The sequence below is a fragment of the uncultured Mesonia sp. genome, assembly GCA_947499595.1.
In the GTDB taxonomy this organism is placed as follows: domain Bacteria; phylum Bacteroidota; class Bacteroidia; order Flavobacteriales; family Flavobacteriaceae; genus Mesonia; species Mesonia sediminis.
The window spans coordinates 115,343-230,685 of record CANMOY010000001.1 but is presented as its reverse complement, the minus strand read 5'-3'; the positions used below and the strand labels follow the sequence as shown (position 1 = coordinate 230,685).

Genomic DNA, 115,343 nt, shown 5'->3' with positions numbered 1-115,343 from the left:
ACATTTCCGTAAAGCAAACTAGGTTTTAAAGCAAAACTATTACTTAAAGGTGCTTCAATATACAAACCTGCGTAGAATCCGTTTTCATCTTTATTATTGGCCTCAACATTTAAATAACCTCCAGAAATTCCGGTTTGAATTGATTGTGCATAGGAAATACCACAAAAGGCTACAAAAATAAGGGCTGCAAGAACAATTTTTTTCATTCTATTTTTATTTTAAGTTAAAGCGAATGTACAAAAGAAAATGCAATTTATTTCTGGAACCCCCTTATTAATTTTGTATTGAAGTCTAAGCCTAGGTAAGCTTATTCAGGTATTTTTATAGTTTAATTTTTTGTTAAATGTCATATTTCAAAAATCTCTTAAAAAAATCATTTTTTGATAATTGTTTTGCTCCAAAGCCTCCTTTCATTCCTAAAAACATAAATATTTAAATCAATTACACTTTAATTTGAATTAAATGAGAACAATTTCTATAAATAAAATTTAAAAAGTGGTGATTAACTTTGCTCTAAATTTAAAACTATACATAAAATGAAAAAGTTTATTTTAAGCGCAGTGGCGGTATTTAGCCTGACTTTTGCTCAAGCTCAAGAAACTGGAGAAAATCCAGGATTTGATACCGGAGACATGTTTATATCTGGATCTGTAGGTTACAGCACTACAAAAAATCCAGATGATTCTAAATCAAGTAATTTTAACATTATTCCGCGTTTTGGTTATTTTGTAAATGACTTCTTTGCTGTCGGTGCTCAGTTAGGGTACAGTAAGAATACTGCAGAAGATTCAAGAGGCCGTGATACCGTGGATAATTCAACTTTTGAAGTAGGAGTATTTGGTCGCTATTACCTTTTACCAGGAAAACGCTTTACCCCCTATGGTGAATTAAATTTAGGATATGGGCACACCAAAGATATTTTTGATAATAAAGTAAACGGTTTAAATATTGGGTTTATGCCTGGTGTTAGTTATTTTTTATCAAACAACTTTGCTATCGAGGCAAGTGTTGGAATCCTAGGTTATAGTTCGGCTAAACCGGATAGTGATGGAGCCGAAGCTACCAAACGTTTTGATTTTGGTATTGATACAAATGATATAAATTTTGGACTTATTTATAAGTTTTAAAAAACTTAAGCCATAAAAAAAGCGATTGAATAACTCAATCGCTTTTTTTCAATCTAAATTCATGTTATTTAAAAGTATACCCAATACCGAATTGCAAAACAGAGTTGTGTACATCTACATCTTTTATAATTTCGCTAAACCCGTAGTTATAGCGCCCACTTATAAAAAATCCGTTATCAAAAGCATACTCAAGACCAGCTGCTAAACTAATGTCAATATCTTCTGGTTCTAAAGCGCCATCAATATCAATGTCTCCACTATCGCTATTAGGCTTATAATCTATTTCGTCATTTACTAAGAAACCTATTTGTGGTCCTGCGCTTACACTTAAACCTTCAACCAAATATATTTTTGCAAGTAAAGGGATTTGAATATAATCTAATTGTACCTCGATATTTTCATCATTATCTAAAAAATTATCTTGGTCTACTCGCACTGCATCAAAGCCTTGACCCGAGTACAATACCTCTCCTTGCACAGAAAAGCGCTCAGAAAAAGGAACTTCGGCTACAAAACCAGCATTAAAACTCGTTCTAGAATCTGGGCTATCAAAATCATCCCCAGTTACTGTAGCCAGGTTTATTCCCCCTTTTACACCTAATTTAACCAAATCTGAATTGGCTTGAGCTTGAACGCCAAAAATTCCTGCTGCTGCAATAAATGCAGTTAAAACTAATTTTTTCATAATTTATTTTTTAATGATTTACAGCAAACATACGGCTCAGTCTCTTAAAGATATATTAAGTACTCACTAAAGTTTCCCTAATGTCTAAGATACCCATTAAATGTTTATTTTTACCGTATGGAATCAAGCCAACTCATTCAGAATTATAAGACTTACCTTAAATTGGAGCGCGGTTTATCTTACAATTCTATCGTGAATTATGAATTAGATATTGTTAAATTAACCAAATTTTTAGAACAAGATAATTTATCGGAATCACTCGTTGAGGTTAAAGATACCACCATTCATAGTTTTCTATTTGAGTTAAACAAAGTTGTTAATGCACGTTCCCAAGCCCGTATAATTTCTGGTTTAAAAAGTTTTTTCGAGTTTTTAATTAACGAAAACTATAGGGAAGATAACCCAATGGAGCTAGTAGAAACACCAAAGATCGGCAGAAAACTACCCGATACTTTAAGTGTTAATGAAATAGATAAAATTATAGGTGCAATAGATTTGAGTCATCCTCAAGGTGAAAGAAACCGTGTTATTTTAGAGACTTTATATGGTTGTGGATTAAGAGTGTCGGAATTAGTAAACCTAAAGTTATCTGATTTATTCTTTGAGGAAGGTTTCATAAAAATTACAGGTAAGGGTAACAAGCAACGTTTGGTTCCAGTAACAGAAAGTCTCATTGCCTACATTAAATTTTATATAAGCGAAGTAAGAATTTTAGATCCGGTCAAAGAAGAAGATATTGACACCTTATTTTTAAACCGAAGAGGTAAACAGCTTACCCGAGCTATGATTTTTACCCTAGTTAAAAAATTCTGCAAACTTGCTGGCATCAAAAAAAATATAAGTCCGCATACCTTTAGACATTCTTTTGCCACTCACCTTCTTGAAAATGGTGCAGATCTTCGCAGCATACAGCAAATGCTAGGACACGAAAGTATTACAACAACAGAGGTATATATGCATTTAGATAGATCACATCTTAAAACCGTTATGGAAAATTTTCACCCACGAACTAAATATTAAATTTTTATTAAACTAAGCTTTTTAGGCTGGGCTTTCCGGACAAGTTTTTACCTTTAAAATAAAAATGAAAGAATTAAAATTTAAAAATGGAGACTCGCTACCTTCAATTGGCTTGGGCACGTGGAAATCAAGCGATGAAGAAATTGAAGAAGCCATTTATACAGCGTTAAAGCAAGGGTATAGACATATAGATTGTGCTGCAACTTATGGCAATGAGGCTGCAATAGGTAAAGCTTTTAGTACAGTTTTTAAACAAGAGGACATTGCACGTGAGGACGTGTTCATAACTTCAAAGTTATGGAATAATGCGCACTTAAAAGAAGATGTAATTCCGGCCCTAAAAAAGACTTTATCCGATTTACAATTAGAATATCTAGACCTTTATTTAATTCACTGGCCTGTAGCTTTTAAACCAGAAGTAACAAATTTCCCTCAGCAAGATAGTGATTATCTTTCTTTAGAAGAAGCTCCTATAATCGAAACTTGGGAAGCTATGCTTGAGGCAAAAAAGCAAGGCTTGGTTAAACATATTGGGGTTTCAAATTTTAGTATAAAAAAATTGAAAGATTTAATGGATAAAACAGAGGATTATCCAGAAATGAATCAAGTAGAACTCCACCCCTATTTACAACAAAACGAATTACATAATTTTTGTACAGAAAATAATATTTTATTAACGGCATATTCACCTTTGGGAAGTCAAGACCGCATACCAGAGATGAAGGCCGAGAACGAGCCTTCTCTTTTAGAAAACGAAACCATCCTAAAAATAGCCGAAAAGCATGATGCTAGTGCTGCACAAGTATTAATTAATTGGTCTGTACAACAAGGAAATGCAGTTATACCCAAGTCTACCAATACTCACCGGTTAAAAGAGAATTTAAATAGCTTAACTATAAATTTAGACCGTGAAGACTTAGAAAAAATTAAACACTTAGATAAACACTATCGATACGTTAATGGTGAATTTTTTGTAACTCCAGGCAATCCTTATAGTAATATCTACGACGAATAATTTTTACAAAAAAAAGCTTAGCGAAATGCTAAGCTTTTTTTAATTAGTTTTTATTTTTTTGGTATTTCTTTTAATGCTTCTAATAAAAATTTCCAAAATTTCTGGGTAGACGAAATACTCGCCCGCTCATCGGGTGAGTGTGCACCTCGTATTGTTGGGCCAAAAGAAACCATGTCCATTTTTGGATAGTGGCTACCTATGATTCCACATTCTAATCCTGCGTGACATGCGGCTACATTGGCTTCTTCACCATTCTGCCTTACATATAATTCTGCAAGATTTTTCACCATTTGTGAATTTGGATTCGGAGCCCAACCCGGGTAATCCCCACTTAAATCCACCTTAAAACCGCCTAATTCAAAACTAGCTTTTAGGCCAGATACCAAATTATGCTTCGAAGATTCAACAGAAGACCGCGTCAAACAGAGTATTTTAATTTCACCAGCACTCAAACTTACCTTAGCGATATTATTTGAAGTTTCAACCAAACCTTCAACGGCAGGACTCATTCTAAACACTCCATTATGTGCCGCGGCTAAACTATTTAATACTAATTTTTGATCGGCAACAGCCATTACTTTTTTAATACTTTCGATCTCTTCAAATTGTATATTTAATTCTTCCTCTAATCCATTATATTCTGCCTTGATGGCGTGTGCAATATCATTAAAGTTAGCTTTAAATGCGTCTAATTGATCATTGGCTACTACTACCTTTGCAACACTTTCTCTAGGAATAGCATTTCTAAGGCCGCCCCCTTGAATTTCGGCAACACGAAGTCCATTTTCTTGAGTAGCCAATAAAATTCTATTCATTAATTTATTTGCGTTTCCTAAACCTTTAATGATATCCATACCCGAATGACCTCCATTTAAACCATTCACAATAATTTTAATAGCTGTAGAATCTGTCGGCGATTTTTCTTGATCATAATTTCGCGTAGCAGTAAGATCTATACCACCGGCACAACCAATACCAATTTCATCATCTTCTTCGGTATCCAGATTAAGTAAAATAGTGCCTTCGAGAATACTGTCATCTAATTCTTTTGCTCCCGTCATTCCGGTTTCTTCATCAATGGTAAATAAAGCTTCAATTGCCGGATGCTCGATGGTATCGCTTTCAAGAATAGCCATAATAGTTGCTACTCCTAAGCCATTATCGGCTCCTAGGGTAGTTCCTTTTGCTTTCACCCAGTCTCCTTCAACGTACATTTCTATTCCCTGCGTATCAAAATCAAAATCGGTGTCGTTATTTTTTTGATGAACCATATCAAGGTGAGACTGCAATACAATAGTTTGTCTGTCCTCATATCCTGGTGTAGCTGGCTTTTTTATCACTACATTTCCAATTTGATCAACTTGTGTTGATAAATTTAATTTTTCACCAAAAGCTTTCATAAAGGCAATCACCCTTTCCTCCTTTTTTGAAGGCCTTGGTACAGCATTCAAGTCTGCAAAATTATTCCAAATCGCTTTAGGCTCTAAATTTCTTATTTCTTCGTTCATGCTCTGTATTTTTATATATTTCACAAAGGTATTGTTTCTGTAAGAAGAATAAAAATATACCCGTTTTTATTGGTTTTTCTTTACATTTGAAATAAAAAATTTGAAAAGAAAAGTTCTCATTGCTTTTGCAATTTTCTTACCCATTCAAATTATGTTATTGCAGTTTTTAAAAACACAACCACAATGGGTAGAACAATATTACAGTCAAGGCATTTATCCTTATCTCGCCAGTTTACTTCGTTTGGCTTTTGGTTTTATACCCTTTTCTGTAGGTGATGTTTTATATGGGGTGCTTATTTTTATCAGTCTTCGCTGGATTTATAAGCGTATTAGAAATAAATTCCTTGCATTTAGCAAATGGGCAGTAGAGTTATTAGCTTTCTTTTCTATCCTAATATTTTTTTTCCATTTATTCTGGGGATATAATTTTTATAGGCAACCTTTGCATCACAGCCTTCAGCTTAAAGCGGATTATAATTTACCCGAATTAAATAATTATACCGAGCATTTAATTGAAAAAACAAATAAACTTCAGTTACAACTCACCCAAAATGAAAACAAACCAGTGGAGTTTTCTTTTCATAAATTTGAAGTTGGACGGTTAATGACAGAAGGCTACCATCATCTGTCCAAAACCAACGCAAATTTCATTTATGAAAACCCCAGTATAAAACCCTCATTACTAAGCATCCCCCTGAGCTATATGGGGTTTAATGGTTATTTAAATCCATTAACCAACGAGGCGCAAGTTAATACGCGAATACCTTTATTTAAGCTACCCACCACTACCAGCCATGAAATAGGTCATCAAATTGGGTATGCTAAAGAGAATGAGGCTAATTTTATTGCTTGCAAAGTAAGTATGAATCATAGCAATGCTGCCATTCGTTATGCCGGTTATGCTTTTGCTTTGCAATATTGCTTAGGCGATCTTATGCAAAAAGACCCCTGTCAAGCCGATAATTTAATTGGTTTACTTAATACTGGTGTACTCCAAAATTACCAAGAAGTAGGTGATTTCTGGCAGGCGCATCAAAATCCGTTGGAACCACTTTTTAAGTCATTTTATAATCAATTTTTAAAAGCCAATAATCAACCACTGGGAATGAAAAGTTATAATTATGTCGTTGCTTTATTGGTTAATGATTTTTATCAGACCAAAACGCTTGCCACGTATTAACCTTTCACTCATAATGTAAAGCAATCTCGTTCTGAATTAATAAATGGAGCGTATTTAATGGAAGAATTCAAAAGAGTTAGGTTAAATTATTTTACTATTTTTAGGCCTTAAATTTAAAGAGAATGAGAAATCTTTTAACCTATTTTGGGATATTGCTCCTATTTACTACAGCGAAAGCCCAAGAATATTTCCCTAAAAACGATGGGGTAAAAAGCAGGTACGATGCCTATACCCTATATCAAAATGCAATTATTCACAATCCGAATGAAAAACCTTTTAAAGGAGATTTACTTGTTTTTAAGGGCAAGATTGTGAAAATAGCAAAACAAATTGCTGTTGAAGACAATTATATTTCCATAAACTTAGATGGCAAACACTTATATCCCTCTTTTATTGATTTAACCAGTGAATTTGGTATCAAAAAGCCGACAAAAGAACAGGCTAAAAAAGGAAACGGTTACGATGCCACTAGGACAGGCCATTATTGGAATGACCATATACGACCAGAGACTAACGCCAGCCACTTTTTTGAATATGAAGAAGAGGAAGCTAAGAAACTTCTGCAAATTGGTTTTGGTGTAGTTAATACACATTATCCCGATGGAATTATGCGCGGCACCTCTAGTCTTGTAAGCTTAGTTAAAAACCAAGGCGCAATACAAAGTATAATAAAGAAAAAAGCAAGTACAGTTCTTTCTTTTGATAAAAGCATTCTCTCTAATCAAATGTATCCTACCTCTACTATGGGAGCAATGGCATTAATTAGACAAACTTATTTAGATGCCAATTGGTATAAAAACAATATTTCAGATTATCAAGATTTAGCACTAGAGGCTTTAATAAAACAAGAAAATTTACCTCAAATTTTTATTACCGACAATGGTTTAGATGAACTCCGGGCTATAAAAATAGGCGAAGAGTTTGGTAAAAAATATTTAGTCAAGGGTAACGGGTTTGAGTTTGAAAATTTAAGTACGTTAAGAAAAATGGGCAATACGATAATTGCACCCCTTGACTTTCCTAAACCCTACACAATTAGTCATCCACACGTTGCAGAAAAAATTAGTCTCAAGAAATTAAAAAGATGGGATCAAGCACCGGCAAATTTAATGCTATTGTATAAAAATGAAATTCCATTTACCATTACAACCCACGGATTAGATGATCTCAGTTCATTTAAAAGCAATTTATTGTTGGCTATAAAATACGGCCTACCGCAAGAGGTTGCTTTGGCTTCATTAACAAGCTTGCCCGCCAAATTGCTTCGGCAAAATAATAAAATAGGAAGCTTGCATACAGAGAAGTTAGCTAACTTTTTTATTACAGATACACCCTATTTCAACGAAAATAGCAATGTATTAGCCCATGTTGTACAAGGAAAGCTTCATAATTTAAACGCGCTTGAAACGCTTAACATAGCTGGCAAGTATAGCGTTAATCATAAAGACTTTCCGCTTTCGTTAGTTTATGGACCTGAAAAAAAACAACCCACTAAATTGCTATGGAATGAAGAAGAAATAGATTTTAAACACAAACAATTAGGTAAAGATCAAACATTAGTATTCGAAATTCCTGAATCTAACGAAATGGGAATGTATAGGTTACTAATCGAAGCACCTAGAGAAAAAAAGCGTTTAAATATATGGTTAAACACGCCAAATGGTAAGCAGAGGAAATTAACAGCTGTGCGAGATGAAAACTTTAAAAAGAAGCAAGCAAAGAATGAGCAAGAAGACCTGGAAAAACCAAACTTTTCTCCTATTTCATTTCCTAATATGGCCTATGGATTTAAAACCTTACCAGAAACCAAAAAATTTTTAATTAAAAACGCTACCCTATGGACCAATGAGGAGCTGGGAATTATTGAAAACTACGACGTTTTAATAAAAGACGGTTTAATTCATAAAATAGGGCGAGATTTATCAAGCCGTAATGCTATTATAATAGATGCAACCGGCAAACACTTAACTTCAGGAATTATCGACGAACATTCACATATTGCAGCCTCTGCTGTTAATGAAGCTGGTCATAATTCAACCGCAGAAGTGCAAATGGAAGATGTTATAGACCCTACAGATATTAACATTTACAGAAACTTAGCTGGTGGCGTAACTACCATCCAGTTATTACACGGTTCGGCCAACCCAATTGGTGGTCAATCGGCTATACTAAAATTACGCTGGGGGCATCAACCCGATGAGCTTATCTTTAAACAAGCCCCTAAATTTATCAAGTTTGCATTGGGTGAGAACGTGAAACAATCCAATTGGGGAAACGGTTATCGTTTTCCGCAAACCCGTATGGGGGTCGAACAAGTTTATATAGATTACTTTAATCAGGCTTTAGCCTACGAGCAAGAGAAAAACAACAATTCAACCTATCGAAAAGATATCGAATTAGAGACTTTGTTAGAGATTGTTCGCTCTAAGCGTTTTATCTCGTGCCACTCGTATGTTCAAAGTGAAATCAATATGCTTATGAAGGTGGCCGAACAATTCGGTTTTACCGTAAATACATTCACCCATATTTTAGAAGGATATAAAGTTGCCGATAAGATGAAGAAACATGGAGCAGGTGCCTCAACTTTTTCTGATTGGTGGGCTTATAAATATGAAGTAAATGATGCAATACCTTATAATGCAGGAATTTTGCATAATCAAGGCGTTGTCACGGCGATAAACTCTGATGATGCCGAAATGAGTAGAAGATTAAATCAAGAAGCAGCAAAAACCATTAAATATGGTGGTTTAAGTGAAGAAGATGCTTGGAAAACAGTAACACTTAATCCTGCTAAATTATTGCACATTGATAAGTATGTAGGAAGTATTAAAGAAGGTAAACACGCCGATTTGGTATTGTGGAGTGATCACCCTTTATCTATTTACGCTAAAGCGGAAAAAACTTTTGTAGATGGTAAATTGTATTTTGATTTAGAGAAAGACAAATTACTTCGTGCTCAAAACAATACCTTGAAAAATAAATTGATACAAAAAACTTTAGATGCCAGTCAAAGCGGATCAGAAACGCAAGATGTTGTTGAAGATGAAAAAATACTAATGCATTGCGACACTTTAGAAGAAAGAATTTAAAATTATGAAATCATTCCATTCCACTAGCCTACTAATAATTTTGTTGTTATTTACAATAAGCGTAAAAGCACAACAAACCCCTGGAGCAATACAAAAAAATGCCATTAGCATACAAGGGGCCACTCTACACAATGGTAAAGGAGGGGTTATTAAAAATTCTCGTATAGACTTTAATAATGGCAAGATTACATACATCGGTCAAAATAATGAGAAGCACCCATTAGCAACTGACACAAAAATAATTAAAGCCAATAACCAACATATTTATCCAGGTTTTGTTGTACCTAATAGCACTTTAGGATTGGTAGAGATTGATGCAGTAAAAGCTTCTAAAGATGAAAATGAAACCGGTAGTTTTTTACCCCATATACGTAGTTTAATCGCATACAACACCGAAAGTAAAGTGGTTGAATCTATGCGTCCAAATGGTGTTCTTATTGCCGAAATTACACCTAGAGGCGGACGTATATCGGGTACATCATCGGTTGTTCAACTCGATGCTTGGAATTGGGAAGATGCCTATATAAATAAAGACCATGGTATACATCTTAATTGGCCATCTGTATATAAAAGAATTAGTCACTTAGATAAAAAGAAAAAAATTACACAAGATTTAGAAAATTACACCAAAGAAGTAAATAAACTTACATTTTACTTCGAGCAGGCAAAAAGCTATAGATCTAAAGAGATTGGCACAAAAAGTATTGCTTTTGAGGCAGTAAAACCGGTGTTTAGCGGAAATAAAACCTTATACATTCACGCCAACACAAAACAGCAAATCGCAGATATTCTATTATTTAAAGAAGAATTACAAATTCCCAAAATTGTAGTGGTGGGTGGTTATGAAGCTTTAAGTTTTGCTAGCGAACTTAAAAAAGCGCAAATTCCAGTATTAGTTAATCGTCCGCATAGTTTGCCAAGACAAGACGATGAAGATTATGACGCCCCTTTTAAATTGGCTACTCAATTAACGCAAGCCGGGCTTCTCGTCGGACTAGAGCCAAGCGGCGATATGGAGCGAATGAATGCCAGAAACCTTCCGTTTTATGCTGGTACTTGTGCCGCTTATGGACTCTCAAAAGAAGAAGCATTACAGCTCATAACCTATAACAATGCGCAAATATTAGGTATTAATAGCAATTATGGATCACTAGAAGTAGGCAAATCGGCTACTTTATTTATAAGCGAAGGTGATGCTTTAGATATGCGCGGAAACAAGTTGACGCATGCATTTATTGATGGTCGAGCGGTTAGTTTAAAAACACACCAAACCAAGCTTTACGATCGTTACAAAAACAAATACAAAAAATAGTTTACGCCTCGCTTATGAATCATAAAAGTATAGCCAGCACCCAAAACAAGAGAATCAAGCGTTTAATCCAATTACAGGAAAAGTCGAGAACAAGACTAAAAGAAGGTAAATTTGTAATTGAGGGTGCTCGTGAGATTGAACTTGCGGTGCAGGCCGGCTATCAATTATTAGAGCTGTATTATAGTAACCAAATACTAGGAAATGATAAAGATTTAAGCTTAAAATTTGAGGCATTTGAAAAAATTGAAATTAGTTTAGAAGTATATAAAAAAATCGCTTATCGCGGAAGCACCGAAGGATTAATTGCTGTGGCTGCACCTAAACCACATCTGCTTGCAGATTTAAAATTTAAACGTAAAAATCCGCTTTTACTAGTCGCCGAAGCGCCTGAAAAACCAGGGAATATTGGTGCGTTGTTACGTACTGCAGATGCCGCTAATGTAGATGCGGTTTGTATAGCCAATCCTAAAACCGATATTTATAACCCTAATATAATTCGGTCAAGTGTAGGCTGTGTATTTACCAATCAGATTGCTAGCGGAACTACAACTGAGATTATAAACTATTTAAAAGACAGTGAAATTGCTATTTACACGGCAATTTTACAAGATTCATCAATCTATACCAAACAAAATTTCACGAACTCAACTGCATTGGTAGTAGGCACAGAAGACAAAGGCTTAAGTGAAGCTTGGCGGAAAGCGGCAACAAAAAACATTCATATCCCTATGCAAGGAAAAATTGACTCCATGAATGTCTCGGTCGCTGCGGGAATATTAATCTTCGAAGCAAAGCGTCAACGTGACTTTAAATAATTATCCGCTTAAGCGAAAAAGACATCGGTTTTAATGGATTTTACAGCAATGCTAAGCAATAAAATTCTTAGTTGACAATTATCATATAACCACTTAAAACAAACCTTGGTTATTCTTTGATTACTAAATATATTGCACCATAAATCATATATTATTTTATGAACTCAAGCATTTTGTTTTATTTACTCATTGGTATTTTGATATTTCATTTTGTATTCGATCAAATATTAGGTGCTCTAAACGCAAAGCATTTTAAGGATAATTTACCGCCAAAACTACAAGATATTTATAATGACAAAGCCTATTCAAGCTCTCAAGCATATAAAAAAACACGCTATAAGTTTGGTGTACTTACCGCAAGTTTCTCCCTGCTAATTACCTTGGCTTTTTTCTTCTTAGATGGTTTTGCATGGGTTGATAATTTTGCCAGAAATTTTAGCGAGCACCCTATAATTGTGGCGCTAATATTTTTTGGAGTAATTGTGTTGGCAAACGATCTACTAACTACTCCCTTTAGCTATTATAGTACCTTTGTTATTGAAGAGCGCTTCGGGTTTAATAAAACTACCAAAAAAACTTTTTTTATAGATAAGTTAAAAGCTTGGGTTTTAACTGGCATTTTAGGTGGGGTTATGTTAGCCCTAATTATAAAACTATATCAAATTGCAGGCGAGTATTTCTGGATTTATGCGTGGATTTTGATAGGCATTTTTTCTATATTCATCAATATGTTTTACAGTAAACTTATTGTACCTTTTTTCAATAAACAAACGCCGCTAGATCCAGGTAGTTTACGCGATAAAATTGAAATCTATGCCAGGCAGGTAGGATTTGTTTTGTCTAATATTTATATCATAGACGGCTCTAAAAGAAGTACAAAAGCCAATGCTTATTTTTCTGGATTTGGAAAAGAAAAAAGAATCACGTTGTATGATACTCTTGTTAATGACTTAACCGAAGAAGAAATTGTGGCGGTTTTAGCACACGAAGTGGGACACTATAAGAAGCGGCATATTTTATTTAACCTCTTTATTTCTTTGCTTAGCACAGGATTTACTTTGTGGTTGTTCTCGCTATTTGTAGGAAATCCATTGTTGTCTGAAGCGCTAGGTGTAAGTCAGCCTAGTTTTCACGTTGGTCTTATTGCCTTTGGTATTCTTTACACTCCAATTTCTGTGGTAACCGGTTTATTGATGAATATGTTAAGTAGAAAGTTTGAATATCAAGCCGATGATTATGCTCAACAAACTTTTGGAGCACAACCTTTAATATCAGCATTAAAAAAATTATCCAGCAATAGTTTTAGCAATTTAACGCCCCATCCCTACTACGTATTTATGTATTATTCGCACCCAAGCCTTTTACAACGAATTAATAATTTAGAAAAATCATAGACTTTTAGTATCTTAGATTTATGATAAGTGAACAAGAATTAGAACTAGAAAACAAGAAAATAGCCCAAGAATACAAGGAGCTATTGCGTATAAGCTATCGACAGTTGAGTGATGAAGATAAAAAACTCATTCGTAAGGCTTTCGATGTTGCGGTAGATGCACATAAAGAGCAACGTAGAAAATCTGGTGAAGCTTATATTTTTCATCCAATTGCGGTAGCCAAAATTGTTGCATCAGAAATTGGTTTAGATGCCACGTCAATTGCAGCAGCCTTACTACACGATGTTGTTGAAGATACAGCCTATACCAAAGAAGACATTGCCGCGATGTTTGGCGATGTAGTAGCCAAAATTGTTGAGGGTCTTACTAAAATCACCAACCTTAAACCCGAAAAAGACATTTCTTTACAAGCCGAGAATTTTAGAAAAATGCTGCTTACGCTAAATGATGACATTCGGGTAATCATCATTAAAATTGCAGACAGGCTGCATAATATGCAGACAATGGAGTCGATGCGCGATGATAAACAAATAAAAATAGCATCAGAGACCTTGTATATTTATGCACCCTTAGCACATCGAATAGGCCTCTATAACATCAAAACCGAATTAGAAGATTTAAGTCTAAAATACACCGAACCAGAAGTTTATCAAGAAATACTTGATAAAATGAAAGAGAGTAAAGAAGACCAAGATCTGTACATTCAAGAATTTTCAAACATTATTTCTAATGCCTTAGAAAAAGAAGCAATTGAATTTGAAATAAAAGGTAGACCCAAATCTATTTTTTCAATTCGCAAGAAAATCATCAAACAAAATATAGCCTTCGAAGAAATTTACGACAAATTTGCCATTCGAATAATCTATAGCAGCACCCCAGATCAGGAAAAGTTTTTGGCTTGGAAAATTTATTCTATAGTCACTGATTTTTTTAGACCTAATCCCACTCGATTACGCGACTGGATTTCTTCACCAAAATCAACAGGTTATGAAGCACTGCATATTACCGTAATGGGACCAAAGGGCCGTTGGGTAGAAGTACAAATTCGCAGCGAACGAATGAATGAAATTGCCGAAAAAGGATATGCTGCTCATTACAAATACAAACATGGTGCCGAGCAAGAAGATGAAAATCTTGAACAATGGCTCAATAAATTACAAGAGGCCTTAGAAAACAGCGAAGGTAATGCGGTAGATTTTGTCGAACAATTTAAATTAAATTTATACTCGAAGGAGATTTTTGTTTTCACCCCTCAAGGTGAAATTAAGTCTTTACCAAAGGGAGCTTCACCACTTGATTTTGCTTTTAGTATTCATACCGATGTTGGTTTAAAAACTCGAGGAGCCAAAGTTAATGGTAAATTAGTCCCCTTAAGTCACGTTTTAAAGAGCGGAGATCAAGTAGAAATAATTACATCAGAAACCATAAAACCCAATAAAAATTGGCTCGACTATGCCACAACGGCAAGAGCTCGATCTAAAATAAAATCGGCTTTAAAAGAAGATAGAAAAATACTAGCCGAAAACGGAAAGGCCATCTTAAAAAGAAAACTAAGATCTCTAAAAATTCCCTTTAACGAACAAACAATCACCCAATTGGTACGGTATTTTAAAATAAAAACCAGCTTAGATTTATTTTACCGTGTAGGAATTGGCACCATTGATAACGTGGCGCTTAAAGAATTTAATGCCTCTCGTAGTAATGCTTTTGTCAATTATTTTAAAAATAAAATTAGAAAACCCAGTATACCAGATGATATACACAAAGAAGAAATTACAACGCAGTATGATCTGTTGGTCTTTGGAAAAGAAAACGACAAATTACCATACAAACTTGCACATTGTTGTAACCCAATACCTGGTGATGATGTTTTTGGATTTTTAACCACCACAGAAGGAATTAAAGTACATAAAAAAGACTGTCCTAACGCCATTCAATTGCAAAGCAATTATGCCTATCGTATAATAAGTGCTAAATGGATAGACTCTACTCAAGAAGAATTTAAAGCCGTAATTAAGTTAACTGGTTTAGACGATTTAGGCTTGGTAAGCCACATAACTAAAGAGATTTCTAACAACCTTCACGTTAATATGCAGGAGATCAGCTTTAAAAGTAACCACTCGGTTTTTGAAGGAAAAATTACTGTTATCGTGAAAAACAAAACCATTTTAAAGAAATTAATGGAGCGCTTGAAAAAAATTAAGGGAATAAACAAAGTAACCCGTGAATAAAAGCTTAAATTTGCATTTTTAATTATGGAAGCAGATCAGTCAAAAGAAAATCATCAAGCCATTGTAAAAAATGTCTTTACCAAGTACTTAGAGGAGAAGAAACACCGTAAAACCCCTGAGCGTTTTGCTATTCTTCAAGAAATATATGCAAGTGAAGAACATTTTGATATCGAGTCGCTGTACATTACCATGAAAAATAAGAATTACCGGGTAAGTAGAGCTACGTTATATAATACCATAGAGCTTTTGTTAGAGTGCGGACTGGTTAGAAAGCACCAATTTGGAAAAAACCAAGCTCAATATGAAAAATCATATTTTGACAAACAGCATGACCATGTAATTCTTACCGATACCGGTGAAGTAATTGAGTTTTGCGATCCACGAATACAATCGATTAAACAAACAATAGAAGAAGTTTTCGGTATAGAGATAAATAACCATTCACTCTATTTCTACGGAACAAAAAAAACACCTAAATAACATATTTTATGGCAGTAGACTTGCTATTAGGACTTCAATGGGGAGACGAAGGCAAAGGAAAAATTGTTGATGTACTTACCTCAAATTATGATATCATTGCTCGTTTTCAAGGTGGGCCAAATGCTGGGCACACTTTAGAGTTTGATGGTATTAAACACGTATTACACACTATACCTTCTGGTATATTTCACCCCAATACTATAAATTTAGTGGGTAACGGTGTAGTGATTGACCCTGTAATTTTTAAAAAAGAGCTCGACAACCTAAGTCAATTTGATCTTGATCTTAGAAAAAGTTTATTGATTTCGAGAAAAGCACATATCATTTTACCAACACATCGTTTGCTTGACGCAGCTTCAGAAACCGCCAAGGGTAAGGCTAAAATAGGTTCTACCTTAAAGGGAATCGGGCCAACTTATATGGATAAAACCGGGAGAAACGGTTTGCGTATAGGAGATTTAGAACTCAATAATTGGAAAGAAAAATATAGACAATTGGCCGATAAGCACGAAGCGATGATTTCGTTTTATGATGTTGACATTCAATATAATTTAGAAGAGCTCGAAACCGAATTTTTTATAGCCGTAGAACGACTAAAAGAACTGCAGTTCATCGATTCTGAAGAATATATTTATCAAGCTCAACAATCTGGTAAAACTATCTTGGCCGAAGGTGCTCAAGGTTCTCTATTAGATATTGATTTTGGCACCTATCCATTTGTCACCTCAAGCAATACAACCGCTGCTGGCGCCTGCACCGGTCTAGGCGTGGCTCCAAACAAAATTCAAGAAGTTATGGGTATTTTTAAGGCCTATACCACCCGTGTTGGTAGTGGCCCTTTTCCCACAGAATTATTTGATGAAAATGGAGAAAAAATGGCAAAAGTAGGTAGGGAATTTGGAGCTACTACTGGGCGCCCAAGAAGATGTGGTTGGTTAGATTTAATAGCTTTAAAATATGCCGTACAAGTTAATGGGGTTACCCAGCTTATGATGATGAAGGGCGATGTTTTGAGTGGGTTTGAGGAACTAAAAATTTGTACCGCCTATACGTATCAAGGTGAAAAAATTCAACATTTCCCTTACACCATTGAAGATGAAAGTCTTGAACCAATTTATGAAACTTTACCAGGCTGGAAAGAAGATTTAACTCAAATAAATAAAGAGGATGATTTTCCCGATAATTTTAAAAGGTATATCGAGTATATTGAAGATTTTATACAAGTCCCTATAAAAATTGTTTCGGTAGGACCAGATAGAAAACAGACTATTATACGCTAAGAAATAAAAAACGCTTCAAATTAAAATTGGAGCGTTTTTTGCCAATAGAAAATTTTTGAAACACTTTAAAGCTTGAAAAATTCATCTCTCTTTTTAATTTTATTTGCGTGCATTACCATTGGCTATGCACAAGAAAACAAAATTGATTATACCAGCGATAGAACCATAACCGATGAGGATAAATACCCAGGTGCTCTTCTCTTTAGTAAAGTAGAAAATCAGGTGTTTTTCACTCACGAAGGAATTAATGTTTGGTGTGATCAGGCCATTTTTTATGAAAAAGATCAGTTTTTTAAAGCGCTAGGGAATGTAAAGATGAAGCAAGGCGACTCCATTACTTTAACTAGTAAATACGCCGAGTATGACGGGGAGACACAATTTGCATTTGCCAGCAATCAAGTTAATCTAAAAACAAAAACCAGCAGACTCACAACAGATACGTTATTTTTTAAACGTGATGTACAACAAGTTTTTTATAGAAGTGGAGGAACTTTGAGGGATTCCGCAACTACCATAACAAGTAAAGTAGGTCGGTATTTTCTAGAGCAAGAAAAATTAAGCTTTTTGCACGATGTTCTGGTTAAAAATCCAGAATACACTATTAATTCTAGTCAGCTAAACTACTTTACACAGAGCAAACACGCTTATTTATATGGTCCTTCTACCATTACTGGAAAAGAAACGCAAATTTATTGTGAGCGTGGTTTTTATGATACCCAAAAAGATGAAGGCTATTTTGTTAAAAATTCTACCGTAAATTATAAGAATAGAAAATTACAAGGAGACAGCATTTATTTTAATCGAAGTAAAAATTTTGCTTCGGCTACTAATAACATTCGGGTGACAGATACCATTAATCACTCTGTACTCACTGGACATTATGCAGAGGTGTACCGCGAAAAAGACTCCGTCTTTATAACAAAAAGAGCATTGGGTGCAATAAAACAAGAAAATGACACTTTATTTGTACATAGCGACACCTTAATGATTACCGGGCCTACTAAACAGCGACTTATTCGCGGATTTCGAGATACTCGTTTTTATAAAAAGGATATGAACGGGAAATGTGATTCTATTGTTGTAAATGAGCAATTAGGTATTTCAAAACTTTTGGGAAAACCAGTTGTGTTTTCTGGTGAAAATCAATTAACCGGAGACACCATTCACCTACTCAATCATCCAAAAACCAACAAACTCGATAGTTTAAAAGTCTTTTATAACGCTTTTATGATTCAAAAAGATAGCCTTGGCGGATTTAATCAAGTCAAGGGAAAAGAAATGTTCGGATTGTTTGAAAAGGATGAACTAAAAGAAGTTAACTTTATCAAAAACACAGAAACCATATTTTACAGTAGAGATGATAAGCAACAACTCATCGGGATAAATACCGTTATTTCTTCTTCAATTAAAATAGAGTTTCAAGACCAAGAAATTACTAAGATTTATTATTACAAAAATCCGAAACAAATCCTTTATAGAGAAGGAGACCTTCCTAAAAATGCTCGTAAGTTAAAAGGTTTTAATTGGCGAGGACAAGAGCGTTTACAATCAAAAAATGACCTTTTTAAAGGTAAACCTACCCCCACCCTAACAAAAATAGAAGGAATATCTTTACCGTCTAATGATGAGCCCAATTTCTTCAATAATGAAAAAGGTAAAAAGATAAAAGAAAAAATTCATGAAAGTTCCCGGTTGAATAAAGAATTGCTCACGCCTCGTGAGGAGGATCAAATGATTTACGAAACTGAACCTGAAGAAAATTAATCAATTTATAATTGTTTATTAGTGAAGTTAGATTTTTTAAAATATCAAGCTCAAACCACTCCTCACCCGCTTGGATTAGAAATAAGCCATGCCAAAGGAAGTTACATTTACACCACCAATAATGAAGCCCATTTAGATTTTGTTGCAGGAGTTTCGGCCTGTAGCATAGGGCATTGTCATCCCGAAGTAATAAAAGCTATAAAAACACAAGCAGATAAATATTTGCATGTAATGGTATATGGAGAGTATGCCCAAAAGCCGGCTGTAGATTACACTAAACATTTAGCACAACAATTACCTATTCCGCAAGCTTCAACCTATTTAGTTAACAGTGGAACAGAAGCCATAGAAGGTGCTATTAAATTGGCGCGAAGAGCGACCGGCCGAAAAGAAATCATCGCAGCCAAAAACGCTTATCACGGTAATACTATGGGCGCATTAAGTTTAATGGATTTTGAAGAGCGAAAGGCACCATTTTATCCACTAATACCAGAAATTAAGCATATTGCTTTTAATAAAACCGATCAACTTAATCAAATATCCTCCGATACAGCTGCCGTTATATTGGAAACCATTCAAGGAGGAGCGGGAGTTATAGAACCCACAAACAATTATCTCAAAAAAGTTAAAAGTCGTTGTGAAGAAGTTGGGGCTTTATTGATTTTAGATGAAATACAGCCAGGTTTCGGAAGAACAGGATTTTTATTTGCTTTTCAAAAATATAATGTGACACCCGATATTTTAGTAATCGGGAAAGGAATGGCTGGCGGCCTACCCGTTGGCGCATTTGTTGCGCAACGTAAATTGATCAATTTACTTAGCGATAATCCCAAAATGGGGCATATCACCACTTTTGGTGGTAATCCGCTAATAGCGGCAGCATCCTTGGCTACCTTAAAAGTTGTGGAAAAACCAGAGTTTCTAAAGGCAGTTATAGAAAAAGAAAAGCTATTTAAGACGCTGTTACAGCATCAATTAATACAAGAGATACGAGGCACCGGCCTAATGTTAGCCTTAATTATGAAAGATGAAGAAACGGCTAATGAATTGGTTTTAAGAGCGAAAAAAGAAAATTTAATTTTATTTTGGCTTTTATTCGAAAAACGCGCCGTACGAATAACTCCACCACTAACAATTAGTCATAAAGATATTGAAAAAGGATGTAATATTATCCTAGGTATTTTAGATAATCTGGTATAAGTTTTGTTAATTACTTTGTTAACAAGAATAACTTAAAACCCTTTATTTTATTACTTTTTGAACTTAACTTTATGTTTAACAAGCTTTGAACTATGTTTTTGAATCATAACGAAGAACCCAATTTCTCTATCAATCGATTTGAATCGATGCTCAAAACAAATGATATTTTGTTTTTTGACTCCATAGAATTTGAAAATATTATTCATCATTATCTTGACTTGGGCAAGCTTTCTTTAGCCAAAAAAGCTATTCGTTTAGGTCTTGACCAGCATCCGCAATCTACACAACTTTTATTGTTTAAAGTAGAGGTTAGCATTATGGAGAATAAGCTGGGTGATGCTAATCAAATATTAAATAAGCTTGAACAAATTGAGCCTTCTAACGAAGAGATTTATATTCAAAAAGCTAATATCTATTCTAAAAGAGATGACCATAAAACCGCAATACAGCTACTAAAAAAGGCGCTTAATTTGTCAAAAGATTTATCAGATGTTCACGCGCTATTAGCTATGGAATATATGTTTGAGGAGGACTTTGATAATGCTAAAATACATTATATGGCTTGCTTAAAAGATGACCCTGAAGATTATGCTTCTTTGCATAATGTAATATATTGTTTTGATGTTTTAGGTGAAAATAAACAAGCCATCGAATTTTTATTAAATTACCTAGACAAAAATCCGTATTGTGAGGTTGCTTGGCATCAATTGGGAAAGGCTTATAATAAAGAAGGTAATTTAAATAAAGCTTTAGAAGCTTTTGATTATGCTTTATTGGCCGATGAATATTTTATGGGTGCTTACTTTGAAAAGGGAAAAGTGCTTGAAAAAATGAATAGAATTCAAGAAGCAATAAGAAATTATCAAATAACCTTAGAGCTAGAAGACCCTTCTGCTTATGCTTATTTACGCATAGGTAAATGTTATGAAAAACTTGAGATTTTAGATGTTGCTTTACATTATTTACAAAAAGCTACTACCGAAGATCCTTTACTAGATAAAGCTTGGCTAGCTATTACTGATTTTTTCTATCAACAAAAAAATTATCGTAAAGCACTATATTTTATAGAAAAAGCAATTGATATTGATCAAGAAAACGTAAGGTACTGGAAACTTTATGCAAAAATCAATCATAAATTAAATTTTCTAGAAGAAGCAGAAAAAGGTTATAAACAAAGTATAGAGCTAGGCAATTACGAATTAGAAACTTGGATTGCTCACGCTGACGTTTTAATTGAAATTGGCGAGGTAGAATCCGCTTTAAGCGTGATGAAAAAGGCAGAAGAGTTTTATCCTGAATCAGAAGAAGTGACTTATAGGTTAGCGGCACTTTACTTTTTAAACAATAAAGGTACTTTAGGCTACAAATACTTGGTAAAAGCACTTGAAATTAATAAAGAATATTTAACTGTAATATATCCGCTGTTTAAAACGATATTTGACAGACCTAGTATTCAAGAAATTATTATATCATATCAATAAGCCATTCTAAATTTCCATCGCAGTAAATAATCAAATTATGAATAGAAATACTAAAGACTACCTTAAAATCAGTCTTAAGGGAATGGCCATGGGAATTGCAGATACTATTCCCGGCGTTTCTGGAGGTACAATAGCCTTTATAACTGGTATTTATGAAGAACTTGTTTCAAGTATTTCAAATGTTAACTTAAAGCTCTTTCAGATCTGGAAAAAAGAAGGATTTTGGTCGTTTTGGAAAGAAATAAATGGCGGTTTTTTGCTAGCACTTTTGACCGGAATTTTAATTAGCATTTTTAGCTTTATGCGACTGGCTAATTTTCTTTTAAAAACAGAACCTCTATTGGTATGGTCATTCTTTTTTGGTTTGGTTCTAGCGAGTATACTATTGGTGGGTAGAGAAATAAATAATTGGCGAGGTGCTACCCTTTTAACATTAATTATAGGTGCAGGTATCGCTTACGGAATAACAATTTTGCCACCGGCCACACAAAACTCTAGTTATTGGTATTTGTTTATGTCTGGCGCTTTTGCTGTTTGTGCAATGATTTTACCAGGTATAAGCGGAGCCTTTATTTTGGTTTTATTAGGCAGTTATCAAACTATTACACAAGCAGTTCATGACTTTGACTTTAAAAAAATAGTGGCAGTAGGTTTAGGAGCTATTATGGGTTTAATTAGCTTTTCAAGAATTCTAAAATGGCTTTTTAAGCATTATAAGAATTTAACCTTGGCCTTGTTAACGGGATTCATTGCAGGATCATTAAATAAAATTTGGCCTTGGAAAAACACCTTGGATTCAATAACAATAAGAGAAAAAACAATTGTTTTAGCAGAACAATCTGTATTGCCAAGTAACTTTATTGGAGAGCCAAAAACATGGAGTTGCATTTTTTTAATGCTTCTTGGTTTTTTTAGTATCTTGTTTTTAGAAAGAATAGCCGCTAAAAAACAAACCAATAATGCAAAATAAGCGAAGTTTAAAAGATAAGGTCTTTTTGGTTTTAAAAGGATTGGCTATGGGTGCAGCCAACAAAGTACCCGGGGTCTCTGGTGGTATTGTTGCTTTTGTAGCAGGTTTTTATGAAGAATTTATCTATTCGCTTCAAAAATTCAATCGAAAGGCGCTACTCTTACTTTACAAGAAGCGGTATAAAAGTTTCCTAAATTATGTAAACGCCTCGTTTTTAGGTTTACTGGTCTTAGGAATGATTATTAGTTATTTCTCAGTTTCCAAACTATTAGATTACTTCTTACTTCACTATGAGTTATATGTGTGGTCTGGCTTTTTTGGTATGATAATCGGATCAATTTTTTACATAGCAAAAGATTTCAAAGTTAAATCTCTCCGCCACGTGCTCTTTATAATTTTAGGATTATTAGTGGGCGGTGGTATAAGTCTGTTAGAACCCGCCACTGAGAATGACAACCTATGGTTTGTCTTTTTTTGTGGCGTTATTGGGGTTTCGGGAATGACCTTACCAGGACTTTCGGGGTCATTTATCTTAATACTAGTAGGCAATTATGTATTGCTCTTGGTTGACTCTGTAAATGCGCTCTTTGACACGTTAAAAGATCTAGCATCGTTAAATTTAGATTTTCTTAAAGATCAAAAACGCGTGCATTTATTAAAAATTCTAACCAGTTTTACCGCTGGCTCCGTGGTTGGGTTGGTCTCACTCTCTCACCTGCTTGGTTATGTTCTCAAACACTATAAAAACATTACCTTTGCCACCATTATAGGCTTTATAACGGGATCTTTAGGCGTTGTTTGGCCTTGGAAAGAAAAAATCTATAAAACAAATCTCGCAGGCAATCGATTATTAGATGCTAATGGAAATTTTATCATTGATAATTACAACAGGTACTTGCCTGATTTTCAAGACACTCAAAATTATATTGCTGTGGCTTTTATTTTTTTAGGTGTAATTTTAGTTTACGGATTAGGTCTCTACGGTGCAAATACAAAAAATTTAAAATAATGAAAAAATACGGATTAATTGGTAAGGATATTGGGTATTCAAAATCTAAAACTTTTTTTCAGGATAAGTTTGTCCAGGAAAATGTTGATGCAACTTATAATAATTTTGAGCTAAAAGAAATAAACGAATTACCCAATTTATTAGCAAAAAATAACCTTGACGGATTTAATGTCACCATACCTTTTAAAGAAAGTATTATTCCTTATTTAGATGAATTATCTGATGAAGCCTCTAGAATAAAAGCAGTAAATACCGTTAAAGTAATTGATCAAAAAAAAATTGGCTACAACACCGATGCCTTCGGATTTATGAAAGCTTTATTTCCAATATTAGAAAGCAATCATTCGCAAGCTTTAATTTTAGGTACCGGAGGTGCATCAAAAGCGGTAGCCTACGCTCTTGAAGCTATGGGGATTGAATATAAGTTTGTGGGTAGATCGCCTAAAGAAGGTCAATTGAATTATGAAGATTTAAACGAAAATGATATTACTGATCATAAACTTATAATTAATGCAACACCACTAGGTACTTATCCAGATATTAAACAATCTCCCAAAATACCCTATGATGCCTTAAGTAAAACTCATCTCTTATACGATTTGGTATACAACCCTACATTAACTGAGTTTCTTGCAAAAGGGAAAATAAGAGGAGCAAAAATTGCTAATGGCCAAGCGATGCTGTTTCATCAAGCAAATCGATCTTGGACTATTTGGCAAGAATAAATAATACTTTAGTAGATCTGCTCGTTTTTTAAGTTGCTAAAGGTTATTACACTAAGCTGTTTAAAATTATATTTTTTTTGCAGAAACAAGCCTTTAATAGTATCTTTCCACAATATTTATGAACCTAAACATTGAAAAATATGTCTGATAAAGAAGCAAAACGAGAAAATACTGAGAATCAAGAAAACATAGAAAATTCTAAAGGTTCTCAGCAAAATGTGCAACCATCTGGTAACGATACAGAAGAAGTGGAGAAGCAAACAACTGACGCCCAGACTAAAGCCAGTGCTAAATCAGACCATAATCCAGAACCAAAACAAGATTCAGATAATATACATGATGAGCTAGATGAAACTTTGGCCGAAGAGAATGAAGATGAAGATTTACAAAAACGCCACGAAATTGAAATGAAAGACTATCACGCCATGACTATGAATGAGTTAGTTATGGAGCTGGATGAGCTTTTAAAATCTGAGAAGATTCAAACTATACGCGACCACGTTCAAGAAATCAAATTAGAATTTGATAGTAAATTTGATGAAGAAATGGAGCAGAAAAAGGAAGATTTCTTAGAAGAAGGCGGTAATATTATAGATTTTCATTATTCAAGTCCTACTAAAAAACGATTTAACGAGGTCTACTTCAAATATAAAGAACAGCGCAACAAGCATTATGAAGAGTTAAAGAAAAACTTAAATCAAAATCTTAAAGAGCGCTTGGCCATTATCGAAGAGCTAAAAGGAATGATTGGCGACAGTGCCGATATGAATAATAGTTTCGCAACATTCAAACAATTACAAGAGCGTTGGAAAAAAGCGGGGCCAGTACCTAGAGAAGATTATAAAGATATTTGGAGAACCTACCACCATCACGTTGAGGTGTTTTATGATTTTTTACATTTAGACCGTGAGTTTAGAGATTTAGATTTTAAACACAACTTAGATCAAAAGTTAAAAATGATCGCTAGAGCGGAAGAACTCACCCAAGAGACTAACATTAATAGAGCGTTTAGAGAGCTACAAATGTTACATAAAATGTGGAAAGAAGAAGTAGGGCCTGTTGCCAAAGAATATAGAGAAGATATTTGGGAAAGGTTTAGTGCAGCCACAAAAAAAATTCACGAAAACAGGCAAGCTTATTTTGAAGAACTAGACAAGGCACGTGAGAAAAATCTTGAAAAAAAGAATGAAATAATTGACAGTATAAAAAATATTGCTCAAGAAGAAATCGCCTCTCATAAACAAGCGCAAGCCAACATCAAAAAAATTGAATCCTTACGCGAGGAGTTTTTTAAAGCGGGCAAAGTACCCAAGAAAAATGCAGATGAAAGCTGGAAGCGCTTTAAGGAAAACGTTAGGGCTTTTAACCGAAAGAAAAATGCTTTTTATAAGAATTTAAAAAAAGAACAATATGAAAATTTGAATAAAAAACTTGAACTGGTTCAAATAGCCGAAGAAAATAAGGATAATCTAGAGTTTAAAATAACCACTCCCCTAATGAAACGTATTCAAAGTGAGTGGAAAAAAATTGGACACGTCCCCAGAAAAGATAGTGATAAAATCTGGAAAAGATTTAAAAAAGCATGCAACCATTATTTCAATAGGCTTCACGAAAAGCAAAATGAAGAAAATAAAGATGAAATGCAGGCTTTTGAAAAGAAAAAAGAGTTACTTGAAAAGGTAAAAAACTTAACTCTTCCTCAAGATCACCAAGAAGCTCTTAAGCTTATAAAAGAGCAAATTAATATCTGGAAAGATTTAGGCCACGTACCTTTTAAAATGAAGTACATTGAAGGTAAATTCAATAAAGCCCTAGATCAACTATTTAAACAATTAGATATCTCTAAGCGAGAATCGGAGCTTTTAAAGTACGAGAATAAATTACAATCTCTAGATCAAGCTGATGGTGCAGATAAATTGAGAAAAGAAGAGTTTTTCATTAGAAAACGTATTGAAGAAACCGACCAAGAGATCATACAACTAGAAAACAATATGCAGTTCTTCTCCAATGCAGATGAGAGCAACCCTCTATTTAAAGAAGTTTTAAAAAATATAGAAAGAAAAAAACAAGAATTAGGTACTTGGGAAGCCAAGTTAAAGAAACTTAGAAATATCGATAGTTAAGAGGCAAATAAAAAAGGGTGCTTAAATAACACCCTTTTTTATTCTTTATATCATTACTCATTAAACTTGGTCTTCAAACTTAGACAAGGTTTTAGTAATAATAGTTATACACTCATCCAATTGCTCTTTAGTAATAACCAAAGGGGGAGCAAAGCGAATAATATTTCCGTGTGTAGGCTTTGCCAGCAAACCGTTTTCTTTTAAATCAACACATATATTCCAAGCAGTACTACTTTCTTCTGTATCGTTAATTACAATTGCATTTAAAAGACCTTTACCTCTTACCTGTTTAACTACTTTAGAGTTGGCAATATATTTATTCATTTCGGCTCTAAAATAATCTCCAAGTTCGCGTGCATTTTGAATTAAATTTTCATCGTATACCACTTCAAGTGCCGCAATAGCAGTTTCACATGCCACAGGGTTTCCTCCAAAGGTAGAACCGTGTTGCCCTGGCTGAATAACGTCCATAATTTCATTATCGGCTAAAACCGCAGAAACAGGATACACTCCACCTGACAATGCTTTTCCTAAAATTAAAATATCTGGTCTTACATAAGTTTCAGAATGTTGCTCACATTTATTCTGGCAAGTACAATTACCACAAACAGCTAATAAAGAACCCGTTCTCGCTATACCAGTTTGTATTTCATCGGCGATGAATAATACACCATACTTTTTACATAGTTTTCGCGCCTCACTTAAATAGTCTTCGCTTGGAACAAACACCCCAGCTTCACCTTGTATAGGCTCGACCAAAAAACCGGCTACGTTAGGTGTATTTTTTAGTGCCTCTTCTAGTTGTTCTAAATTATCATAACCCACCTTTAAAAAACCAGGCGTGTAAGGTCCAAAGTTTTTTCGTGCACCCTCGTCATTACTAAAAGAAATTACCGTGGTTGTTCTTCCGTGAAAATTATTTTCAGCTACAATTATTTGCGCCTCATTTTCATGAATCCCTTTCTTTTCGTAAGCCCACTTTCTACAAATTTTAATAGCAGTTTCAACCGCTTCTGCACCTGTATTCATTGGGAGTAACTTATCAAAACCAAAATATTCGGTAGCAAATTTCTCATATTTACCAAGTACATCATTGTGAAATGCACGAGAAGTAAGCGTCAAAGTTTCAGCTTGCTTAGTCATAGCCCCAATAATTTTTGGGTGACAATGACCTTGATTCACGGCTGAGTAGGCCGATAAAAAGTCATAATATTTTTTATCTTCTACATCCCACATAAAAACTCCTTCACCTTTCTTTAATACGGCAGGTAATGGATGATAATTATGGGCACCGTGTTTTTCTTCTAACTCAATTGCTTGTTGAGATGATTTAATTGTTACAACTGACATGCTTTTTTCTTTTTTCTTTCTTAAACTAAATTTGATTCCTGCTTATTGGGGAGAAATCACCCATTTTTTTGATATGTTTGCAAAATACTAAATGTTTAGGATAATCTAAACCTCTTCATCACAAAACTTAGTATTTTTGAGCTATGGCCAGAAGAAATAAAAACAAGATATTTGAAAATGTAAAGGTTACCGAGGCAGGAGCAAAAGGTAAAGCAGTTGCCAAAGCACCCGATGGTAAAGTTATTTTTATAGATAACGCTGTTCCTGGCGATATCGCAACAGTACACACTTACAAGAAAAGAAAAGCTTATTATTTCGCCAAAGCAACTGAATTCGCTAAACTATCTGAAAGGAGGACAGAGCCTGAATGTCAACATTTTGGCACTTGCGGTGGTTGTAAGTGGCAACATATGAATTATGAATCTCAATTACATTTTAAAGAAAATGAGGTGCTCAATCAGCTTACCCGCATTGGCAAAGTAGAGCCATTAGAGGTTATTCCTATCTTAGGAAGCGAAAAGCAATATTTCTATCGAAATAAAATGGAGTTTTCGTTTAGTGACAGCCGCTGGTTGACCTTAGATGAAATAAATAGCGAAAAAGAAATTCAAGACAGGAATGCGCTTGGTTTTCATATTCCTGGTATGTGGGATAAAATTCTAGACATTAAAAAATGTCATCTTCAACAAGACCCTAGCAACGCTATAAGGAATGGGGTGAAAAGTTTTGCCAGTGAGCAGGGTGTCAGCTTTTTCAATCCGCGAAAGCAGGAGGGCCTTTTACGCACTTTAATGATAAGGACCTCCTCTACAGGTGAAGTGATGGTTTTGGTGCAATTCTATTATAGAGATGAAGAGAAAATAAATCTAATTTTAGGCTATTTAAAAGATAATTTTCCAGAAATCACATCGCTTTTATACGTCATTAATGAAAAAGGAAATGACACTATTTATGATCAAGAGGTTTTGTGCTTTGCTGGAAGAGATTATATTATCGAGGCAATGGAAGGCTTGCAGTTTAAGATTACAGCAAAATCTTTTTACCAAACCAACTCTGCCCAAGCCTATGAACTCTATAAAATAACACGTAATTTTGCTGAGTTAACGGGAAATGAATTGGTTTATGATTTATATACCGGTACAGGTACTATTGCACAGTTTGTTGCTAAAGAAGCTAAAAAAGTTGTTGGTGTTGAAGTGGTTCCCGAAGCCATCGAAGATGCCAAGGCGAATGCCAAAAATAACAATATAAAAAATACCGATTTTTTTGTAGGCGATATGCGTAAAGTCTTTACAAAAGACTTTATTGCACAAAATGGAACACCCGATGTTATAATTACCGATCCGCCTAGAGAGGGTATGCATAAAGATGTGGTTGAGCAAATTATTAATATAAAACCCAAGCGTATTGTGTATGTAAGCTGTAATGCGGCCACTCAAGCTCGAGATTTACAAATGCTAGATGCGCTATACCAGGTAACAAAAACACAAGCAGTAGATATGTTTCCTCAAACCCATCACGTTGAAAACGTTGTACAACTTGAATTACGATGAGAAATAGATCAATTATAGGTATTTTATTATTGGCAATAATCAGTTTTTACGGATGTCAAAAAGATGATATTTGCTCTGGCGCTACCCCTACTACACCTTTATTAGTCATTAAATTTTTAGACATCGAAAACCCTATTGAAGCCAAGACAGTTAATCGGCTTCAAGTTTATGACCAATTAAGTGTGAACCCTTTATTTGATTCACCTGTAACTGACTCAATTATTAAAATTCCACTTCAAACCGGGCAAAACAACACAAAATTTATCTTTAAAAAAGATATTCCCGCCAACCCCGAGGGAATTGACAACGCTAATGCTGATAGTTTGCAATTTACCTACGCCCCAGTAGAAGAATATGTGAATAGAGCTTGCGGTTTTAAAGTAGTCTTTTATGAATTAGAAGCATTTTTAACGCAAGAAAATCAAGATGATAATTGGATTAAAAATTTTGAAGTTATACAACCCAACAACATTCTAAATGAACAAGAAACTCACCTTTATATTTATCATTAATTATTGTTTTTTTAGTTTGTACGGATTTTCACAAGAATCTGACTCACTAAGCGCTATTAAAACCCAAAATAAATATGGTTTACGTGTTGGCGTTGATTTGGCTAAATTAACCCGCAGTTTTTTAGATGATGATTTCGAAGGAATTGAAATTGCTGCTGATTACAGAATTACCAAAAAATTATTTTTGGCTGGGGAAATAGGAAGGGACAAAAAGAAATATGACGAAGATTATCTTTACGGAGATACGCAAGGGCAATACCTTAAGCTAGGAGTAAACTATAATGCTTACGAAAACTGGGGTAATATGCAAAATGAAATTTATGCAGGTTTTAGATATGGCTATGCCAATTTTAATCAGCATCTAGAAGCCTTTGAAATATACAATACCAATCTATTTTTTCCCAGAGATTTAAGAACTGTTAACCGTGAATTTAAAGGTCTTTCAGCTCATTGGTTTGAAATTCAAGGTGGTGCAAAAGCCGAAATCTTAGACAATCTATTTCTTGGCATACATCTTCAATTAAAAGTATTGCTAAACCAAAAGGAACCAGATGGTTTTGGAAATCTCTATATTCCAGGTTTTCATCGCGTTAACGCCAATAGTTCTATAGGGGTTGGTTACGGTTATACTTTAAGCTACCTTATCCCTATAACTAAAAAGTAAAAAATTAGTTGGCCCATTTTTTTCTTGCCTTTTCGAGATCTTCTGGTATATCAATACCAATTACAGGTTTATCGGTAATTACCATTTTTATAGTTTTACCATATTCTAAATAACGAAGACATTCAATTTTCTCCGCGGCTTCTAAATCAAGCATAGGTAGCTTTGCAAAGTCTAGTAATGCTTGTTTTCTAAAAGCATAAATCCCGATATGTTTGTAATGTGTAATCTTTTTATCCTCATCTCTAACAAAAGGAATTACAGATCTTGAAAAATAAAGCGCTTTTTGTTCTCTGTCTACAATCACCTTAACATTGTTAGAATTTTCAATATCCTGTTTATCGTGCAGCGGAGTCATTAAAGAAGCTAAATCTACCTCTTGTCTTGAGTCATTTTTAAATACTTCAAGAAGCGCTGCCAGTATAGAAGAAGAGGTAAAAGGCTCATCTCCTTGCACATTCACTACGATATCGGCATCAATATGAGCAACGGCCTCGGCAATTCTGTCGCTTCCGCAGGCATGATCTTTAATACTCTTAAATGCTTTACCTCCGTTAGTTGTGATCTCGTTAAATATTATATCGCTATCAGTAACCACAATCACATCATCAAAAAGATTGGTATTACAAGTGGCTTGGTAGGTACGTAAAATAACACTAGCCCCACAAAGATCTTGCATTAATTTACCTGGAAAACGGCTGGCATCGTAGCGCGCCGGAATCATCGCAATTACTTTCATACTTTAACTATTTTTGGCGAAATTTACGCTTTTTAATCCGTAAAGAAACTATTTTTAAAGCCAATAAGATAAACTTGCTTTTTGGCACGCGTACAAGCGGTGTATAGCCATCTTAAGTATTCCTTATCTATTTCATCTCTTACAAAAGGTTGTTCTATAAAAACAGTATCCCACTGTCCTCCTTGTGCTTTATGGCAAGTCATTGCATAACTAAATTTTACTTGTAAAGCATTGAAATAGGGGTTGCTTTTAACCTTAAGAAATTTCTTGTATTTTGTAGACTCATCGGCATAATCTTTCATCACTTCATTATACAATGTATTGGCCTGCTCGTAAGGTAAAGAAGCTGCATTAATTTGCAAAGTATCTAACATAATAACCGTTTCAAATGGCTTCACATTAGGGTAGTCAACCATCTGCACCTTAACTTCGGCAAATCTGAAACCATACAATTCTTTAACGGCAAAAATCTCGAGAACTTCAATGATATCACCATTGGCAATAAAGCCTGCTTCAGAATTAGGTTTAAGCCAGAAGTAGTTATTTTTTACCACCATTAAAAAATCTCCTGCAGCAATTTCGCTTTCGCGGAATAAAATTCGAGATCGAATTTGTTCGTTGTAAATATTGGCTCTTTTATTAGACATGACTACGATGGCAGTTTCTTCATGCCCCTTGTTATCATATGAAGCGTTAATAGCATCCATAATCTCATAACCATCTAAAAGGCGAATAAAATCACTTCCTGTTTTACTAAACTGGAAATTAGCAAAATCACCATCTTTTATTTGCTCTCGTAAAGCGGTTGCATTCTCAAGAATAAGAGATAGTTCTTCTTGGCGCATCACTTGAGTCAATTCTATTTCATCTACCGTTTTATGGTATTGTCTAGAGAGTGTTTCGGCATCTAATGCCGGACTAAGATTATGATGTATTGGCGGAAGCTGTGCGGTATCTCCAATAAATAGGAGCTTACAATTTCGACCATTATAAACATATTCAATTAAATCATCAAGCAGTGAAGCATCTAAGAGACCCGTATTACCTAATGTTGAATCGGATATCATACTGGCTTCATCTACAATAAAAACCGCGTTCTTATGTTTATTCTTTTGTAATGTAAAACTTATTCTACCTCCACTCGATTTTTTAGGGTAATAAATTTTGCGATGAATGGTTTGTGCTGGGTAATTTGAATAATTACCCATAACTTTGGCCGCTCTTCCCGTTGGAGCCATAAGGATAGGAGTGGAATTAATATGCCACAGACTTTTAACTAAAGTTCCTATCAAACTTGTTTTTCCTGTACCTGCATATCCCTTTAGCACAAACATCAAATCTTTATCTTTTGAAACAAGAAAATGGCTTAGTTTTTGAAACGCACTCTCTTGTTTTAAGTTAGGAGAGTGAGAAAAAGATTTAATTAGAAGTTTAAAGAATTCTGGGGCTTTCATAAACGAGGCTTAAGTTTTCAAAGATAAAAAACGCATTTTTAACCAATGAAACTTTTACGAACAAAAAAAAATTGTAGATTTGTGCACATACACGTTTAGTAAACAAAAAGAAATCATATGAAACTTGTTATTCAATTAATTTTATGGGTGGTAATTGGGTTTTTAGGATACCTAACCTTTAATTCAATTTATGACCCCATTCAGTTTAACAAAATTAAAGAAAAGCGTTATCAACAGGTAATTAATAAATTAAAAGACATTCGAGAAGCACAATTGGCGCATAAAGAAGTTACTGGTGTTTTCTCTGATGATTTTGATGGATTGGTAAAGTTTATAGACACCGCAGAATTTACGGTAACACAGCGTAGAGACACCACCGTTCTAGATGAAGAGTACAAAAAAACATATGGTGTAGACCAATATAAAAGTATTACACTAATAGATACTTTGGGTTATGTACCGGTAAAAGACTCTTTGTTTAAGCAAAAAGATTACAAGAATTTAAAATATGTACCCACGACCGATAAATCTGTAACATTTGAAATTGACGCGGGAAAAATTAAAAAAAGAAAAGCTATTATTCCGGTATTTGAGGTGAAAGTAGCTAAAGATAAAATTTTAGCCGATCAAGATCCTGATTTAATTATGCAGGAGAAACAAGTGATTTCTGTAGATGGTGTAAACGGTGAATACCTTAAGATTGGTTCTATGACCGAAGTTAATACCAATGGAAACTGGCCAAAAGTATACGGATCTAGTGAGTAATACACCTACTAAAATAAATTATAGTTTATCCATCTTGATTGCTCAAGATGGATATTCTTTTTTTGTAAAGGATCAAAATGGAATTCTTTTTCAAACAGAGAAATGGGCTTCAAATAGTTTGAGTATAGCTGAATTACTTAAGCTTCTCGAGCAGGAATTTCTTCCTCAAATAAAAGATTTCAGAGAAGCTATTAAACAACTTAGGGTGACTTATGCTAACAGGCTTTTTACTGTAGTCCCTACCCCCTACTATACCAATTTAAGCGCCGCTCAATATTTACAATATAATACTAAAATTCTAGCTACAGATGAGGTATATACAGATACTATTAAACCTTTAGATTTAAGTTTAATTTTCATACCCTTTACAGCAATTAACAACTTTTTTATTGAAAATTTTGGCGATTTCAACTTTAATCATCTTGCCTCTAATATAATAGAAAAAACACACGGGATAGCAAAAAAAAATATAGCGCAAGATTTCACTACAACAGTTACTGCTTTTACAGATTATTTTTTTCTGTGCATATATCAGGGCGATAAATTAAAATTGTGCAATGTGTACCCTTATACTTCAAAAGAAGACTTTTTGTACTATACGCTTTTTGTATTTGAACAATTGAGTATCTCACCACAAGAAATTCCATTGCAATTCTTATCTCCTCTTAACCAAGAAAGTGCTTTATACAAATTAATGTATAAATATTTTGTAAACGTTAAAATAAATAAAGAAATAACAGATACTAAAAATCTAGAAACAAAACAGAGCTTCATCCATTTATATTCATAAAATTATGAGAATCATTTCAGGAAAGTTTAAAAGTAAACGCATAACAGCTCCTAAGAAACTGCCTATTCGGCCAACAACCGATATCGCCAAGGAAGGCCTGTTTAATATTTTAAATAATACTTATAATTTTACAGAATTAAACGTACTGGATTTATTTGCTGGTTCTGGTAATATTTGCTACGAATTTGCTTCAAGAGGTTGCACTAAAATCACGGCAGTTGACAAGCACTATAATTGCATAAAATTTATAAATCAAACCAGCGCATCCTTAGAAATTCAAATTAATACTATAAAAAAAGATGTTTACACTTATTTGAAAAGTGCTAATCAAACTTTTGATTTAATTTTTGCAGACCCTCCTTACGACTTTACCACAGACCAATTTGAAGAACTTGTACAGTTAGTATTTAACCAACAACACCTAAAAGACGAAGGAATACTTATAATAGAGCATCCAAAAATTACGCCTTTATCAAGTTTAGCCTATTTCGTAGACGAACGTCGCTATGGCGGATCAGTTTTTAGTTTTTTTAAAAAATAAAGTAGGCCTATAAGCCGGATTCTGTTTTTCTAAAAAGAAAATCTTATCATTTATCTGGAGTTTTTGTTACCAAAAACCTCTAGCTGTCTACCCTCCAACAATGACCGAGCAAGTCTTAAAGTTGGTTTACATGACATTGCACCGTATAGAGTTTACCTGATTTCACTACAGCATAACCTGTACATTCTTTCTGTTGCACTTGTCCTAATTTCACAATTGATGGCCGTTAGCCATTATACTGCTCTGTGGTGTCCGGACTTTCCTCTTTCAATAAATTGAAAGCGATAAGACGGCCTACTTTTTTGCAAAGATAATATTTAATTTAAAAGCAAACCTAGACAGCTCAAATTTACTTTTTATGCTTCTAAATTTAAGTCATTCTAGGCAAGCACAGATTTAAAATAATCTGCTATATTTGCGATGATGGAACATTTTATAGTATCAGCAAGAAAATATAGACCAGAATCTTTTGAGGATGTGGTAGGTCAGCGCGCAATTACCAACACATTGCAAAACGCGATTAATAACAACCATTTAGCTCAAGCGCTTCTTTTCACAGGGCCTCGAGGTGTTGGTAAAACTACTTGTGCTCGAATTTTAGCAAAGAAAATCAATCAACAAGCACAAAACGAAATAGAGCAAGATTTTGCGTTTAACATTTTTGAACTTGATGCGGCTTCAAACAACTCTGTCGATGATATTCGTTCTCTAACCGATCAAGTACGCATTCCCCCTCAAACGGGAAAGTATAAGGTTTATATTATTGATGAGGTGCATATGCTTTCTACGAGTGCTTTTAATGCATTTCTAAAAACTTTAGAAGAACCGCCAAACCACGCCATTTTTATTTTAGCGACTACAGAAAAGCATAAAATTATTCCAACCATTTTATCGCGCTGCCAAATATTCGATTTTAAGCGAATAAGTGTTTTAGATGCTAAAAACCATTTGGCTAAAATAGCTCAACAAGAAGGAATACAAGCCGAAGATGATGCTTTACACATAATTGCTCAAAAAGCAGATGGGGCCATGCGCGATGCGCTTTCAATATATGATAGGGTAGTTAGTTTTAGTGGCTCAAATTTGACTAGGCAAGCTGTGGCTGAAAATTTAAACGTTTTAGATTATGAAGTTTATTTTGAGGCAACCACGCACATCCTAAATCAAAATATACCGCAACTTCTTTTGCAATTTAATTCGGTGCTAGCAAAGGGCTTTGACGGTCAACATTATATTGCCGGTTTAGCTGCCCATTTTAGAGATTTATTTATTTGTAAAGAACAAAGTACAATTGCACTATTAGAAGTAGGGGAGCAAACTAAAAAGAAATATTTTGAACAAGCCCAACTAGCGAACACCGATTTTCTAAAAGAAGCAATTGAATTGGCAAATTCCTGTGATCTCAAGTATAAGGGAGCGCAGAACCAGAGACTTTTGGTAGAATTATGCTTAATGCAACTCGCTTCGATTACAGAAGGTAAAAAAAAAACGCTGAACCCTACATAATTCCTGCCAGTAACTTTGTTTCGGTTAAAAAAGAACAAAAACAGGTTATTGAAACACAAGAACATGCCCACGCTAAAGTTGATAATGTAAAAGATCAAAAAACACCTTACAAGCAAGATCACAACCCACCACCCGCTTCTAACTTAAATAAAGTCAAAAGCAAAGCTAAACCAAAATCCGTTTCTGGTTTGTCTTTAAAGAGTATTGACAAGAAAAAGGAACTGAAGCAGAAAAAATTGCAACGAGAAGAAAACCAGCCCAAAAAATTAAATGAAAGTTTTACGGAGAGTGAAGCTCTATTGGCTTGGGATGAATATGTTCTAAAATTAAAAAAGAAAGGAGAGAAAATTCTAGCCTCGATTCTAGAAACCGATAGACCAAGTCTTAAAGACAAAACCTTACATATCACCCTGCCCAACAGTACAATGAAAGTTGAACTAGAAAGAGCACAAGGACCGCTAATTAGCTATATTCGTAATCAGGTAAAAAACTCGTTTGTAGATTTATCAATTGCGGTTAATGAGGAGGTCGCCAAAAAATATGCATTTACAAGCCGTGAAAAATTTGACAAATTAGTACAAAAGAATTCCAACTTAGAAAAACTAAGAAGATTGTTTGATTTAGATATAAAATAATATGTTAGGACTAAAATTACCAACAGACCCTAGATGGGTTAATATAGCTGAAAAAAATATAGAGGAAATTTTAATAGATCACGCATTTTGCGAGCAAAAAGCAGCGTCTACCGCTATCTCATTAATTGTTAGTTTTCCTGAATATGAAGATTTAGTTAAAGAGATGATAAGTCTAGTTCAGGAAGAAATGAGTCATTTTAAAATGGTTCACGACCTTATTTTAGAAAGAGGTTTTGCTTTAGGAAGAGATCGAAAAGACAAATATGTTATAGAGTTACTTAAATTTTTCCCAAAGGGAGGAAGCCGAATAGACCAAATGGTACATCGTTTGCTTTATGCTGCACTAATAGAAGCTAGAAGTTGTGAAAGATTCAAGTTATTATCTGAGCAATTAAAAGATAAAGATTTGCGCTTATTCTATAAAAAATTAATGATTAGTGAAGCTAACCATTATACTATGTTTTTAAGATTTGCCAGAAAATATGGTGATTTAGAAACCGTGAATAAAAAGTGGAATGAACTTTTGGAGTATGAAGCAGAAATAATGAAAAATCTTGGTAAAACACATAGTATTCATGGATAACAAAATGCAAAAACATTGGGAAGACGTCTATAAAAACAAACCCTTAAATACTGTTAGTTGGTACCAGCCCAATGTAGATACTTTTAAAAAGGTAGTTCAGCGTGTAAAGTTAAATGCAAATTCGGTCATAATTGACATAGGAGGCGGCGATAGTTTTGTTGCCGATTTTCTTATTGAAAAAGGGTTTAAAAATGCTCACGTTCTCGATATATCTAAAAATGCGATTGAAAGAGCAAGAAAAAGATTAGGAACTAATGCTAAACAAATCAATTGGATAATTAGCGATGTAACTAGTTTTCAAACATCAATTAGCTTTGATCTATGGTATGACAGAGCTGCATTTCATTTTCTTAACGACGAAAATCAAATTGATGAATATGCTAAACGAGCTACTGAGTATGTAGCTGAGAATGGCTATCTGGCCATTGCTAGCTTTAGTAAAAATGGTCCAGAAAAATGTAGTGGCTTACCGGTTAAACAACATAACCAAGACTCTTTAAAAATAATTTTTGGGAACAACTTTAAGCTTATTGATTTTTTTGAAGAAGATCATCAAACACCCACCCAAAAAAACCAAAATTTTACCATATGTATTTTCCAAAAAAAATAAAATCAAAATGACCAAAAACACCTCGCTGTTATTATTATTATTTTGCTTATTTCTTTTTATAGCGAATTTATTCACTTGGCATATAGAAGGCTTCTATTTTAGAGGTTTTGGCTTATTAATGATGTTGGCTATATTTTATATACGTTTTAGGAAAATACCTCCTTCAGACTAGAATATATGTTGCTTTTGCTCTTCATTGTACATATATTTAATAATTCCATCGGCTAGACCTATTTTAGGTACATAAACTTTACGCGCCCTACTCCATTTCATTGTAGACAAATAAATTTTTGTAGCCGGTATTATAACATCGGCACGATCTGCATTCTGATTAAGCTTAACGATACGCTCCTCATAGGTTAAAGAGGTTAGCAGCTGGTAATAAGAACTTAAATAAAAATAACTTAAAGGTTTCCCTATTTTTTTTCCACTGCTTTTAAAAATGTTATTAATATTACCTCCAGAACCAATCAACGAAATTTTTGTGTAGCCTTTAGTCACCTTTTGTATCCAAACCTTCATTTCATCCCATAAACTATCATCAACTCTATCATTGAGTAAACGTACTGTACCTATTTTAAAAGATTTTGAAACAAGTTTTTTTCCTTCCGTAAAGAAACTAAGCTCAGTACTCCCCCCACCTACATCAACATACAAGTAGTTTTTATCATTTTGTATTAGATTTCTCAAGTCGGTGGTTGCAATCATTGCAGCCTCATGTTCACCATCTATAATCTCGATATCTATACCGGTTTCTGCTTTAATGTTTTGTGCCAGTTCTTGGCCGTTTTCTGCATCACGCATAGCCGAGGTAGCACAAGCTTTATACTTAAGAACTTTATGAGATTTCATCAATAATGCAAAGGCTTGCATTGTGTCTCGCATTCTCTTCTTATTTGACTCTGAAACCTTTCCTTTTAGAAAAACATCTTCACCCAAACGAATAGGAACCCGAACCAATGAAGTCTTTTTAAAAATTGGGGCTTGTTCTTGGGGTTCAGTTATGGTTGCAATAAGCAAACGTACTGCATTTGATCCAATGTCTATTGCGGCGTATTTCTTTATGCTAAGCATAACAATGTAATTTTTTTAATTTATCTTCTCTAAATAGTAGTCATAAGTTGCAAATTGACTGCGTACTGCAGGCTCTTGCTGCGGTACATAAAGGTTGTTTTCTTGTGCAGAGAATTTCCTGGCTTTTACATTATCTTTCCAACAAATCTCAAAGGTTTCAATAAGCTCCCTCTGAAGGTTTTCTTGATAAACAGGACAAGAAATTTCAACTCGGTAATCTAAATTTCTAGTCATCCAGTCTGCCGAAGATATATAAACTTTAGGCTGATTGGCATTATTAAAGATAAATAATCGAGGATGCTCTAAATATTTATCTACGATACTTATGGCTTCAATATTTTCGCTCATTCCAGGCACTCCAGGAATTAAGCAGCAAATACCTCTAACAATTAATTTAATTTTAACTCCTTCATTACTAGCTTCGTATAGCTTGTCAATCAACTTATAATCCGATAAACTATTCAGTTTTAATTGAATCCCACTAGGCAAGCCTTGTCTTGCATTATCTATCTCTTGCTGAATTAACCTTGTGAATGTATTGCGAGAGTAATGCGGTGAAACTATAAGATGTTTGTATTTAGAAACCTTGTAATTGGTTTCAAAAAAATCGAAGACTTGATTCACCTCTTTTAAGATATCTTGATTGCAAGTAAACAGCGTGAAATCTGTATAAATTTTCGCCGTATTTTCATTAAAATTTCCCGTACTAATAAATCCGTACCTCTTTTTCTTTTTTCCTTCTATACGTTCTACAACACAAGCCTTTGCATGAACTTTTAAACCAGGAACTCCAAATATTAAATTTACCCCCTCACGCTGCATCTGTTCAGCATAACGGATGTTGTTGGCCTCGTCAAAACGCGCTCTTAACTCAATTGATACTGTTACTTTTTTTCCATTTTTCACAGCATTTACTAAAGAACTCGCGATATGAGAAACTTCTGCGAGTCTATATATAGTAATTTTAATAGACTTCACCTTAGGGTCGATTGCTGCTTCTCGCAGAAATTTAACCGTATAAGAAAAGGTATGGTAAGGCGTATATTGCAGATAATCTTTTTGTGCAATAGCTTTTAAAAGACTTTCTTGTAATGGCAAATCTTTAATGGGTAAAGCAGGTACCTTTTTATATAATAAATGTTTTGCTCCCAGGCTAGGAAACTTCATGTAATCCCGTCTATTGTGATAACGGCCACCAGGGATAATACTATCTGAATGATCTAAGCCCATTTTAGTAAGTAAATACTTCAGCGTATCACGCGGTATGGTTTTATCAAAAACAAAGCGCACAGGCTCACCTATAATCCTATCTTTTATACTGCTTAACAATTTTTCAATATAACTTTTATCTAAATCACCAGCCATATCCAATTCTGCATCGCGGGTAATTTTAATCATATGTGCCGTTATACTTTTGTAGTCAAAAATATTCAGTAAATTTTTTAGATTATAGCGTATTATATCATCTAGAATTATTAAATATTTCCGGTCGTCATTAGAAGGCAACTCAACAAATCTATCTATACCTCTAGGAATTTCAATTAGCACATAACGCTTGGTTCTATTTACCTCATCTGGGTTTTTTAAATGCATAGTAATAGCTAAGTAGGCCGCACTACCTTTTAAACTAGGCATTTCTTCAAGTTCATCTAAGATTATTGTAACTAAAGCTGGACTTACCTTTTGTAGAAAATAATCTTTTAAAAAAGCTGCTTGTTCTTGATTTACTTCGTTTTCACGGATGATAAATATGTTATTGACCTCTAGTTCTTCTTGAATTGCTTTTAATATTTCTAAACTCTGGGCTTGTTGCTCAATAACTATTTGTGTGATTTGTTTTAATAATTTCTTTGCACTAATTCCACCTAAAGCTTTCTTCGCTCCTTTACCCGCTTGCATAATTCTCTTGACCGTAGCATAGCGTACTTTGAAGAATTCGTCTAAATTGTTAGAAAAAATACCTAAAAACCTTAATCGCTCAATTAACGGTACACTTTTATCGGCCGCTTCTTGCAAAACGCGGGCGTTAAATTGAAGCCAACTTATCTCCCTATTGGTATACTTAAAACCAGACTTTTTACTCATTCCGTAGGTTTTTAGGAAACAAGCAATAGTCCACCCTACCCTGTGTTAATTTGCCCCAATCTTCTATGCTAGGAAAATCTAATTTAACCAAACCTGTTGTAGGAAAATTAACAATTGGCTGATCCCCAAAAAGGTTTATAAGATTTGTAAACCCTGGGTTATGACCAAATAACATAATGGTATCGTATTTACTATGCTGTTGCTGAATTATATCAATTACATCTTCATGGTTAAAGGTATACAATGCATCTAGCCTTTTAAACTCACTTTTTGAAACATTTAATTCTTGTTTAAACAATTGAGCTGTTGTTATGGCTCTGGTGGCTGTACTACTTAACACTAGCATTTTACTTGTGACCTTTAGTTTGGGTTTTAGCTCTTCCAAGACTAAATTTGCATCTCTAAAAGCCCGCTTCTTTAACGGGCGCATTTTATCTGGCAAACTTTCTTTCCACGATGATTTACCATGACGAACAAGAATTAAACTTTTCATGAAATTTAAGGGGCTAAACGTTTTTTACTCCAATTGTTCTCTCCATTTTTGCTAAATAAAAACCTATCGTGCAAACGATTGGCTCTACCTTGCCAAAATTCTATTTCTATAGGCTTTATTAAGTAACCTCCCCAGTGATCCGGACGTTTTATTTCCATATTATTTTCTGCAACCGCTTTTTCTAGAGCGCTTAACTTAGCCTCCAAATACTCCCTATTTGGAATTTCGTGACTTTGATTAGACACAATTGCGCCCATTTGACTTCCCTTAGGTCTAGAATAAAAATAGGCATCAGATTCTATCGCATCTACTTTTTGGGCCAAACCCTTAATTATCACTTGTCGTTCAGCTTGAGGCCAGAAGAAACTAAGGTTTACCTTATTGTTTTTGGCTATAGCTTGCCCCTTGTCACTATTGTAATTGGTGTAAAAAATAAAACCATTTTTAGAGAAAGATTTTAGCAAAACAATTCTAGATTTCGGGAAACCGTCCGTTTCTATTGTTGTTAAGTTTACAGCATTCACTTCGTCTGCTAAATCATTTTCATCAATTTCTTTGAACCACTCCGTAAAGAGCATCATCGGATCCTTATTTTCTTTATCGAGATCTAAAGAAAATTTCTCATAGGATTTTCGGTAGTCGTGTAGTTTATTTTCCATACTGCAATTTACAAGATTATCAGTTAAGGAAAAACAAATTTAATCAAAAGTAATTGTTAGGCCATCTTGCGCACAAATCACATTTTCAAAAAACTCCTGCGCTTCAATTTTAAAATTATTAATGTCATCATAGCGGGTAGAATAATGCCCTAGAATCAATTGTTGAACCTGTGCCTTTTGGGCTATTTGAGCTGCTTGTTTTGCTGTTGAGTGTAAAGTTGTAGCACAAAGATGGGCGTGGCTTTCTAAAAAAGTTGCCTCATGATATAAAGCTGTTGCATTTTTTATTTGTTCAACTATTATAGGGTAGTATGCCGTATCACTGCAAAATGCATAACTTTTTGTAGGTTTAGGTGGTGCGGTTAATTTTTCATTGGGAATTAAATCGCCATTTTCAAGAAGTATATCTTTGCCTTTTACGATACTTTTATAATAGGCTTTATCTATTTCATAATTTAAAACCTCATTCATCAGAAGCTTTCGATCGCCCGGCTTTTCTTTAAATAAGAAACCGTTAGTATAAACACGATGATTTAGAGGTATAGTCTCAACTATTACTTTATCATCTTCTAAAAGTACCTGAGGCTTATTGGATTCAAGCTCATGAAAATACAAATTATAACAAGTCCAAGATTTTGAATATTTTAATTGAAGAACAATTATTTCTTTAATTCCTTTAGGTCCATATATATGTAAATCTGTTTTTCGCCCTAATAAGTTAAAGGTAGAAATAAGTCCTACCAAACCAAAAAAATGGTCTCCGTGAAGGTGAGATATAAATATATGTTTTATGCGTGAAAATTTTACTTTGTTTCTTCTTAGCTGCACTTGAGTACCCTCACCACAATCGATCAAAAACAAGTGATTTTTGATTTGCAAAACCTGTGATGTGGTATGATTAAAAGTTCTTGGGGTTGCCGAATAACAACCCAGCACAGTAAGCTGCATATAATAGTGGATTAAAATGCGTCTAGATCACGTTCTATTTCTTCCATTTGAATTACATCCTCGGCTTCTTTTAAGGTTGGAACAACTATTAATTCCTCTGGCACCCGATCAATCATTATCGTATCATTTACTATAACAAAAGAGCATTTTTGTTTTCTGTGTTGATTGGATATACTTAAGAATAAAAGTAATTCTTCAAGCTCTAAGGTTCCGTACTTTAGAATATCAACAACCAAGTTCTTATTGGTAAAATCTTTGGGTATGCAATTCTTCAGATAATTTACAAAAGACTTGATATCATTTTTTTCATCTCGCAACAAGGAATAGTTCTCTTTATTTTCTATAATCATAATTGTTTTATTTTAGCTGCCAATAAATAAATTACTGCCATTCTAACGGCCACCCCATTTTCAACTTGATCAAGGATAATAGCCTGATCAGAATCAGCCAATTCACTAGATAATTCTACCCCTCTATTTATGGGTCCTGGATGCATAATCACCAGTTCTTTATTTAGCTTTTCCAGTCGCTTTTTTGTAAGACCGTATTGTTTTACATACTCCTTGGTACTCGGAAAATAATTAACGTCCATACGTTCATTTTGGACTCTCAACATATTGGCCACATCACACCAAGCTAAAGCCTGATCTAAATTTGTCTCAATTTTTACACCTAGCTTATATAGGTGCTTTGGGATTAACGTATTTGGTCCGCAAACCATAACCTCTGCCTCCATTTTTTGGAGTGCATAAATATTACTTAAAGCAACTCGGCTATGAAGAATATCACCAACAATCAATACTTTTTTACCGGCAATATCACCCAATTCTTCTTGTATTGAAAAAGCATCTAATAAGGCTTGAGTAGGATGCTCATGAGCGCCATCACCAGCATTTATAATACTGGCATCTACCTGCTTTGAGAGAAAGATCCCAGCACCTGGGTTAGGGTGTCGCATAACCACCATATCAACCTTCATAGCTAAAATATTATTTACAGTATCTACTAGGGTTTCTCCTTTTTTAACTGATGAAGAGGCTGCCGAAAAGTTTACTACATCTGCACTTAATCTTTTCTCTGCTAATTCAAACGAAAGTCTTGTTCTCGTACTGTTTTCAAAAAACAAATTAGCAATTGTAACATCTCTTAGAGAAGGGACTTTTTTAATCGGCCTATTAATTACCTCTTTAAAATGCTTAGCCGTTTTAAATATTAACGCTATATCTTCCTTCTTTAGGTATTTAATACCCAATAAGTGATTTACACTAAGCTCACTCATATTTTATTTTTTACTATATATACACTATCCTCTCCACTATTCTCTTTCCAGTTTACCTCAACACGCTCTTGATTTATGGCATCTACTTGAACCCCGTTATAATCTGGTTGTATAGGTAAGTGCCTACTAAATCTTCTATCAATAAGGGTAAGAAGCTCAATTTCTTTTGGTCTACCAAATGATTGAATGGCCGTAAGAGCTGCACGAATACTTCTTCCTGTATATAAAACATCATCAATAAAAATGACATTTTTATCTTCGACCAAAAAATCTATATGCGTTTTATTCGCTTCTAGGGTTTTTACCCCTCTCCTAAAATCATCCCGGTAAAAAGTAATATCTAATTGTCCCAATTTTAAAGCTTCAACTTTATAATTTTCTTTTAAAATTGCTGCAATACGCTCGGCTAAATAAATCCCTCTGGGTTGAATCCCGATAAGCACACAGTCATCAAATTTCGCATGTTTTTCGAGTAACTGACAAGCTAAACGCTGTAGGATAATTTCAATTTCTTTAGCATTTAAAAGAATTCTTTGACTCATGGGTTTAGTTATTCTTATAATAAAAGCAAATGTAGTTAAAATTATTTTCTAGATTAACTCTTATCAATCACAAAATTAACCTAACTCGTCTTGTTTTATTGTGAAAATCTCTGTTAATAAATACTTGTTCTATCTCGAGTTTAATTAATAGAATAAGATATATTTGTAATAGATAAATCTTTTGAATGTTTGAAAATATGAAATTTATAGTCTCTAGTTCTTACCTCCTAAAACAATTACAAGTTTTAGGTGGTGTAATAAACAACAATAATACCTTACCGATTTTAGATAATTTTTTATTTGAGCTTAATCAATCTGAACTTATTGTGTCGGCTTCTGATTTAGAAACCACAATGTCTGCCAAACTTGAAGTGGATTCTAATGCTGAAGGTAAAATAGCCATACCGGCTAAACTTTTATTGGATACCCTAAAAACATTCCCAGAACAACCACTTACCTTTGTTGCAGAAAACAATACATTAGAGCTTAGCTCTAGTCATGGAAAATACGCCTTGGCCTATGCCGATGGAGATGAATTTCCAAAAGCTGTTGAGCTAGATCAACCCAATAGTACCAAGGTTCCGGCAGAGGTGTTAGCAACAGCTATAAGTAAAACTTTATTCGCATCGGGCAACGATGATTTAAGACCTGTAATGAGTGGAGTTTATTTTCAGTTTTCACCAGATGGCTTAACTTTTGTGGCTACAGATGCGCATAAATTAGTTAAATATAAGAGAGAAGATGTATCTGCACAAACAGAATCATCTTACATTATGCCTAAAAAACCATTAAATCTACTTAAAAGTATATTAGGTAACAGTGACAGCAATGTGTTATTATCATATGACGAATCAAACGCCAGATTTATTATAGATGAAACTGAATTAGTTTGCCGCTTAATCGATGGTAAATATCCTAATTATGAAGCGGTAATACCCAAAGAAAACCCAAACAAACTAATAATAGATCGTGTTCAATTTCTAAATTCGGTCAAACGGGTTTCAATATTCTCAAATAAAACAACGCATCAAGTAAAGCTTAAAATTGCTGGTGCAGAATTAAATATATCTGCAGAAGATGTTGATTACAGCAATAAAGCAGAAGAAAGACTTACTTGTGATTATCAGGGAGATGATATGCAAATTGGATTTAACTCAAGATTTTTAACAGAAATGTTGAATAATTTAAATGCTAAAGAAGTGATGTTAGAAATGAGTCTTCCTAATAGAGCAGGAATTCTTACCCCAAAAGATGGTCTTGATGAGGGTGAGCATGTAACCATGCTTGTAATGCCAGTAATGCTCAACAGCTAAGCAATATTATCTCATAAAAATTAGTAAAGGCAATGAAATTCATTGCCTTTTTTTTGCGTTAAATTTATACTAAACAAGTCGTTTAAATTTGAATTCTTTAAGCTTTATACTAAATTCAAACAAAAAAATTATGGAATATAAAACTTTATCACAGGCGATGAATCAATTAAAAGAAAAAGGGTATACTTATGATTTTAATTTATTGGATGAGCACATAGAAAACAAAAAAGACAAAGAAAGTTATAAACCAAATGAGTTTGAAATAGACAAGGTATATAGATTTGAAGGGATGTCTAATCCTTCAGATAATTCTATTCTTTACGCTATTACAACCAAAAATGGCAAAAAGGAATTATTGACAGATGCCTATGGCACCTATAGCGGGCAAATCTCTGAAGAACTCCTGAATAAATTAAAACGTTAAAGAAATAAGTTAATCTTATATTAAACTTGTTTGCAATCATTTTTATTTATAGTATTTTTGTTTAAAATTAAAAAAGAAAATATGAGTTATTTAAATCTAAACAACGAAAAAACAAGTAAAACAGTTAAACAATTGGATGTTTTGCTGGCCGATTACCATATGTATTACCAGAAACTAAGAAACTTTCATTGGAATATTGTAGGTACTAGTTTTTTCTATTTGCACGAGCAATTTGAAGAAATGTATAACGATGCAAAAGAAAAAATTGATGAAATTGCAGAACGTATTTTAACCCTAAGATATCAACCCTCAAGTAACTATTCAGAATACTTAGACTTGTCAAACATTAAAGAATCAACTTCTAAAAAGACTGATAAAGCCATGGTAAAAGAACTTTTAGAGGATCATAGCAAAATTTTAAAGCAAATGCGTTTGGTGGTTGAAAAAGCAGATGACGCCGAGGATGAAGGTACAATTGATATGATTGGAGCATATATAGGTGAATTAGAAAAAACTAGTTGGATGCTAGATGCTTGGTCAATGAAAACCGAAGATACTCATAAAGCTATTGATGCATAAAACCTCTTATATGAAAGAAGACTCGGTTTTTAACATTACAGATGCCGTAGCCGATTTATGGAATAAATTAGGTGGATGGTTGGATGCCTTAATACTAAAATTGCCAAATATAATTTTGGCAATTTTAGTATTAATCGTATTTTACTTACTGGCAAAATACATCGTTAAACTAATTAGACGACTGTTAGAGCATAAAAACGTAGCACGCTCTATCATTAATATTTCAACAAGTGTTGTTAAAGTCATTGTAATTGCCATTGGTTTTTTCGTGGCCTTAGGCGTTTTAGATTTAAACAAAGTTTTAACCTCTGTGCTAGCTGGTGCTGGGGTAGTTGGTCTAGCCATAGGTTTGGCCCTTCAAGGCACTCTACATAATACATTCTCTGGAGTTATACTCAGTTTTAGACCAGAATTAGAAGTTGGAGATTGGATTGAGTCGAATGGTTTTGCAGGTGAGGTTATAGAAGTAAATTTACGTAATGTTGTCATTAAGCAATCCGATAACAATTTGGTGGTTATACCCAATGTGAAAATTGTTGAAAATCCTTTTAAAAATTTCTCTAATACTCAAAGATCACGTGTTTCACTGGCTTGTGGAGTAGGTTATGAATCCGATTTAGAAAGTGTTGAGAAAATTGCTAAATCGACAATCGCTGAATTATTTAGTCAGGAAAACTTAGAAGAAGTTGAATTGGCTTTTACAGAATTTGGTGATAGTTCTATTAATTTCACAATTCGATTTTGGACCGATGTTTCTAAACAACGGGATGTTCTTTTTGCTAAGCACAAGGCTATTGTAGCTCTTAAGAAAGCTTTTGATGAAAATGACATCAATATACCTTTCCCAATAAGAACATTAGATTTTGGCAAAAACAAATTCAGATCTGAAACTATATCCTTTAAACAAAATTCATAGAATACAATTCATTATTAAATAAAAAGAGTCTGGTGTTTTACCAGACTCTTTTTATTTAGAAACTAACTCCAAAACCAAAACTAAAGCGCCAACCTTCATCTCCGTGAAATAGATTTAAAGTTCCATTTACAGCGTTGGCTGAGGTTATAAAAACACCACCACCGTAATCTGGATGCCACTTATTACTATCTTCTCCATCTAACCATACTCTACCTAAATCGGCACCACCGAACACTCCAATTTGAAATGGCAAAAATCGTGTTGTAAATTGATTAAAACTATACCGCAAATCTGCACCGGTAACTAAAAAAGATTCTCCTGTAAACCGTTCATTTCTATACCCTCTTAATCCATTGTCGCCACCTAATTGCGCTCCTTGATAAAATTCAAAATCATCACCAAGAAGGACTTTTGAATTTAAATGAGTTTTTAATACCAGTTTTCTATTGGTAGAAATAGCATTATAAAATAAAATGGAGGGTTCTATTCTCCCAAAATACCTTTCTGTATTTTTGGTATTTAGGGTAGCACCTAGATTTAATTTAAACTTCATTCCTCGCGATGGGTTTAAATAATTATCATAACTCTCATAGGTATAACTGGCATCAAATTTTGCAAAGTATTTCCGTTCAAATAAATTAGGATCGCTTAGTGAAGCTATTTCAGAAATATAACGATTAGGTGAATCATCTAATTCCACGGTTTCAAATCCTAAACTACCTTCAAAGATACTGCCGAAAGGAGTTCTATTTATAGCACCGACCTCTACTTCTCCCCGACTTAACTTAACTCTATTAAAGTCAAAACTTTTATCTTGTGTGTACTCTTGGTTTTGCGTATTATTTCCTAAACCAAAATAATTTACGGCAAAATTATGACTGGTAATTCGGCCTTTAGTCCACAAGTTATAGTTACCAAAAATATTTGCCCACTCACCTCTTGCTTCCAAATCAAACCCTTGAGTAGCAAAATAATATCCAGCTTTTAATTTATATTGAGAAGAATAAGGGTTGCGTTTAAACTTATTTGTTGTATAAGTACCTTGTAGGCCAACAATTACCCCGTCATCTGGATTATAGCCCAAGGCAGGTAATACTGTAGACGCATTAAATATACGTTTATCCTTATCAAAAGTATTTATTTCATAACTATCGGTTAATCTAATTTTGGCTTTTTCACCTTGCTCAAAAGTATTAGGTAAAGACTTATGATCATAAATCTTTAAATTGTGTTTATTATATACTTTATAAATATCGTTATTTTGGCCACCTATGATTTTTAGACGGATTGGTTTTTTGTCTTCCCCTTCAACTAAAAACTCGTCATCATCATCTAAACCATAAACCCATATTTCTTTTGTCTCGCTTTTTCTATAAACCTTATCGCTAACCAAATACTTTCTTTTTCCCTTTATGTTTCTGTAAACAACAATACGCGTATCTCCATTCTTTAGCCTAGTAATATCAATAAAATCATCTTTATCTGTGGCGGTCACGATTGCCAGTTTGGCTATAAAAGCATAATAATTAATGGCAATTTCGGCTATATTATCTCTTCTTTTCTTTAAGGTTTCTAGTATATACTTAGTTGATTCGTGTTGATATATTTCTTTAGGAAGTCTTTTAAAAGCTATTTCGATGTCTTCATCTTTCAAATTTTGTTGAATAAATTTAGCTTGTTGAATCCAAGCTCCTTTTCCTTGATTTTGAATTAAAGTACGGTCTAATCCGGCTGCAGCCGAATTAAACCAAGCTAAATCTTTAATCATGGGCTCATAAGTCCCAAATTGATTTGCAAAACCCGCTATTCCTCTAACCGTGGCAAAAAAAGCACCATCGTAATTAGAAAATACTTGATCGCGATCTCGTGGTATAGGATAAAAAACTTTATCACCATTTGGCATTTTATTTTCACCCCATCTCCATTGATCTTGGTGCCTATCCCAATCGCCCAAAAGCATATCAAACAATCTGGCGCGTATATAAGCAGACTCGTCTAATTTATACTCTTCATCCCTTCTAAGGTGCTCAAATAAACCTGAACTGCTTTGAATATCTTTATTCGGATTGTTGAATTTACCAGAACCTACCCAATCATCTTCAGGTCTTTCAACAAGCATATATATTTCATCGCCATACTCGTCATTATAGTTCCCTAAAGTGGCTTGTTTTGGAATGTAAAACAATTTAGGATTGGTATGAGCTACACCAATAGCTTTAGCCAGTGTAGGCACAACAAGAAATCCATAAGGATGTGCAGCCGTATAAAAATCTTCAATAGCTTCCTGAGCTAAAGTATTTTTGAAATCATCTTTAATTTTTTTATCCTTAAAGGCGACCGTTTGTAAAAATTGAAGTGCATTCTTTTTTAATGCTCGTAAATTATAATCCCTTCCTTGTTTATCCTCCAATCGCAAAGATTTAGTCTGATGACCACCTCCTGCACGAACAACTTTTAATCCGCCGTAGAGTGTATCTAGAAAAGCAACTGGCACTTGAATCTGCTGGTAATAGAGATCTCTGTAATGATTCCCCCAAATACTGGTGAATAATTTGTTTTTTTCTTTTTCTTGGTCTGCGTTTTTATAGATTGAAGCTTTGGTGAATTTTTGTTCATATTTTGAAAAATCCTTTATAAACCGATCTGGACTTTTTCTAGCTGGAAAAACTTCTTTGCGATAAATTTCATTTAACTCTCCATCCTTTAAATTATAAAATCGAACAAAGGTAGAGCCGTCTTTAAAAATATCGTATACCGCCATACCTTGACCAGGATAAGCAAATTGCCCTGTATTTCTTAAGTTGGCATAAGATAATTTAGAACCAGATCCAGAAACTATTTGATGTACTCCCTCAAAAATATTGTACTGCAAATTGTGTTCATGCCCCGAAACAAAAATTACATTCTCGTATTCGTGAGCAATAGTAGACAAACGATCAACCATAGATTTATAACGCTCGTTTTGAGCGTCCTGAATACTTACTCCGCCAGTTGTGCGTATCAATGCAGCTAAAGAACCTAGAATGGGTAATGGAATGGTCTTTTGTGAAGGATAAAGGTGTCTTTCTATTGGATAGGTACCACCATGTACACCATTAGTATAAAGCGGGTGGTGTGTAGCCACAACAATATTCTTATTTTGATTTTTCTTTAATTCTGATTCAAATTCTTGCAAGAAGGCCTCTCGTGTTTTAATTTCTGGGCAATTATCATTAATAGTAGGGCTTTTATCCCAGTTTTCTAGATACCATTGCGTATCTAAAATAATTAAGGCCACATCATCTGAAATATCACGCACCTCAAAACCACAACCTGTTTTGGGTGCCCAAGTATCTTTTTTATTGGGCATATGTTTGGCAATAAAATCACGCTGTTCTTTTAGGCTATGAATTCTGTTATGATACCAATCGTGATTTCCTGGTATGAATACTACCTCACCAAGACTTGGTGTACTCGCCTCAATTTGAACTCCCATACGATATTCAGCCTCAGCTCTACCTGGATCTCCTACTTCTGGCATTCCGTCTGGGTATATGTTATCCCCTAAAAATAAAGTATGTGAATTTTTCACATTAAATGCTTCTAAGGCTTGGTCAAAAACTTTCATACCATCAGATTTCCCATTTTCTTTGGCATAGCCGGCATCGCCTACAAGTAAAAAGCGATGCGCCAGTTCTTTATGAGCCGGATAGCTGGTATCTAAAAATTCTTGTTGGTTTCTATATTTTGGTTCATAGGAGGCACAACCCAAAAAAAATAATACGGAAATTGTTAGAAGTATGTTATTTTTATTCATAAATATAAATACAGTTTACTTTTTTTGTACTTTGCTTACATAAACGAGGCACCTTATGAAAGATTTAATAGCACAAACAGAAACTTTTGTTTTTGAATTATTCGCTACAAAATTACCTAATACATTTGTTTATCACAATTTCAATCATACAAAGCGCGTTGTTAAAAGTACCAAAGAATTAATTGAAAATTCTGAAATTCATGTTAAAGAGCATCAGCCTCTTATCTTAGCTGCTTTGCTACATGACACTGGTTACATCAAGACTTACAAACAACACGAGGATGAAAGTATCATAATTGCTCGGGAGTTTTTAAGTAAGGTAAAGGCAGATCCAGACTTAATAGAAAGCGTTTGTCATTATATAGAACAAACAAAAAGTCATCTTGAACCTAAAAAACTAGGAGATAAAATTATAAAAGATGCCGATTATTCTCATCTAGCAAAAGACTATTTTGAAGATATAAGTGAGTTATTAAGGCAAGAGCTCAAATTATTAAATATCAAGAACTGTTCGCCAACAGAATGGATTGCAGAAAACATCGAGCTTTTTACGATGAAACACCAGTTTTATACCCCATATGCCGTTAAAAACTGGAAAGCACAAAAAGAAGAAAATCTATTAGATCTGCTTCAAAGTCAGCAAAAGCTTAAAAAGAAATTAGACAAAGAAAGAGTTAAAGCAAAATTAAAAGCCAAATACAAAAGTAACAATCCAGACCGCGGAATTCAAACCCTATACCGCACAGCCTTGCGCAATCATATAAAATTAAGTGATATTGCAGACACCAAAGCTAACATTTTGCTTTCTGTAAATGCTATTATAATTTCATTAGCACTTGCCAATATTATACCCAAATTAGATGCAGCTTCAAACCGCCACTTAATGATGCCTACTTTGGTTTTGGTTTGTTTTAGTGTCGCTTCCATGATTTTATCAATAATGTCTACTCGGCCCAATGTTGGTACAGGAGAATTCACTAAAGAGCAAGTAAAAAATAGGGAGGTAAATATTCTGTTTTTCGGTAATTTTCATAAAATGCAATTTGACCAATATAAATGGGCGATTGACGAAATTCTAAAAGATAATGATTATATCTACGAGGCCCTAACCAAGGATCTCTATCTTTTAGGAATAGTTTTAAATAGAAAATATAAACTATTACGATGGACTTATACCATATTTATGACTGGTATAATCATATCGGTTATAGCCTTTATCTTAGCTTTTAGTACAATTTAAAAATTAACTTTAATCTAGCAAATAGAAAAATAAGATTACTTAATTTTTAAATAACCAAGCTTTATGTTTAAATTGGTTATTTAGTTTACTTTACGGATTTATTTCGTTCATCAAATCTTCATAGGTGAACTTAATTTGGTTGGGTTCATCTGGTAAATGATACAAAACTCTAACGCGTAAAGCTTTTAAACCTATTACTCCTTGCACGTCTTCAAGCTCTAGTTTTTCTATTTCTTCGCCTAGATAATCCTTTTTTTGTAAATAATTGATATAGCGTAGGTACTCTAACTCATCAGTTTTTTGCGAGTAAATAATAGCGATTTTACCCTTCTGTGTTATTCGCTCTTCGGTGTTTTTGATAAATGCTTTATCTATTCGCTTTTTGATTATTTCATACCTGGCGTTGTAGGTACCGTCAACATCAAATTTTTTCTCATCCATTCTGTATTTGATCGATAAGGTTGAACTAAAAACCAGAATGAGTGATGCGGCGTCTAATTTTAATGGCAAATCTTCTTGAATAGAATAAAATTTATTCTCCATCTCGCACATGGTTTGTAACTGCCAAAGCCTCAAATTGTAAAGATAAACTTTATGAAAAGGCCTATTATTTACCATAGCGGCTCCAATGTACATATTATGCTCTACACCATCAGTTTTATAACGTTCAAAATAGTGAGGATACATTTTTTGGGCTTCTTGCTGTTGCCTGTCTAAATAGCGCGATAAGCTACGATTAATGCGCTGTACAGTATCATCATAATTCTTTCTATGGTTATATATAACCCCAGATTGAGAGTTTAAATCTTCTTTATAAACATCTATTTCTGATCTTAAACTTTTTTCATTGTTATAGATGTGTTCTATCAAAGGATCTAACTCATCATAAATAAAATTCATAATGCGCTGCTCACTTGATGCATTTAAGTTTTCTTTTAATTCTTTTTTAAATTCATTAATCCTAAAAATAATTTGCTCATAAATAGGTATTGATTCTATTTCAAAAGCTTTTTCTACCAATTTAGTAATGATTTGCAATTGACTCAATAGGTCTTTTTGGATAGCTCTATTTCGTTCATCAGATGATCCTACAATATCGATTTGTCCGTATAACGGATAAATATCTTTGAATCCGATGTCTCTGAATGAAGCTATACCATCTTGTTCTAAATCATTAATATAGCGCTCAGCTTCTTGCTCAAATACCCAAAGAACACTTGGGTGGATACTAGTACACTCCGATTGTATTACTGCTTTAATCCTATTTTCAAATTCTGCTTTATTCCGTTCAACAGCCATTACAATATAAGGTAGTATATCGTCTAGTTTTGAGGCATTAATACGGTTTAGCTCATTTTTACGCAACGAGCCTAGTTCAAGCACTCCCATTAAGTCATTACCTCGTGCTACAGGTGCAAAAATGCTACTTTTTATACCTTTAGCCAGTAAATTTTCGGCAAGTAAATTATGTTGGGTTTTGGTAGCGTATTGCTCAACATTTGCGATGACAAAATTTTCTTTTTTTTCTATCAACTGGTCTATTCCTTGCTGACATAAAGCTTTTGGACAATTGACACAATCATCCTGATCTAAAATAAAACTATTGATATAAGAGCTTTTATCTTGGCTCATTTTTACAAACTTATTGTTTGCTTGGTCATATAAAGTAAAGCCTATTTGTAAATCTGGTATTTTAAAAATAGATCTAAAAATCTCTATTAGGCTCGCCATTGTAGATTCTGGCAATTTCTTATTCAGCAATTCAGATTTCAAATCTGAAATACCGTCATCAATGGTTATATCTGTAAGATTCAATAAGGTAAAACCCTTAAAAATATAACTATTTGGCGGGAATTTTTCTTTCCAAATCTTGAGATCATCTGGGTTCAATAACAACTCATCTACATCGGCATCGGTAATTTTTGGAGCGCTATCGGTTTTATGAAACTGAATAAAGTCTGCATTTACAGATAAGCGGTAGGTTTTTATAATCCCCTCTTTATTCGGAATATCATAATAAATGGGGCGGCTAAAATCTATTTTATAGTTATAGAAACTGTTCAAAATAAGCACACAACCACTTACATAATCTAACTGCTTATCAAAATTTCTGGGGGTTAGTTCAAAATTTTTACCGGCTTCCTTTAATATTCGTTCAAACCGAGAAGAAATAGCTAAAAAGATATCGGTTTTAGGCACCGCAGCGGCTTTAATTTCATTTTCGGTTAAAAGGTCTGGAAATAAGTCATCTAACAAGGTAATAATAGGCTGCTCGAATTTCGACAAGCGTTCTAGATCGTCAATACCAGTCTCAAGCTCAGGGAAATCTTCAATGTATTCAAGTAATTCTTTCAAATACTTTTTAGCCAAAGGCTTTTTCTCAGTTTTTAGACGGTTTTTATACGCATCAATAACCTTTTTAAAACCAACTTGAATAGAAAAAGGAAAATCCTCTTTTGTTTTTTGTCTTAAATTACCTACCATAATTAAAATTAAAGCTCTTATAAGAAACTACAAAAATAAGAGTTTAAAATTAACAAGAATTTATATCCTCAGATTTATATTATACTTTAAAGTAAATATATTTGCAAGAATAAAAATTTTAAAACAATGAAAAAATTATTTCTACTTTTCACAAGTTTAAGCCTTATCGCTTGTGGTTCTCAAAATAATAACGATAATGCCTTAATGGCGAGCATTGATGCCAAAGAAGGTACAGCCGTTTATTTTTCTACTTTAAACGAAAATGGTTCACCGGAACCTAAGGACACTGTTCTGGTTAAAGATGGAGAAATTTATTTACCACTCCCTAAAACAGATTATCAAGGCCTAGGGATTTTAAAACTAGAAAATAATGCCAATGGAAACGTGTTATTTGTCTATGAAAATGAGAAAATTGAGGGTGAAATACATGCCGATAGTTTAAGTAAAACTGACTTAAAAGGAGGTGATAACCAAGATTTGCTACAAGAGTACATGCATTTTCTTAATAAGCAACAAAAAGCTGGTAAAGCTCTATCTGAAAAGTTTAGAAACCCTGAATTACAAGAAAATCCTGAATTAGCTAGCCAGTTAAACCAAGAACGAGAAGCTTTTATTAAAAAGGAAAATGATTTTAGAAAAGAGCTAATACAAAATAATCCAAATTCATTGGTTGCTGTAATGATTTTATCTGATATGCTTAATATGAATAGTTCTAGCCTACCAGAAATTAAAAACTTATACGAAAGTTTGTCTGACAAGGCACAAAATACTGCAGCTGGTAAACGTATTGCCACCTATATAAAAAGCAATGAGGCTACTTCTGAGGGTAGCATGGCACCCGATTTCACAGCTAAAACACCAGATGGCGAAGAACTTAGTTTAAAAGATGCCATGGGCGAAGTTACCTTAATTGATTTTTGGGCTGCTTGGTGTAAGCCTTGTAGAATGGAAAACCCTAATGTGGTTAAAATGTATAAGAAATACCATGAAAAAGGGCTAAATATCATTGGAGTTTCATTAGATAAGACCAAAGATGCTTGGGTGAAAGCTATTGAGGATGACCAATTGGACTGGTATCACGTATCTAATTTAAAATATTGGAATGACCCCATTGCTAAAATGTACCAAGTACGATCTATACCTTCTACTTTTCTTTTAGATAAGAATGGGAAAATTGTTGCCAAAAATTTAAGAGGTCAAGCTTTAGAAAATAAAGTTGCAGAATTATTGGGAGAATAATTTGATAAAATATTTTACAAAAAAAAGGCGCTTGAATTTTCAAGCGCCTTTTTTTAATTCTTTAAGTTACCACGAAAAAGGGTAACTCTGCTCTGCATAACCAATCACCCAAGGCCAGTAATTAGGCTCTTTTACTCCGTGAAACCATAAACGCAATTGGCCATTTTGAAAAATTCCATCTGGTGCTGTAACTTCACTATCCCAATAAAATTGAGGCTTAATAATAGCCTGAGGGTATACTTCAAATTTCCCAAAAAAGGATTTAGAGCGAGCTATGCCTATACTCCTATCTGTAGAGAAAGGAATTAGCCAATATCCATCTTCTTTTGATTTTAGTAAGCTTGCTTCATTAACATCTGGGCTATAAGTAATATCTTCACTAGTTAAAAGTGGCTTTTTTATCTTAGTCCAAATTTTACCATCACTTGATGTTGCTCCTAAAATTCTTATACCAGCATTTGTAGCCGTCCAGTTTTGTGAAACATTCCAACCGGCATAAACCATATAAAATAATCCTTCTTCAAAAATAACACCTGGACTGGTTATGGCATGATGATCAAAAGCTGAAGGGTCTGTAATATTTCTATTAATTATGGGACCATCCTCAGACGATGAAATTCTATCAAAGTCGAATCCGTTTTGAGAAGTTGCCAATCCTATTTCATAATTTTGAACGTGTTCATTATCAGACTCTCCTTCTCTATAACCTGTATAGTACATATAAAACAAGTTATCCACTTTTACCACTTCGGGAGTTTCTAAGGTATTATCCCATGCTGAGGATCTTTTTTTAAGCGCCAGGTAATCATCAGTAATATTGTTACTGGGATTCATCCATGATTTACCATTATCTAATGAATAGACTACTGCAATTCCGCCTTCTGCGGTGAAATACATAAAAAGTGTATCTCTCAGCATAAGTACAGAAGGATCGGCTGCTAAGCCAAAAGAACTTTCAAATACAGGCTCTGCGGTTCTATTGAATAAACCATCAAATTCTGTAATATTTTCATCTTCTTTTGTGCAGGCTGCACAAAAGAGAGCTAAAATTAGGAGGCTAGAAACAGTAGGTTTAAACATTCTTTGTTACGGTATTGAAGAATCTTACTTTTTCATCAAATAATAGAAAGCAGCAAGATCTCCTTCAATTTCCTCTCTAGCTTGGTTTAACTGAATAAGCTTATTTTCTAAAACCCTATAATAAGTGGGGCCGTTCTCTTCCTTAAGTTCAATTTCATTTCCACTTTCATTCCAAACAAACTTACCTGAAGAAATAAATGGCTCTTCATTTTCATCTAAATAAATTTCTTGCTTTTGATAGGTCATATCTTCATTTAGCACAATTGCAGTTTCTATTCCTCCACAATCTGCACATGGTAAAACCCCTTCGTAGGTGGCAGCCCAATCTAATGAATTACGACTGGTATGCTCATCGATAGTCACTTCAGGTTCCTGCTCTTCAGGTTCAACCCCCTCAATACGCGCATCTTCAACACGAGAATTTTTTTGATCTGTTTTGCAAGAAAACAAAAGAGCAATTAAAATAAATAATAATAAACTGTTAGATTTCATAATTCAAAACATTTAGTTACTTATCTAAAATAAACAGAAGCTTATAGTTTACCTATTCTTTTAAGAAAAAATAACAGAATTAAAGGAATTAATAACAATATGGCCATAAGCAAATTGGTTTGTAATAGGCTTGGTGCTAAAACAAGACTAATAAAGTAACCTGCCATGGCTCCACCAAAATGCGCATCATGCCCTATTAAATCATTTTGTGCTTTCATTCCGTAAAGGGTGTAGAGTAAGTACCCTATTCCAAAAACATATGCAGGAATGGGAATAATAAAAAATAAGCCCAACATCATATCTGGCCGCAATAAAATAGCCGAGTAAAGCACTCCCATAACTGCTCCACTTGCACCTACAGCACTATAATAGCTATTTTTTTTATGCATCATAAACGAGAATAAATTACCCGCAATTAAACTACCTAAATAAATGATAATAAAAGCAAATACACCAAGATCATAAATTACCACATTGGCAAAAAAGTACAGCGTAAGCATATTAACCAAGAGGTGCGTAGGGTCAACATGTAAAAAGCCAGAACTTAAAAAACGAACACGCTCTCCATTTTTGATTGGCCCTACCATAAATTTATAACGATTAAAAAAATTGGTGTCTTGAAAGCCTTTAAATGATACAATTACGTTGATGGCTATAAGCAATAATGTGACTAATTCTATACTATTCATGTAACATTGGTTTGTGTTCAAAGATAGTATATCTTTGCAACAAAATGAACCTCAATGCAACGATTGATATTTGTTATTAGTTATCCTTTTTTATGGCTTCTTGCCATTTTACCATTTCCATTACTTTATATGATTTCTGATTTTGTCTACTTGTGGGTTTATCATGTAGTTGGTTATAGAAGAAAAGTGGTAGATCAAAATCTTGCTTTGGCTTTTCCAAAATTATCGGCCAGTAAAAGAAATAAAATCCGTAAAGAATTTTATCATCATTTTTGTGATTCATTTTTAGAAATGATTAAAACCTTAAAAATGAGCGACAAACAATTAAAAACCCGATTTAAGATTTTAAATCCAGAAATGCTCAAAGAGATAGAAGGCCAGAAAAAAAGTTATATTTTATTAATGGGTCATTATGCCAGTTATGAATGGGTTCACGCTTTGCATTTTCATTCTATTACATTTAAAGCCTACGGTGTTTATAAGCCTATTAAAAATAACCATTTTGACAAGCTCATTCGTAAAATTAGAGGAAAGTACAATACCCATATGCTGCCCAACAAAACAGTGCCTAAAATAATGTTGAAAAATAAAAAAAATAATACATTAAGCAGTTATGGCTTGGTTGCCGATCAATCTCCAAGACCCAAAAACGCAAAACATTATGTAAACTTTTTTAATCATAAAGTCCCCTCATTCGTCGGACCTGAATATCTTGCTAAAAAACTGAATCTTAGCGTTGTTTACCTTAAGGTTATTAAGATAAAAAGAGGAAGATACGAAGCTGAATTACTACCTATAACCTATACCCCTAAGCGTTACGAGGATTTTAAATTAACCGACTTGTATTACGATTTACTCGAAAAACAAATAAACGAAAATCCTGCTTATTATTTATGGACACACAAAAGATGGAAACACAAATTGAGTGGATTTGATGCTGAAAAGACTTCTTAAAATCATTACAATTTAGTTAAAAGTTTTTAAATTTGATAACAACTAAACTTTAACTAAAATGATTTTAAAAAACCACATTTGCAAAACGCTATTTTTGTGTATTCTGGGCTTTACAACTGTATTGTTTTCTTGCAGTGATGATGATTCTTCCACTGTTACTGAGGAAGATAAAAATTTAGTAATTTCAACTAATACTAACAGTTTAACTTTTGAAGACACAGAATTAGGAAGCAGCAGTAATCGAAATTTTTCATTGCAATATAAAAACCTCAATGCTCCCATTAAAATTACAACAACGGGAGATTTTCAAATTGGATTTAATCTTGAAAATTTATCTCAAAGTATTGATATTTCAAATGGAGATGAGGAAGCAATCAAAACTATTTACGTAAAATTTACACCTACCCAAACTGGTTTACAAAACAGTGAGTTAAAAATTGTAAATGGTGATGAATTCAAAAAAATTATCACTTTGCAAGCAAAAGGGAAAGAGAAAACCATAACGGTGAGCACCTTCTCAGATAAGCGGGTAGCTTTTGGTAATGGACACAACCAATCAGCGGTTCAGAGTTTTGATTTTCCTACCGATGTTGATAAAGTTTCGCAAATAAAGATGTTTGTCAAACTAAGATGTCCAGCTGGTGGCTGTGATGAATGGGATGTTTTTGCTAATGTAAAGGTTAAAGACCCTGCCAGTGGTGAATTTTATGAAATGGGCAGATTTATAACGCCTTACTGGAATGACAACAGCCAACTACCACGTGGATTTGAATATGATGTTACCGATTTTAAATCTTTACTTACTGGAAATAATGAATTGCGTATTCGCACAGAATGTTGGAATAGCAAAGGTTACCTTGTTTCTGTAGAATTTGATTTTATTTATGGTGCACCTGAATATAAATATTCCGCTATAGTACCAATTATTGCCTATGATGATTGGTCATCTTCGGGAGTTCCTTACGGAAAAGCGCATAATTTTGATCTCGATAAATCGGTAAGCATACCTAATGAAGCCGAAAAAATACATTTGCGCTCTACTATTTCAGGTTGGGGACATGCAACACCCTATGATAGTGGCGGAAGAGGTTGTGCAGAGTGGTGCTACAGAACGCATTATATAAAAATCAATGGTAGTCAAAAATATACACACGATATGGGGCCTATTGGATGTGCACAAAACCCAGTAAGCAACCAAGAGCCAGGAAACTGGAAACCTGATCGCGCCGGTTGGTGCCCGGGTATGGAGGTACCCATAAGAATTGATAAAATGGAAAGTACCTGGGCTGGTCAGGCCTTTAATTTTGAATATGATTATGAAAACTGGACCAACAATGGTGCAAATGGTGATGCTTTTTATGCTACCAATACTTTTGTGATAGTACAAAGTAACACGCCAATTAATCCAGCGGTAATCAATTAACTAATTTATTGTACAAAAAAAGCCTTTCGCTTCAATAACGAAAGGCTTTTTTTTATCTTAAATAGTATTACTAATTTAAGCTTTCCAACTCTTTTATAAAACGCACTGCCAATTGATCGGCTTCTTTTTGAGTTTTGGCTTCGGTGTAAATACGAATAATTGGTTCTGTATTTGATTTTCTAAGGTGCACCCAACTTTCTTCAAAATCAATTTTTACTCCGTCCACAGTACTCACCTCTTCATTGCTGTATTGCTTCGCCATCGTATCAAGTAAAGCATCAACATTTAAACCAGGAGTAAGCTGGGCTTTATTTTTGCTCATATAATAGCTCGGATAGGTTTTTCTAAGCTCAGAAAGACTAAGTTTTTTATGTGCTAAATGAGATAAGAAAAGTGCAATACCTACGAGGCTATCTCTACCATAATGCAAATTAGGTAAAATTATCCCTCCGTTGCCTTCTCCGCCTATAACAGCTTGTTTTTCTTTCATCAAAGCAACCACATTTACCTCACCAACTGCACTAGCAAAATACGATCCGCCGTGTTTTTGAGTAACATCGCGCAATGCTCTAGAAGAAGATAAATTACTTACAGTATTGCCTTTTTGTTTACCTAAAACATAATCCGCTACAGCTACCAAAGTATACTCTTCTCCAAACATAGCTCCATTTTCATCAATAAAGGCTAACCGGTCGACATCTGGATCAACAACAATCCCCATATCTGCATTTTCTTGAACCACCCTTTCGCTAAGATCTGTCAAGTGCTCTTTTAATGGCTCTGGGTTATGCGGAAACTCCCCAGTAGGATCGCAAAACAATTTAACCGTTTCAACCCCCAAACGATCAAGTAAGTGCGGTACCGCTATGCCTCCCGTAGAGTTTACGCCATCTACTACTACTCTAAAATCGGCAGCTTTGATAGCTTCTACATCTACCCAATCTAACGCTAAAATTTCATCGATATGCAAATCTATATAAGCCTGATTTTTGGTAATTTTCCCTAATTCATCTACTAATGCAAAAGAAAATGATTCGTCTTCGGCAATCTCTAAAATTCGTTTTCCATCAGCTGCATTTAAAAATTCACCTTTATAATTTAGTAATTTTAGCGCATTCCATTGTTTTGGGTTATGGCTTGCTGTTAGAATTATGCCGCCGTCTGCATGCTCTAATTTTACAGCCATTTCTACGGTTGGAGTAGTTGATAAATCTAGATCTATTACTTGTATCCCCATTCCTACCAAAGTATTCATGACCAATTGCTGAATCATAGCTCCAGATATTCTGGCATCTCGTCCAATTACAACTCTGTAGGTTGCTTTATTCCTATCTTCTTTTAGCCAGGTACCGTAAGCAGCGGCGTATTTTACGGCATCTATAGGGGTAAGATTATCTCCTACCCTACCACCAATTGTACCTCTAATTCCTGAAATTGATTTTATAAGTGTCATCTATTTTGTATTAATTAAAAAAACAAATATACTGTTGTATTGTAAGCTTGCAAAATACTTGTTTAAACAAAGCCTTTCTCCTATCTTGTGCCTATGAATTATTTGGCACATATTTATTTATCTCAAGAAAGGCCAATGGTCACTTTGGGCAATTTTATGGCTGATGCCGTAAAAGGTAACGATTATCAAAATTATAGCACAGCTATTAAAAAGGGAATATTACTTCATCGTTCTATAGATAGCTATACCGATAGTCATCCTATAGTGTATCAAAGTGCTCATCGGTTTTTTAACAAATTTAGACACTATAATAAGGTGATTAATGATGTGCTGTACGATCACTTCTTAGCTGTTAATTGGGCCGAGTATAGCTTTGTAAACCTAGATGATTTTATTGAGAATTTTTATATTTTACTTGACCAACATAAATCGGTTTTACCGCAAAAAGTGAATCAGTTTTACCCTATTATGATTAAGCAAAATTGGCTAAAAAGTTACCAAAGTATATCGGGAATAACTCAAATACTAGATCAAATGTCACGTCGAATTCCTACCAAGGCACCATTATCAGAAGCCGTTCCCATTATGCAAAATCATTATTTATCTATGCAAAATGAGTTTGAAATTTTCTTTACGGATTTAATACAACACGCTCAAGAAAAGCTGGCACTTTTAGATCAAGAGTATCCTGAGGAAACAAATAAAAAATTTTATTAAAGGTTTAAGATTGGTATTTTCACTATAAGCTAATATTGGCTAAATTAGCAGTCTGCAAAATTTGTTATGAAAAACTCTGAAGATTTTATAGAAGTACTGGGCGCTCGCGTGCATAATTTAAAAAATATTGATGTCAAGATTCCGCGAGATCAACTGGTGGTAATAACCGGTCTTAGCGGTTCGGGTAAGTCGTCGTTGGCATTTGACACCCTATATGCAGAAGGCCAACGTAGGTATATAGAAACGTTTTCGGCTTATGCCAGACAATTTTTAGGTGGTCTTGAAAGGCCTGATGTAGATAAAATTGAAGGACTTTCTCCTGTCATTGCTATAGAACAAAAGACCACTAGTAAAAGTCCCCGAAGTACTGTTGGCACTATTACCGAAATTTACGATTTCCTACGACTTTTATATGCAAGAGCCTCTGATGCCTATAGTTATGAAACGGGAGAGAAAATGGTAAGCTATAGTGATGAGCAGATTCAAGAACTAATTACTAAAGATTATTTAGGACAACGCATTAACATTCTTGCACCAGTTATTCGTTCACGTAAAGGACATTATCGTGAATTATTTGAACAAATTGCTAAACAGGGTTTTGTAAAGGTACGTGTCGATGGTGAGATTATCGATATAGAAAAAGGCATGAAACTAGATCGGTATAAAACCCATGATATTGAGATTGTCATAGACCGATTAGCTATTGACGAAACAGAAAATACGCAAAAAAGATTATACAATAGTATACTAACCGCCTTAGACCATGGAGATGATGTACTCATGATTATTAACCATGGAGATAAAAAAGAGCGGTATTTTAGTCGGACCCTGATGTGTCCTACTACGGGTATTTCTTACCCTAATCCAGAGCCTAATAACTTTTCTTTTAATTCACCAAAGGGAGCCTGTCCTGTTTGCAATGGTATTGGCGAGTTGTATCAAGTAAATATAGAAAAAATTATTCCAGACAATAAGAAGTCTATTCAAGCAGGCGGTTTAATACCTTATGGTGCTTACAAAAAAAACTGGGCTTTTAAACAGTTAGAACTTATAGCGCAACGCTATGATTTTAAACTTAGCGATCCCATAAAAAAAATACCCCAAGAAGCACTCAATTTGATATTGCATGGGGGTAAAGAAAAATTCACTTCAAATTCTAAGGATTTAGGTGTTAAACGTTCACATAAAATAGATTTTGAAGGCGTAATACCTTTTATAGATAAAACTTTTAACGACAATGATTCTAGGAAATTAAAAAGATGGGCCAAGGCTTTTATGGATAGAATTGATTGTACCACTTGCGCAGGAACTAGGTTGCGTAAGGAGAGTTTATATTTTAAAGTCAATCATTTAAACATCGCTCAGCTAGCCCAAATGGATATTGCTAGCCTAAGCCTATGGTTTGCTGAAATAAGACAACAGCTTAGTAAAAAACAAATTCAAATTGCCGAAGAAATTATTAAAGAAATTCAAACCCGCCTACAGTTTTTACTTGATGTAGGGCTAGATTATCTTAATCTTAACCGGAGTGCGAAAAGTCTATCTGGTGGTGAAGCTCAACGTATACGACTGGCAACGCAAATAGGCTCGCAATTGGTCGGGGTACTTTATATATTAGATGAACCTAGTATAGGCTTGCATCAACGTGATAATGAAAAATTAATCAATTCTTTACTCAATTTACGAGACGTAGGTAACTCTGTAATTGTAGTTGAGCACGATAAGGATATGATTGAACGTGCAGACTATGTTATTGACATAGGTCCTAAGGCAGGTAGAAATGGTGGTGAAATTATAAGCGAGGGTAGTCCCAATCAATTATTAAAACAGAAAACCCTAACGGCATCTTATTTAAATGGAAAGGTTGCGATTGAAATTCCAGAAAAAAGAAGAGATGGTAACGGTAAAAAAATAGTACTTAAAGGGGCAACGGGTAACAATTTAAAAAATATTACAGCTACTTTCCCCTTAGGAAAAATGATTGTAGTTACCGGTGTTTCAGGAAGTGGTAAATCAACCCTTATTAATGAAACGCTATATCCAATCATGAATGCGCATTATTTTAATGGGGTTAAAGAACCCAAACCTTATAAAAACATAAAGGGACTTGAACATATAGATAAAGTTATAGACATTAATCAGTCTCCAATAGGCAGAACACCACGGTCAAATCCCGCCACTTATACAGGAGTTTTTTCTGAAATTAGAAGTTTATTTGCTAAAACACCCGAAGCTCAAATAAGAGGTTATAAGCCAGGGAGGTTTAGTTTTAATGTAAAAGGCGGGAGGTGCGAAACTTGTCGTGGTGCAGGTTTACGAGTTATTGAGATGAATTTTTTACCTGATGTTTTCGTGGAATGCGAAACATGCCAAGGTAAACGCTTTAATAGGGAAACACTTGAAATTCGTTATAAAGGAAAATCTATTAACGATGTTTTAGAGATGACCATCGATGAAGCTACAGATTTTTTTGAACCGGTTCCAAAGATTTACAGGAAACTCAAAACCATTCAAGATGTAGGTCTAGGATATATCAGTTTGGGACAACAAAGTACTACCCTATCGGGTGGCGAAGCGCAACGAATAAAATTGGCTACAGAATTATCAAAAAGAGATACTGGTAATACTTTTTATATTCTAGATGAACCCACCACTGGATTGCATTTTGAAGATGTAAATGTATTGATGAAGGTGCTGAATAAATTGGTGATTAAAGGGAATACTGTTTTGATTATAGAGCATAATATGGATGTAATTAAATTGGCAGATCATATTATTGACATTGGTTTTGAGGGAGGTAAAAACGGTGGGGAAATTGTAGCGACCGGTACCCCAGAAGAGATAGTAAAACAAAGTAAAGGCTATACTGCCCAATTCTTGGCAAAAGAGATTGGTACTAAAAATTTAATATAAATAACATTATTAAGTAAATGAAAATGAGAAACGAAAAAAGACACAAGGGATGGAATGAGATTAAAACCAATGACAGTTGGGCCATTTTCAAAATAATGGGTGAATTTGTTGAAGGCTATGAAAAAATGAGCCGAATTGGTCCTTGTGTTTCAATATTTGGATCGGCACGTACTAAGGAAGATCACAAATATTACCAATTGGCACAAAGCATTGCTGCCAAAATTGTAGAACACGGCTACGGTGTCATTACAGGAGGTGGCCCTGGTATTATGGAAGCTGGAAATAAGGGTGCACACCAAGCAGGTGGTGTTTCGGTTGGTTTAAATATAGATTTACCTTTTGAGCAACATGACAATCCTTATATCGATAAAGACAAAAACTTAAATTTTGACTACTTCTTTGTGCGTAAAGTAATGTTTGTAAAATATTCTCAAGGTTTTGTAGTAATGCCTGGTGGTTTTGGCACATTAGATGAATTATTCGAAGCCATCACGCTAATACAAACTCATAAAATAGATAAATTTCCTATAATCTTAGTGGGGCGCGAATTTTGGGGAGGATTATTTGACTGGGTCAAAACGACATTATTAGACTCTTTCAAAAATATCAGCGCAAGCGACATGGATTTAATACAATTGGTTGACACCGAAGAAGAGGTTATTGAGATACTCAATAAGTTCTACGATGAATTTAATTTAAGTCCGAATTTCTAATAAAATTTTTGGGTACTTGCTTGTTATAAATAAGTACCCATTGTTTTCTTTTATGCACAAGCACCTCTTTTTTTTTCTAATTCTACTTAAATGCGCTTCTGTTTTCGCACAGCATGAAGTAACTGCTCAAGTTACGCTTCAGGCTGCAGAAAAGAAAATGAGAGTTTCGCAAAACTTAACTTTTAAAAACAATTCAAAAGATAGTCTCGAGGTCATTTATCTTAATGATTGGATAAATGCTTTTAGTAACAAACAAACACCTCTAGCCTATAGATTTAGAGAAGACTATCAGCGTAATTTTCACTATGCTAAAGCTTCAGAAAGAGGTAAAACACAAATTTTAAGTATACGTAATGTTGATTCTAACTTGAATTGGTTTCGACCCAAAAATCAACCTGACCTCTTGGTGATTCAATTAGAAAAAAAATTGCCTCCGCAAAAGCATATTTCAATTAATCTCGAATATAATTTAAAAATACCCCATAGTAAATTCACACGCTATGGCTATAAAGATTCAGATTTTATTTTACGCTATTGGTTGCTTACCCCTGCGGTATATGCTCAAAGCTGGAAGGTATATAGCCATAAAAATGTAGATGATTTTTATATGGCTCCTATAGATTTAATCGTTGATTTTATAGTGCCAGAAAATTATTATATTTTTTCTAATTTTAAAAAAGTGCACGTTAACCACATAGCACAAACTAAAAATATCCGCCTTAGCGGAAAAAACCTCAGACAATTAGATTTTCATCTAACCACCAACCCAGATTATGAGCAGTTTAACACCGATTTAATGCAAGTGTTTTCTAATATTGAAGATGACGAGGTGCCCCAGCCTTTCCGGAATATTATTGTACACCGCATTTTACATTACCTAAATAAAAATCTGGGCCATTTAAATCAAGAAAAATTACTGGTTACGAAAACCGATTATGCCGATAACCCTGTATATGGTTTAAATCAACTCCCAAAATTCATTCGCCCCTTCCCCGATGGTTTTCAATATGATATTAAAATGTTTAAAACCATTACCAATAAATTATTAAAAGGACAATTAAATTTAGAGCCCAGAAAAGAAAATTGGATTAAAGAAGCTTTATTGGTGCATTTAATGATGAATTATGTAGCAACCTATTATGAAGACACCAAGCTTTTAGGCGCTTTTAGCGAACTTATAGGCATCCGTTGGTTCCATGCCTCCGAATTAGATTTTAATAAGCGTTATGCATTGTTGTACCAAAATATGGCGCGTATTAATCTTGACCAAGCTATAACCACCACTCAAGATTCATTATTAAAATTTAATAAAAATATTGCAACGCCTTACAAAGCTGGTTTAGGATTAAATTATTTAAAAGATTATTTAGCTAATGATGAAGCGTTTAAAAAGTCATTATCGGCATTTTATCAAAATAAACAAAAAGACACTTTAGCCCTTACGAAGCTAAAGAGTGCATTCAAAACATATACAAAAAAGCCAATCGATTGGTTTTTTAATGAGTATATTCAAACCAATCTACCAATTGATTTTAAAATAAAAAAGGTAACTACTAAAAACGATTCTTTACAAGTAATCGTAACCAGTAAAAATCATAAAAATTTACCCGTTGCCGTGTACGGATTAAATGGTAAGAATATAGTAAGTAAACATTGGTTAAGAATTAAAAACGGAGAAGGTAAGATTCATATTTCTAAAGACGCTATAGACCGCATAGCCTTAAATCATGAACAAATCATACCTGAATATAATCAGAGAAATAACTATAAAAGTCTTAAAGGAGTTTTTAATAAACCACCCCAAGTGGGGTTGCTTATGGATATTGAAGACCCCTATTACAAGCAGCTCTTTTTAATTCCTGAATTTGATTATAATTTATACGATGGCTTCATTATAGGTCCTAAATTGCATAATCGTGCTGTTTTACCTCAAAATTTTAATTTTAATATTTCTCCAAAAATCGGTTTAAATAGTAATGCATTAATTGGTTCTATTGGTGTCTCTAGCAATACATTTTTTCAAAACCAAGAATTACATGCCATTCGGCTGGGGATAAGTGGTACCAGAATGTCTTATGCACCAGATGCTTTTTATTACCGTGTTGTACCTTATTTTAGTTTAAATTTTAGAAATCCTTATTTACGCAGTAACCAAAGACAATCGTTAAGCATTCGAAGCGTAAATGTTCGTAAAGACCAGAGCTTATTCGCCACCAATCAAAATCCTGATTATAGCGTAATGAATTTGCAGTACAACTATAGCGACAGAAACTTTGCCGATTATTTTACTGCAAATTTTGATTACCAAGTGGCTAAGAAATTCAGTAAAATCTCGGTAACAACAAAGTGGCGTAAATTATTTTTAAACAATAGGCAGTTAGAACTACGTGTGTTTGCAGGGGCGTTCTTGTTTAATGATACCCGTAATGAAGATTATTTTAGCTTTGCCCTTGACCGCCCGTCAGATTATATGTTTGACTACAATTATTACGGTAGAAGTGAAACCAGCGGTCTATTTAGTCAGCAGTTTATTGCGGCCGAAGGCGGCTTCAAGTCAAAAATTCAACCAGGTTTTGCCAACCAATGGATAAGCACAATTAATGGAAGTTTTAGTATTTGGAATTGGATTCACGCTTACGCGGATGCCGGTGTAGTAAAGAATAAAAATAAGGACGCTAAGTTTCTATATGATTCTGGAATAAGGCTTAGCTTAGTACAAGATTATTTTGAGGTATTTTTCCCATTACAATCGAGCTTAGGTTGGGAACCCAGTCAATACAATTACGATCAAAAAATACGGTTTATTGTAGCCTTAGATTTAAAAACACTTGTAAGCCTTTTTAAAAGACGTTGGTATTAAGTTTTACACGTCCAAGTTACACAATACAGATGAATATTATTAGAAGAACCAACAGTGTAAAAATGCTAATAAAAATTGGCGATTTTTAGAATTACGCAACAAACAAGGCTTTTTAAATTGTTTTTTTATGATAATTTTAATCATAAAGCCTTAAACAGAAATTATTATTAATGCCTCAATTCATTTTCTGTTGAAAATCTGATTCTAATTTCTTATCTTCGTGCCGTTCTCAAAAAGATTTAAGCATGCAGAAAGAAGTAAAAGAAAATATAGACCTTTCCTTTGAAGACTTCAAGTCAGAAGTTTTAAAAGACTATAAAACAGCCGTGATTAGCCGCGAATGCAGTTTACTAGGTCGTAGAGAAGTTTTAACAGGAAAAGCCAAGTTTGGGATATTTGGTGATGGTAAAGAAGTGCCTCAACTAGCCATGGCTAAGGCATTTAAAAATGGTGACTTTAGATCGGGTTATTACCGTGATCAAACCTTTATGATGGCGTTAAACCTATTATCTGTAGAAGAGTTTTTTGCAGGACTTTACGGAAATACAGATATTGAACAAGAACCAATGTCGGGAGGACGTCAAATGGGTGGACATTTCGGAACCCATAGTTTGCAAGAGGATGGCCAATGGAAACCTATAGTTAATCAAGCCAATTCAAGTGCAGATATTTCACCTACTGCAGGCCAAATGCCTCGCTTACTAGGATTAGCTCAAGCTTCTAAAATTTACAGAAATGTTGAAGGTATAGATCAAGAATTATTTTCTAATAAAGGCAATGAAATCGCTTGGGGAACCATAGGTAATGCTAGTACAAGTGAAGGTCTTTTTTGGGAAACAATAAATGCCGCCGGCGTTTTACAAGTTCCTATGGTAATAAGTGTCTGGGATGACGAATATGGTATTTCTGTACATGCAAAACATCAAACTACAAAACAAAACATCTCTGAAATATTAAAAGGCTTTCAACGTGATGAAAAAAACGAGGGATATGAGATAATTTGTGTTAACGGTTGGAACTACCCAGAATTAATTGAAGCTTATCAAAAAGCCGATAAAATTGCAAGAGAAGAGCACGTTCCTGTTTTAATTCACGTACGCGAACTCACGCAACCTCAGGGTCATTCTACTTCAGGGTCTCACGAGCGTTACAAATCAAAAGAGCGTTTAGAATGGGAAAAGGAGTTTGATTGCAACGCACAAATGCGTCAATGGATTATTGCTAACAACTTTGCGAATGAAGAAGAGTTAGAAGCCATAGAAAAAGAGGCGAAAAAAACTGTGCGTGAAGGCAAAAAAGCTGCTTGGGAGAAAGTTACTGAGCCCGCTAAAACTGCTCAAAAGCAATTGATTGATATTTTAAATCAATTAGCTCCAGAATCACAAGCAACGCAAAAAATAGAGGCGGTAATAAAAAAATTAGCCGCTCATAAAAACCCTGAAAAACACCAGGTTTTACAGGCAGCCAGAAATGTGTTGCGTTTGATAATAAAAGAAAATCCTTCACAAAAATCGACTTTATTAAATTGGACAAAAGAGTTTAGTTCTAAAACCCAATTAGACTATAGTAGTCATTTGTATAGTGAGAGCGCTTCAACAGCAATAAATATTGAAAGTGTAGAACCAACTTATGATGAGGAGGCAGAGCTTGTTGATGCTAGAATAGTGATTCGAGATAATTTTGATGCTATTTTTGGTAGTAAACCAGAAACCCTAATTTTTGGTGAAGATAGCGGAAACATTGGTGACGTTAACCAAGGCTTAGAAGGTTTGCAAGAAAAGTATGGCGAACTACGAGTGGCCGATGCGGGTATTCGCGAAGCAACAATTCTTGGACAAGGAATTGGTATGGCTATGCGCGGATTAAGACCTATTGCAGAAATTCAATACTTAGATTACTTATTGTATGCTCTACAGATAATGAGCGATGATTTGGCAACCTTACAATATAGAACAAAAGGAAAACAAAAAGCACCGCTAATTGTACGAACAAGAGGCCACCGATTAGAAGGTATATGGCATAGCGGATCACCTATGGGAGGTATTATTCACCTTTTAAGAGGAATTCACATATTGGTACCCCGAAACATGACCAAAGCTGCAGGATTTTACAATACAATGCTAGCCAGTGATGAACCGGCCCTAATTGTCGAATGTCTTAACGGTTACCGCTTAAAAGAAAAGTTACCTAATAATCTTGGAGAGTTTAAAACACCTATTGGTGTAGTTGAAACCATTAGAGAAGGAAAAGATATTACCCTTGTTTCATACGGGTCAACGTTGAGGATAATTGAAGACGCTGCGGAGTTATTAAGTGAAATAGGTATAGATTGTGAAATTATAGATGTACAATCGCTACTACCTTTTGATTTAAATCACGATATTGTGAAAAGTGTGGCTAAAACAAACAGGTTATTGGTTATCGATGAAGATGTTCCAGGTGGAGCTTCTTCTTATATACTTCAGCAAATTGTAGAAAAACAAAATGCTTATGTTCACTTAGATAGTAAACCGCAAACCTTGACCGCCAAAGCACATAGACCTGCTTACGGTACAGATGGGGACTACTTTTCTAAGCCTTCTGTTGATGATGTGTTTGACAAAGTTTATTCAATTTTTAATGAAGTAAATCCAAAACAATTTCCAACGATGCTTTAGTAAAAAACGTATTTTATGATTTAAAAAGCCTTCATATAAAATGAAGGCTTTTTTTACATCCAAGCCTGTCGCGATGATTCTACACGATAAAGCAAATAATTCAATTGAGCACAATAGCTCTTAGGAAGATAATTAAAACGTAAATCTCCCGCAGCGGTATGAAAAGTAATATGCACCAACTTCCTTTTCCTTAAGAAAATTGGTTCTTGAACACTAAAGGCTTGTATCTTGTAAAGCTCGATATATTTTCTTTTTTTAAACCAAACACCTTCACTTTTAATTACAAAATTTGGAGTAATAGCCAATTTAGAACTCCGAAAGATAAAAAATTGTAATGTAAACAAAATTAATCCAACAGGAATTAGAATTGAGGCCAGCAATTCTATTCTAAACCAACCTACAAAATAATTTAAAAAGAATGCACCCCCAAGTAGCAGTGTAGTTATAACTAATCGCTTAAACAGCCAAACAGGATACATTCTAACGAATTCTCCTTTTTCTAATTTTACTGAAAACAAAAAGTTTTGAATTTGCAGCAACTTATTTAAAGTCAAAGCAGGAATACTAAGACTATTTTTTTTAATCTGGTCATCGCTGCCAATTAGTGCTAATTGAAGCTGATGTAAATCCAACCGACTTTGTAATGGATTTGAGCTATGGGTTACTATTTGAACCCGATTCGGATTTAAACTCCATTTAGTGTTGGTTTTTAAGCCCATTTCAACTTCTAAAGATTCTTTTTTCTTCGTGATCTTAAGCTCAAAATATTTTAAAATGGTTTCTATAATACTTACTAGGATACTTAAGGCAAATAAGATGAAAAAACTGAGAACCAATACCAAAGTTATTTCAAATACACTAGTATACTCTTGTTCCAAATACTCTTCTGCCCCTTTCCAATATGGATTATCATCAACAAATTGAGAAAATTGACCATATACGGTACTTATAAACACTATGATTAATCCTAGACCTCTGAAGTAGTTGCTGGTTAATCCCAATAATAATAACTTCTTAAGACCTAATTTATAAGTCCACTCGACATTATTCTTTGATAAAGAATCCTCGGCTTGTTCAAACTTATCTGCATTTGAAACTTCATTCTCCAAGTCATTACTTAACTCTTTATTTACCGAATATTCTTCCGCTTTAAGCGCTAATAATTCTTGTTGTAGGGCCAATGCCTTATCTTCTGATAATGCCTTGATTTCAATTTCTTTATCGGAACTTCCGGCAGACTCTACCACCAAACTACAAACCCCTATAATTCGATGAATAATTGTTCTTTTAACATAAACTTGTTGTATTCTTTGTAAGGAAATATCTAGAGTATTTGAGGTAAAAACACCTTGTTTGAGAACAAACCTATAATTTTTATAATCAATATGAAATTTAAAATTCTTATAAGATAAATAACTAAATACCAATACAATTAAGAATAATACACTTAAGCCCAATACGATATAAAACCAGTAATTACTAAGCTTTTGGGTGAGCGCACTATAGAGAAAAATGGCTATAAGTCCCCGAGTAATTTTGTATAAAGAATAAAGAAAAATAAACAAAATACCCAGTTTATTTTGATTCTGTGGTATAGCAAAGAGCTTATTCTGTTCTTTCTTCGGCATCGATTAACTGAATTATAAATTCTTTAATTTTTAAGGCCTCTTTAGGCAAAAGACCTACAATACTAATATCACTACCTGAACCACCAGCGGTATATATTCTTAGTACAGCCAGCCCCAATTTTTTATCTAAAAAACTTTGCTTTGAAGCCACGTGTTGTATACGGTTAAAGGGAATGACAGTTGTTTTTTTTATTAACCAACCCCGTTGAAAAATCACATCTTTCTGTCTTAAAGCATAACCTATACTCTTATAGCGTTTAAAACTTAAAAAGACGCCTATTAAAACAAAGCTAAAAGCAAAAAAACTGCTTAGCTTGAAAATCCATATAGGAATACCCCATTTAGCATTCATAAGCGCTAATAAAATTAAGCTGTAAACGAGGCAAAAGATGGCCCATTGCATGACCATCTTTATAAAATAATTTTTTTCACTAATTTCTAGATGAACCGATTCAAAATCTGGTAAATCATTTAGGTCAATTGAATTATTTACGAAATCTTTCATTTTTTATGGCAACCACTTTTTATCAAAGTTTGGTTTTCTTTTTTCTAGAAAAGCATCTCTTCCTTCTTTGGCTTCATCTGTCATATAAGCTAATCGTGTCGCTTCACCAGCGAAAACCTGTTGGCCTACCATTCCATCATCGGTTAAATTCATTGCAAATTTCAACATTTTAATAGAGGTTGGACTTTTGGCTAGTATTTCTTGGGCCCACTCATAGGCGGTATCTTCTAATTCATCGTGGGGTACCACAGCATTTACCATTCCCATTTCAAAGGCTTCTTGAGCCGAATAATTACGGCCTAGAAAAAATATTTCGCGTGCTTTTTTTTGTCCTACCATTTTGGCTAAGTAAGCTGAACCATAACCTGCGTCAAAACTGGTTACATCTGCATCTGTTTGTTTAAAAATTGCGTGTTCTTTACTCGCTAAAGTCATATCACATACCACATGTAAACTATGTCCGCCTCCTACTGCCCAACCGGGTACTACACAAATCACTGCTTTTGGCATAAACCGAATGAGGCGTTGTACTTCAAGAATATTTAATCTATGATAACCATCTTCTCCAACATAACCTTGATGCCCCCGTGCTTTTTGATCTCCCCCACTACAAAAGCTATACACACCATCTTTAGGCGAAGGTCCTTCTGCCGACAGTAAAACTACACCAATACTTGTATCTTCTTGTGCATCGTGAAATGCGTCTAAAAGCTCTGATGTAGTTTTGGGTCTAAACGCATTTCTAACCTCGGGTCGGTTAAATGCAATTCGAGCTACCCCGTTACTTTTCTTGTAAGTTATATCTTCATATGTTTTTGCGGTCTGCCAATTTATTTTACTCATACTTAAATTTTTATAAGATTAATTTTATTAATTCTAATTGCAATTTACAAATGTCTTAAAAGTAATAACAATTTCATATAGACTAGATAATACAGCAAAAATAGCTAATAATTAAGTACAGTTACTCTATTATTAATATCTTTAGCATAGTTTTTGCTTTAAAATTATTCCGCGAAAAGCTGATTATGAAAAAATTTTTATTACTTCTTTTTATGTCAATAGCTATGTTTGTAAATGGGCAAGAGCTAAAACAAGCACAAAAGATTCCACAGACAAATTACAACTTAGAATTGCCCTTGCGCTTAAATAACCATAGCCTTGCGTTAGGCACTTTTTTAGGCGCTATAGAATCAAAAGAACGTAACTTTAGCATACCGCCAATAAAGATGCATCAATTTTCTACTTTTAAAAAGATTGATATGCTTGCTTTAGTTGAAGAAAAACACTACAACAAAAATAAGGCAAACTACTCTATGCAACTACCTACTAGACAACTACAACAAATTAAACAAAGGGTTGAAGTCTATTATGACTCACGAAGCAATTTTAATCGTCAAACGGAATTTAGAGTAGACACAGATCCTAGAAAAACCAGAGACGGAGGTATTAAAAATGAAGCTTACGAAGATATGAGTAGGCCCTTTATTCGAAATCCGTATGGGTATTTTTATAGAGGAAATTACATGGGCAACAAAAATGCAAGAGGTAGAAATTTCAATTTTTATCTTAATTAATTATGTTTCAACGAGATTTAATTTGTATTCTAGTTCTAGCATACTCAACTATATTCTGTCTTCGTGCGCAGGACAGTCTAGCCCAAAATCAATACTTTAGGCAATACCCAAATAAGGTTTTAATTAGAACCAATCTGATTAATACGAGTAATGAATTTTCTTTATATAATGAAAATTTAAAAACCAATATTGAGGTTATACCGAATAGAAAAACAACTTTAGGTCTGTCTTTTAATTATGATTTATTAGCATTTAGTTTTGGCTTCGCACCAGAAATATTTAATAGTAACCGAGATAAGGAAGATGGACAAATCTTTGCCTTTTCTTTAAATTTATACCCAGGACCGTGGATTCAAGAGATTGATTTCTATAAGCAAAATGGTTTTAAAGTACGGGCTGTAGACTATTCCACTACACATTTACCAAGCGCCAATTCGCTTAAAATAACAGGTAAAACCGGATTTAATTTTAATCCAAATTTTTCTTTCCGGGCTAAAGATTTTGAAAATCAAAGACAAATGATTAGTGCTGGAAGTTTTATACCAGCCATTTCTTACTCGTTTACAGCACTACGTAAAATTCGGGTTTTAGATCAAGTAGAAAATGCCAATTTTTATACCCTAGCTATTAACCCAGCTTATTACTATAATTGGGTAATCAACGAACACTTTTTAGTTGCCGGTGGTTTATCGATTGGCCTTGGAGCCTTCCACACTAGTGAAAATAAAAATAGCTCTACGCATCTACTAACCACCAGTACCTTAGATCTAAGTTTGGGTTATACTACAGATTCCTTTTATTCGGGCATTCGGGCTTATACCCAAGTTCAAAATCAATCCAGTAATTCACACGCAAAAGTTGACGATGCGGTACGCTACTTTTCTGTAGTTATTGGTTACCGATTTGATGCTCCTAAATTTCTTAAAAAAACCAATGAAGATTTACGCCGATGGCTTAATTCTCTATAAGATAAATCCCTTCTGGCTTTATTTCTATCATTCGTTTTTTATATAACGTACCTATTGCGCGTTTGAAGCTTTTCTTACTCATAGCCAAAAGCTTTTTTATTTGCTCAGGTTCTGATTTATCGTGCAAAGGCAAGAAACCGTTTTGAAGCTGTAATTCGTGTATAATCTTATCGGCATTAGGCTCTATGCTTCTATAGCCTGGTCGTTTGAGTACAATATCAATTTTATTGTCTTTCCTTGTTTTTTTAACCCAACCTTTAAGCTTATCTCCAGTTTTTAAATCTTGGAAAACATCATCATGATAAACCAAACCTTGGTGTAAGTCGTTTACAATTACATTAAACCCTAATTCCGTTTTATTGGCTACCCACAATTCTACCCGCTCAAAAGGAGCCACACTTAAAGATGAATTATCTAAAAAATGTAATACTTTACTTGAAGCAACCAACCTCTCTGAAGTTTCATCTAAGTAACAAAAAATAAGGTACCAATCTCCTTCCTTCATAGGATAGGCTTGCTCTTTAAAAGGGACAAATAAATGTTTTTCTAATCCCCAGTCAAGAAAAGCTCCTAGTTTATTCACCTCTACACATTTTAAATAAGCGAATTCGTCCAAGGCGACATAAGGTTTCAAAGTAGTTGCTACTGGTCTCTCTTCGTGATCTAAATAAACAAAAACCTCTATTTCATCACCAATTTCAAAATCTTCTGGCTTATATTTGTTAGGAAGTAATATTTCGTTTTCTTTTAATCCAGAATCATCTCTTAAAAAAAGCCCAGGAGGGGTATCGCGATCTATAATAAGTTTGTGAGTTTGCCCAATTGCAAGCATAGCTATAAATTTTGTGCAAATGTACGCATAATGATTATGGTAAATTTCATTAAACAAAAAAAGAACCTAAAAAAGGTTCTTTTCGTTCTTCTATAATTTAAACAAAATTAATTGTAAATAGATTCTTTGTTAAAATGTTTCGTTAACAAGTAGTATACAACAGCTCTATATTTATTTGGTTTTGAACGTCCGTAGATATCAATAACCTTGTGTATAGCATCCATCAAATCATCAGATTCAGGCAAACCTAACTTTTTGATTAAAAAGTTATTTTTAACGGTTTGTAATTCTTTATCGTCTGATCCTGAAACTGTCGAGGCATCTCTATTATAAATAGATGGTCCTAAACCCTTTGCCACTTTGCGTAATAGATCGATGTCGTGATTACCTTCTATTTCGTCTAGGTGCTTGATGTAATCACCCATTTTTTCATCAAATTTACTCATAATTTTATTTGTTAATATATTAATATAATGCTCAAGATAAATTTAATTTTCTTTTTAATCAAGTTTTATTCTAATTTTTCGTTTTGTATTTAAAATAATTTTTTAACCAAACATCATTGGGCTCATTTCCTGTAAAAATTTCCACCAATTGGGGTTTATCATTTTGTTGAAAAACATGAGACAAGCAGTCTGCCAATGTGGTTTCTTGGTGTACGCAATGGTACTCAAAACCATACATTTTACAGAGGTGAGATGCATTTAATTGATGTTTGGTTTCAAAATATGTTTCAAACGTAGGATTCTCTTGTGCTCCAGGTAAAATTTTAAAAATTCCGCCTCCCCCGTTATTGATTAAAATAATTTTAAAATTATGCGGGATATAATTATTCCACAAAGCATTAGAATCATAAAAGAAGCTTAGATCACCTGTGACTAGGGTCGTAGGGAAATCACTAACAATGGCGGCGCCAATTGCAGTAGAACTGCTTCCATCAATACCGCTTGTTCCCCGATTACAATAAATATATTGATGAGGTTTAAATTTAAAAAGTTGGGCGTATCGAATGATACTGCTATTAGAAAAATGAACCAACTGTTTTTGGGGTAAATTTTGCACCAAATACTCAAAAGCTTTTAAATCTGAAAAAGGTAAATTTTCCATATACGCCTGATGGTGAGTATCTCTTTGATTCTTTTTATTTATCCAAAACGCTTGATAATCACTTTCTACTTCTTTAATCATTGGAAAAAAAACACTAAAAAAATGATTTATGGTCACATCAAAATGTTTATTCAAACAAAAGTAGGTATTCAAGGCTTGGTTGGTACCTACATGCCAATGTTCCTTAGGTTGATAGTTTCTTAAAAATGCTTTTACTTTCTTTGAAATAATAAGACCGCCTAAACTAATTAAAATATCTGGTTGTAATTTTTCAAAAGCCTCAGCTGGATTAGGTATATTTTCAAGTGGTGCAATTAGCTTATCTATACGAGAGATTAAATTTGGGTGGTGCAAGTTTGATGTAGTTTCAGTAAAAATCAGCACCGACGGATCTTTTACCAAAATTTCTAAATATTGCTGCTCGATACTATTAGGCGCCAAAACACCAACAATAATTAGTTTACGCTTGGCTTTGCTCCATTTATCTGCAAAAGGTTTCACCTCCTGCATCTCTAACTTTTTACTAGCTAAGTTGGGTTCAATTAACAAAGGAGCGACTGTGGGTTTATCTACCAAACCATATAACGGCTCATAAAAAGGTACATTGATATGAACCGGACCATTCTTCTCAATAGCTGTATTTAAAGCTAAATTAATTTCACGCTGATTATGCAACTTGGCCTCTCCAAATTTTTGCTGAATTTTCTCATCGTTAGGGTATACATCTGTAACCACCTCAGAATGTAAATTGGCTTCGTATAAAATGTGATTGCTAAAGACATTTTTTTGTCGAATGGTTTGCCCATCACCAATATCTATACGCTCTACGGGTCTGTCTGCAGAAATTACCACTAAAGGTACATCGCTGTAAAAAGCTTCTGCTATAGCAGGATAGTAATTTAGTAAAGCACTACCAGAGGTGCACAATAACCCAACAGGCTTATTTAATTGCTGCGCCATCCCTAAGGCCACAAAAGCAGCAGATCTTTCATCTACAACACTAAAAGCTTTAATTTCAGGATGATTTGAAAAACTTATAGTAAGCGGGGCATTTCTTGAACCGGGAGATATCACAATATGATTTATACCCTTTGACAAGCATAACAAGACAACCGATTGAGCTAATGGAATGCTCGAAATTTGCATAAATTAAATTTTATTTCAAAATTAGTAAAATACCCCGTATATAAAGATTAATAATTGTAAAGCTTACTATAAAATAGAAGCTAAAGTACTGGCTTTTTTCAAAGTCTCTTCCCACTCCATTTCTGGATCCGATTCTTCAGTGATTCCTCCTCCTAAAAACAGATGAACACAACCTTCATTTAATTTCATACAACGTAAATTCACATATAAATCAGTTTCTTTACTCAAGCTTCTAAAAGCTGAATTTTCTACGTTACGCTTTCGCGGATTGCGGTCTTGAGTGACCGATTTATTTATTTCTCCTAAATATCCTGAATAATAACTACGTTTATAATTTTCGTTTTCGGCTAAGAAACAACTAGCTTCATCTTTTGGTGTTCCACAAACCGCAGGTGTAGGATGCAATTGCTTGATAATTTCTTTAAATTTTTCTGGATTAAACTTAGCACTGATATCAGTTTTTAAATGCGCAACTTTTCCCGCAACCTGCGTTTTTAGACTTGAAATTTCAATTTGCTCAACTCCATTGATAGCATTTAAGTTATCTTTTATAAAAGCAGTAACAAAGGCTTGCTCTTTTTTCTCCTTTTCTCCCCATACAAAATTTGTTTGATTTTCATTGGCACTCTGAGTTCCAGCCAATGCCATTGTTTTTAATTTATTTCTATGCGTTCTAACTAAAACTTCAGGAGTAGCTCCTAACCATAGCCCTTCGTCGGGGTGATACCACATATACACAAAGGCAGAGTCGTACTTATAAAGCAAACGTTTAAAATAGCTCAGTGCATCATCTTTTGCCGCATATTTTGCGATTCGTGAAACTACGATTTTTTGGCAACCGCCCTGCTTAATTTCATCAATCGCTGCAGAAATAAGCCTTACATGTTGCTGTTTTTGAAACAAAATTTCCCGTTCTACTGGCAAGACTGTTGGCTCTGAATAATCTATTGAAGATTTATCAAAACTAGTTAACTTCAAAATTTCGGCATCTCTAATTGAAAAAAAATAGCTGGCTTCATCTTTATAAAATGGTGCAAAAATAAAACCTTCTTGTTGATGCTGCTTAAAAGTTTGCTTTGTTAACTTCTGTTGTAATTGAGCGGTCACCAGGGACTGGCCTGGTTTTCGATATACAACCAAAGGTTTTTGAGCCTTTAAATGATTGGTTATAGAATTAAAGAAAAGGTCACTTTCCATAAGTTATTTTTTAGGAATAGCTAGAGTTGTCAATTTAACTGCAGAAATTAATTGACCGTGCTCATTGGTTAATTTTATATCCCAAACTTGAGTGGTGCGTCCCTTATGTAAGAACTTAGCTTTAGCTTTGACTAGCCCTTCGCTAATACTTTTAACATGATTGGCCGATATTTCTATCCCGCGTATATAATAATTTTCCTTATCTAGGAAAATCATACTGGCCGCACTTCCTACACTTTCGGCTAAAGCCACCATTGCCCCACCGTGCAAGACACCGTCGGGTTGATAAACTTTTGAATTTACTGGCATTTCGGCTTCTAAAAAATCATCTCCAATTGCCGTGTAAACAATGTTTAGTGTTTCCATCAAAGTGTTTTCGCATCGAGCATTTAATTCTGCCAATAACTTTGTTGTATCTTTTTTCATTTTTTTATGTAATTAAAATACGTTTAATTCGCATTTTGAAAGGGTAAAAATACAAAATGCATAAGATATGAGTAGTCTCGAAAAAGAAGTTTCTTACCAACACACCAACACCTATTCTACCCTCAATCTTTTAGGACCTCAGACTGAGCAGTTTTGGTATTGCTTCCACGGCATGGGCTACCTCAGCAAATACTTTGCTCGTTACTTCAAATCGTTTGACCAGCAAAAGAATTACTTTATTGTTCCGCAGGCTCCTTCAAAATATTATCAAAAATCAGACTTTAAACATGTTGGTGCCAGTTGGCTCACCAAAGAAAATACCTGGCTAGAATTAGAAAACTTATTTCAGTATTTAGATGCCGTTCATAGAGTTGAAAATAAACAAAGTGAGTTGCCTTTAAATATTTTAGGATATTCTCAAGGGGTTTCTATAGCGCTGCGTTGGATAGCTAAACGAAAATTAAATCCGAAGCAAATTTTTATTCATTCAGGGAGCATACCAGCGGAACTTGACGTCAAAGCGTTTTCACACCTGAGTTCAGAAACAAAAGTTTTCTTGATTTATGGCAGACAAGACCAATACCTTACCAAAGAAAAACTTAATTTACAATTACAAAAAGCGAGAGCGCTATTCGGTAAAAAATTAAGTATTCACGCTTTTGATGGTAAACATGTTATGAATCCTGAATTACTAAAGGAACTCCACGGTAAATAACAGCATTATTCTTTACGAATTTGCTTCTGTATAACCTCACCTGTTTTTAAATGAACTTGAAGAATATATACTCCAACTGGTAAATGTTTTACATCTACAGAAGCTGATGAAGTTTTCACCAATACTCTACCCGACAAATCATACAGCTTTAATTTTTTAAGCTTTTGCGGATTTGTAACATATAAAATTTCTTTTACCGGATTGGGAAAAACCTTTATTTCTTCTTTCTCTACTTTGCTGACTGATAGATTTGCGGTATTATTATTTGCAATTAAATCAAACTCTGGATTTATTTCAATTTGAGTAACTGTAAACGGAACATTAAACGTAAACATTTGATTATTTTGTTGATGATCTGCTACCACATCTAGTGCCTGATTATTACTCCCTTTAAAACGTATAGGAACTTGTGCTTCGAAAAAACTAACACTGCTATGGCTTTGTGACTGACTTAGGCTAAGTTGTACTTGATTAGCACTTTGAGTGGCATTTATGCTAAAGCTAGGATACCCCCCTCCATAAACCCAATCATTAAAAAACTCGGTTAAATTTTGACCCGTGAATTGCTCTACAACTTGTTTAAAATCATCGGTTTTTGCGTAGTTATATTGTAAGTTAGGATCATTCAAATAAGCATTTAAGGCACCAAAAAAATCGGTGTCACCTAATTTCTTTCTTAGCATATGCAATACCATTGCGCCTTTACCATAACTTAACCTACTGCTAAAAACCCGATTAACACTTAGGGTGTCTTGTGCCGGTATATAAACGCTACCATCGGGGGCACTTGTAATTTGATTGACTTTTGAAAATTTCCAATTATTAAAATCTGCACTTCCATCAAAATCTTCTATAACCATACCTGACAAGTAAGTCGCGAAGCCTTCATTTAGCCATATATCTTGCCAACTGCCACAAGTTATTTGGTTTCCAAACCATTGGTGAGCCAGTTCATGGGCTATTAATCTTCGGCTAAAATTCCCCATAAAAGATATGGTGGTATGCTCCATGCCACCTCCCCACCCAAATTGAGCGTGGCCATAATTTTCGTTTGAAAAAGGATAGCTTCCAAACTTATTCGAAAACAAATCCATAATAAGAGGCGTCTGCTGTAACTCTACAGTGGCAGAAGCCAAATTTTCTGGATATACATAGTCTATTAACGGAAAAGTAATTCCGTTATGGCTATAGTTATTTGAAATAGTGCTGTAATTAGTTACCGCTACCGCAATTAGATAGGCTGGAATAGGGTATTTATGTTTAAAATGTGTTGTTTTTATACCGTTATTAACTACACTACTTTGCTCCACCCCATTGGTTACAGCTATATTTTCTTCATTAAAGGTATTAAATTTCGGTACATTAAGGTAAACATCTATACTATCTATTTTATCGTTTAAATCTTGTTTACAAGGCCACCAAGCTTTAGCACCATATGGTTCTGATAGCGTCCATATTATACCTCGATTATTATGGGTGGTTTGGGCAAAAGAACCAAAACCCGAACTTATAGGGTTTCCTTCATAATCGACAGTCAAACTTATACTTTGACCCGCCATAAGTAAATTAGGAAGTTGAACAATTAATTCATCTCCCACTCTAGAAAAACTCAAAGAAGCTCCGTTAGTAAGGTTTACCGCGTTTACCTGCATATTTGCGGCTAAATCAAATATAATTTGCATTGTATTTGAAGTAGCGGTTAACTGGGTGGTAATTTCGCCCGAGATATAAGAAACATTGGGATCTAGATCTAAATCTAGCATATGGTAATTAATATCGTAGTTGCCTGTATTTCCACTAGCTTTAAAATTTATATGCTTTTTTGCAGCTAACCTTTCTGCCTTGCAAATTTCTAAATCTTGATCGTGTTGCGCTAAAAGGCTAAAGCAACCTAAAAACATTATTAATAAAACAAAATTCTCTCTCATTTGTAGTAAAATTATTCTTAAAGATAGATGAAAATAAACAAACAATCGTTTAATTCCTATTTTGAGCAGCTTTTAGTCATTTTGTTTAGCTTCTTCCCAAAATACATCCATTTCGTCTAAGCTCATTTGATGTAAACTTTTTTTATTTTCTTTTGCTTTATCTTCTATATAACCAAAGCGTTTGATAAACTTTTTATTGGTTCTCTCTAGTGCATTTTCTGGATTTACGTTCAAAAAACGAGCATAATTCACCAAAGAGAAAAAAACATCTCCAAGTTCATTTTCTATCTCTTTCTGCAATTTGTTATTTTTTGCATCTTCTAATTCTTGTAATTCTTCTTTTACTTTTTCAAAAACTTGGTCTGGCGTTTCCCAATCAAATCCCACTCCAGCTACTTTATCTTGAATACGATTTGCTTTGACCAATGCGGGCAATGTTTTAGGAACCCCAGAAAGAACACTTTTATTTCCCTCTTTTAACTTAAGTTTCTCCCAATTTTGTTTGACCTCTTCTTCGTTTTTAACCTTTACATCTCCATAAATATGAGGATGACGCGCTACCAGTTTATCTGATATAGCATGAGCTACATCGGCAATATCAAAGCTGTTTTTTTCACTTCCTATTTTAGCATAAAAAACAATGTGTAGTAAAACATCTCCTAATTCTTTTTTTAGCTCGTCTAAATTATTATCTAAAATTGCATCTCCTAGCTCATAAACCTCCTCAATAGTTAAATGTCTTAGACTCTCTAAAGTTTGCTTTTTATCCCAAGGACATTGCTCTCGCAAGTCATCCATAATATCTAATAAACGGCCAAAAGCCTCTAATTTTTGTTCTTTTGTATTATTCATTTATATAGGTTTAAGTTTGGTTCTTAGTGATCCATTTGGGTTTATTGGGTGGTACAAAAAGGTGCATCTTTTCTAATAATGATGATTCATTTTTTGAGACAACTATTAAATTTAAGTTCTCTTGTTTCAAAAACCCAGATTCAACCATAGCTTTTATCATTTTCAAGAGATCATCAAAATATCCTTCGGAATTCAAGATACCTATTGGTTTTTGATGTAAACCCAATTGTGCCCAAGTTAAAATTTCGAAAAACTCTTCTAAGGTACCAAACCCGCCAGGAAGCATAATAAAACCATCACTCATTTCTTGCATTTTCAACTTTCTTTCATGCATATCTTTTGTGGTAACAAGATTGGTAAGTTGGGTATGAACTATCTCTTTGCTTTTAAGAAATTGGGGAATTACCCCATACACTAAACCGCCATGATCAAGTGCTCCATTTGCTACTTGTCCCATTAATCCTAGTTTGCTGCCCCCAAATACCAACTTAATATCGTTTTGTGCGAGATGAACCCCGAGCGCATAGCTTTGTTTTATTATTTTTTCATTACTTCCTGTATTGCTACCACAAAATACAGCAATACTTTTAAGCTTATTTGAACTATAATTTTTAATCATAAACTTGCTTTTATCATTCGGTCATTTCCATAAAGGTCTTTTCGTAATTCCACGTCTTTAAATCCGATTTTACGGAGTAAATCTAGCGTCTCTTTTGCTAGATATTGATTAATCTCAAAATATAAGCTACCGTTTTTCTCAAGATGCCTAAAGGCTAATCGACCTATTTTATCATAAAATAAAAGCGGAGAATCGTCGGTTACAAATAGGGCTAAATCAGGTTCATAATTCAATACATTTTTCTGCATTTGTGACTTTTCTAGTTCCCGAACATAGGGCGGATTGGATACAATGACCTGGTAATTTTGATTTAACGCTTGAGTCGACAATATATCTTGTTTTATAAAATTTACCTTAGCACGATTCCTTTTTGCATTTTCTGCAGCAATCTTTAAAGCTTTCTCAGAGACGTCTAAAGCCGTTACTCGAGCATTAAACATACCAAGATCTAGTGCAATAGCAATGCAGCCACTACCCGTACCAATGTCTAATATATGTCTGTCAACTTCTCTATAATCTTCTATAATCCATCGCACTAGGTCTTCGGTTTCTGGTCGTGGTATGAGCACTTCCTGCGAAACAGAAAAAGGATAATCCATAAAATATGTTTCACCAAGAATGTGCTGTATAGGTTCTTGAATTTTGAGTCGGTTTAAAGCATCATCAAAATTTTGTTTCATTTCATCTGTTAGCTGATGCGGATTTAAAGCAAGTTCTATTCTTGTTTTGTTCAAATAGAATTCGGTTAACCAGCTCCAAAAACTCGAAATTTCAGTTTCAGGATAAATAGTTTTTAGCTGATTAAAAAAATAATTTTTGTACTTATTCAATTGCATATTTTATAATTCTTTAAGCATATAAACCGTACATGCGTGATGCCCGGTTGCACCCATCGCTTGGTCTATAAAGTCAAAGCCGTATTGCCTGTACAAGTTTTGGGCAGGTAGCATTTGCGGCATGGTTTCTATATAACATTGTTTAAAAGGAGCATTTTTAGCAAATGATAAACAGGTCTCAATTAACATTTTTGCAGCACCTTGCCTTCGCATAGTTTTACTAATGTACATTTTTTGAAGTTCACACACGTCAATTGTATTGGGTAAAGGAGCGATTCCGGCACCTCCCACAACATTTTTACCCTTGGTGGCTACAAAATAGCGAGAATTTGAATCTTGGTAAAAATCATATAAAGCATCTAGGCTTTTATCCGCGAAAGCAGTACCCGGCAAATCAGCTTTATTTTCTTTTAAACAATTTCGAATAATTCGAGCCATAACCTCATTATCACATTCCTGTATCCTTCTTATTTTTATTGAGCTCATTCCAAAAAAACTTAGTAATTTTAGACCGTGAAAGTACACGAAAAATATATAAAACGCTGCATACAACTGGCAAAAAATGGCATAGGTAAAACCTATCCAAACCCAATGGTAGGAAGTGTAGTGGTACACGAAGGAAAAATAATTGGAGAAGGTTGGCATCAAAAAGCTGGTGATGCTCACGCAGAAGTGCGGGCAATACATCAAGTTAAGAATGAAGAATTACTCTCCAAATCGACAATTTACGTTAGTCTTGAGCCTTGTAGTCACTTTGGTAAGACACCCCCTTGCAGCGATTTAATTATCGCCAAAGGTATCAAAAATGTAGTAATAGGTACTGTTGATCCATTTGCTAAAGTAGCTGGTAATGGCATAAAAAAACTTATGGAAGCGGGTTGTAATGTTACCGTTGGCCTTTTAGAAAAAGATTGTCAAGAGCTTAATAAAAGGTTTTTTACCTTTCACCAAAAGCAGCGCCCCTACATAATTATTAAATTTGCACGAACAAAAGATAATTTTATAGCGCCTGAAAATCAGTATCAAAAAGAACCTGTATGGATTAGCAATGCTTTTAGCAAACAATGGGCGCACCGTTTAAGAGCAAGAGAACAGGCTATCTTGGTGGGAACAAATACCGCTTTAAAAGACAACCCTAGCTTATCTACACGGTTGTGGTATGGCGAACACCCAATTAAAGTTTTAATTGATGCCAAACTTAAAGTAGATTTGAATTCGGCTATTTTTAAAGACAATCAAAAAGTCTTGGTTTTTACCGAAGAACCTAAAAAAGCTAATACACAAAAACATATTGAATATTTTCAAATTGACTTTAAAAAAAATGTTCCCAAGCAAATTACCAAAGTACTATACGCTAATAACATACAATCTTTAATTGTCGAAGGAGGCACAAGAACTATCAATTCGTTTATAGCTAGTAATCTTTGGGATGAAGCTTATGAAATTATTGGAGCCAAAAAATTTGAATCTGGTATTGTTGCGCCAAAAGTGAAAGGTAATCTAAAGAAAGAATTTGAATTGGCAGATAACCTTATAAAATTATATGTGAATGATTAAGCATATTGTATTTGACTTTGGTGATGTTTTCATCAATCTAAATAAAATGGCTACCCATAAAGCATTAAGCCAATATGCTTGCAAAGCTAGTCTTAGCGAAATAAATCACTTTAATCAGTTATACGAAACTGGGAAATTAACTACCAAAGCGTTCACAGATTTCTATTTGCGTAGTTTTAAAGACCTTACGCCTTCTCTCTTTAAAACCGCGTGGAACCAAATTTTACAAGATATACCCAATCATCGTCTTCGATTTATTCAAGCCTTATATAACGATAATCAATTTGAGTTAATCTTGCTAAGTAACACCAATGAACTTCATATCGATTTCATTAAAAATAATGAACCGAATTATACTGATTTTAAATGCTGTTTTCACGGATTTTACCTTTCCTATCTTATAAATATGCGTAAACCTAATAAAGATATTTTTTTACACATACAGCAAAAGCATCAAATTAATCCAAACGAAGCTTTATTTATTGACGATTTACCAGAAAATATCGCTACAGCACAGCAACTAGGTTACCAAACCTGGTTATTGGATAGAGCAAAAGAAGATGTTACCGAGTTATTCAATATAAAAGCCGACCTATTTTGATCTATTTGCTTTTTAGTATTATAAGTTCAAGTTTAATTTATACCGTATTTAAACTTCTTGGTAAATTTAATATCAATACGCTATACGCTATTGTGATTAATTATTATACCGCATTTTTTGCGGGTTATCTTTTATTAGAAAGAGATTTTAAGGTAACAGATTGGCTACAACAATCTTTCTTTTTAAGCGCACTATTACTTGGAGTCTTATTCATAAGCGTTTTTAAACTTATGGCAGAAACTACACGTATAAGCGGTTTATCTGCCGTTTCTGTAGCCAGTAAGATGAGTCTAGCGATTCCCGTAGTATTTGTTATTATTTACTATCAAGAATCCTTAAACTTCCTAAAGGTAATAGGTATTATCACTGCTCTAATTGCGGTTTATTTTAGTGCTTTAAAATCAAACAAATTAAAAAATATAAGGTTAAAAACCCTGCTATTTCCACTAGGGGTTTTCTTTGGAAGTGGAATAATTGAAACCCTTATAAAATTTGTAGAAGAGCATCAAGTAGCCAATAGTGATGTTGCCCTATTCTCGATGAGTATATTTTTCTTTGCAGCAATAATAGGTAGTATTGCCGGAATTATACAATACAAAAGAAAAGCCATACCTTTTAAAAAGAAAGACTTGTTAGGCGGCATTGCACTGGGGATTCCCAATTATTTTTCGGTGTACTTTTTTGTCCTCGCTTTAAGAAGTTTTAAAGACGCTTCAATGGTATTTATTGTGAACAACGTTAGCATTGTGCTTTTATCAACACTAATAGGTATCATCTTTTTTAAAGAGAAACTCATCCGTAAAAACTGGTGGGGAATTCTCTTGGCCATAATTAGTTTAATTTTAATCACCCTTACAAACCAATAGATTTGAAAGAAGACGCTTACCTAACTTTGCTAGAGCCTGGAAAAGAAACCTTATATAAAGAAAAGGGAAGTAAATTTTACGGTTATGCTTTCCCTGTAAAAAACGAAGCGCAAATTCAAGAAATCTTAACCGATTTAAAAACCCGACATCATAAGGCTCGTCATTGGTGTTATGCTTGGCAACTTGGTGCCCGCTACGAAAATTACCGGGCTAACGACGATGGAGAACCAAATAACTCGGCAGGTATGCCCATTTACGGGCAATTACAAGCTTTTAATGTCACCCAGGTATTAGTTGTTGTTGTACGTTATTTTGGAGGCACCAAATTAGGGGTAGGCGGATTGATTAGTGCGTATAAAACAAGTGCGCAAATGGCTTTGGAAGCTTCAAAAATTATAAAGAAAACTATAAAAACTAGCTTTCAAATTAATTTTGACTATCCTTTAATGAACCAAGTTATGCGCATTTTAAAAGAAGAGCAAATTGAACCGCTTACCCAAGAGTTTCTTATTGCATGTAAAATTACTTTTAGTGTAAGAAAAACGGAGAGTGAAAAGGTGTTTGAAAAATTCAACAAGGTTTATGGTGTTGAAATCAAAAAAATAGACGAATAAAATTTAAAATCCCATAGCTTTTAAAATAGCGTCTGGACACTTTATGGGGCGTTTTGTTTTAGCATCCATAAAGACCAAGGTTATATTTGCTTCATGAATAATTTCTTGAAGATTATTATATATAACATAGTCAAAAATAATCTTTACCCCTGGCTTCTCGCGTAAACTTGTTTCTACCGTAATTTCATCATCAAAAAAGGCAGATTTTATATACTTTGAAGACAATTCATAAACGGGCAAAAATATGCCCTCCTCTTCCATTTTCTTATAAGAAATACCAAATTGATTTAACCAGTCTAATCGCGCTGCCTCCAAGTATAATGCGTAATTAGCGTGATGCACCACCCCCATCTGATCGGTTTCGGCGTAGCGTACTTTGAAGCTGCTTAATGATTTTTTCATAAAATACAATAGTAATAAATTTGTTTATCATTTCTCTTTTTAAGTATGGCGAAAAAAAACCAAATATTCAATAGCATTATGGTTTTTTTATTAGCTTTTTTGTTCACATATTTGTTTTCCCAAATAAGTAAAAGGGGTTTTCCTGTAATTTACTTATTAGCATTAATTTAAGTACTAACCTAAAATAAAAATAACAAGAATGGGTAAAACTGCGCAATCAGTTTGGAATAATTGCTTGGCTTTTATACAAGACAACATTACACCTCAAGCATACAAAACATGGTTTGAGCCGATAAAAGCAATCAAATTAACAGATAATGCCTTGAGCATACAGGTACCCTCTAAATTTTTTTATGAATGGTTAGAAGAGCACTATGTAAATATTTTAAAAGTATCTCTAACAAAAGAATTAGGTAAGCAGGCTAAACTGGTCTATGTTATCAAAATGGAGAATACTTACGGCAATAAAAGTCCGTTTACCGAGAAGATTCCTAGTACTCAGCGTTCAACTGTTTCTCCACAAGAAATAGATCGACCCTCAAAAAGCAAAAAGCCAGAGCTTAAAAACCCTTTTATCATTCCGGGTATTCGTAACCTTAAAATAGACTCGCAGCTAAATGCTAATTATAGTTTCGAGAATTTTTTAGAAGGAGACTCTAACCGCCTAGCTAGAAATGCTGGAATGGCGGTTTCAAACAAACCTGGAGGAACATCTTTCAACCCTCTTTTAATATTTGGTGGTGTAGGTTTGGGAAAAACACACTTAGCCCATGCTATAGGGGTAGAGGTAAAAGAAAAGTATCCTGAAAAAACGGTATTATATATTTCTGCCGAAAAATTTACCCAACAACACATAGAATCTGTTCGTAAAAACAACAGAAATGATTTTATCCATTTTTATCAGATTATAGATGTTCTTATTGTAGATGATATTCAATTACTATCGGGTAAATCTGGAACACAGGATGTATTTTTCCATATATTCAACCACCTGCATCAAAATGGAAAGCAAGTAATTCTAACCAGTGATAAAGCACCGGTTGATATGCAAGATATTGAACAACGTTTATTATCGCGCTTTAAATGGGGCCTTTCGGCGGAATTACAAAATCCAGATTTTGAAACCCGCGTAAAAATAATTGAAAACAAACTGTATCGTGATGGTGTAGAAATGCCTCAGGATATAATTGAATATTTAGCCAACAATATACAAACCAATATTCGTGAATTAGAAGGAGCTATCATTTCATTAATTGCTCATTCTTCTTTTAACAAAAAAGAAATCACCATAGATTTGGCACGTAAAATTGTTGAAAATTACGTTAAACACACCAAAAAAGAACTTTCTATAGATTACATACAAAAGGTGGTAAGTGATTATTTTCAAATGGATGTAGCGACTTTACAATCAAAGACAAGAAAAAGACATATTGTACAAGCTAGACAATTGGCCATGTTTTTTGCAAAAAAGTTAACCAAAGCGAGTTTAGCCAGTATAGGCTCGCAAATTGGTAAGCGCGATCACGCCACCGTACTTCACGCGTGTAAAACGGTAAATAATTTATCGACTACAGATAAACAATTTAAGAAATTTGTAGAAGAGCTTGATAAACGATTAACAATATAGGATGATGCGGGTTTTAATGGTTTGCTTAGGAAATATATGTAGGTCACCTTTAGCCGAAGGCTTGCTTAAAAGCAAAGTAGACCCTAATAAAGTTTTTGTAGACTCTGCGGGTACCTCAAATTACCACGTTAATGATGCGCCAGATAAACGATCTATAGCTATTGCCAGAAAACACAATTTAGATATTAGCCAACAGCGTGGACGACAATTTGAAGTAAAGGATTTTGACCGGTTTGATCTTATCTATGTTATGGATAATTCTAACTATAAAGATATAGTTAAGCTGGCAAGAACAAATCAAGATAAGAAAAAAGTACACTTAATTCTAAATGAATTGTTTGTGGATGAAAATGCTGATGTACCAGACCCTTATTATGGCGGGGATCATGGCTTTCAGCATGTTTATTCCTTACTGGATGAGGCTACAGATGAGATCATAAAGAAGATAAATAAGGATTCTTGATGACAAAATCAGCGGCAGCTTTATATTTGATTCCTACTGGCTTAGGTAATGACGATTTAATCAATGTGCTATCTCCACAAGTAATTGAGCATGTCAACAAAATCACTCATTTTATTGCCGAAAACGAGAAAACAGCACGAAGATTCATTAAGCAAGTTGCTCCTAATAAATCTCAAGTAAAACTAAATTTTAAAGTTTTAAATAAATTTACAGATCCCTTAGATATACCTTATTTTTTAGAGGCTTGTCTTAGCGGCGAACCTATGGGGCTAATGAGTGAAGCAGGATGCCCAGGTGTAGCAGATCCAGGTGCCCAAATTGTTAAACTAGCGCACCAAAAAAACATTCAGGTAATTCCGTTAGTTGGTCCTTCTTCCATACTACTAGCTATGATGGCTAGTGGTTTAAACGGCCAAAATTTCGCTTTCAATGGATATTTACCCATTGATAAAGGTGAAAAAAAAGCGGCCATTAAACGATTAGAAAAACATTCTTTTGAGCATCAGCAGGCTCAAGTTTTTATTGAGACTCCCTATAGAAACAACAAATTTTTAGACCAATTATTAAGTAGTTTAAACCCTAACACTCAACTTTGTATCGCTTGCAATATCAGCACCAGCGAAGAGTTTATAAAAACCTTACCCGTAAAAGAATGGTCAAAGCAAAAAGTGGACCTTCATAAAAAGCCCACTATTTTTATATTTCAAAAAGAACATTTTAATTAATGTAAGCGGTAAAGTCTGCGTCTAATTGTTTTAAATCTACCTTTGCTTTTCTGTTGGGTTCTATAAAACTAGTATCATAGCCAGCGAACTTTTTCATATAAAAAGAAATACTAGATCCAAACGCATCTGAAAAACTATTCTTACCTTGAGAACGTAAAAACTTTTTTACATTCCCTGGTCCAGCCAAATGAGCCGCAGCTAAAATACCCGATTCGGTTACAAGTACTTGGTTAACCTTTTTTCCTACATAATTTTTTATTTCTCTACGTAGAATCCACTTGTTGCGCGAGGCATTAGCATAAAATGCAGCCTCTTGCATAGCTGGCGAATTTAAGAAGCCAAGGCTATCATAAACACCTACCAATTCTAAGGTACCAGACCCGAACTGATATTTTCCTAAATAACCAAACTGATTAATTACCGAATAGTCGCCCCCCGATTCCTTAAATGCAAGTGCTTCTTTAAAGCCTAAATAACCCTTTCCTAAAATGGGATAATTTATTTTTCTTTGGGCTAACAATTCTTGAGAAGATTTTACCGTGTAATAATCTGGAAGATTATCGGTTGAGGCCGTTAAACGGATTGCCTCTTTTTTTGTTGAAAAACTTAAAAATAACACAGCACCCAAAACAGCTACCGTGGTTAATTTTATCATCTTTTTCTTCAAATCTTAAAGTTTCAGAAGGACTTTTACTATCTATGAAAACCATAAACCGCCTTCTATTTTTGCCGTGCAAAGATACAACAAAATTACTGATAAGATGTATAGATCAATTTAATATTTAATACAAATTTAACATATTGATTATCAGTGTTTTGTCATTTTTTATAATTGGCTGCAAGTCTATTTCTCACTAAAAATTTCTTATCTTTATCTAAGTATTAACGCTTGTTTTAGCTTAAAACGAAGTATATTTACGCTAAAAAATTGAAAGTCCTCCTACCACTACTACTACTCTTTTTTCATTTTAATAGTTTTGCCCAGAACAACCAAAAGAATTATCAAATTTCAGGTAAGATCATTGCCACTTCCACACAAGAGCCAATTATGGGCGTAAATATCAGGTCCGAAAATACATCTAAAGGTGATGTAACCGATTTTGACGGAAAGTTTTCCTTTAGCCTTCCCGAAGGAAATTATAAATTAGAAATTTCTTGCTTAGGGTTCGAAACAAAATATCTAGATATAAACTTAAATCAATCGATTAATCTAAATATAGAGTTAAAAGAGAACACTCAAGAATTAGGAGAAATTGTTATTACCCAAGATGTTCGTCAATCAAAATTAGAACAAGCTCAAATGAGCGTAAACAGTTTACAAGCAAAAGACCTAGAGTCTATTCCTGTGGTATTGGGTGAAAAAGATTTTTTAAAGTCCTTAATTTTACTTCCAGGGGTTAGTAATACAGGAGAAGGCGCGGGCGGTTTTAATGTTCGCGGCGGTGCTGCCGATCAGAACTTAGTACTTCTTGATGGTGCCACACTTTACAATGACTCTCACCTTTTCGGATTTTTTTCTGTACTACAACCCGATGCCATCCAAAGCCTTACATTATATAAAGGTGGGATTCCATCAAAATTCGGGAATCGTGTTTCGTCTATTTTAAACATTGAACAAAAAGAAGGTAATTTCAAAACATTACAAACCGAGGGGAGTTTAGGATTGGTTAGCAGCAAAATACTTATTAATGGACCCATAAAAAAAGACAAAACCAGTTTTTTAATTGGAGGTAGAAGTTCTTATGCGCACTTGTTTTTAAAACTTGCCGATAATCCAAATAGTGCTTATTTTTATGATATCAATGCGCAATTAACCCATATTTTTAATACTCGACATCAACTTTCAATAAGCTCTTACTTTGGCAGAGATGTATTTAATATAAATAATTCTTTTAAAAATATTTTTGGTAATTCTGTTATAAGCTTAAACCTTTTATCTACGTGGAGCGATGCTTTTAAAGGCAATCTGAGAACCTTTTTCTCTGATTATGTTTACGATTTAAATTTAGATGTGATTGGCTTTAATTATAAAAATGGTATTACAGAATTTGGCTTGGGTTACGATTTAACCCATCGACTTAATGAAAACATTAGCTTAGAATATGGTTTGCAAAGTAATTATTATCGTTTTAATCCAGGTTTTTTGGAGGCCTCTAGGCCAGATGCTGGCTTTAACACCACAGATTTAGTCAACAAATACGCTTGGCAAAATGCCATTTATCTATCAAGCAAACAAAAAATCGGTAAAAAACTTACTTTAGAATATGGAGCTAGACTAAATACTTTTCACCGATTAGGTCAAGATCAAGTGGCTTTATACGCTAATAGCAATCCGCTTCTATTTAATGAAGACTTTGGAATATATGAAGAGGCTCCAATAGAAGCTTACCAAAAACAGAAAAGAAACGAAATTGTAAAAAGTTTTTTTCATTTAGAACCAAGATTTTCGGCCAGCTATCGCTTAAGCGAAACAAAATCGGTTAAAGTTAGTTACCAGCGCATCAACCAGCATCTTCATCTTATAAGTAATAACGATGCTCCTACTCCACTCGATATATGGGCCCCTAGTGGTAGATACCTTAAACCACAAAAAAGTGATCAATGGGCGGTAGGTTATGTAAAACTTTGGGATAATTATAGTTTAGAGACTGAGTTATTTTATAAACAAGTTAAAAATAGAGTCGATTATATAGACGGCGCAAATTTAATTATTAACGACCAGATTGAGCGCGTAATTTTGCCTGGCGAAGCACGTAGCTACGGTTGGGAATTGCTTTTCAAAAAAACCAAAGGTAAATGGCAAGGTTGGGTAGCCTACACTTTATCAAAATCTGAGCAGAGAACACCAGGAAGAACACCTACAGAGACCGGCGTAAATAATGGTAAATGGTACAACACAGGTTGGGATAAAACACACGATCTGTCATTAGTTGCTAATTACAACCACAACGAGCGCTGGAAATTCAATGCAAGCTTTGTATACCAAACTGGCCGACCTACTACCTACCCAACAGGAAAATATGAATATTTAGGTTTATTGGTACCTAATTACGATACCCGAAATGCTAACAGGTTACCCGATTTTCATCATCTCGATTTTTCGGCTACCTTAACTCCTAAAAAAAACAGAGATAGAGCTTTTAAAAGTTCTTGGGTCTTTAGCATTTATAACATTTACGGAAGAAAAAATGCAGCTAACATTAGCTTTAGAGAAAATGAAGACTCTGGGCGTAATGAGGCCGTTCAACTATCTATATTCGGTATAGTTCCGGCTATAGCCTATCAATTTAAATTTTAATTATGAGCCTAAAAAACATATTACTAATCGCATTACCTTTATTATTTATCTCTTGTGAAGATGTAGTTGATTTAGAATTGCCTAAAGCAAAACAAGAACTAGTTATAGAAGCTAATGCTATACAATACGCCAATAAAGCAAGCGGTACTTTACGTGTTAAATTAAGCTTGACAAATAATTTTTATGATGAGTTAACAATTCCTGTAAATAATGCCGATATAATACTGCAAGTAAACAACTCTGCTCAAAAAGTGCCTTTTAAAAATGATGGCCTTTACTCCCTACCCATTTCCTTTTATGAAAATACAGAGTATGAGCTTACTGTAAACTATAAGGAACAAACTTATTCGGCTCGTACAAAGCTCTTTAAAACTGTACCGATTGATTCCATTCAACTTACCGAAAGAAGCTTTTCAGACGATAATAGTGCACTCAATGCTTTTTTCACAGATCCTGATACTGCAGGAGATTGCTATTTATTTCTCACTTCGGCTACCAACCAACTCAATGAGGTTAGCGTTACAGATGATGAGCTTTTTAATGGTAATACCACTGCCGTATTTTATAGCGAAGAATTGAAACCTAAAGACACCGTCACCTTCAAAATTCAAGGAATAAGTCAAGATTATAAACGTTTTTTAAATATTTTATTACAACAGTCTAATTCAGGAGCGGGCGGCAACCCCTTTTCTTCGCCTCCTTCAAAAATAAATGGTAATTTTGTTAACCAAGATAATCCAGAGAAAAGAGCTTTAGGCTTTTTTTCTATTTCACAAGAATATGAATTAGATTTTATCATCCCAAATGAATGAATTTGAAAAAATAACCGAATCGGCTAGCTTGTACGATAATTTAGAACAAATGCCGCTAGCAGATATTTTAAAAAATATTAATCGGGAAGATCAAAAAGTAGCTCTAGCAGTTAAACAAGAATTAGGATCTATCGAGCGTCTTGCCCTTCAAATTAGTAAACAATTACAAGCGGGTGGCCGTTTGTTTTATATAGGTGCTGGCACCAGTGGTAGGCTAGGTATTTTAGACGCTAGTGAATGTCCACCCACATTTGGTGTATCTGCTCAACTTGTTATAGGTATCATTGCCGGTGGTGATCAAGCTATAAGAAATGCTGCCGAGGGAGCCGAAGATGACACACAACAGGCGGCTATAGATCTTCAAAAATTTAATATTACCACACAAGATATCGTGGTTGGTATTGCGGCTTCAGGGACAACTCCTTATGTAGTTGGCGGACTTGAATTTTGTAATCAAAATAAAATTAAGACGGGAGCGATAAGCTGTAATCCCAACAGCCCGATTAGTAAAATAGCCAATTTTCCTATTACCGTTAAAGTTGGTCCCGAATTTTTAACGGGAAGCTCAAGAATGAAAGCTGGAACCGCCCAAAAAATGGTTTTAAATATGTTAACCACCAGTGTTATGATTCAAATGGGAAGAGTTCAAGGAAATAAGATGGTAGATATGCAATTAAGCAATACCAAGTTAAAACAGCGTGCTATAAAAATGATCTGTGATGCAACCAATGTTTCTCCAACAAAAGCCGCTGAAGTTTTAGAAAAATTCAAAAATGTGCGCCAAGCAATTGAAGTAATTCAAAAAAAATAGTTTATGACAAAAAGAACCAATAAAACCACTTTAATGCGCGGCGTACGCTATTTAGCCATTGCATTACCCTTAGCCTTTATAGGACCTTCGGTTATTTACTCTGCCTTTAATAATCAAGAAAACGATCTTTACTTACCTATTCTCATTCTAGGTATTTTGGCTTGCGCCGGATCTGTATTTTTAATGTTTAGAGGAATTCTTACCATGGTAAAAGCGCTTTTTGATGAATAGCGAGACATCCAAAAAAGCGCTTTTATAATTTTAAGATAGCTTTAAAAATTTATTGACCCTGTTCATATGGGATATTGAATTTACCTTTGGTAACACTAATTAGTTTTGGGCTATCATCGTCTTCAAATACTAATTCAGCATCAAATTCAAAAGTTCCTTTAATTATCTCATTGGTTCTATCAATTTCTGTAATGGTTAAAGTACCACCATAAGTTTCATTTGTCGCCCAACTTACAGGCGTTTCTAAACTCTGCATATCTTCTGTAAAAGTAACTGTTCCTGTTGCCCAAAAATCATTATTATCTAAACCAGTTATACTTAATGGGTAGGAGCTCAACTGAACCATATTTACATCCTCTACCACTATCATAAAAGTCATCGAATTAGAAATGCGTCCATCATTTGCAATTATTTCTACGACTTCACCCGGAGGCGTAGTTAGAGTAGGTATACTCCAAGCTTTAGCACCTGCAGCAGTATAAGGAACCCCATCTATCTCTGCTGAAAAGCTTCCAGAATTAGTGTTGTTTGGTGGGTTTAATTTACCGAATTCTCCCTCTAAAGGTTCAGTTTCACAAGAAGAAAAACCTAAACAAAGTGTTACAATAAATAAAGATTTTAAAAGTAGGTTTATTTTTTTCATTAAGTTGAGTTTTATGGTAAAACAAACATAAATAAAATTTCTTAATATTTTGTTATTTTCTAGGAACTCTTGTTAGCAGTATTATCCCTAAAATAAAGAATAGAATTAAAAATAATATCGCCGAGCGTATGCTACCGGTTACTTGAGCTACAAAACCGTAAGAAAGCATACCAATAACAATTCCTATCTTTTCGGAAACATCATAAAAACTAAAGTAAGACGCAGTATCTTTTGCTTTTTCTGGAATAAATTTAGAATAAGTACTTCTTGAAAGCGATTGAATACCCCCCATTACCAATCCCACACATGCAGCGGCAACGTAAAATTGCTGCGGTGTATTAATAAAATAAGCATAAACGCATATTGCAACCCAAATAAAGTTTATACCCATTAAAACCTGTATATTTCCGTATTTGCGGGAAAGCCTACTGGTTAAGAGCGCTCCTAAAACAGCGACTAATTGAATAAGTAAAATGCTAATAATTAGTCCTACGGTAGCATCTTGCCCACCCCAGTCTAATTCTTCTATTCCAAAATAAGTAGCAATTAACATAATGGTTTGCACCGCCATGCTATAAAGGAAAAACGCATAGAGATAAAGGCGCAAGCTAAGGTTTTGTTTAATTTTTATTGCAATTAATTTTAACTCTCTAAATCCGTTTAAAAAAACATCTTTCTTTCGGGTGTATGCTTTTTTATTGCCTTGTGGCAAGTACAAATAGGTATACTGGCTAAAGCCGATCCACCAGACACCAGTTAAGATAAAAGACAGGCGTGTAGGAAAATCCTTGCTTTCAAAACCCCATAATTCATAAAACATAATGAGTACTAAACAAATAATTAAGAGAATAACACTACCAATATATCCCATGGCATATCCTTTAGCACTTACTTGATCTTGTTGTTCAGGAAAGGCAATATCTGGAAGATAGGAATTGTAAAAAACTATACTACCCCAAAACCCGATTAGGGCTAAATAATAGCAAAATAAACCAAACCATAGTATTTCTAGATTAAACCAAAACAAGCCAATACACGAGAAGGCGCCTAGATAATTAAAAAAACGCATAAAACGTTTTTTATTGCCGAGATAATCGGCTATACCGCTAAGCAACGGACTTAAAATGGATATGGTTAAAAAAGCTAATGCAGTTACATAGCTTATAAGGGTATCATTATTCCAAGTAAAACCAAGAAAATCAATTTGATCATTTAGAATGTTTCCTTGCTCGTCTTTTACCAAAGTAAGGGCCCCATAAAATATAGGGAAAATGGCCGATGAGATTACCAAGCTGTAAACAGAGTTTGCCCAATCATAAAATGCCCAAGCTCGCAATAATTTTTTATGTCCTTTAGGGAAGTGTTTCATAGCGCTAAATTGAATTGCCTAAAATAAAAAAATCCTTTCTTTATTTAACAAGAAAGGATTTTTATTGTGCAAGGGGTAGCAGCGGCATCCTTTTTGGCCTTTCTTGCCAAAAAGATATAGCGGATGACCCGACCCGCTGGTAGCTAATTACCAGCGGGTTGCACCCTATTTATTTTTGATACAATTTATTGCGTTGCTCTTTAATTTTTGCATCACTCATATATTCATCAAATGTTAAGTAACGATCTATTACCCCATTTGGTGTTAACTCTACTACCCTATTGGCAACTGTTTGAGCAAATTCGTGATCATGAGTCGTGAATAAAACCGTGCCTTTAAAGTTCTTTAATGAATTATTAAAAGCGGTAATCGATTCTAGATCTAAGTGGTTGGTTGGCTCATCTAGCATCAAGACATTGGCTCTCATCATCATCATTCGGCTTAACATACAGCGCACTTTTTCTCCTCCTGACAAAACATTTGAGGTTTTTAAAGCTTCTTCGCCACTAAATAACATTTTACCTAAAAATCCGCGAATAAAAACTTCTTCTCGCTCCTCCTCTGTCTTAGCGTACTGTCTCAACCAATCTACTAATGACAATTCATTTTCGAAAAACGAAGCATTGTCTAAAGGCAAATAAGATTGTAAGGTGGTGATACCCCATTCATACTTTCCGCTAACGGCCTCGCGATTACCATTTATAATTTCATAAAACGCCGTAGTTGCTCTAGAGTCTCTTGAAAAAACAACAACCTTGTCTCCTTTGCTTAGATTAAGATTAATATTTTTAAACAGTGTTTCTCCATCTATAGAAGCCTCTAGATTCTCAATATTTAAAATTTGATCTCCTGCTTCGCGTTCACGCTCAAATATAATAGCAGGATAGCGACGACTTGAAGGTTTAATTTCTTCTATGTTTAATTTTTCAATCATCTTTTTACGCGAAGTAGCTTGTTTTGATTTGGCTACATTGGCGCTAAAACGTTGAATGAATTCTTGTAATTCCTTTTTCTTTTCTTCGGCTTTTTTATTTTGCTGGGCGCGTTGTCTAGCTGCCAGTTGTGACGATTCATACCAGAAAGAATAGTTACCGCTATAATGGTTTATCTTTCCAAAATCAATATCAGAAATATGGGTACAAACCGCATCTAAAAAGTGCCTATCGTGGGATACTACTATAACTGTATTATCATAATTGGCTAAAAAATGCTCTAACCAAGAAATGGTTTCATAATCCAAATCATTGGTAGGCTCATCCATAATTAATACATCTGGATTCCCAAATAGAGCTTGCGCCAAAAGTACACGTACTTTTTGTTTACCATCTAGATCTTTCATTAAGGTGTAATGCAAATCGGCTGGTATACCTAAATTTGAAAGTAGCGCGGCCGCATTGCTTTCTGCATTCCAGCCATCCATCTCTTCAAATGCTACTTGAAGTTCACCTATTCGTTCTGCATTCTCATCGGTATAGTCTGCATAAAGCGCATCTATCTCAGATTTAATATCAAACAAAGGTTTGTTTCCTCGTAAAACTGTTTCTAAAACCGAGTATTCATCAAACAAATTATGATTTTGTTCTAAAACAGACATTCTCTTACCTGGTTCTAAGTGAACATGGCCCGAGGTAGGTTCTGTTTTTCCAGAAAGTATTTTTAAAAAAGTAGATTTTCCCGCTCCATTTGCGCCAATGATTCCGTAACAGTTTCCTTGGGTAAAAGCGGTATTCACTTCATCGAATAATACACGCTTACCAAACTGAACCGATAGATTAGATACTGATAACATAATGATTGTAAAATTTTTGCAAAAGTAGGTAAATAAAGCTAGGAAAAGAAAAATTAACTTTTAAGTTTTGTATTTAACGTCAGCTTAACAAAGCACTTTTAACGAAGACATTATATTTGAAGGCTGAGTTAGTATGTAAATTATGGGGCATTATTTTTATCGCATTTTGTTAGTGGCTATATTAGTTGCTAGTTGTCAAGACAATACAAAAACAAATGAGATTACGGGTAGTTTTTTGGGTGGTGAAATTGTAAACCCGAATCAAGATTTTTTGACCCTTGAGCGCGAAGGAGAGCTTATTGATACAATCTTTCTAGATAAGAGAAATCGCTTTAAGTATGTTTTTAAGGATAATGATTTAGGCCTATTTACCATTCGGCATCAGCCTGAAAGTCAAATTTTATTTGTTGAAGAAAATGATAGCATCTTACTTAGATTAAATACCCTTGAGTTTGATGAGTCTTTGATGTACTCGGGCAAAGGAGCTGAAAAGAATAATTTATTGATGGAAATGTTCTTGCAAAATGAACAAAATAATGATCTTATTTTATCTTACTATAAAATTAGTCCGCAAGAATTTTTAAAAAAAACAGATTCTATACACCAAGAACGCTTAGCTAAATTGAATACGCTAAATGAGGTTCATGAGTTCTCTGATGCTTTTCTCAATATTGCAAAAAAAGGAATTGATTATGAATATTATGATTTGCGTGAACGCTACGCATTTTTAATAAATAAATACTTCACAGAATTTAGAAAAAAAATACCTCAAGACTTCTTTGATTACAGAAAACAGGTGAACTTTAATGATGAAGATTTAACGAGTCATTACATTTACCAACGATTTCTTGATAATTATTTAAAAAACAGATCTTTAGAATATTGTATTACGCACAACTTAGGGAGACCTTGTTTTAGTTTAAGTAATGTAGAAAATTTAGAGAGAAGACTTAAGCTTGCCGATTCGCTTTTTAAGAATGACAATTTAAGGAAACACTTTATTAAAAAATTTGCGAAAAACCAGATTATATTTTCTGAAAATGACAAGCAAATAAGTGGCACGCTTAGCTTGGTTGAAACCTTAGGATTTTCTGATGATTTAATCAATCAGCTCAAGGCACTAGGTAAGGTTCATCGCTCTTTTTTCATCGGTGAAAACATAAAAGACAAAGAACTTGTTACGCCTAAAAATCAAAACAAAAGCTACCAAGAAATTGTAAAAAGAAATAGTATTATATTTTACTGGTCCGTTTATTCTTCAAACCATCATAAGGAATTACATCATAGAATAAATGAGCTAAGAAATAAGTATCCTGAAATTGATTTTATAGGAGTTAACATAGACGCAACTGAGCCAAAAATTTGGAAAAAAACCTTGAGTAACTTTGATTACAATCAAGATTTTGAATACCAAATCAAAGAACTAAAGTGCGATAAAAGCTTATACAATAACTACCTTAATAAAATACTATTTGTGAATAAAAAGGGTGAAATTGTAAGAGGTGACATTCAGATAAGTGATCCGGATTTTGAAAATTATGTTTTAGAATTTTTAAACCTATAATTTTATTTGAAAAAATTAACGAACCCCAAACGTGAAGGTCTTTAGAATCTCCCGTTTAAGGTTCGCTTTGTTTTACCCCTCACAACTAGCACAATTCACAAGATTACCTACAAATTCTTTAGAAACACTTTGGCTTCTTTGGTAATACAAGGTTTTAACACCTAATTTCCAGGCCTCAATAATCAATTTATTTACTTCTTTAATAGGTAAGCTCGCTGGAATGTTAATATTTAAACTTTGGGCTTGATCAATAAACTTTTGCCGAATTGAGGCTTGCTGTATAATTTCTAACTGACTAATTTCTTTAAAGGTTTTAAAAACAGCTTTCTCGTGTGTAGTTAATTTGTTTAGATGTTGCACGCTGCCGTGGTTTAACATTATGCTCCTCCACACGTCTTCATTATCAATACCTTTTTGCTGAAGTAATGCCTTCAGATACTGGTTCTTTCGCATAAAATTTCCTTTTGATAAACCAGCTTTATAGTAATTACTACTATAAGGTTCTATACCTGGAGAAACCTGGCCTAAAATAGCCGATGAAGAGGTGGTTGGAGCAACCGCCAATAAAGTTGTATTACGCAATCCGTAACCTTCTAGTAATTCTGGTTCCCCATAAAAAGCAGCCAACTTTTGTGAAGCTGCTTTAGCTTGCTTGCTAATATGCTCAAATATTTTATAATTCATTTGCTTAGCCTCTAAGCTTTCAAAAGCGATATTGTTTTTTTGTAAATAAGAATGCCAACCCATTGCTCCTAAACCTAGCGCACGGTGTCTTTTTGCGAAATTGTGAGCGCCCTTAAGATAGTGGTTATCTTTAGTTTTTACTATAAACTCCTCTAAAACAGCATCCAAAAAAAACACTGCTAATTCTATGGTATTTGTATTTTTCCACTCTTCATAACGTTCTAAATTTAAAGAGGAAAGACAACAAATAAAAGATTCTTCTAGCGTGCTAGGCAGCATGATTTCTGAGCATAAATTACTAGCGTTAATTTGATAGTTTTTATCTTTATATACCTGAGGTTTATTTCTATTTACATTATCGGTAAAAAAGAGGTAAGGTAAACCTTTTTGCTGTCTAGATGCTAAGACCTTGGCCCATATTTCTCTTTTTTGCATATCTCCTTCTATCATTTCTTGCATCCAATAATCGGGAACACAAACGCCATAAAATAAATTTTGAAGTGGATTACCGATATCTTTAATTTGCAAAAATTCAAGAATATCGGGATGGTCTACGTCTAGATACGCCGCAAAGGCTCCTCTTCTTACACCGCCTTGCGAAATGGTATCCATAGCCGTATCAAAAAGCTTCATAAAAGAAACGGCACCACTACTTCTTCCATTATCGGTTACAGTACTACCTCTACCTCGAAGAGCGCCAAAATAGCCAGAAGTACCACCTCCTATTTTGGTTTGCATAATCACTTCTCCCAATTTATGGGTAATACCCTCAATATTATCTGGAACATGTACATTAAAGCATGAAATTGGCAATCCACGCTCAGTACCCATATTGGCCCAAATTGGGGAGCTCAGACTCATCCAGCCCTTCTCTATTATGTTGATAAATTCTTCTTTTAATTCAGGTTTTTGTAATCGATTGGACGCAGCTGTAGCTACACGTTCTATAGCACCAGATACCGTTTCTCCTTTTAGTAAATAGCCTCTATTTAATATTTGCTCACTTTCCTCGTTAAGCCACCATATATTGTTCATGTTTTTAATCATTTAATCCAGTATAGGAGTTGGTTTTTTATTTTCATCTATGGCCACTAAAGTAAACAGGCCTTCTATTGATTTTTTTCGTGTGTTTTCTTCATACATCTCTTCTTGATATATGGTAACGTTTACTTTTATACTCGTTCGGCCCACGCGAACAACTTCCCCGATAAGCTCAATAATAGTATCGGCAGGAATGGGTTCTTTAAAATCTATTTGACTAGAAGAAATGGTCACCATTTTTTTACGACTAAATCGCGTAGCGGTTATAAAAGCAACTTCATCCATCAAATGCATGGCAGTACCTCCAAAAAGCGTATCATAATGATTGGTAGTATTAGGAAAAACTACTTTAAACAGTTGCGTTCTTGATTTACAAATGCGTTCTTTTAAATTTTTCATCTGTTTTTCTTTACGGATTTGAGTATTGTTTAAAATAAATCTAATGCGCTAATACTCTTATCGTGCTTGGTATAATCTACCGGTCGCTTGGCAAAGAAATCATCTAAAGAATTTGCAAACACCTCTTCTTCAAACCACTGCATAGGTTGGTATTCTTGCGCCGAAATATTGAAAAGCGGTTTCATTCCTATTTTTTTTAGGCTATCGTCTGTCCTATATTTCATGAAATTAAGTAAATCTGATTGGTTTAAATGCGTTACAGCACCTTCTGCAAAAATCCAGTCGAGAATTTCTGCTTCGACATCAATTGATTTTTTAACAATACCAGTAATTTCTTGTTTGGTTTCTTCCGTAAAGAATTCGGGAAACTCTTCTTTGATTTTGTTGATAATAAATATTCCCGCATTGGCATGAATTTGTTCGTCTATAGAAGTCCATGCGATGATATTACTCACATTTTTCATTAAGCCTCTAAATCGTGTAAAAGAGAGAATGATTGCAAACTGACTAAATAAGGACACATTCTCTATTAAAATGGCAAATAAGATTAAGGAAAAAAGGTATTTCTTTTTGTCTTGTTCTTGGGTAAATTGAAGCGCCTCTGATAAATATTCAAATCGTTTTTTGATAACATGTACATTCATTAGCTCTTCAAAAGCTTGATTATAGCCTAAAACCGACAACAAACGCGAGTAGGCTTCTGAATGTCTAAATTCACATTCGGCAAAAGTGCTTCCTAGGCCGTTAAATTCTGGTTTTGGAAGGTGATGATACAAATCTCCCCAAAAAGATTTTACCGCCACCTCAATTTGGGCAATGGCTAATAAGCTCTTTTTTAAAACTTGCTTTTCATTAAAGGTTAGTTGAGCCTGAAAGTCCTGTACGTCTGCGGTGAAATCTACCTCGGTGTGTACCCAAAACGATTTGTTAATCGCCTCTGTAAATTCTATTACTTCTGGGTATTCAAATGGTTTGTAATTTACTCTTTTGTCAAAAATGCTCATTGTGTATATTTATTTTAGGTGAAACAAAAACACAAAAAACAAAATATACGTTATCCGCTAAAGGCTATAATACCTTAAAACAAAAGACAACGGAATTTGCTTTTTATGCGAAAACAAATCCTCTTTGAAGAAGTTAGGTAATCTGACTTGACAGGTTTAATCCTGCTTACAGTTGCGCAACAGTTCGTGATTTTCACACGATTCCCCTAATGTACTTGAGTTAAAAAAACTTCGCTCTTCTTCAATTTAGATGCCCAAAAGTAAACAAGATATCTCAGCTTGGCTAAAAAACTTTTTAACCGGTGTTAATAAGTTTTTTAAATGATTATAGTGCAAAAAAAAATCAGCCAAAATTTGACTGATTTTCTTATCTATTTTAAAAAAACTTTTATTGATTACCTTTATTGTAGTCTGCTAAAAACTTTTCTAAACCAATATCGGTTAAGGGGTGTTTAAGGAGTCCTTCTATAGAAGAAAGCGGTCCTGTCATAACATCGGCACCAATTTTTGCACAATCAATAACGTGCATAGTATGCCTTACCGATGCTGCTAGAATTTCGGTTTCAAATGCGTAGTTATCATATATTTGTCTTATTTCGGCTATCAAATTGAGTCCGTCTGTTGAGATATCATCTAATCTGCCTATAAACGGCGAAACATAGGTTGCACCTGCTTTTGCGGCAAGTAACGCTTGACCAGCCGAAAAAACAAGCGTACAATTGGTTTTAATCCCTTTTTGACTAAAATAACGTAAAGCCTTAATGCCGTCTTTAATCATAGGAACTTTCACCACAATTTGATCATGTAATGCGGCTAGTTCTTCCCCCTCTTTAATTATATTATCATAGTCCGTAGCAATAACTTCTGCGCTTACATCTCCTGTTACAATTTCACAGATAGCTTGGTAATGCTTTTTAATGTTAACTTCTCCTGTAATACCTTCTTTAGCCATTAAAGAAGGATTGGTAGTAACCCCATCAAGAACGCCTAAGTCCTGAGCTTCTTTTATTTGATCTAAGTTTGCTGTGTCTATAAAAAATTTCATGCTGTGTTGTTTTTAAATTTTTACAAATTTACATTTTATAATGTTTCATCAACATTTTTTCATACCATTTGTCTGGCAAAATATGTTTGAGAGCAATGCTAAATTTCTGCAGCCAATCTCCTACCTTATAGTGTATCGTAGGATTCTTTTCTTGCATAACAGCATAAACCTTTTTCGCCATAAGGATGGGGTCTTGACCTTTATCTACGTGTTCGTCCATCAAGGCTAAGGTTTCCTTATACTTTTTTTCATAGGGCGAGCCAGCAATTACTGGCGCGTGGTATCTGCCTGCAGCAATATTGGTAGCAAAATCACCTGGTGCAATATTGGTCATTTTAATATTAAAAGTTTTTAGCTCCATACGGTAGGCCTCGGTAGTCAGTTCAAGCGCTCCCTTTGTGGCTGAATAAATCCCCCGAAAGGGTAAACCCATATATCCTGCAATTGAGGTTATGTTGATAATAAAACCACTTTGTTTAGAACGCATATGCGGTAAAACGGCTTTAATCACCCGTAAAGCTCCAAAATAATTAGTATCGAATACTTTTTTTATCTCGTGATCTGGTGTTTCTTCTAAAGGACCCGTAATTCCCATTCCTGCATTATTAATCAAATAATCTATTTGACCCTCTTTTTTGATTAGCTCTTGAACTGCTAATGCTATACTTTCTGGTTGGGTAACATCGAGTTTTAAAAATTTAATGCCATCGATTTCATTTTCTTTAGGATTACGACTCGTTCCGTAAACGAGGTAACCTTTCTGCACCAGAAACATACCTATAGATTTTCCTATTCCTGAAGACGCTCCTGTAATCAATACAACTTGCTTGCTCATATTTAAAATAATAGAGCGCAAATATCTACTTTTTTAAGAGAAAAATTAAAGATTTAGAGTAAAATAAAAAGAAGATAGGCTTTGACCAATGTCATGAAAAAATGGCAAGCTACCCACATCACACCGCTACGACCGTTTACCTTTGCTGCGTTCCCGCCCTGGAGGATTCAACAGGAGCTGGTTGTGTGGGACTTGCCGCTGCAAATATACAAGGTTTATCTATTTTCGCAAGGATTTTTTTAATAGATTTGACTAAATTCGCTAACAAATTTAAAGCAAAATCTCGTGAAAACATTTAAAAACCTGACATTCATTTTATTAGCCACAAGCCTATTTTCTTGTTCGAGTTCAAAAAAAGAAGAAATAGCTAAAATGAGTATTCAAGTTAAAGCTAAAAACGACTTATTACAACGTGAAAGCCCAGTAAAATTCACCCTCAATAATCCTACAGACACTAGTTTTGACAGTATACAGCTTTACTATGCAAATAAATATTTAGGTTCATCAAAAACCAATCAAATAGCTGCTAAACTAGTAGCTCCATTAGGAAAAAATCAGCTTAAAGCTGAAATATATTCAGCTGGCGAAAAATATACTATTGCACAAGAAATTGTGCTACATAACAACAAGCCTCCAAAGATTTATACCTATAAAATTAAAAACAAATATCCGCACGATAACTTAGCATTTACTCAAGGATTAGAGTTTTTTAAGGACACTCTTTACGAAGGAACTGGTCGCAATGGATTCTCAAGTTTACGTAAAGTAGATTACAAAACGGGAAAGGTGGTAAAAAAGATCGAGTTAGATAAGCGTTATTTTGGCGAAGGTATAAGCATATTAAACGATAAAGTATACCAGCTTACTTGGCACGCTGGCCAAGGGTTTATTTATGATGTAAATCAACTCAAAAAACTAGGCACATTTAAATATGGTACCAGTAAAGAAGGTTGGGGACTTTGCAACGATGGTGAAAATTTTTACAAAAGCGATGGTACTGCAAAAATATGGAAGTTAGACGGTAAAACACTTGAAGAACTTAGTTACATACAACCGGTAACGCACAAAAGTTTAAGCACGCGATTAAACGAATTAGAATGGGTAGACGGAAAAATATATGCCAACACTTGGCAGAAAGATGGTATTGCCATTATTAATCCGGAAAATGGAGCTATTGAAGGCTTAATTGACTTACGCGGATTGAAAAAAGAAAATGGAAATGCAGCACAATTAAATAATGAAGATTTAGTTTTAAATGGTATAGCCTTTAACAAAAAGTCAAATACACTGTTTGTCACGGGTAAACATTGGGATACTCTTTTTGAAATTGAAATTGAAGAAAGGTAATTAAAATTAATTTAAACATAGCAGGGATGAAAAAGGTATATGGGATTTTATTGTTTTTAAGCTTGATTTTTTGGAGTTCGTGTAGAAAAGATTTTGACACCCTACCAAGCTCGGGAAATTTAAGTTTCTCTAAAGATACCGTTTACCTAGACACTGTTTTTACTCAAACCGCTTCTAGCACCTACAGGTTAACGGTTTACAATCGGTCAAAAGAAGATATTCATATTCCCGAAATAAAATTAGCACAAGGTGAAGCCTCTAAATACAGACTTAACGTAGATGGCCTACCGGGTAAGAAGTTTAGCAATATTCCTATTTATGCCAAAGACAGTATTTTTGTTTTTATTGAAACCACTGCAGCCATAAAAGATTTTACCAATAGTGCCACCCAATTTTTATATACCGATGAACTGATTTTTTCGGGTACCGAGAAAGAGCAAAGTGTAGAACTGGTAACCCTAATTCAAGATGCACACTTCCTATATCCCGAGAAATTCGCCGATGGCAGTACAGAAACACTATCATTCGGTTTTGACGATGAAGGAAATGAAATATTAATTTCTGGCTTTTTATTAGACGATACAGAGTTAAATTTCACCAATGAGAAGCCTTATGTAATTTACGGATATGCTGCCGTACCACCTCAAAAAACATTACATATTGATGCTGGCGCAAGACTACATTTTCATCAACAAAGCGGAATTTTAGTTGGTAATCAAGCTTCACTACAAGCCAAAGGTTTATTAAGTACCGATCTTGAAAAAATGGAAAATGAAATCATTATGGAAGGAAACCGCCTTGAACCCCAGTTTAGTGAAGTACCAGGACAATGGGGGGCTTTGTGGTTTACCCAAGGAAGCACAAACAATATAATAGAACATACTACCATTAAAAATTCAAGCGTCGCAATACGTGTAGATGGAAATGATGGGTCTAATACACCTACTCTTAAAGTGAACAACACCCAAATCTATAATGTTTCTAATATTGGTTTATTGGCTAGAACAGGGTATGTTACAGCAGAAAATTTAGTTATAAATAATTGTGGTCAGATGGCTTTAAATTTAAGCCTTGGCGGAAATTACCAATTCAACAATTGTACTTTTGCCAATTATTGGCGACAAGGGTTTCGGCAATTTCCTGCGGTTTTTATAGAAAATGTCCTTGAAACACCCAATCAGTTATTTTTGGCTCCCTTAGAAAAAGCAGATTTCACCAATTGTATTATTTATGGCAATGAAAGCCGAGAACTATTATTTAATGCTCATCCCGATGCTGATTTTAATTTTAAATTTGAGAACACCTTAATTAAATTCAGAGATTTCCAAAATAAGTATACCGATGACCCTATGTACAATTTTACCGATTCAAATTTGTACACTCAAATTAAACTAAACGAAGATCCCGACTTTAAAGACTCTACTTTAAATAAATTGCAAATTGGAGAGGAATCTGCAGCAAATGGGTTAGCCAACCCCGTTACTTCAAGCAATATAGATATTTTGGGAATGCAAAGAGATGGCAACTTACCCGACAGTGGAGCTTATGAAAGTAGTTCTTTCACTGATTAACTCGAGGCTTTAACAGACCTTGGGCAATAAAAAAAGATTAAAAATTTAAAATTAGCTATTATTACGTTAAAGTTTCTTAACATTACTTGTAGAAACGCACTTTGTTTTAAATTTGAGAATAGTTACCCGTTATAGTTAGAAACCTAAACTAACTTAAGTTCAATTATTTACAAATTTAGTAAGACTCGAAAATCATGGCTATGATTAGAAATTTAAAAAACGAAACGTGGAAAGTAATTCGATTCGACGAAAAAATATCAGAGAAAGAGAAATATAAAATCTCTAATTATGGTCGAATTTTAAATTGTAAAGGGCCTGAAGAAATATTGGTTAAGAAATATTTTATCAATGGCTACCAAAACTTACCTGTAGTTCAAAAAAGCAATGGCAAAAAGACCAGTCGCTATGTTCACAAGTTAGTCGCACAACATTTTCTCAATAAAACAGAAGAGGATCGATATGTAATTCATATCGATTACGACAAAAAAAACAATCATGTAGACAACTTAAAATGGGCTACGAAAGAAGAAAAGGAACGTCATCAATTCACCAACCCCGAATTTAAAAATATTAAGCGAAAAATACCCTCTCACGCTAAACTAACAGAATCTAAAGTAAAATTAATCAAGCGAAAAATTAATGATCCTAATAGAAGGACTCGTATGAAAATGATTGCTAAACAGTTTGGAATTTCTGAAATGCAATTGTACAGAATAAAAAACGGTGAAAACTGGGGATCTGTAACAGAATATTAAAAAAGAGGCTGTTCGTCACGAAACAGCCTCTTTTTGGTTTTTAAAAAATTCAATTAAGCCTAATCCTCATTTTCAACGGGTTGTTCAACCATATACTTTTGCATCAAAGGGTATAGTTTATTTACTCCCATCTGTTGACCAATAGCTTGCGATTCCATCATAATTTCAGAGGTCTTCCCTAAAATTCTTTTACCAGCAGGAGTTTCATAAAAGGCGAGTAACTTCTTTAAATCGGCTTCTGTACAATGCTCTTTATACACCGCAATAACATCGGTGTACATTGCGTCGAACATATTTTTCACTTCGGCTTTAAAGGCATCTCTATTACTTTCAGGAATATTGACAATTATTTGCGATAGTGCATTTTCTATCATATTGCCGCTTTGAGCCTCTATTAATTTACGAAGTCCTGAATCGATTGACTCTTGGGCTTGTATCTTAGATGCAGGCAAGGTTAATAAAAGCAGTAGAAATACTTGAAATAAAGTTGATTTTTTCATAATTACATTTTAAACAACGGCTTCCCGCTCATCATTTCCTTAATTTTCTCTTTGGTTTCTTGAATTACGGCCTCATTTTCAATGTTTGAGATTACTTGATCGATAAATGTCACCACCTGAGGCATATCTTCTTCCTTCAATCCTCTGGTCGTAATCGCCGGTGTACCAACGCGAATTCCAGAAGTAACAAACGGTGATTGTGTATCAAAAGGAACCATATTTTTGTTCACTGTAATCTCAGCCTTTACCAATGTTTCTTCGGCTTGTTTTCCTGTTACGCCTTTATTCCGTAAATCAATAAGCATCATGTGATTATCTGTACCTCCAGAAATAACATCATATCCTTTTTCTACAAAAGCATCGGCCATAGCCTTAGCATTCTTTTTAACTTGCACCATATAATGCAAGAACTCATCAGAAAGTGCTTCCTTAAAGGCTACTGCTTTAGCTGCAATGATGTGTTCTAAGGGGCCTCCTTGATTTCCTGGAAATACACCACTATTTAACAAGGAAGACATCATTCTTGGTTTTCCACTCTTTAATTTTAAGCCAAACGGGTTTTCAAAATCTTTCCCCATTAAAATCATACCACCTCTTGGTCCGCGTAAGGTTTTGTGCGTAGTTGTAGTAACAATATGACAATGAGGTAAGGGATCCTGAATTAAGCCTTTAGCTATTAATCCAGCTGGATGAGCCATATCGGCCAATAGAATGGCTCCTACTTCATCGGCTATTGCTCTAAATTTTTTATAATCAATTTCTCTACTATAAGCTGAGGCTCCTGCAATGATTAGCTTAGGCTTCTCTTTATGTGCCATTTCTTTAACATGCTCATAGTTTATTAATCCCGTTTCTTTTTCAACTCCATAAAAAACAGGGTTATAAAGTTTTCCTGAAAAATTTACAGGCGAACCGTGTGTCAAATGCCCCCCGTGTGATAAGTCAAATCCTAAAATTGTATCTCCGGGTTTTAAACAAACAGAGAAAACAGCAGTATTTGCTTGTGAACCTGAGTGGGGTTGAACATTAACATATTCTGCATTAAACAATTCTTTGGCTCTATTAATGGCTAATTGTTCTACCTCGTCTACCACTTCACACCCTCCATAATAGCGTTTCCCAGGATAGCCTTCTGCATATTTATTAGTAAGCACAGATCCTGCGGCGGCTAACACATCTTTACTTACAAAGTTTTCACTTGCAATTAGCTCTAAACCATTTAATTGTCTTTCTTCCTCACGTTGAATAAGATCAAAAATCTCTTTATCTTTATACATGACTTTATAATTCGTTAAAAATTTTATCAAAAATAAGAAATTCATTCG

Annotated in this window: 102 protein-coding genes, 2 other RNA genes, 1 pseudogene and 1 riboswitch (1 of these 106 cut by a window edge); of the genes and pseudogenes, 58 read left to right on the top strand and 47 right to left on the bottom strand. The window is 34.2% G+C overall.

Annotated features, from left to right (window positions below):
- A protein-coding gene (locus ACH2AZ_RS01030; RefSeq protein ID WP_379044684.1) for an outer membrane beta-barrel protein crosses the window boundary here: on the bottom strand, positions 1-206 show its beginning. 280 nt of this gene lie to the left of the window's left edge; the window shows 206 of its 486 coding nt (coding positions 1-206); its start codon is at positions 204-206; its stop codon lies off the left edge, out of view.
- Between the two features lie 330 nt (positions 207-536).
- Between ACH2AZ_RS01030 and ACH2AZ_RS01025 the strand changes: the two genes are divergently transcribed.
- A complete protein-coding gene (locus ACH2AZ_RS01025) occupies positions 537-1,127 on the top strand; it encodes a porin family protein (RefSeq protein WP_379044687.1) in 591 nt (196 codons plus the stop codon).
- A gap of 64 nt (positions 1,128-1,191) precedes the next feature.
- Here ACH2AZ_RS01025 and ACH2AZ_RS01020 read toward each other — a convergent pair whose 3' ends face one another.
- The gene (locus ACH2AZ_RS01020; RefSeq protein WP_394906237.1) at positions 1,192-1,812 is read right to left on the bottom strand and encodes a porin family protein; all 621 of its coding nucleotides are present in this window, start codon (positions 1,810-1,812) and stop codon (positions 1,192-1,194) included.
- Between the two features lie 117 nt (positions 1,813-1,929).
- On the opposite strand from ACH2AZ_RS01020, the gene xerD reads away from it, so the two are divergent.
- Positions 1,930-2,832, top strand: coding sequence for a site-specific tyrosine recombinase XerD (xerD, locus tag ACH2AZ_RS01015; protein WP_394906236.1), 903 nt, complete (start codon positions 1,930-1,932; stop codon positions 2,830-2,832).
- A gap of 64 nt (positions 2,833-2,896) precedes the next feature.
- Positions 2,897-3,847, top strand: a complete 951-nt coding sequence (locus ACH2AZ_RS01010; protein ID WP_394906235.1) for an aldo/keto reductase — start codon at positions 2,897-2,899, stop codon at positions 3,845-3,847.
- Between the two features lie 50 nt (positions 3,848-3,897).
- Here ACH2AZ_RS01010 and ACH2AZ_RS01005 read toward each other — a convergent pair whose 3' ends face one another.
- Entirely contained in the window at positions 3,898-5,355 is a 1,458-nt protein-coding gene (locus ACH2AZ_RS01005; protein ID WP_394906234.1) for an aminoacyl-histidine dipeptidase, read from the bottom strand.
- A gap of 100 nt (positions 5,356-5,455) precedes the next feature.
- On the opposite strand from ACH2AZ_RS01005, the gene ACH2AZ_RS01000 reads away from it, so the two are divergent.
- The 15 genes from ACH2AZ_RS01000 (at position 5,456) to ACH2AZ_RS00930 (ending at position 26,408) form a co-directional block, all read left to right on the top strand.
- Positions 5,456-6,535: a DUF3810 domain-containing protein gene (locus tag ACH2AZ_RS01000; RefSeq protein ID WP_394906233.1), complete on the top strand. Its 1,080-nt coding sequence runs from the start codon at positions 5,456-5,458 to the stop codon at positions 6,533-6,535.
- Positions 6,536-6,657: 122 nt separating this feature from the next.
- Positions 6,658-9,624, top strand: a complete 2,967-nt coding sequence (locus ACH2AZ_RS00995) for an amidohydrolase family protein (protein WP_394906232.1) — start codon at positions 6,658-6,660, stop codon at positions 9,622-9,624.
- 4 nt (positions 9,625-9,628) lie between these two features.
- On the top strand, positions 9,629-10,936 hold the full coding sequence (locus ACH2AZ_RS00990; RefSeq protein ID WP_394906231.1) for an amidohydrolase family protein: 1,308 nt from the start codon (positions 9,629-9,631) through the stop codon (positions 10,934-10,936).
- A 14-nt stretch (positions 10,937-10,950) separates the two neighbouring features.
- The gene (locus ACH2AZ_RS00985; RefSeq protein WP_394906230.1) at positions 10,951-11,751 is read left to right on the top strand and encodes a TrmH family RNA methyltransferase; all 801 of its coding nucleotides are present in this window, start codon (positions 10,951-10,953) and stop codon (positions 11,749-11,751) included.
- 158 nt (positions 11,752-11,909) lie between these two features.
- Positions 11,910-13,145, top strand: a complete 1,236-nt coding sequence (locus tag ACH2AZ_RS00980; RefSeq protein ID WP_394906229.1) for a M48 family metallopeptidase — start codon at positions 11,910-11,912, stop codon at positions 13,143-13,145.
- Between the two features lie 20 nt (positions 13,146-13,165).
- Positions 13,166-15,376 carry a RelA/SpoT family protein gene (locus ACH2AZ_RS00975; RefSeq protein ID WP_394906228.1) on the top strand — a complete coding sequence of 737 codons (2,211 nt, stop codon included), beginning with the start codon at positions 13,166-13,168 and terminating at the stop codon, positions 15,374-15,376.
- A 24-nt stretch (positions 15,377-15,400) separates the two neighbouring features.
- Positions 15,401-15,856, top strand: coding sequence for a Fur family transcriptional regulator (locus ACH2AZ_RS00970; protein ID WP_394906227.1), 456 nt, complete (start codon positions 15,401-15,403; stop codon positions 15,854-15,856).
- An 8-nt stretch (positions 15,857-15,864) separates the two neighbouring features.
- Positions 15,865-17,136, top strand: a complete 1,272-nt coding sequence (locus ACH2AZ_RS00965; protein ID WP_394906226.1) for an adenylosuccinate synthase — start codon at positions 15,865-15,867, stop codon at positions 17,134-17,136.
- A gap of 72 nt (positions 17,137-17,208) precedes the next feature.
- Complete coding sequence (locus tag ACH2AZ_RS00960) at positions 17,209-18,900, top strand: OstA-like protein (RefSeq protein WP_394906225.1); 1,692 nt, start codon at positions 17,209-17,211, stop codon at positions 18,898-18,900.
- 21 nt (positions 18,901-18,921) lie between these two features.
- On the top strand, positions 18,922-20,100 hold the full coding sequence (locus ACH2AZ_RS00955) for an aspartate aminotransferase family protein (RefSeq protein WP_394906224.1): 1,179 nt from the start codon (positions 18,922-18,924) through the stop codon (positions 20,098-20,100).
- 92 nt (positions 20,101-20,192) lie between these two features.
- Entirely contained in the window at positions 20,193-21,581 is a 1,389-nt protein-coding gene (locus ACH2AZ_RS00950) for a tetratricopeptide repeat protein (protein ID WP_394906223.1), read from the top strand.
- A gap of 37 nt (positions 21,582-21,618) precedes the next feature.
- A complete protein-coding gene (locus ACH2AZ_RS00945) occupies positions 21,619-22,551 on the top strand; it encodes a DUF368 domain-containing protein (RefSeq protein ID WP_394906222.1) in 933 nt (310 codons plus the stop codon).
- Positions 22,541-23,560 (top strand): DUF368 domain-containing protein, encoded by a 1,020-nt coding sequence (locus ACH2AZ_RS00940; RefSeq protein WP_394906221.1) that lies wholly within the window; start codon positions 22,541-22,543, stop codon positions 23,558-23,560. The genes ACH2AZ_RS00945 and ACH2AZ_RS00940 overlap by 11 nt, the downstream gene beginning before the upstream one ends.
- The gene (locus ACH2AZ_RS00935; RefSeq protein ID WP_394906220.1) at positions 23,560-24,285 is read left to right on the top strand and encodes a shikimate dehydrogenase family protein; all 726 of its coding nucleotides are present in this window, start codon (positions 23,560-23,562) and stop codon (positions 24,283-24,285) included. The genes ACH2AZ_RS00940 and ACH2AZ_RS00935 overlap by 1 nt, the downstream gene beginning before the upstream one ends.
- Positions 24,286-24,425: 140 nt before the next feature.
- Positions 24,426-26,408, top strand: coding sequence for a DUF349 domain-containing protein (locus tag ACH2AZ_RS00930; RefSeq protein WP_394906219.1), 1,983 nt, complete (start codon positions 24,426-24,428; stop codon positions 26,406-26,408).
- A gap of 60 nt (positions 26,409-26,468) precedes the next feature.
- Here the strand turns inward: ACH2AZ_RS00930 and rocD are convergent, their stop codons facing one another.
- Positions 26,469-27,758, bottom strand: coding sequence for an ornithine--oxo-acid transaminase (gene rocD / locus ACH2AZ_RS00925; RefSeq protein WP_394906218.1), 1,290 nt, complete (start codon positions 27,756-27,758; stop codon positions 26,469-26,471).
- A gap of 143 nt (positions 27,759-27,901) precedes the next feature.
- On the opposite strand from rocD, the gene rlmD reads away from it, so the two are divergent.
- From rlmD to ACH2AZ_RS00910, 3 genes are read left to right on the top strand one after another with little or no spacing between them, the layout of a single operon-like run.
- Complete coding sequence (gene rlmD / locus ACH2AZ_RS00920; protein ID WP_394906217.1) at positions 27,902-29,311, top strand: 23S rRNA (uracil(1939)-C(5))-methyltransferase RlmD; 1,410 nt, start codon at positions 27,902-27,904, stop codon at positions 29,309-29,311.
- Entirely contained in the window at positions 29,308-29,823 is a 516-nt protein-coding gene (locus tag ACH2AZ_RS00915; protein ID WP_394906216.1) for a DUF6452 family protein, read from the top strand. Before rlmD ends, ACH2AZ_RS00915 begins: the two co-directional genes overlap by 4 nt.
- Entirely contained in the window at positions 29,789-30,487 is a 699-nt protein-coding gene (locus tag ACH2AZ_RS00910) for a DUF6048 family protein (protein ID WP_394906215.1), read from the top strand. Before ACH2AZ_RS00915 ends, ACH2AZ_RS00910 begins: the two co-directional genes overlap by 35 nt.
- A gap of 4 nt (positions 30,488-30,491) precedes the next feature.
- Here ACH2AZ_RS00910 and kdsB read toward each other — a convergent pair whose 3' ends face one another.
- Both kdsB and ACH2AZ_RS00900 read right to left on the bottom strand, forming a co-directional pair.
- Entirely contained in the window at positions 30,492-31,223 is a 732-nt protein-coding gene (gene kdsB / locus ACH2AZ_RS00905; RefSeq protein ID WP_394906214.1) for a 3-deoxy-manno-octulosonate cytidylyltransferase, read from the bottom strand.
- 32 nt (positions 31,224-31,255) lie between these two features.
- Complete coding sequence (locus tag ACH2AZ_RS00900) at positions 31,256-32,677, bottom strand: ATP-dependent RecD-like DNA helicase (RefSeq protein WP_394906213.1); 1,422 nt, start codon at positions 32,675-32,677, stop codon at positions 31,256-31,258.
- A gap of 117 nt (positions 32,678-32,794) precedes the next feature.
- Here ACH2AZ_RS00900 and ACH2AZ_RS00895 point away from each other — a divergent pair, with 117 nt between their 5' ends.
- The 3 genes from ACH2AZ_RS00895 to ACH2AZ_RS00885 are packed head-to-tail and all read left to right on the top strand — an operon-like array spanning position 32,795 to position 34,773.
- Positions 32,795-33,442: a hypothetical protein gene (locus ACH2AZ_RS00895; protein ID WP_394906212.1), complete on the top strand. Its 648-nt coding sequence runs from the start codon at positions 32,795-32,797 to the stop codon at positions 33,440-33,442.
- Positions 33,405-34,232, top strand: a complete 828-nt coding sequence (locus ACH2AZ_RS00890; RefSeq protein ID WP_394906211.1) for a DUF3822 family protein — start codon at positions 33,405-33,407, stop codon at positions 34,230-34,232. Before ACH2AZ_RS00895 ends, ACH2AZ_RS00890 begins: the two co-directional genes overlap by 38 nt.
- A gap of 4 nt (positions 34,233-34,236) precedes the next feature.
- On the top strand, positions 34,237-34,773 hold the full coding sequence (locus tag ACH2AZ_RS00885) for an RsmD family RNA methyltransferase (protein WP_394906210.1): 537 nt from the start codon (positions 34,237-34,239) through the stop codon (positions 34,771-34,773).
- Here ACH2AZ_RS00885 and rnpB read toward each other — a convergent pair.
- Positions 34,768-35,074: RNase P RNA component class A (rnpB, locus tag ACH2AZ_RS00880), an RNA gene on the bottom strand. The genes ACH2AZ_RS00885 and rnpB overlap by 6 nt on opposite strands.
- 122 nt (positions 35,075-35,196) lie before the next feature.
- Between rnpB and dnaX the strand changes: the two are divergent.
- From dnaX to ACH2AZ_RS00865, 3 genes and pseudogenes are all read left to right on the top strand, one after another.
- Positions 35,197-36,914 (top strand): annotated as a pseudogene (gene dnaX, locus ACH2AZ_RS00875) (DNA polymerase III subunit gamma/tau).
- A 1-nt stretch (position 36,915) separates the two neighbouring features.
- Complete coding sequence (locus tag ACH2AZ_RS00870) at positions 36,916-37,497, top strand: tRNA-(ms[2]io[6]A)-hydroxylase (protein ID WP_394906209.1); 582 nt, start codon at positions 36,916-36,918, stop codon at positions 37,495-37,497.
- On the top strand, positions 37,490-38,107 hold the full coding sequence (locus ACH2AZ_RS00865) for a class I SAM-dependent methyltransferase (RefSeq protein ID WP_394906208.1): 618 nt from the start codon (positions 37,490-37,492) through the stop codon (positions 38,105-38,107). Before ACH2AZ_RS00870 ends, ACH2AZ_RS00865 begins: the two co-directional genes overlap by 8 nt.
- A gap of 168 nt (positions 38,108-38,275) precedes the next feature.
- On the opposite strand, the gene ACH2AZ_RS00860 is transcribed toward ACH2AZ_RS00865, so the two are convergent.
- Genes ACH2AZ_RS00860 through pyrR form a run of 8 tightly spaced genes read right to left on the bottom strand, consistent with a single transcriptional unit; the run spans position 38,276 to position 45,187 of the window.
- Positions 38,276-39,181 (bottom strand): Ppx/GppA phosphatase family protein, encoded by a 906-nt coding sequence (locus ACH2AZ_RS00860; protein ID WP_394906207.1) that lies wholly within the window; start codon positions 39,179-39,181, stop codon positions 38,276-38,278.
- Between the two features lie 15 nt (positions 39,182-39,196).
- Positions 39,197-41,266, bottom strand: coding sequence for a polyphosphate kinase 1 (gene ppk1, locus ACH2AZ_RS00855; RefSeq protein ID WP_394906206.1), 2,070 nt, complete (start codon positions 41,264-41,266; stop codon positions 39,197-39,199).
- Positions 41,259-41,759 carry a SixA phosphatase family protein gene (locus tag ACH2AZ_RS00850; RefSeq protein WP_394906205.1) on the bottom strand — a complete coding sequence of 167 codons (501 nt, stop codon included), beginning with the start codon at positions 41,757-41,759 and terminating at the stop codon, positions 41,259-41,261. Before ACH2AZ_RS00850 ends, ppk1 begins: the two co-directional genes overlap by 8 nt.
- A gap of 5 nt (positions 41,760-41,764) precedes the next feature.
- Positions 41,765-42,418 carry a pyridoxamine 5'-phosphate oxidase gene (gene pdxH / locus ACH2AZ_RS00845; protein ID WP_394906204.1) on the bottom strand — a complete coding sequence of 218 codons (654 nt, stop codon included), beginning with the start codon at positions 42,416-42,418 and terminating at the stop codon, positions 41,765-41,767.
- Between the two features lie 39 nt (positions 42,419-42,457).
- Entirely contained in the window at positions 42,458-43,366 is a 909-nt protein-coding gene (locus tag ACH2AZ_RS00840; protein WP_394906203.1) for a ribonuclease Z, read from the bottom strand.
- Positions 43,367-43,377: 11 nt separating this feature from the next.
- Positions 43,378-43,716: a ribonuclease Z gene (locus ACH2AZ_RS00835; protein ID WP_394906202.1), complete on the bottom strand. Its 339-nt coding sequence runs from the start codon at positions 43,714-43,716 to the stop codon at positions 43,378-43,380.
- Positions 43,713-44,645 (bottom strand): aspartate carbamoyltransferase catalytic subunit, encoded by a 933-nt coding sequence (locus ACH2AZ_RS00830; protein ID WP_394906201.1) that lies wholly within the window; start codon positions 44,643-44,645, stop codon positions 43,713-43,715. The genes ACH2AZ_RS00835 and ACH2AZ_RS00830 overlap by 4 nt, the downstream gene beginning before the upstream one ends.
- Positions 44,642-45,187 carry a bifunctional pyr operon transcriptional regulator/uracil phosphoribosyltransferase PyrR gene (gene pyrR, locus ACH2AZ_RS00825; protein WP_379044797.1) on the bottom strand — a complete coding sequence of 182 codons (546 nt, stop codon included), beginning with the start codon at positions 45,185-45,187 and terminating at the stop codon, positions 44,642-44,644. Before pyrR ends, ACH2AZ_RS00830 begins: the two co-directional genes overlap by 4 nt.
- 197 nt (positions 45,188-45,384) lie before the next feature.
- Here pyrR and dnaN point away from each other — a divergent pair, with 197 nt between their 5' ends.
- The 4 genes from dnaN (at position 45,385) to ACH2AZ_RS00805 (ending at position 48,419) form a co-directional block, all read left to right on the top strand.
- Complete coding sequence (gene dnaN / locus ACH2AZ_RS00820) at positions 45,385-46,500, top strand: DNA polymerase III subunit beta (protein WP_394906200.1); 1,116 nt, start codon at positions 45,385-45,387, stop codon at positions 46,498-46,500.
- A 130-nt stretch (positions 46,501-46,630) separates the two neighbouring features.
- On the top strand, positions 46,631-46,924 hold the full coding sequence (locus tag ACH2AZ_RS00815; RefSeq protein ID WP_394906199.1) for a phosphoribosylpyrophosphate synthetase: 294 nt from the start codon (positions 46,631-46,633) through the stop codon (positions 46,922-46,924).
- An 81-nt stretch (positions 46,925-47,005) separates the two neighbouring features.
- Entirely contained in the window at positions 47,006-47,503 is a 498-nt protein-coding gene (locus tag ACH2AZ_RS00810) for a Dps family protein (protein ID WP_379044806.1), read from the top strand.
- A 10-nt stretch (positions 47,504-47,513) separates the two neighbouring features.
- Positions 47,514-48,419, top strand: coding sequence for a mechanosensitive ion channel family protein (locus ACH2AZ_RS00805; protein WP_394906198.1), 906 nt, complete (start codon positions 47,514-47,516; stop codon positions 48,417-48,419).
- 55 nt (positions 48,420-48,474) lie between these two features.
- Here the strand turns inward: ACH2AZ_RS00805 and ACH2AZ_RS00800 are convergent, their stop codons facing one another.
- Positions 48,475-52,215, bottom strand: coding sequence for a metallophosphoesterase (locus ACH2AZ_RS00800; protein WP_394906197.1), 3,741 nt, complete (start codon positions 52,213-52,215; stop codon positions 48,475-48,477).
- Between the two features lie 55 nt (positions 52,216-52,270).
- Here ACH2AZ_RS00800 and ACH2AZ_RS00795 point away from each other — a divergent pair, with 55 nt between their 5' ends.
- On the top strand, positions 52,271-53,455 hold the full coding sequence (locus tag ACH2AZ_RS00795) for a Pycsar system effector family protein (protein ID WP_394906196.1): 1,185 nt from the start codon (positions 52,271-52,273) through the stop codon (positions 53,453-53,455).
- A 90-nt stretch (positions 53,456-53,545) separates the two neighbouring features.
- Here the strand turns inward: ACH2AZ_RS00795 and ACH2AZ_RS00790 are convergent, their stop codons facing one another.
- Positions 53,546-55,939 (bottom strand): GAF domain-containing protein, encoded by a 2,394-nt coding sequence (locus ACH2AZ_RS00790; protein WP_394906195.1) that lies wholly within the window; start codon positions 55,937-55,939, stop codon positions 53,546-53,548.
- A gap of 126 nt (positions 55,940-56,065) precedes the next feature.
- Between ACH2AZ_RS00790 and ACH2AZ_RS00785 the strand changes: the two genes are divergently transcribed.
- Positions 56,066-57,178, top strand: coding sequence for a TlpA family protein disulfide reductase (locus ACH2AZ_RS00785; RefSeq protein WP_394906194.1), 1,113 nt, complete (start codon positions 56,066-56,068; stop codon positions 57,176-57,178).
- 66 nt (positions 57,179-57,244) lie between these two features.
- Here ACH2AZ_RS00785 and ACH2AZ_RS00780 read toward each other — a convergent pair whose 3' ends face one another.
- From ACH2AZ_RS00780 to ACH2AZ_RS00770, 3 genes are read right to left on the bottom strand one after another with little or no spacing between them, the layout of a single operon-like run.
- Entirely contained in the window at positions 57,245-58,258 is a 1,014-nt protein-coding gene (locus ACH2AZ_RS00780; protein WP_394906193.1) for a hypothetical protein, read from the bottom strand.
- A 24-nt stretch (positions 58,259-58,282) separates the two neighbouring features.
- Positions 58,283-58,750 (bottom strand): copper resistance protein NlpE, encoded by a 468-nt coding sequence (locus tag ACH2AZ_RS00775; RefSeq protein WP_394906192.1) that lies wholly within the window; start codon positions 58,748-58,750, stop codon positions 58,283-58,285.
- Between the two features lie 41 nt (positions 58,751-58,791).
- Positions 58,792-59,439, bottom strand: coding sequence for a rhomboid family intramembrane serine protease (locus ACH2AZ_RS00770; RefSeq protein WP_379044828.1), 648 nt, complete (start codon positions 59,437-59,439; stop codon positions 58,792-58,794).
- A gap of 54 nt (positions 59,440-59,493) precedes the next feature.
- On the opposite strand from ACH2AZ_RS00770, the gene ACH2AZ_RS00765 reads away from it, so the two are divergent.
- On the top strand, positions 59,494-60,393 hold the full coding sequence (locus ACH2AZ_RS00765) for a lysophospholipid acyltransferase family protein (RefSeq protein WP_394906191.1): 900 nt from the start codon (positions 59,494-59,496) through the stop codon (positions 60,391-60,393).
- A gap of 58 nt (positions 60,394-60,451) precedes the next feature.
- Positions 60,452-61,816: a peptide-N-glycosidase F-related protein gene (locus ACH2AZ_RS00760; protein ID WP_394906190.1), complete on the top strand. Its 1,365-nt coding sequence runs from the start codon at positions 60,452-60,454 to the stop codon at positions 61,814-61,816.
- A gap of 70 nt (positions 61,817-61,886) precedes the next feature.
- Here the strand turns inward: ACH2AZ_RS00760 and glmM are convergent, their stop codons facing one another.
- Positions 61,887-63,269 (bottom strand): phosphoglucosamine mutase, encoded by a 1,383-nt coding sequence (gene glmM, locus ACH2AZ_RS00755; RefSeq protein WP_394906189.1) that lies wholly within the window; start codon positions 63,267-63,269, stop codon positions 61,887-61,889.
- 93 nt (positions 63,270-63,362) lie between these two features.
- On the opposite strand from glmM, the gene ACH2AZ_RS00750 reads away from it, so the two are divergent.
- The 5 genes from ACH2AZ_RS00750 to ACH2AZ_RS00730 all read left to right on the top strand — a co-directional run bounded on the left by ACH2AZ_RS00750 (position 63,363) and on the right by ACH2AZ_RS00730 (position 73,129).
- Positions 63,363-63,986 (top strand): ACP phosphodiesterase, encoded by a 624-nt coding sequence (locus ACH2AZ_RS00750; protein ID WP_394906439.1) that lies wholly within the window; start codon positions 63,363-63,365, stop codon positions 63,984-63,986.
- 66 nt (positions 63,987-64,052) lie between these two features.
- Positions 64,053-66,899 (top strand): excinuclease ABC subunit UvrA, encoded by a 2,847-nt coding sequence (gene uvrA / locus ACH2AZ_RS00745; RefSeq protein WP_394906188.1) that lies wholly within the window; start codon positions 64,053-64,055, stop codon positions 66,897-66,899.
- Between the two features lie 23 nt (positions 66,900-66,922).
- Positions 66,923-67,612, top strand: coding sequence for a TIGR00730 family Rossman fold protein (locus ACH2AZ_RS00740; protein ID WP_394906187.1), 690 nt, complete (start codon positions 66,923-66,925; stop codon positions 67,610-67,612).
- 52 nt (positions 67,613-67,664) lie between these two features.
- Positions 67,665-70,472: a metalloprotease gene (locus ACH2AZ_RS00735; RefSeq protein ID WP_394906186.1), complete on the top strand. Its 2,808-nt coding sequence runs from the start codon at positions 67,665-67,667 to the stop codon at positions 70,470-70,472.
- Positions 70,473-70,717: 245 nt separating this feature from the next.
- Complete coding sequence (locus tag ACH2AZ_RS00730) at positions 70,718-73,129, top strand: thiamine pyrophosphate-dependent enzyme (RefSeq protein ID WP_394906185.1); 2,412 nt, start codon at positions 70,718-70,720, stop codon at positions 73,127-73,129.
- Positions 73,130-73,182: 53 nt separating this feature from the next.
- On the opposite strand, the gene ACH2AZ_RS00725 is transcribed toward ACH2AZ_RS00730, so the two are convergent.
- The 3 genes from ACH2AZ_RS00725 to ACH2AZ_RS00715 are packed head-to-tail and all read right to left on the bottom strand — an operon-like array spanning position 73,183 to position 76,105.
- The gene (locus ACH2AZ_RS00725) at positions 73,183-74,757 is read right to left on the bottom strand and encodes a PH domain-containing protein (protein ID WP_394906184.1); all 1,575 of its coding nucleotides are present in this window, start codon (positions 74,755-74,757) and stop codon (positions 73,183-73,185) included.
- A complete protein-coding gene (locus ACH2AZ_RS00720) occupies positions 74,735-75,262 on the bottom strand; it encodes a PH domain-containing protein (protein WP_394906183.1) in 528 nt (175 codons plus the stop codon). The genes ACH2AZ_RS00725 and ACH2AZ_RS00720 overlap by 23 nt, the downstream gene beginning before the upstream one ends.
- Before the next feature lie 3 nt (positions 75,263-75,265).
- Positions 75,266-76,105 (bottom strand): 1,4-dihydroxy-2-naphthoyl-CoA synthase, encoded by an 840-nt coding sequence (locus ACH2AZ_RS00715; protein ID WP_394906182.1) that lies wholly within the window; start codon positions 76,103-76,105, stop codon positions 75,266-75,268.
- 185 nt (positions 76,106-76,290) lie between these two features.
- Here ACH2AZ_RS00715 and ACH2AZ_RS00710 point away from each other — a divergent pair, with 185 nt between their 5' ends.
- Both ACH2AZ_RS00710 and ACH2AZ_RS00705 read left to right on the top strand, forming a co-directional pair.
- The gene (locus tag ACH2AZ_RS00710; protein WP_394906181.1) at positions 76,291-76,839 is read left to right on the top strand and encodes a hypothetical protein; all 549 of its coding nucleotides are present in this window, start codon (positions 76,291-76,293) and stop codon (positions 76,837-76,839) included.
- A gap of 2 nt (positions 76,840-76,841) precedes the next feature.
- A complete protein-coding gene (locus ACH2AZ_RS00705; RefSeq protein ID WP_394906180.1) occupies positions 76,842-77,807 on the top strand; it encodes a DUF4421 family protein in 966 nt (321 codons plus the stop codon).
- Here ACH2AZ_RS00705 and ACH2AZ_RS00700 read toward each other — a convergent pair.
- From ACH2AZ_RS00700 to ACH2AZ_RS00680, 5 genes are all read right to left on the bottom strand, one after another.
- Positions 77,794-78,639: a S1 RNA-binding domain-containing protein gene (locus tag ACH2AZ_RS00700; RefSeq protein WP_394906179.1), complete on the bottom strand. Its 846-nt coding sequence runs from the start codon at positions 78,637-78,639 to the stop codon at positions 77,794-77,796. The two genes, ACH2AZ_RS00705 and ACH2AZ_RS00700, sit on opposite strands and share 14 nt — an antisense overlap.
- A 107-nt stretch (positions 78,640-78,746) precedes the next feature.
- The gene (locus ACH2AZ_RS00695; RefSeq protein WP_379044867.1) at positions 78,747-79,085 is read right to left on the bottom strand and encodes a DUF2853 family protein; all 339 of its coding nucleotides are present in this window, start codon (positions 79,083-79,085) and stop codon (positions 78,747-78,749) included.
- A 70-nt stretch (positions 79,086-79,155) separates the two neighbouring features.
- Complete coding sequence (gene menD, locus ACH2AZ_RS00690) at positions 79,156-80,892, bottom strand: 2-succinyl-5-enolpyruvyl-6-hydroxy-3-cyclohexene-1-carboxylic-acid synthase (RefSeq protein WP_394906178.1); 1,737 nt, start codon at positions 80,890-80,892, stop codon at positions 79,156-79,158.
- Between the two features lie 66 nt (positions 80,893-80,958).
- The gene (locus ACH2AZ_RS00685) at positions 80,959-82,089 is read right to left on the bottom strand and encodes a chorismate-binding protein (RefSeq protein ID WP_394906177.1); all 1,131 of its coding nucleotides are present in this window, start codon (positions 82,087-82,089) and stop codon (positions 80,959-80,961) included.
- A 3-nt stretch (positions 82,090-82,092) separates the two neighbouring features.
- Positions 82,093-82,515: a hotdog fold thioesterase gene (locus tag ACH2AZ_RS00680; protein ID WP_379044876.1), complete on the bottom strand. Its 423-nt coding sequence runs from the start codon at positions 82,513-82,515 to the stop codon at positions 82,093-82,095.
- 67 nt (positions 82,516-82,582) lie between these two features.
- On the opposite strand from ACH2AZ_RS00680, the gene ACH2AZ_RS00675 reads away from it, so the two are divergent.
- A complete protein-coding gene (locus ACH2AZ_RS00675) occupies positions 82,583-83,230 on the top strand; it encodes an alpha/beta hydrolase (RefSeq protein WP_394906176.1) in 648 nt (215 codons plus the stop codon).
- Between the two features lie 5 nt (positions 83,231-83,235).
- Here ACH2AZ_RS00675 and ACH2AZ_RS00670 read toward each other — a convergent pair whose 3' ends face one another.
- The 5 genes from ACH2AZ_RS00670 to ACH2AZ_RS00650 form a co-directional block, all read right to left on the bottom strand.
- Entirely contained in the window at positions 83,236-85,158 is a 1,923-nt protein-coding gene (locus ACH2AZ_RS00670) for a M1 family aminopeptidase (protein ID WP_394906175.1), read from the bottom strand.
- A gap of 72 nt (positions 85,159-85,230) precedes the next feature.
- Positions 85,231-86,010: a nucleoside triphosphate pyrophosphohydrolase gene (gene mazG / locus ACH2AZ_RS00665; protein WP_394906174.1), complete on the bottom strand. Its 780-nt coding sequence runs from the start codon at positions 86,008-86,010 to the stop codon at positions 85,231-85,233.
- 10 nt (positions 86,011-86,020) lie between these two features.
- Positions 86,021-86,629 carry a TIGR00730 family Rossman fold protein gene (locus ACH2AZ_RS00660; protein ID WP_394906173.1) on the bottom strand — a complete coding sequence of 203 codons (609 nt, stop codon included), beginning with the start codon at positions 86,627-86,629 and terminating at the stop codon, positions 86,021-86,023.
- Entirely contained in the window at positions 86,626-87,465 is an 840-nt protein-coding gene (gene prmC / locus ACH2AZ_RS00655; protein ID WP_394906172.1) for a peptide chain release factor N(5)-glutamine methyltransferase, read from the bottom strand. The genes ACH2AZ_RS00660 and prmC overlap by 4 nt, the downstream gene beginning before the upstream one ends.
- A 3-nt stretch (positions 87,466-87,468) precedes the next feature.
- Positions 87,469-87,951, bottom strand: coding sequence for a GNAT family N-acetyltransferase (locus ACH2AZ_RS00650; protein WP_394906171.1), 483 nt, complete (start codon positions 87,949-87,951; stop codon positions 87,469-87,471).
- 27 nt (positions 87,952-87,978) lie between these two features.
- On the opposite strand from ACH2AZ_RS00650, the gene ribD reads away from it, so the two are divergent.
- The 4 genes from ribD to ACH2AZ_RS00630 are packed head-to-tail and all read left to right on the top strand — an operon-like array spanning position 87,979 to position 91,103.
- The gene (gene ribD, locus ACH2AZ_RS00645) at positions 87,979-89,022 is read left to right on the top strand and encodes a bifunctional diaminohydroxyphosphoribosylaminopyrimidine deaminase/5-amino-6-(5-phosphoribosylamino)uracil reductase RibD (RefSeq protein ID WP_394906170.1); all 1,044 of its coding nucleotides are present in this window, start codon (positions 87,979-87,981) and stop codon (positions 89,020-89,022) included.
- Positions 89,015-89,623, top strand: coding sequence for an HAD-IA family hydrolase (locus ACH2AZ_RS00640; RefSeq protein WP_394906169.1), 609 nt, complete (start codon positions 89,015-89,017; stop codon positions 89,621-89,623). The genes ribD and ACH2AZ_RS00640 overlap by 8 nt, the downstream gene beginning before the upstream one ends.
- Positions 89,620-90,489, top strand: coding sequence for an EamA family transporter (locus ACH2AZ_RS00635; protein ID WP_379044903.1), 870 nt, complete (start codon positions 89,620-89,622; stop codon positions 90,487-90,489). Before ACH2AZ_RS00640 ends, ACH2AZ_RS00635 begins: the two co-directional genes overlap by 4 nt.
- Positions 90,490-90,491: 2 nt before the next feature.
- Positions 90,492-91,103 (top strand): IMPACT family protein, encoded by a 612-nt coding sequence (locus ACH2AZ_RS00630; protein WP_394906168.1) that lies wholly within the window; start codon positions 90,492-90,494, stop codon positions 91,101-91,103.
- Between the two features lie 3 nt (positions 91,104-91,106).
- On the opposite strand, the gene ACH2AZ_RS00625 is transcribed toward ACH2AZ_RS00630, so the two are convergent.
- Positions 91,107-91,505, bottom strand: a complete 399-nt coding sequence (locus tag ACH2AZ_RS00625; protein WP_394906167.1) for an acyl-CoA thioesterase — start codon at positions 91,503-91,505, stop codon at positions 91,107-91,109.
- A gap of 199 nt (positions 91,506-91,704) precedes the next feature.
- On the opposite strand from ACH2AZ_RS00625, the gene dnaA reads away from it, so the two are divergent.
- Genes dnaA through ACH2AZ_RS00610 form a run of 3 tightly spaced genes read left to right on the top strand, consistent with a single transcriptional unit; the run spans position 91,705 to position 94,320 of the window.
- Complete coding sequence (dnaA, locus tag ACH2AZ_RS00620) at positions 91,705-93,132, top strand: chromosomal replication initiator protein DnaA (RefSeq protein WP_379044912.1); 1,428 nt, start codon at positions 91,705-91,707, stop codon at positions 93,130-93,132.
- Position 93,133: 1 nt separating this feature from the next.
- Entirely contained in the window at positions 93,134-93,595 is a 462-nt protein-coding gene (locus tag ACH2AZ_RS00615) for a low molecular weight protein-tyrosine-phosphatase (RefSeq protein WP_394906166.1), read from the top strand.
- The gene (locus ACH2AZ_RS00610) at positions 93,595-94,320 is read left to right on the top strand and encodes an SAM-dependent methyltransferase (protein ID WP_379044919.1); all 726 of its coding nucleotides are present in this window, start codon (positions 93,595-93,597) and stop codon (positions 94,318-94,320) included. Before ACH2AZ_RS00615 ends, ACH2AZ_RS00610 begins: the two co-directional genes overlap by 1 nt.
- On the opposite strand, the gene ACH2AZ_RS00605 is transcribed toward ACH2AZ_RS00610, so the two are convergent.
- A complete protein-coding gene (locus ACH2AZ_RS00605) occupies positions 94,313-94,975 on the bottom strand; it encodes a peptidoglycan-binding protein LysM (protein ID WP_394906165.1) in 663 nt (220 codons plus the stop codon). The two genes, ACH2AZ_RS00610 and ACH2AZ_RS00605, sit on opposite strands and share 8 nt — an antisense overlap.
- Positions 94,976-95,248: 273 nt before the next feature.
- On the opposite strand from ACH2AZ_RS00605, the gene ACH2AZ_RS00600 reads away from it, so the two are divergent.
- The 4 genes from ACH2AZ_RS00600 to ACH2AZ_RS00585 are packed head-to-tail and all read left to right on the top strand — an operon-like array spanning position 95,249 to position 99,472.
- Positions 95,249-97,618, top strand: a complete 2,370-nt coding sequence (locus ACH2AZ_RS00600; RefSeq protein ID WP_394906164.1) for a TonB-dependent receptor domain-containing protein — start codon at positions 95,249-95,251, stop codon at positions 97,616-97,618.
- Between the two features lie 2 nt (positions 97,619-97,620).
- Entirely contained in the window at positions 97,621-98,430 is an 810-nt protein-coding gene (locus ACH2AZ_RS00595) for a DUF4249 family protein (RefSeq protein WP_394906163.1), read from the top strand.
- Positions 98,423-99,241 (top strand): N-acetylmuramic acid 6-phosphate etherase, encoded by an 819-nt coding sequence (gene murQ / locus ACH2AZ_RS00590; protein ID WP_394906162.1) that lies wholly within the window; start codon positions 98,423-98,425, stop codon positions 99,239-99,241. Before ACH2AZ_RS00595 ends, murQ begins: the two co-directional genes overlap by 8 nt.
- Before the next feature lie 3 nt (positions 99,242-99,244).
- Complete coding sequence (locus tag ACH2AZ_RS00585; protein WP_394906161.1) at positions 99,245-99,472, top strand: DUF6095 family protein; 228 nt, start codon at positions 99,245-99,247, stop codon at positions 99,470-99,472.
- 49 nt (positions 99,473-99,521) lie between these two features.
- Here the strand turns inward: ACH2AZ_RS00585 and ACH2AZ_RS00580 are convergent, their stop codons facing one another.
- The 3 genes from ACH2AZ_RS00580 to ACH2AZ_RS00570 form a co-directional block, all read right to left on the bottom strand.
- On the bottom strand, positions 99,522-100,115 hold the full coding sequence (locus tag ACH2AZ_RS00580; RefSeq protein ID WP_394906160.1) for a hypothetical protein: 594 nt from the start codon (positions 100,113-100,115) through the stop codon (positions 99,522-99,524).
- A 52-nt stretch (positions 100,116-100,167) separates the two neighbouring features.
- Complete coding sequence (locus ACH2AZ_RS00575) at positions 100,168-101,484, bottom strand: MFS transporter (protein ID WP_394906159.1); 1,317 nt, start codon at positions 101,482-101,484, stop codon at positions 100,168-100,170.
- Between the two features lie 169 nt (positions 101,485-101,653).
- On the bottom strand, positions 101,654-103,273 hold the full coding sequence (locus ACH2AZ_RS00570; RefSeq protein ID WP_394906158.1) for an ABC-F family ATP-binding cassette domain-containing protein: 1,620 nt from the start codon (positions 103,271-103,273) through the stop codon (positions 101,654-101,656).
- A gap of 142 nt (positions 103,274-103,415) precedes the next feature.
- On the opposite strand from ACH2AZ_RS00570, the gene ACH2AZ_RS00565 reads away from it, so the two are divergent.
- Positions 103,416-104,837, top strand: coding sequence for a hypothetical protein (locus ACH2AZ_RS00565; protein WP_379044946.1), 1,422 nt, complete (start codon positions 103,416-103,418; stop codon positions 104,835-104,837).
- A 72-nt stretch (positions 104,838-104,909) separates the two neighbouring features.
- Here the strand turns inward: ACH2AZ_RS00565 and ACH2AZ_RS00560 are convergent, their stop codons facing one another.
- From ACH2AZ_RS00560 to ffs, 6 genes are all read right to left on the bottom strand, one after another.
- Positions 104,910-106,556, bottom strand: a complete 1,647-nt coding sequence (locus ACH2AZ_RS00560) for a ribonucleoside-diphosphate reductase subunit alpha (protein WP_394906157.1) — start codon at positions 106,554-106,556, stop codon at positions 104,910-104,912.
- A gap of 12 nt (positions 106,557-106,568) precedes the next feature.
- Positions 106,569-106,961, bottom strand: coding sequence for an acyl-CoA thioesterase (locus ACH2AZ_RS00555; RefSeq protein ID WP_379044952.1), 393 nt, complete (start codon positions 106,959-106,961; stop codon positions 106,569-106,571).
- A 29-nt stretch (positions 106,962-106,990) separates the two neighbouring features.
- The gene (locus tag ACH2AZ_RS00550) at positions 106,991-107,965 is read right to left on the bottom strand and encodes a ribonucleotide-diphosphate reductase subunit beta (protein WP_394906156.1); all 975 of its coding nucleotides are present in this window, start codon (positions 107,963-107,965) and stop codon (positions 106,991-106,993) included.
- Positions 107,966-108,079: 114 nt separating this feature from the next.
- Positions 108,080-108,213, bottom strand: a riboswitch (cobalamin riboswitch).
- 140 nt (positions 108,214-108,353) lie between these two features.
- Positions 108,354-109,010 carry a fructose-6-phosphate aldolase gene (gene fsa, locus ACH2AZ_RS00545; RefSeq protein WP_394906155.1) on the bottom strand — a complete coding sequence of 219 codons (657 nt, stop codon included), beginning with the start codon at positions 109,008-109,010 and terminating at the stop codon, positions 108,354-108,356.
- A gap of 28 nt (positions 109,011-109,038) precedes the next feature.
- Entirely contained in the window at positions 109,039-109,845 is an 807-nt protein-coding gene (locus ACH2AZ_RS00540; RefSeq protein ID WP_394906154.1) for an SDR family oxidoreductase, read from the bottom strand.
- Positions 109,846-109,944: 99 nt separating this feature from the next.
- An RNA gene (gene ffs, locus ACH2AZ_RS00535) (signal recognition particle sRNA small type) lies at positions 109,945-110,043 on the bottom strand.
- Between the two features lie 87 nt (positions 110,044-110,130).
- On the opposite strand from ffs, the gene ACH2AZ_RS00530 reads away from it, so the two are divergent.
- The 3 genes from ACH2AZ_RS00530 to ACH2AZ_RS00520 all read left to right on the top strand — a co-directional run bounded on the left by ACH2AZ_RS00530 (position 110,131) and on the right by ACH2AZ_RS00520 (position 113,518).
- Positions 110,131-111,192 carry a glutaminyl-peptide cyclotransferase gene (locus ACH2AZ_RS00530; protein ID WP_394906153.1) on the top strand — a complete coding sequence of 354 codons (1,062 nt, stop codon included), beginning with the start codon at positions 110,131-110,133 and terminating at the stop codon, positions 111,190-111,192.
- A 26-nt stretch (positions 111,193-111,218) separates the two neighbouring features.
- Positions 111,219-112,763, top strand: coding sequence for a hypothetical protein (locus ACH2AZ_RS00525; protein ID WP_394906152.1), 1,545 nt, complete (start codon positions 111,219-111,221; stop codon positions 112,761-112,763).
- 200 nt (positions 112,764-112,963) lie between these two features.
- A complete protein-coding gene (locus tag ACH2AZ_RS00520; protein WP_379045379.1) occupies positions 112,964-113,518 on the top strand; it encodes an HNH endonuclease in 555 nt (184 codons plus the stop codon).
- 59 nt (positions 113,519-113,577) lie between these two features.
- On the opposite strand, the gene ACH2AZ_RS00515 is transcribed toward ACH2AZ_RS00520, so the two are convergent.
- Both ACH2AZ_RS00515 and glyA read right to left on the bottom strand, forming a co-directional pair.
- Positions 113,578-114,018: a DUF2059 domain-containing protein gene (locus ACH2AZ_RS00515; protein WP_379044970.1), complete on the bottom strand. Its 441-nt coding sequence runs from the start codon at positions 114,016-114,018 to the stop codon at positions 113,578-113,580.
- Between the two features lie 2 nt (positions 114,019-114,020).
- Complete coding sequence (gene glyA / locus ACH2AZ_RS00510) at positions 114,021-115,295, bottom strand: serine hydroxymethyltransferase (protein WP_379044973.1); 1,275 nt, start codon at positions 115,293-115,295, stop codon at positions 114,021-114,023.
- Positions 115,296-115,343: the final 48 nt, after the last annotated feature.

Excerpts from the sequence above, each read along its gene's own strand:
- ACH2AZ_RS01025 (WP_379044687.1), top strand. The coding sequence starts at position 537 with ATGAAAAAGTTTATTTTAAGCGCAGTGGCGGTATTTAGCCTGACTTTT.
- ACH2AZ_RS01020 (WP_394906237.1), bottom strand. The coding sequence starts at position 1,812 with ATGAAAAAATTAGTTTTAACTGCATTTATTGCAGCAGCAGGAATTTTT.
- xerD (WP_394906236.1), top strand. The coding sequence starts at position 1,930 with ATGGAATCAAGCCAACTCATTCAGAATTATAAGACTTACCTTAAATTG.
- ACH2AZ_RS01010 (WP_394906235.1), top strand. The coding sequence starts at position 2,897 with ATGAAAGAATTAAAATTTAAAAATGGAGACTCGCTACCTTCAATTGGC.
- ACH2AZ_RS01005 (WP_394906234.1), bottom strand. The coding sequence starts at position 5,355 with ATGAACGAAGAAATAAGAAATTTAGAGCCTAAAGCGATTTGGAATAAT.
- ACH2AZ_RS00995 (WP_394906232.1), top strand. The coding sequence starts at position 6,658 with ATGAGAAATCTTTTAACCTATTTTGGGATATTGCTCCTATTTACTACA.
- ACH2AZ_RS00990 (WP_394906231.1), top strand. The coding sequence starts at position 9,629 with ATGAAATCATTCCATTCCACTAGCCTACTAATAATTTTGTTGTTATTT.
- ACH2AZ_RS00985 (WP_394906230.1), top strand. The coding sequence starts at position 10,951 with ATGAATCATAAAAGTATAGCCAGCACCCAAAACAAGAGAATCAAGCGT.
- ACH2AZ_RS00980 (WP_394906229.1), top strand. The coding sequence starts at position 11,910 with ATGAACTCAAGCATTTTGTTTTATTTACTCATTGGTATTTTGATATTT.
- ACH2AZ_RS00975 (WP_394906228.1), top strand. The coding sequence starts at position 13,166 with ATGATAAGTGAACAAGAATTAGAACTAGAAAACAAGAAAATAGCCCAA.
- ACH2AZ_RS00970 (WP_394906227.1), top strand. The coding sequence starts at position 15,401 with ATGGAAGCAGATCAGTCAAAAGAAAATCATCAAGCCATTGTAAAAAAT.
- ACH2AZ_RS00965 (WP_394906226.1), top strand. The coding sequence starts at position 15,865 with ATGGCAGTAGACTTGCTATTAGGACTTCAATGGGGAGACGAAGGCAAA.
- ACH2AZ_RS00950 (WP_394906223.1), top strand. The coding sequence starts at position 20,193 with ATGTTTTTGAATCATAACGAAGAACCCAATTTCTCTATCAATCGATTT.
- ACH2AZ_RS00945 (WP_394906222.1), top strand. The coding sequence starts at position 21,619 with ATGAATAGAAATACTAAAGACTACCTTAAAATCAGTCTTAAGGGAATG.
- ACH2AZ_RS00940 (WP_394906221.1), top strand. The coding sequence starts at position 22,541 with ATGCAAAATAAGCGAAGTTTAAAAGATAAGGTCTTTTTGGTTTTAAAA.
- ACH2AZ_RS00935 (WP_394906220.1), top strand. The coding sequence starts at position 23,560 with ATGAAAAAATACGGATTAATTGGTAAGGATATTGGGTATTCAAAATCT.
- ACH2AZ_RS00930 (WP_394906219.1), top strand. The coding sequence starts at position 24,426 with ATGTCTGATAAAGAAGCAAAACGAGAAAATACTGAGAATCAAGAAAAC.
- rocD (WP_394906218.1), bottom strand. The coding sequence starts at position 27,758 with ATGTCAGTTGTAACAATTAAATCATCTCAACAAGCAATTGAGTTAGAA.
- rlmD (WP_394906217.1), top strand. The coding sequence starts at position 27,902 with ATGGCCAGAAGAAATAAAAACAAGATATTTGAAAATGTAAAGGTTACC.
- ACH2AZ_RS00915 (WP_394906216.1), top strand. The coding sequence starts at position 29,308 with ATGAGAAATAGATCAATTATAGGTATTTTATTATTGGCAATAATCAGT.
- ACH2AZ_RS00910 (WP_394906215.1), top strand. The coding sequence starts at position 29,789 with ATGAACAAGAAACTCACCTTTATATTTATCATTAATTATTGTTTTTTT.
- kdsB (WP_394906214.1), bottom strand. The coding sequence starts at position 31,223 with ATGAAAGTAATTGCGATGATTCCGGCGCGCTACGATGCCAGCCGTTTT.
- ACH2AZ_RS00900 (WP_394906213.1), bottom strand. The coding sequence starts at position 32,677 with ATGAAAGCCCCAGAATTCTTTAAACTTCTAATTAAATCTTTTTCTCAC.
- ACH2AZ_RS00895 (WP_394906212.1), top strand. The coding sequence starts at position 32,795 with ATGAAACTTGTTATTCAATTAATTTTATGGGTGGTAATTGGGTTTTTA.
- ACH2AZ_RS00890 (WP_394906211.1), top strand. The coding sequence starts at position 33,405 with ATGGAAACTGGCCAAAAGTATACGGATCTAGTGAGTAATACACCTACT.
- ACH2AZ_RS00885 (WP_394906210.1), top strand. The coding sequence starts at position 34,237 with ATGAGAATCATTTCAGGAAAGTTTAAAAGTAAACGCATAACAGCTCCT.
- ACH2AZ_RS00870 (WP_394906209.1), top strand. The coding sequence starts at position 36,916 with ATGTTAGGACTAAAATTACCAACAGACCCTAGATGGGTTAATATAGCT.
- ACH2AZ_RS00865 (WP_394906208.1), top strand. The coding sequence starts at position 37,490 with ATGGATAACAAAATGCAAAAACATTGGGAAGACGTCTATAAAAACAAA.
- ACH2AZ_RS00860 (WP_394906207.1), bottom strand. The coding sequence starts at position 39,181 with ATGCTTAGCATAAAGAAATACGCCGCAATAGACATTGGATCAAATGCA.
- ppk1 (WP_394906206.1), bottom strand. The coding sequence starts at position 41,266 with ATGAGTAAAAAGTCTGGTTTTAAGTATACCAATAGGGAGATAAGTTGG.
- ACH2AZ_RS00850 (WP_394906205.1), bottom strand. The coding sequence starts at position 41,759 with ATGAAAAGTTTAATTCTTGTTCGTCATGGTAAATCATCGTGGAAAGAA.
- pdxH (WP_394906204.1), bottom strand. The coding sequence starts at position 42,418 with ATGGAAAATAAACTACACGACTACCGAAAATCCTATGAGAAATTTTCT.
- ACH2AZ_RS00840 (WP_394906203.1), bottom strand. The coding sequence starts at position 43,366 with ATGCAGCTTACTGTGCTGGGTTGTTATTCGGCAACCCCAAGAACTTTT.
- ACH2AZ_RS00835 (WP_394906202.1), bottom strand. The coding sequence starts at position 43,716 with ATGATTATAGAAAATAAAGAGAACTATTCCTTGTTGCGAGATGAAAAA.
- ACH2AZ_RS00830 (WP_394906201.1), bottom strand. The coding sequence starts at position 44,645 with ATGAGTGAGCTTAGTGTAAATCACTTATTGGGTATTAAATACCTAAAG.
- pyrR (WP_379044797.1), bottom strand. The coding sequence starts at position 45,187 with ATGAGTCAAAGAATTCTTTTAAATGCTAAAGAAATTGAAATTATCCTA.
- dnaN (WP_394906200.1), top strand. The coding sequence starts at position 45,385 with ATGAAATTTATAGTCTCTAGTTCTTACCTCCTAAAACAATTACAAGTT.
- ACH2AZ_RS00815 (WP_394906199.1), top strand. The coding sequence starts at position 46,631 with ATGGAATATAAAACTTTATCACAGGCGATGAATCAATTAAAAGAAAAA.
- ACH2AZ_RS00810 (WP_379044806.1), top strand. The coding sequence starts at position 47,006 with ATGAGTTATTTAAATCTAAACAACGAAAAAACAAGTAAAACAGTTAAA.
- ACH2AZ_RS00805 (WP_394906198.1), top strand. The coding sequence starts at position 47,514 with ATGAAAGAAGACTCGGTTTTTAACATTACAGATGCCGTAGCCGATTTA.
- ACH2AZ_RS00800 (WP_394906197.1), bottom strand. The coding sequence starts at position 52,215 with ATGAATAAAAATAACATACTTCTAACAATTTCCGTATTATTTTTTTTG.
- ACH2AZ_RS00795 (WP_394906196.1), top strand. The coding sequence starts at position 52,271 with ATGAAAGATTTAATAGCACAAACAGAAACTTTTGTTTTTGAATTATTC.
- ACH2AZ_RS00790 (WP_394906195.1), bottom strand. The coding sequence starts at position 55,939 with ATGGTAGGTAATTTAAGACAAAAAACAAAAGAGGATTTTCCTTTTTCT.
- ACH2AZ_RS00785 (WP_394906194.1), top strand. The coding sequence starts at position 56,066 with ATGAAAAAATTATTTCTACTTTTCACAAGTTTAAGCCTTATCGCTTGT.
- ACH2AZ_RS00780 (WP_394906193.1), bottom strand. The coding sequence starts at position 58,258 with ATGTTTAAACCTACTGTTTCTAGCCTCCTAATTTTAGCTCTCTTTTGT.
- ACH2AZ_RS00775 (WP_394906192.1), bottom strand. The coding sequence starts at position 58,750 with ATGAAATCTAACAGTTTATTATTATTTATTTTAATTGCTCTTTTGTTT.
- ACH2AZ_RS00770 (WP_379044828.1), bottom strand. The coding sequence starts at position 59,439 with ATGAATAGTATAGAATTAGTCACATTATTGCTTATAGCCATCAACGTA.
- ACH2AZ_RS00765 (WP_394906191.1), top strand. The coding sequence starts at position 59,494 with ATGCAACGATTGATATTTGTTATTAGTTATCCTTTTTTATGGCTTCTT.
- ACH2AZ_RS00760 (WP_394906190.1), top strand. The coding sequence starts at position 60,452 with ATGATTTTAAAAAACCACATTTGCAAAACGCTATTTTTGTGTATTCTG.
- glmM (WP_394906189.1), bottom strand. The coding sequence starts at position 63,269 with ATGACACTTATAAAATCAATTTCAGGAATTAGAGGTACAATTGGTGGT.
- ACH2AZ_RS00750 (WP_394906439.1), top strand. The coding sequence starts at position 63,363 with ATGAATTATTTGGCACATATTTATTTATCTCAAGAAAGGCCAATGGTC.
- uvrA (WP_394906188.1), top strand. The coding sequence starts at position 64,053 with ATGAAAAACTCTGAAGATTTTATAGAAGTACTGGGCGCTCGCGTGCAT.
- ACH2AZ_RS00740 (WP_394906187.1), top strand. The coding sequence starts at position 66,923 with ATGAGAAACGAAAAAAGACACAAGGGATGGAATGAGATTAAAACCAAT.
- ACH2AZ_RS00735 (WP_394906186.1), top strand. The coding sequence starts at position 67,665 with ATGCACAAGCACCTCTTTTTTTTTCTAATTCTACTTAAATGCGCTTCT.
- ACH2AZ_RS00730 (WP_394906185.1), top strand. The coding sequence starts at position 70,718 with ATGCAGAAAGAAGTAAAAGAAAATATAGACCTTTCCTTTGAAGACTTC.
- ACH2AZ_RS00725 (WP_394906184.1), bottom strand. The coding sequence starts at position 74,757 with ATGCCGAAGAAAGAACAGAATAAGCTCTTTGCTATACCACAGAATCAA.
- ACH2AZ_RS00720 (WP_394906183.1), bottom strand. The coding sequence starts at position 75,262 with ATGAAAGATTTCGTAAATAATTCAATTGACCTAAATGATTTACCAGAT.
- ACH2AZ_RS00715 (WP_394906182.1), bottom strand. The coding sequence starts at position 76,105 with ATGAGTAAAATAAATTGGCAGACCGCAAAAACATATGAAGATATAACT.
- ACH2AZ_RS00710 (WP_394906181.1), top strand. The coding sequence starts at position 76,291 with ATGAAAAAATTTTTATTACTTCTTTTTATGTCAATAGCTATGTTTGTA.
- ACH2AZ_RS00705 (WP_394906180.1), top strand. The coding sequence starts at position 76,842 with ATGTTTCAACGAGATTTAATTTGTATTCTAGTTCTAGCATACTCAACT.
- ACH2AZ_RS00700 (WP_394906179.1), bottom strand. The coding sequence starts at position 78,639 with ATGCTTGCAATTGGGCAAACTCACAAACTTATTATAGATCGCGATACC.
- ACH2AZ_RS00695 (WP_379044867.1), bottom strand. The coding sequence starts at position 79,085 with ATGAGTAAATTTGATGAAAAAATGGGTGATTACATCAAGCACCTAGAC.
- menD (WP_394906178.1), bottom strand. The coding sequence starts at position 80,892 with ATGCAAATTTCGAGCATTCCATTAGCTCAATCGGTTGTCTTGTTATGC.
- ACH2AZ_RS00685 (WP_394906177.1), bottom strand. The coding sequence starts at position 82,089 with ATGGAAAGTGACCTTTTCTTTAATTCTATAACCAATCATTTAAAGGCT.
- ACH2AZ_RS00680 (WP_379044876.1), bottom strand. The coding sequence starts at position 82,515 with ATGAAAAAAGATACAACAAAGTTATTGGCAGAATTAAATGCTCGATGC.
- ACH2AZ_RS00675 (WP_394906176.1), top strand. The coding sequence starts at position 82,583 with ATGAGTAGTCTCGAAAAAGAAGTTTCTTACCAACACACCAACACCTAT.
- ACH2AZ_RS00670 (WP_394906175.1), bottom strand. The coding sequence starts at position 85,158 with ATGAGAGAGAATTTTGTTTTATTAATAATGTTTTTAGGTTGCTTTAGC.
- mazG (WP_394906174.1), bottom strand. The coding sequence starts at position 86,010 with ATGAATAATACAAAAGAACAAAAATTAGAGGCTTTTGGCCGTTTATTA.
- ACH2AZ_RS00660 (WP_394906173.1), bottom strand. The coding sequence starts at position 86,629 with ATGATTAAAAATTATAGTTCAAATAAGCTTAAAAGTATTGCTGTATTT.
- prmC (WP_394906172.1), bottom strand. The coding sequence starts at position 87,465 with ATGCAATTGAATAAGTACAAAAATTATTTTTTTAATCAGCTAAAAACT.
- ACH2AZ_RS00650 (WP_394906171.1), bottom strand. The coding sequence starts at position 87,951 with ATGAGCTCAATAAAAATAAGAAGGATACAGGAATGTGATAATGAGGTT.
- ACH2AZ_RS00640 (WP_394906169.1), top strand. The coding sequence starts at position 89,015 with ATGATTAAGCATATTGTATTTGACTTTGGTGATGTTTTCATCAATCTA.
- ACH2AZ_RS00625 (WP_394906167.1), bottom strand. The coding sequence starts at position 91,505 with ATGAAAAAATCATTAAGCAGCTTCAAAGTACGCTACGCCGAAACCGAT.
- dnaA (WP_379044912.1), top strand. The coding sequence starts at position 91,705 with ATGGGTAAAACTGCGCAATCAGTTTGGAATAATTGCTTGGCTTTTATA.
- ACH2AZ_RS00615 (WP_394906166.1), top strand. The coding sequence starts at position 93,134 with ATGATGCGGGTTTTAATGGTTTGCTTAGGAAATATATGTAGGTCACCT.
- ACH2AZ_RS00610 (WP_379044919.1), top strand. The coding sequence starts at position 93,595 with ATGACAAAATCAGCGGCAGCTTTATATTTGATTCCTACTGGCTTAGGT.
- ACH2AZ_RS00605 (WP_394906165.1), bottom strand. The coding sequence starts at position 94,975 with ATGATAAAATTAACCACGGTAGCTGTTTTGGGTGCTGTGTTATTTTTA.
- ACH2AZ_RS00595 (WP_394906163.1), top strand. The coding sequence starts at position 97,621 with ATGAGCCTAAAAAACATATTACTAATCGCATTACCTTTATTATTTATC.
- murQ (WP_394906162.1), top strand. The coding sequence starts at position 98,423 with ATGAATGAATTTGAAAAAATAACCGAATCGGCTAGCTTGTACGATAAT.
- ACH2AZ_RS00585 (WP_394906161.1), top strand. The coding sequence starts at position 99,245 with ATGACAAAAAGAACCAATAAAACCACTTTAATGCGCGGCGTACGCTAT.
- ACH2AZ_RS00580 (WP_394906160.1), bottom strand. The coding sequence starts at position 100,115 with ATGAAAAAAATAAACCTACTTTTAAAATCTTTATTTATTGTAACACTT.
- ACH2AZ_RS00575 (WP_394906159.1), bottom strand. The coding sequence starts at position 101,484 with ATGAAACACTTCCCTAAAGGACATAAAAAATTATTGCGAGCTTGGGCA.
- ACH2AZ_RS00570 (WP_394906158.1), bottom strand. The coding sequence starts at position 103,273 with ATGTTATCAGTATCTAATCTATCGGTTCAGTTTGGTAAGCGTGTATTA.
- ACH2AZ_RS00565 (WP_379044946.1), top strand. The coding sequence starts at position 103,416 with ATGGGGCATTATTTTTATCGCATTTTGTTAGTGGCTATATTAGTTGCT.
- ACH2AZ_RS00560 (WP_394906157.1), bottom strand. The coding sequence starts at position 106,556 with ATGAACAATATATGGTGGCTTAACGAGGAAAGTGAGCAAATATTAAAT.
- ACH2AZ_RS00555 (WP_379044952.1), bottom strand. The coding sequence starts at position 106,961 with ATGAAAAATTTAAAAGAACGCATTTGTAAATCAAGAACGCAACTGTTT.
- ACH2AZ_RS00550 (WP_394906156.1), bottom strand. The coding sequence starts at position 107,965 with ATGAGCATTTTTGACAAAAGAGTAAATTACAAACCATTTGAATACCCA.
- fsa (WP_394906155.1), bottom strand. The coding sequence starts at position 109,010 with ATGAAATTTTTTATAGACACAGCAAACTTAGATCAAATAAAAGAAGCT.
- ACH2AZ_RS00540 (WP_394906154.1), bottom strand. The coding sequence starts at position 109,845 with ATGAGCAAGCAAGTTGTATTGATTACAGGAGCGTCTTCAGGAATAGGA.
- ACH2AZ_RS00525 (WP_394906152.1), top strand. The coding sequence starts at position 111,219 with ATGAAAAAGGTATATGGGATTTTATTGTTTTTAAGCTTGATTTTTTGG.
- ACH2AZ_RS00520 (WP_379045379.1), top strand. The coding sequence starts at position 112,964 with ATGATTAGAAATTTAAAAAACGAAACGTGGAAAGTAATTCGATTCGAC.
- ACH2AZ_RS00515 (WP_379044970.1), bottom strand. The coding sequence starts at position 114,018 with ATGAAAAAATCAACTTTATTTCAAGTATTTCTACTGCTTTTATTAACC.
- glyA (WP_379044973.1), bottom strand. The coding sequence starts at position 115,295 with ATGTATAAAGATAAAGAGATTTTTGATCTTATTCAACGTGAGGAAGAA.